Origin of the sequence: Alcanivorax sp., from assembly GCF_017794965.1 — a bacterium.
Taxonomy (GTDB): domain Bacteria; phylum Pseudomonadota; class Gammaproteobacteria; order Pseudomonadales; family Alcanivoracaceae; genus Alcanivorax.
In genome coordinates, this window is the sequence record NZ_CP051240.1 from 1 (window position 1) to 113,262 (window position 113,262).

Annotated in this window: 108 protein-coding genes and 1 riboswitch (1 of these 109 only partly in view); of the genes, 58 read left to right on the forward strand and 50 right to left on the reverse strand. The window is 59.4% G+C overall.

Going from position 1 to position 113,262, the window contains the following annotated elements:
• Positions 1–35: 35 nt before the first annotated feature.
• The gene (gene cobU, locus HF945_RS00005; protein WP_290523812.1) at positions 36–560 is read left to right on the forward strand and encodes a bifunctional adenosylcobinamide kinase/adenosylcobinamide-phosphate guanylyltransferase; all 525 of its coding nucleotides are present in this window, start codon (positions 36–38) and stop codon (positions 558–560) included.
• A 182-nt stretch (positions 561–742) separates the two neighbouring features.
• Here cobU and HF945_RS00010 read toward each other — a convergent pair whose 3' ends face one another.
• Both HF945_RS00010 and cobT read right to left on the reverse strand, forming a co-directional pair.
• Positions 743–1,339, reverse strand: a complete 597-nt coding sequence (locus HF945_RS00010) for a histidine phosphatase family protein (RefSeq protein WP_290523813.1) — start codon at positions 1,337–1,339, stop codon at positions 743–745.
• Between the two features lies 1 nt (position 1,340).
• Positions 1,341–2,399, reverse strand: a complete 1,059-nt coding sequence (gene cobT / locus HF945_RS00015; RefSeq protein ID WP_290523814.1) for a nicotinate-nucleotide--dimethylbenzimidazole phosphoribosyltransferase — start codon at positions 2,397–2,399, stop codon at positions 1,341–1,343.
• Positions 2,400–2,571: 172 nt separating this feature from the next.
• Positions 2,572–2,804: riboswitch (cobalamin riboswitch) on the forward strand.
• Positions 2,805–2,909: 105 nt separating this feature from the next.
• On the opposite strand from cobT, the gene HF945_RS00020 reads away from it, so the two are divergent.
• Genes HF945_RS00020 through HF945_RS00035 form a run of 4 tightly spaced genes read left to right on the forward strand, consistent with a single transcriptional unit; the run spans position 2,910 to position 7,379 of the window.
• A complete protein-coding gene (locus HF945_RS00020) occupies positions 2,910–4,730 on the forward strand; it encodes a TonB-dependent receptor (protein WP_290523815.1) in 1,821 nt (606 codons plus the stop codon).
• Between the two features lie 36 nt (positions 4,731–4,766).
• A complete protein-coding gene (locus HF945_RS00025) occupies positions 4,767–5,648 on the forward strand; it encodes a cobalamin-binding protein (RefSeq protein WP_290523816.1) in 882 nt (293 codons plus the stop codon).
• Positions 5,635–6,615, forward strand: coding sequence for an iron ABC transporter permease (locus tag HF945_RS00030; RefSeq protein WP_290523817.1), 981 nt, complete (start codon positions 5,635–5,637; stop codon positions 6,613–6,615). The genes HF945_RS00025 and HF945_RS00030 overlap by 14 nt, the downstream gene beginning before the upstream one ends.
• Complete coding sequence (locus tag HF945_RS00035; protein WP_290523818.1) at positions 6,615–7,379, forward strand: ABC transporter ATP-binding protein; 765 nt, start codon at positions 6,615–6,617, stop codon at positions 7,377–7,379. The genes HF945_RS00030 and HF945_RS00035 overlap by 1 nt, the downstream gene beginning before the upstream one ends.
• Before the next feature lie 118 nt (positions 7,380–7,497).
• Here HF945_RS00035 and HF945_RS00040 read toward each other — a convergent pair whose 3' ends face one another.
• Positions 7,498–7,986 carry a peptidylprolyl isomerase gene (locus HF945_RS00040; RefSeq protein WP_290523819.1) on the reverse strand — a complete coding sequence of 163 codons (489 nt, stop codon included), beginning with the start codon at positions 7,984–7,986 and terminating at the stop codon, positions 7,498–7,500.
• A 182-nt stretch (positions 7,987–8,168) separates the two neighbouring features.
• Here HF945_RS00040 and moaA point away from each other — a divergent pair, with 182 nt between their 5' ends.
• Together moaA and can are read left to right on the forward strand one after the other, a co-directional pair.
• On the forward strand, positions 8,169–9,182 hold the full coding sequence (gene moaA / locus HF945_RS00045) for a GTP 3',8-cyclase MoaA (RefSeq protein WP_290523820.1): 1,014 nt from the start codon (positions 8,169–8,171) through the stop codon (positions 9,180–9,182).
• Positions 9,183–9,229: 47 nt separating this feature from the next.
• Positions 9,230–9,877, forward strand: a complete 648-nt coding sequence (gene can, locus HF945_RS00050; RefSeq protein ID WP_290523821.1) for a carbonate dehydratase — start codon at positions 9,230–9,232, stop codon at positions 9,875–9,877.
• 448 nt (positions 9,878–10,325) lie between these two features.
• Here the strand turns inward: can and HF945_RS00055 are convergent, their stop codons facing one another.
• The 8 genes from HF945_RS00055 to HF945_RS00090 form a co-directional block, all read right to left on the reverse strand.
• Positions 10,326–11,063, reverse strand: coding sequence for a copper resistance protein B (locus HF945_RS00055; RefSeq protein WP_290523822.1), 738 nt, complete (start codon positions 11,061–11,063; stop codon positions 10,326–10,328).
• Entirely contained in the window at positions 11,063–12,955 is a 1,893-nt protein-coding gene (locus tag HF945_RS00060; protein WP_290523823.1) for a copper resistance system multicopper oxidase, read from the reverse strand. The genes HF945_RS00055 and HF945_RS00060 overlap by 1 nt, the downstream gene beginning before the upstream one ends.
• Before the next feature lie 37 nt (positions 12,956–12,992).
• Positions 12,993–13,370 (reverse strand): hypothetical protein, encoded by a 378-nt coding sequence (locus tag HF945_RS00065; protein WP_290523824.1) that lies wholly within the window; start codon positions 13,368–13,370, stop codon positions 12,993–12,995.
• Positions 13,371–13,392: 22 nt separating this feature from the next.
• Entirely contained in the window at positions 13,393–14,052 is a 660-nt protein-coding gene (locus HF945_RS00070; RefSeq protein ID WP_290523825.1) for a LysE family translocator, read from the reverse strand.
• Between the two features lie 201 nt (positions 14,053–14,253).
• On the reverse strand, positions 14,254–14,748 hold the full coding sequence (locus HF945_RS00075; RefSeq protein ID WP_290523826.1) for a DUF411 domain-containing protein: 495 nt from the start codon (positions 14,746–14,748) through the stop codon (positions 14,254–14,256).
• 68 nt (positions 14,749–14,816) lie between these two features.
• Positions 14,817–15,179, reverse strand: a complete 363-nt coding sequence (locus HF945_RS00080; protein WP_290523827.1) for a cupredoxin domain-containing protein — start codon at positions 15,177–15,179, stop codon at positions 14,817–14,819.
• Positions 15,176–15,826 carry a class I SAM-dependent methyltransferase gene (locus HF945_RS00085; protein WP_290523828.1) on the reverse strand — a complete coding sequence of 217 codons (651 nt, stop codon included), beginning with the start codon at positions 15,824–15,826 and terminating at the stop codon, positions 15,176–15,178. The genes HF945_RS00080 and HF945_RS00085 overlap by 4 nt, the downstream gene beginning before the upstream one ends.
• Complete coding sequence (locus tag HF945_RS00090) at positions 15,823–18,321, reverse strand: heavy metal translocating P-type ATPase (RefSeq protein WP_290523829.1); 2,499 nt, start codon at positions 18,319–18,321, stop codon at positions 15,823–15,825. Before HF945_RS00090 ends, HF945_RS00085 begins: the two co-directional genes overlap by 4 nt.
• A gap of 224 nt (positions 18,322–18,545) precedes the next feature.
• On the opposite strand from HF945_RS00090, the gene HF945_RS00095 reads away from it, so the two are divergent.
• Positions 18,546–19,130 carry a hypothetical protein gene (locus tag HF945_RS00095; RefSeq protein ID WP_290523830.1) on the forward strand — a complete coding sequence of 195 codons (585 nt, stop codon included), beginning with the start codon at positions 18,546–18,548 and terminating at the stop codon, positions 19,128–19,130.
• Positions 19,131–19,528: 398 nt separating this feature from the next.
• Here HF945_RS00095 and HF945_RS00100 read toward each other — a convergent pair whose 3' ends face one another.
• Complete coding sequence (locus tag HF945_RS00100) at positions 19,529–20,470, reverse strand: hypothetical protein (RefSeq protein WP_290523831.1); 942 nt, start codon at positions 20,468–20,470, stop codon at positions 19,529–19,531.
• A complete protein-coding gene (locus tag HF945_RS00105; protein ID WP_290523832.1) occupies positions 20,467–21,120 on the reverse strand; it encodes an HAD family hydrolase in 654 nt (217 codons plus the stop codon). The genes HF945_RS00100 and HF945_RS00105 overlap by 4 nt, the downstream gene beginning before the upstream one ends.
• 281 nt (positions 21,121–21,401) lie before the next feature.
• On the opposite strand from HF945_RS00105, the gene HF945_RS00110 reads away from it, so the two are divergent.
• From HF945_RS00110 to HF945_RS00120, 3 genes are read left to right on the forward strand one after another with little or no spacing between them, the layout of a single operon-like run.
• Positions 21,402–21,947 (forward strand): RNA pyrophosphohydrolase, encoded by a 546-nt coding sequence (locus HF945_RS00110; protein ID WP_290525363.1) that lies wholly within the window; start codon positions 21,402–21,404, stop codon positions 21,945–21,947.
• Positions 21,940–24,219, forward strand: a complete 2,280-nt coding sequence (ptsP, locus tag HF945_RS00115; protein WP_290523833.1) for a phosphoenolpyruvate--protein phosphotransferase — start codon at positions 21,940–21,942, stop codon at positions 24,217–24,219. Before HF945_RS00110 ends, ptsP begins: the two co-directional genes overlap by 8 nt.
• A 2-nt stretch (positions 24,220–24,221) precedes the next feature.
• The gene (locus HF945_RS00120) at positions 24,222–25,667 is read left to right on the forward strand and encodes a M20/M25/M40 family metallo-hydrolase (RefSeq protein ID WP_290523834.1); all 1,446 of its coding nucleotides are present in this window, start codon (positions 24,222–24,224) and stop codon (positions 25,665–25,667) included.
• Positions 25,668–25,671: 4 nt separating this feature from the next.
• Here HF945_RS00120 and HF945_RS00125 read toward each other — a convergent pair whose 3' ends face one another.
• Complete coding sequence (locus tag HF945_RS00125) at positions 25,672–26,424, reverse strand: NRDE family protein (RefSeq protein WP_290523835.1); 753 nt, start codon at positions 26,422–26,424, stop codon at positions 25,672–25,674.
• A 167-nt stretch (positions 26,425–26,591) separates the two neighbouring features.
• Between HF945_RS00125 and HF945_RS00130 the strand changes: the two genes are divergently transcribed.
• From HF945_RS00130 to HF945_RS00145, 4 genes are all read left to right on the forward strand, one after another.
• Entirely contained in the window at positions 26,592–27,395 is an 804-nt protein-coding gene (locus HF945_RS00130; RefSeq protein WP_290523836.1) for a sulfite exporter TauE/SafE family protein, read from the forward strand.
• 6 nt (positions 27,396–27,401) lie between these two features.
• The gene (gene lgt / locus HF945_RS00135; RefSeq protein ID WP_290523837.1) at positions 27,402–28,199 is read left to right on the forward strand and encodes a prolipoprotein diacylglyceryl transferase; all 798 of its coding nucleotides are present in this window, start codon (positions 27,402–27,404) and stop codon (positions 28,197–28,199) included.
• Positions 28,200–28,211: 12 nt separating this feature from the next.
• On the forward strand, positions 28,212–29,045 hold the full coding sequence (locus HF945_RS00140) for a thymidylate synthase (protein WP_290523838.1): 834 nt from the start codon (positions 28,212–28,214) through the stop codon (positions 29,043–29,045).
• 71 nt (positions 29,046–29,116) lie between these two features.
• Positions 29,117–29,626 carry a dihydrofolate reductase gene (locus HF945_RS00145; protein ID WP_290523839.1) on the forward strand — a complete coding sequence of 170 codons (510 nt, stop codon included), beginning with the start codon at positions 29,117–29,119 and terminating at the stop codon, positions 29,624–29,626.
• Positions 29,627–30,035: 409 nt separating this feature from the next.
• Here HF945_RS00145 and HF945_RS00150 read toward each other — a convergent pair whose 3' ends face one another.
• The 3 genes from HF945_RS00150 to HF945_RS00160 all read right to left on the reverse strand — a co-directional run bounded on the left by HF945_RS00150 (position 30,036) and on the right by HF945_RS00160 (position 31,832).
• Positions 30,036–30,458 (reverse strand): OsmC family protein, encoded by a 423-nt coding sequence (locus tag HF945_RS00150; protein ID WP_290523840.1) that lies wholly within the window; start codon positions 30,456–30,458, stop codon positions 30,036–30,038.
• An 86-nt stretch (positions 30,459–30,544) separates the two neighbouring features.
• Positions 30,545–31,240, reverse strand: a complete 696-nt coding sequence (locus tag HF945_RS00155) for a hypothetical protein (RefSeq protein WP_290523841.1) — start codon at positions 31,238–31,240, stop codon at positions 30,545–30,547.
• An 85-nt stretch (positions 31,241–31,325) separates the two neighbouring features.
• Positions 31,326–31,832 (reverse strand): DUF6231 family protein, encoded by a 507-nt coding sequence (locus tag HF945_RS00160; RefSeq protein ID WP_290523842.1) that lies wholly within the window; start codon positions 31,830–31,832, stop codon positions 31,326–31,328.
• 299 nt (positions 31,833–32,131) lie between these two features.
• Here HF945_RS00160 and HF945_RS00165 point away from each other — a divergent pair, with 299 nt between their 5' ends.
• Together HF945_RS00165 and HF945_RS00170 are read left to right on the forward strand one after the other, a co-directional pair.
• Entirely contained in the window at positions 32,132–32,308 is a 177-nt protein-coding gene (locus HF945_RS00165) for a hemin uptake protein HemP (protein ID WP_290523843.1), read from the forward strand.
• Between the two features lie 254 nt (positions 32,309–32,562).
• Positions 32,563–33,525 carry a hypothetical protein gene (locus tag HF945_RS00170; protein WP_290523844.1) on the forward strand — a complete coding sequence of 321 codons (963 nt, stop codon included), beginning with the start codon at positions 32,563–32,565 and terminating at the stop codon, positions 33,523–33,525.
• Between the two features lie 617 nt (positions 33,526–34,142).
• Here the strand turns inward: HF945_RS00170 and HF945_RS00175 are convergent.
• The 7 genes from HF945_RS00175 to HF945_RS00205 form a co-directional block, all read right to left on the reverse strand.
• Positions 34,143–34,457, reverse strand: a complete 315-nt coding sequence (locus HF945_RS00175; RefSeq protein WP_290523845.1) for a YqcC family protein — start codon at positions 34,455–34,457, stop codon at positions 34,143–34,145.
• Between the two features lie 8 nt (positions 34,458–34,465).
• Entirely contained in the window at positions 34,466–35,173 is a 708-nt protein-coding gene (locus tag HF945_RS00180) for an HAD family hydrolase (protein ID WP_290523846.1), read from the reverse strand.
• 93 nt (positions 35,174–35,266) lie between these two features.
• Positions 35,267–36,250 carry an IS110 family transposase gene (locus HF945_RS00185; protein ID WP_290522779.1) on the reverse strand — a complete coding sequence of 328 codons (984 nt, stop codon included), beginning with the start codon at positions 36,248–36,250 and terminating at the stop codon, positions 35,267–35,269.
• 429 nt (positions 36,251–36,679) lie between these two features.
• Positions 36,680–37,390, reverse strand: a complete 711-nt coding sequence (locus HF945_RS00190) for a DUF2894 domain-containing protein (protein ID WP_290523783.1) — start codon at positions 37,388–37,390, stop codon at positions 36,680–36,682.
• Positions 37,383–38,030, reverse strand: a complete 648-nt coding sequence (locus HF945_RS00195; RefSeq protein ID WP_290523784.1) for an OmpA family protein — start codon at positions 38,028–38,030, stop codon at positions 37,383–37,385. The genes HF945_RS00190 and HF945_RS00195 overlap by 8 nt, the downstream gene beginning before the upstream one ends.
• Positions 38,030–40,243 carry a DUF802 domain-containing protein gene (locus HF945_RS00200; RefSeq protein WP_290523785.1) on the reverse strand — a complete coding sequence of 738 codons (2,214 nt, stop codon included), beginning with the start codon at positions 40,241–40,243 and terminating at the stop codon, positions 38,030–38,032. The genes HF945_RS00195 and HF945_RS00200 overlap by 1 nt, the downstream gene beginning before the upstream one ends.
• Positions 40,240–41,025 (reverse strand): DUF3348 family protein, encoded by a 786-nt coding sequence (locus tag HF945_RS00205; RefSeq protein WP_290523786.1) that lies wholly within the window; start codon positions 41,023–41,025, stop codon positions 40,240–40,242. The genes HF945_RS00200 and HF945_RS00205 overlap by 4 nt, the downstream gene beginning before the upstream one ends.
• Before the next feature lie 163 nt (positions 41,026–41,188).
• On the opposite strand from HF945_RS00205, the gene HF945_RS00210 reads away from it, so the two are divergent.
• Positions 41,189–41,416 carry a serine protease gene (locus HF945_RS00210; protein WP_290523787.1) on the forward strand — a complete coding sequence of 76 codons (228 nt, stop codon included), beginning with the start codon at positions 41,189–41,191 and terminating at the stop codon, positions 41,414–41,416.
• A gap of 317 nt (positions 41,417–41,733) precedes the next feature.
• Here the strand turns inward: HF945_RS00210 and HF945_RS00215 are convergent, their stop codons facing one another.
• Positions 41,734–43,311, reverse strand: a complete 1,578-nt coding sequence (locus HF945_RS00215) for a phospholipase D family protein (RefSeq protein WP_290523788.1) — start codon at positions 43,309–43,311, stop codon at positions 41,734–41,736.
• Positions 43,312–43,364: 53 nt separating this feature from the next.
• Between HF945_RS00215 and HF945_RS00220 the strand changes: the two genes are divergently transcribed.
• The gene (locus tag HF945_RS00220; protein ID WP_290523789.1) at positions 43,365–44,552 is read left to right on the forward strand and encodes a BamA/TamA family outer membrane protein; all 1,188 of its coding nucleotides are present in this window, start codon (positions 43,365–43,367) and stop codon (positions 44,550–44,552) included.
• 516 nt (positions 44,553–45,068) lie between these two features.
• Here the strand turns inward: HF945_RS00220 and HF945_RS00225 are convergent.
• Positions 45,069–45,380, reverse strand: a complete 312-nt coding sequence (locus HF945_RS00225) for a hypothetical protein (RefSeq protein WP_290523790.1) — start codon at positions 45,378–45,380, stop codon at positions 45,069–45,071.
• A gap of 215 nt (positions 45,381–45,595) precedes the next feature.
• On the opposite strand from HF945_RS00225, the gene HF945_RS00230 reads away from it, so the two are divergent.
• The gene (locus tag HF945_RS00230; RefSeq protein WP_290523791.1) at positions 45,596–45,883 is read left to right on the forward strand and encodes a hypothetical protein; all 288 of its coding nucleotides are present in this window, start codon (positions 45,596–45,598) and stop codon (positions 45,881–45,883) included.
• A gap of 437 nt (positions 45,884–46,320) precedes the next feature.
• Entirely contained in the window at positions 46,321–46,824 is a 504-nt protein-coding gene (locus HF945_RS00235) for an N-acetyltransferase (RefSeq protein ID WP_290523792.1), read from the forward strand.
• Between the two features lie 140 nt (positions 46,825–46,964).
• On the opposite strand, the gene nhaD is transcribed toward HF945_RS00235, so the two are convergent.
• A complete protein-coding gene (nhaD, locus tag HF945_RS00240; protein WP_290523793.1) occupies positions 46,965–48,194 on the reverse strand; it encodes a sodium:proton antiporter NhaD in 1,230 nt (409 codons plus the stop codon).
• 269 nt (positions 48,195–48,463) lie between these two features.
• Here nhaD and HF945_RS00245 point away from each other — a divergent pair, with 269 nt between their 5' ends.
• From HF945_RS00245 to HF945_RS00260, 4 genes are all read left to right on the forward strand, one after another.
• Positions 48,464–49,744 carry an imelysin family protein gene (locus HF945_RS00245; RefSeq protein WP_290523794.1) on the forward strand — a complete coding sequence of 427 codons (1,281 nt, stop codon included), beginning with the start codon at positions 48,464–48,466 and terminating at the stop codon, positions 49,742–49,744.
• A 115-nt stretch (positions 49,745–49,859) separates the two neighbouring features.
• Positions 49,860–51,260, forward strand: coding sequence for a di-heme oxidoredictase family protein (locus HF945_RS00250; protein WP_290523795.1), 1,401 nt, complete (start codon positions 49,860–49,862; stop codon positions 51,258–51,260).
• Between the two features lie 28 nt (positions 51,261–51,288).
• Entirely contained in the window at positions 51,289–52,311 is a 1,023-nt protein-coding gene (locus tag HF945_RS00255; protein ID WP_290523796.1) for an imelysin family protein, read from the forward strand.
• A 162-nt stretch (positions 52,312–52,473) separates the two neighbouring features.
• Positions 52,474–53,580: a DUF1513 domain-containing protein gene (locus tag HF945_RS00260; protein WP_290523797.1), complete on the forward strand. Its 1,107-nt coding sequence runs from the start codon at positions 52,474–52,476 to the stop codon at positions 53,578–53,580.
• Between the two features lie 281 nt (positions 53,581–53,861).
• On the opposite strand, the gene HF945_RS00265 is transcribed toward HF945_RS00260, so the two are convergent.
• Both HF945_RS00265 and HF945_RS00270 read right to left on the reverse strand, forming a co-directional pair.
• The gene (locus tag HF945_RS00265) at positions 53,862–55,313 is read right to left on the reverse strand and encodes a protein adenylyltransferase SelO (protein ID WP_290523798.1); all 1,452 of its coding nucleotides are present in this window, start codon (positions 55,311–55,313) and stop codon (positions 53,862–53,864) included.
• Between the two features lie 181 nt (positions 55,314–55,494).
• On the reverse strand, positions 55,495–56,505 hold the full coding sequence (locus HF945_RS00270; RefSeq protein WP_161319139.1) for a putative solute-binding protein: 1,011 nt from the start codon (positions 56,503–56,505) through the stop codon (positions 55,495–55,497).
• Positions 56,506–56,768: 263 nt separating this feature from the next.
• Between HF945_RS00270 and HF945_RS00275 the strand changes: the two genes are divergently transcribed.
• The 4 genes from HF945_RS00275 (at position 56,769) to HF945_RS00290 (ending at position 62,416) form a co-directional block, all read left to right on the forward strand.
• Positions 56,769–58,142 carry a cytochrome ubiquinol oxidase subunit I gene (locus HF945_RS00275; RefSeq protein ID WP_290523799.1) on the forward strand — a complete coding sequence of 458 codons (1,374 nt, stop codon included), beginning with the start codon at positions 56,769–56,771 and terminating at the stop codon, positions 58,140–58,142.
• Positions 58,139–59,140 carry a cytochrome d ubiquinol oxidase subunit II gene (locus HF945_RS00280; RefSeq protein WP_290523800.1) on the forward strand — a complete coding sequence of 334 codons (1,002 nt, stop codon included), beginning with the start codon at positions 58,139–58,141 and terminating at the stop codon, positions 59,138–59,140. The genes HF945_RS00275 and HF945_RS00280 overlap by 4 nt, the downstream gene beginning before the upstream one ends.
• Positions 59,141–59,278: 138 nt before the next feature.
• A complete protein-coding gene (locus HF945_RS00285) occupies positions 59,279–60,475 on the forward strand; it encodes a GGDEF domain-containing protein (protein ID WP_290523801.1) in 1,197 nt (398 codons plus the stop codon).
• Positions 60,476–60,610: 135 nt separating this feature from the next.
• Positions 60,611–62,416 carry an N-acyl-D-glutamate amidohydrolase gene (locus HF945_RS00290; protein WP_290523802.1) on the forward strand — a complete coding sequence of 602 codons (1,806 nt, stop codon included), beginning with the start codon at positions 60,611–60,613 and terminating at the stop codon, positions 62,414–62,416.
• A gap of 24 nt (positions 62,417–62,440) precedes the next feature.
• On the opposite strand, the gene HF945_RS00295 is transcribed toward HF945_RS00290, so the two are convergent.
• On the reverse strand, positions 62,441–63,331 hold the full coding sequence (locus HF945_RS00295; RefSeq protein ID WP_290523803.1) for a haloalkane dehalogenase: 891 nt from the start codon (positions 63,329–63,331) through the stop codon (positions 62,441–62,443).
• 190 nt (positions 63,332–63,521) lie between these two features.
• On the opposite strand from HF945_RS00295, the gene HF945_RS00300 reads away from it, so the two are divergent.
• The gene (locus HF945_RS00300; RefSeq protein ID WP_290523804.1) at positions 63,522–64,427 is read left to right on the forward strand and encodes a recombination-associated protein RdgC; all 906 of its coding nucleotides are present in this window, start codon (positions 63,522–63,524) and stop codon (positions 64,425–64,427) included.
• Positions 64,428–64,537: 110 nt separating this feature from the next.
• Here the strand turns inward: HF945_RS00300 and HF945_RS00305 are convergent, their stop codons facing one another.
• The gene (locus HF945_RS00305; RefSeq protein WP_290523805.1) at positions 64,538–65,107 is read right to left on the reverse strand and encodes an ATP-dependent zinc protease; all 570 of its coding nucleotides are present in this window, start codon (positions 65,105–65,107) and stop codon (positions 64,538–64,540) included.
• Between the two features lie 146 nt (positions 65,108–65,253).
• On the opposite strand from HF945_RS00305, the gene HF945_RS00310 reads away from it, so the two are divergent.
• From HF945_RS00310 to HF945_RS00335, 6 genes are all read left to right on the forward strand, one after another.
• Positions 65,254–65,946, forward strand: a complete 693-nt coding sequence (locus HF945_RS00310) for an alpha/beta fold hydrolase (RefSeq protein WP_290523806.1) — start codon at positions 65,254–65,256, stop codon at positions 65,944–65,946.
• Between the two features lies 1 nt (position 65,947).
• A complete protein-coding gene (locus HF945_RS00315) occupies positions 65,948–66,163 on the forward strand; it encodes a DUF1653 domain-containing protein (RefSeq protein ID WP_290523807.1) in 216 nt (71 codons plus the stop codon).
• A gap of 197 nt (positions 66,164–66,360) precedes the next feature.
• Entirely contained in the window at positions 66,361–67,722 is a 1,362-nt protein-coding gene (locus HF945_RS00320; RefSeq protein WP_290523808.1) for a DEAD/DEAH box helicase, read from the forward strand.
• Between the two features lie 289 nt (positions 67,723–68,011).
• Positions 68,012–68,677 (forward strand): paraquat-inducible protein A, encoded by a 666-nt coding sequence (locus tag HF945_RS00325; protein ID WP_290523809.1) that lies wholly within the window; start codon positions 68,012–68,014, stop codon positions 68,675–68,677.
• Positions 68,667–69,170: a paraquat-inducible protein A gene (locus HF945_RS00330; protein ID WP_290523810.1), complete on the forward strand. Its 504-nt coding sequence runs from the start codon at positions 68,667–68,669 to the stop codon at positions 69,168–69,170. Before HF945_RS00325 ends, HF945_RS00330 begins: the two co-directional genes overlap by 11 nt.
• 2 nt (positions 69,171–69,172) lie before the next feature.
• Positions 69,173–70,018, forward strand: a complete 846-nt coding sequence (locus HF945_RS00335) for an MlaD family protein (protein ID WP_290523811.1) — start codon at positions 69,173–69,175, stop codon at positions 70,016–70,018.
• A 171-nt stretch (positions 70,019–70,189) separates the two neighbouring features.
• Here the strand turns inward: HF945_RS00335 and HF945_RS00340 are convergent, their stop codons facing one another.
• The 3 genes from HF945_RS00340 to HF945_RS00350 form a co-directional block, all read right to left on the reverse strand.
• Positions 70,190–70,945: an SDR family oxidoreductase gene (locus HF945_RS00340; RefSeq protein WP_290523847.1), complete on the reverse strand. Its 756-nt coding sequence runs from the start codon at positions 70,943–70,945 to the stop codon at positions 70,190–70,192.
• Positions 70,946–71,146: 201 nt separating this feature from the next.
• Positions 71,147–71,824, reverse strand: a complete 678-nt coding sequence (locus tag HF945_RS00345) for a histidine phosphatase family protein (RefSeq protein ID WP_290523848.1) — start codon at positions 71,822–71,824, stop codon at positions 71,147–71,149.
• On the reverse strand, positions 71,824–72,654 hold the full coding sequence (locus tag HF945_RS00350) for an SDR family oxidoreductase (RefSeq protein ID WP_290523849.1): 831 nt from the start codon (positions 72,652–72,654) through the stop codon (positions 71,824–71,826). The genes HF945_RS00345 and HF945_RS00350 overlap by 1 nt, the downstream gene beginning before the upstream one ends.
• Positions 72,655–72,800: 146 nt before the next feature.
• Here HF945_RS00350 and HF945_RS00355 point away from each other — a divergent pair, with 146 nt between their 5' ends.
• Complete coding sequence (locus HF945_RS00355; RefSeq protein ID WP_290523850.1) at positions 72,801–73,712, forward strand: LysR family transcriptional regulator; 912 nt, start codon at positions 72,801–72,803, stop codon at positions 73,710–73,712.
• Between the two features lie 419 nt (positions 73,713–74,131).
• On the opposite strand, the gene HF945_RS00360 is transcribed toward HF945_RS00355, so the two are convergent.
• A complete protein-coding gene (locus HF945_RS00360) occupies positions 74,132–74,611 on the reverse strand; it encodes a helix-turn-helix domain-containing protein (RefSeq protein ID WP_290523851.1) in 480 nt (159 codons plus the stop codon).
• A 110-nt stretch (positions 74,612–74,721) separates the two neighbouring features.
• Between HF945_RS00360 and HF945_RS00365 the strand changes: the two genes are divergently transcribed.
• Together HF945_RS00365 and HF945_RS00370 are read left to right on the forward strand one after the other, a co-directional pair.
• Complete coding sequence (locus HF945_RS00365) at positions 74,722–75,447, forward strand: SDR family oxidoreductase (protein ID WP_290523852.1); 726 nt, start codon at positions 74,722–74,724, stop codon at positions 75,445–75,447.
• 108 nt (positions 75,448–75,555) lie between these two features.
• Complete coding sequence (locus tag HF945_RS00370) at positions 75,556–76,146, forward strand: 2-hydroxychromene-2-carboxylate isomerase (protein WP_290523853.1); 591 nt, start codon at positions 75,556–75,558, stop codon at positions 76,144–76,146.
• On the opposite strand, the gene HF945_RS00375 is transcribed toward HF945_RS00370, so the two are convergent.
• Positions 76,147–77,292 (reverse strand): lipid A deacylase LpxR family protein, encoded by a 1,146-nt coding sequence (locus HF945_RS00375; protein ID WP_290523854.1) that lies wholly within the window; start codon positions 77,290–77,292, stop codon positions 76,147–76,149. It lies immediately after the preceding gene.
• A 331-nt stretch (positions 77,293–77,623) separates the two neighbouring features.
• On the opposite strand from HF945_RS00375, the gene HF945_RS00380 reads away from it, so the two are divergent.
• Positions 77,624–78,793: an acetyl-CoA C-acetyltransferase gene (locus HF945_RS00380; RefSeq protein WP_290523855.1), complete on the forward strand. Its 1,170-nt coding sequence runs from the start codon at positions 77,624–77,626 to the stop codon at positions 78,791–78,793.
• Between the two features lie 165 nt (positions 78,794–78,958).
• On the opposite strand, the gene HF945_RS00385 is transcribed toward HF945_RS00380, so the two are convergent.
• Genes HF945_RS00385 through HF945_RS00400 form a run of 4 tightly spaced genes read right to left on the reverse strand, consistent with a single transcriptional unit; the run spans position 78,959 to position 83,009 of the window.
• Entirely contained in the window at positions 78,959–80,071 is a 1,113-nt protein-coding gene (locus HF945_RS00385; protein WP_290523856.1) for a HupE/UreJ family protein, read from the reverse strand.
• Positions 80,068–81,195 carry a tetratricopeptide repeat protein gene (locus HF945_RS00390; RefSeq protein ID WP_290523857.1) on the reverse strand — a complete coding sequence of 376 codons (1,128 nt, stop codon included), beginning with the start codon at positions 81,193–81,195 and terminating at the stop codon, positions 80,068–80,070. The genes HF945_RS00385 and HF945_RS00390 overlap by 4 nt, the downstream gene beginning before the upstream one ends.
• A gap of 37 nt (positions 81,196–81,232) precedes the next feature.
• Positions 81,233–81,478 carry a hypothetical protein gene (locus HF945_RS00395; RefSeq protein ID WP_290523858.1) on the reverse strand — a complete coding sequence of 82 codons (246 nt, stop codon included), beginning with the start codon at positions 81,476–81,478 and terminating at the stop codon, positions 81,233–81,235.
• A 10-nt stretch (positions 81,479–81,488) separates the two neighbouring features.
• Positions 81,489–83,009, reverse strand: coding sequence for a DUF4331 domain-containing protein (locus HF945_RS00400; protein ID WP_290523859.1), 1,521 nt, complete (start codon positions 83,007–83,009; stop codon positions 81,489–81,491).
• Positions 83,010–83,174: 165 nt separating this feature from the next.
• Here HF945_RS00400 and HF945_RS00405 point away from each other — a divergent pair, with 165 nt between their 5' ends.
• Together HF945_RS00405 and HF945_RS00410 are read left to right on the forward strand one after the other, a co-directional pair.
• Entirely contained in the window at positions 83,175–83,720 is a 546-nt protein-coding gene (locus tag HF945_RS00405) for a sigma-70 family RNA polymerase sigma factor (RefSeq protein WP_290523860.1), read from the forward strand.
• Complete coding sequence (locus HF945_RS00410) at positions 83,717–84,403, forward strand: anti-sigma factor (RefSeq protein ID WP_290523861.1); 687 nt, start codon at positions 83,717–83,719, stop codon at positions 84,401–84,403. The genes HF945_RS00405 and HF945_RS00410 overlap by 4 nt, the downstream gene beginning before the upstream one ends.
• A gap of 86 nt (positions 84,404–84,489) precedes the next feature.
• On the opposite strand, the gene HF945_RS00415 is transcribed toward HF945_RS00410, so the two are convergent.
• On the reverse strand, positions 84,490–86,403 hold the full coding sequence (locus tag HF945_RS00415; RefSeq protein ID WP_290523862.1) for an ATP-binding cassette domain-containing protein: 1,914 nt from the start codon (positions 86,401–86,403) through the stop codon (positions 84,490–84,492).
• 58 nt (positions 86,404–86,461) lie between these two features.
• Here HF945_RS00415 and HF945_RS00420 point away from each other — a divergent pair, with 58 nt between their 5' ends.
• Both HF945_RS00420 and bioA read left to right on the forward strand, forming a co-directional pair.
• On the forward strand, positions 86,462–86,926 hold the full coding sequence (locus HF945_RS00420; RefSeq protein WP_290523863.1) for a TIGR02444 family protein: 465 nt from the start codon (positions 86,462–86,464) through the stop codon (positions 86,924–86,926).
• Between the two features lie 151 nt (positions 86,927–87,077).
• Positions 87,078–88,352 (forward strand): adenosylmethionine--8-amino-7-oxononanoate transaminase, encoded by a 1,275-nt coding sequence (gene bioA, locus HF945_RS00425; protein ID WP_290523864.1) that lies wholly within the window; start codon positions 87,078–87,080, stop codon positions 88,350–88,352.
• Between the two features lie 283 nt (positions 88,353–88,635).
• Here the strand turns inward: bioA and HF945_RS00430 are convergent, their stop codons facing one another.
• Entirely contained in the window at positions 88,636–89,379 is a 744-nt protein-coding gene (locus HF945_RS00430) for a ParA family protein (protein ID WP_290523865.1), read from the reverse strand.
• Positions 89,380–89,576: 197 nt separating this feature from the next.
• On the opposite strand from HF945_RS00430, the gene HF945_RS00435 reads away from it, so the two are divergent.
• Together HF945_RS00435 and HF945_RS00440 are read left to right on the forward strand one after the other, a co-directional pair.
• Entirely contained in the window at positions 89,577–89,855 is a 279-nt protein-coding gene (locus tag HF945_RS00435) for a DUF4124 domain-containing protein (RefSeq protein ID WP_290523866.1), read from the forward strand.
• 62 nt (positions 89,856–89,917) lie between these two features.
• Positions 89,918–90,655, forward strand: a complete 738-nt coding sequence (locus HF945_RS00440) for an FKBP-type peptidyl-prolyl cis-trans isomerase (protein ID WP_290523867.1) — start codon at positions 89,918–89,920, stop codon at positions 90,653–90,655.
• A gap of 318 nt (positions 90,656–90,973) precedes the next feature.
• Here HF945_RS00440 and HF945_RS00445 read toward each other — a convergent pair whose 3' ends face one another.
• Entirely contained in the window at positions 90,974–91,366 is a 393-nt protein-coding gene (locus HF945_RS00445; RefSeq protein WP_290523868.1) for a hypothetical protein, read from the reverse strand.
• A gap of 105 nt (positions 91,367–91,471) precedes the next feature.
• The gene (locus HF945_RS00450; protein WP_290523869.1) at positions 91,472–92,116 is read right to left on the reverse strand and encodes a TetR/AcrR family transcriptional regulator; all 645 of its coding nucleotides are present in this window, start codon (positions 92,114–92,116) and stop codon (positions 91,472–91,474) included.
• An 89-nt stretch (positions 92,117–92,205) separates the two neighbouring features.
• Between HF945_RS00450 and HF945_RS00455 the strand changes: the two genes are divergently transcribed.
• The 3 genes from HF945_RS00455 (at position 92,206) to HF945_RS00465 (ending at position 97,059) form a co-directional block, all read left to right on the forward strand.
• Positions 92,206–93,372, forward strand: a complete 1,167-nt coding sequence (locus HF945_RS00455) for an efflux RND transporter periplasmic adaptor subunit (RefSeq protein ID WP_290523870.1) — start codon at positions 92,206–92,208, stop codon at positions 93,370–93,372.
• Between the two features lie 12 nt (positions 93,373–93,384).
• Positions 93,385–96,447, forward strand: coding sequence for an efflux RND transporter permease subunit (locus HF945_RS00460; RefSeq protein WP_290523871.1), 3,063 nt, complete (start codon positions 93,385–93,387; stop codon positions 96,445–96,447).
• A gap of 309 nt (positions 96,448–96,756) precedes the next feature.
• Positions 96,757–97,059 carry a hypothetical protein gene (locus HF945_RS00465; RefSeq protein WP_290523872.1) on the forward strand — a complete coding sequence of 101 codons (303 nt, stop codon included), beginning with the start codon at positions 96,757–96,759 and terminating at the stop codon, positions 97,057–97,059.
• Between the two features lie 57 nt (positions 97,060–97,116).
• Here the strand turns inward: HF945_RS00465 and HF945_RS00470 are convergent, their stop codons facing one another.
• Both HF945_RS00470 and HF945_RS00475 read right to left on the reverse strand, forming a co-directional pair.
• A complete protein-coding gene (locus HF945_RS00470; protein ID WP_290523873.1) occupies positions 97,117–98,343 on the reverse strand; it encodes an alkaline phosphatase PhoX in 1,227 nt (408 codons plus the stop codon).
• A 522-nt stretch (positions 98,344–98,865) separates the two neighbouring features.
• Positions 98,866–99,342, reverse strand: coding sequence for a hypothetical protein (locus tag HF945_RS00475; RefSeq protein WP_290523874.1), 477 nt, complete (start codon positions 99,340–99,342; stop codon positions 98,866–98,868).
• Positions 99,343–99,364: 22 nt separating this feature from the next.
• Between HF945_RS00475 and HF945_RS00480 the strand changes: the two genes are divergently transcribed.
• Positions 99,365–100,429 carry a transporter substrate-binding domain-containing protein gene (locus HF945_RS00480; RefSeq protein ID WP_290523875.1) on the forward strand — a complete coding sequence of 355 codons (1,065 nt, stop codon included), beginning with the start codon at positions 99,365–99,367 and terminating at the stop codon, positions 100,427–100,429.
• On the opposite strand, the gene HF945_RS00485 is transcribed toward HF945_RS00480, so the two are convergent.
• From HF945_RS00485 to HF945_RS00500, 4 genes are all read right to left on the reverse strand, one after another.
• Entirely contained in the window at positions 100,398–101,117 is a 720-nt protein-coding gene (locus tag HF945_RS00485) for a hypothetical protein (protein WP_290523876.1), read from the reverse strand. The two genes, HF945_RS00480 and HF945_RS00485, sit on opposite strands and share 32 nt — an antisense overlap.
• Positions 101,107–102,567: an ATP-binding protein gene (locus HF945_RS00490; RefSeq protein WP_290523877.1), complete on the reverse strand. Its 1,461-nt coding sequence runs from the start codon at positions 102,565–102,567 to the stop codon at positions 101,107–101,109. The genes HF945_RS00485 and HF945_RS00490 overlap by 11 nt, the downstream gene beginning before the upstream one ends.
• A gap of 29 nt (positions 102,568–102,596) precedes the next feature.
• On the reverse strand, positions 102,597–103,046 hold the full coding sequence (locus HF945_RS00495; protein ID WP_290523878.1) for a response regulator: 450 nt from the start codon (positions 103,044–103,046) through the stop codon (positions 102,597–102,599).
• A 201-nt stretch (positions 103,047–103,247) separates the two neighbouring features.
• On the reverse strand, positions 103,248–103,670 hold the full coding sequence (locus HF945_RS00500) for a PaaI family thioesterase (RefSeq protein WP_290523879.1): 423 nt from the start codon (positions 103,668–103,670) through the stop codon (positions 103,248–103,250).
• Positions 103,671–103,774: 104 nt separating this feature from the next.
• On the opposite strand from HF945_RS00500, the gene HF945_RS00505 reads away from it, so the two are divergent.
• The 8 genes from HF945_RS00505 to HF945_RS00540 form a co-directional block, all read left to right on the forward strand.
• Positions 103,775–104,125 carry a hypothetical protein gene (locus HF945_RS00505; protein WP_290523880.1) on the forward strand — a complete coding sequence of 117 codons (351 nt, stop codon included), beginning with the start codon at positions 103,775–103,777 and terminating at the stop codon, positions 104,123–104,125.
• A gap of 87 nt (positions 104,126–104,212) precedes the next feature.
• Complete coding sequence (locus HF945_RS00510; protein WP_290523881.1) at positions 104,213–105,463, forward strand: TolC family protein; 1,251 nt, start codon at positions 104,213–104,215, stop codon at positions 105,461–105,463.
• A gap of 118 nt (positions 105,464–105,581) precedes the next feature.
• Complete coding sequence (locus HF945_RS00515) at positions 105,582–106,805, forward strand: efflux RND transporter periplasmic adaptor subunit (RefSeq protein ID WP_290523882.1); 1,224 nt, start codon at positions 105,582–105,584, stop codon at positions 106,803–106,805.
• 12 nt (positions 106,806–106,817) lie between these two features.
• A complete protein-coding gene (locus tag HF945_RS00520) occupies positions 106,818–109,961 on the forward strand; it encodes a CusA/CzcA family heavy metal efflux RND transporter (protein ID WP_290523883.1) in 3,144 nt (1,047 codons plus the stop codon).
• A 148-nt stretch (positions 109,962–110,109) separates the two neighbouring features.
• Positions 110,110–110,559 carry an NYN domain-containing protein gene (locus HF945_RS00525; RefSeq protein WP_290523884.1) on the forward strand — a complete coding sequence of 150 codons (450 nt, stop codon included), beginning with the start codon at positions 110,110–110,112 and terminating at the stop codon, positions 110,557–110,559.
• A 110-nt stretch (positions 110,560–110,669) separates the two neighbouring features.
• Positions 110,670–111,650: a transposase gene (locus tag HF945_RS00530; protein WP_290523885.1), complete on the forward strand. Its 981-nt coding sequence runs from the start codon at positions 110,670–110,672 to the stop codon at positions 111,648–111,650.
• Positions 111,651–111,811: 161 nt separating this feature from the next.
• Positions 111,812–112,102 (forward strand): hypothetical protein, encoded by a 291-nt coding sequence (locus HF945_RS00535; RefSeq protein ID WP_290523886.1) that lies wholly within the window; start codon positions 111,812–111,814, stop codon positions 112,100–112,102.
• Positions 112,103–112,371: 269 nt separating this feature from the next.
• On the forward strand, positions 112,372–113,262 hold the 5' portion of the coding sequence (locus HF945_RS00540; RefSeq protein ID WP_290523887.1) for a zinc-binding dehydrogenase. The gene runs 258 nt beyond the window's last position; 891 of the gene's 1,149 nt are visible here — the first part of the coding sequence; the start codon lies at positions 112,372–112,374; the stop codon falls past the right edge of the window.

Consider the following 113,262-nt stretch of genomic DNA (forward strand, 5'->3'; position numbering starts at 1 on the left):
ATTGTCATCCTGACACAGTATGTGAAGAAAAACGGATGACAAAGTCGCTGGTGCTGGGGGGCGTGCGTTCCGGCAAGAGTGCACTGGCTGAGCAGCTGGTGAGCGAACAGGCCGATCCGGTGGTTTACGTAGCCACAGCCACCATCGGGGATGCAGAAATGCACCAGCGGGTGCGCCGCCACCGCACACGCCGCCCTGCCGAATGGTCTCTGCAGGAAGAACCCTTGCGACTGGGTGAGCTGCTGAACCAGGTGGCGCGAAAAGCCCCTGCGCCTGTTTTGCTGATTGATTGCATGAGTCTTTGGGTGAGTAACCTGCTCCATGCCGACGAGGCTGTCTTCGCCCGGGAACGTGACCACTTCCTGAGTGCACTGGTTGATTATCCCGCCCCGGTGGTTGTCGTCAGTAATGAAGTGGGTTTGGGGATTATCGGCATGGATCCGCTTACCCGTCGTTTTGCCGATGAGCTGGGCTGGTTGAATCAGGCGCTGGCCAAGCGTTGTGACCGGGTGGTGTTGTCAGTGGCCGGGATTGCCCAGACGCTCAAAGGCGAGCCGTAGCGCCTGCTGTAGGAGCGTCGCTGGCGGCGCGATCACGAGCGTCAGCGAGTAACGGGTATCGAGTTTCGAAAGGCAGCCCCCTTGAAAACCTTACGGGCTGGATGTGTTGATTTTCGAAACTTGCTGCTCGAAATTCGAAACGGGTTTGTTCGCGCCTCAAGCGGCGCCTACAAAAAACTTGGCTAGCCGTGTTTTACCAGACAACTCAGCGTGCCGAATTCGGTGTGGTCCAGTCGGACCTGGGAACGGTTGGCAAAGGGGACGTGAAAACCGGCCATGGCGTTGCTTGGCGTTAGTCCGAGTACATGGCCGAGCACCATGCGGATGACTCCGCCATGACAGACCAGCAACACTTTTTTGCCGGCCAACTCCTTGCACCAGTACTGCCAGGCTTCACCGATGCGCCGGTGAAAATCCTGAATGGATTCTGCGTTGGGTGGCGGATGATTTTCCGCATCGCGCCAGAAGTTGGCTTGATGATTGCCATATTCCTGCGCCACCTGTTCGCGCGTTTTTCCTTCCCAGTCGCCAAAACTGATTTCCTTGAAACCCTCTGCGACGGTGACAGGAACATTCAATTGTGCGGAAAGCTCGCTAGCGAACTCGCGACAGCGCAGCAACGGCGAGGTGAGGATGTGATCCCACTGTTCGTCTTTGCCAATGGCATCACGCATTTGTTGCCAGCCCTGTTCGCTGAGCGGATCATCACGGTGCCCCCGGTACTTATGACCCCCTGCCGGTTCGCCGTGACGGATCAGATCGAAATAGGTGGTGGTCATATCAGTCGTTCCCGCTGTTGCTGACGCCGGCATCGGCGAAGGTGGCCATATGATTGTGCAGGGCGCAGGCGCTGCGTATCAGGGGGACGGCCACGGCGGCACCACTGCCTTCACCGAGGCGCATGCCCAGATCCAGTAGCGGTTCGGCGTTCATGGCCTGCAAGACGCGTTGATGCCCGGGTTCTTTGGAGCGGTGGGCGAAGATCAGCCAGCCGGCCAGTTCCGGGCGCAGACGCACGGCGGCCAGTGCGGCAACGGAAACAATAAAACCATCCACCAGTGCCGGGATGCCGCGAACCGCACAGCCAATCATGGCACCGGTCAGCGCGACAATTTCAAAACCGCCCAGTGATGCCAGGCAGGCGAGCGGTTCGTCACTTTCGCCATGACGCGCCAGTGCCAGCTCAATCACCTTGATCTTGTGGCGCAAGCCGCTGGCATCCAGGCCGGTGCCGGGGCCGGCCAGTTCTTGCGGTGCGGCATGTAGTAGAGCGCAGGCCAGGGCGCTGGCACTGGTCGTGTTGCCGATGCCCATTTCCCCGCCGATAAAAAGCTCGCTGCGCCGTTCGGCGGCACGGGCGGCGGCACGATCTCCGGCCGCGAGAGCTTGTTGCAGCTGCTTCTCGCTCATGGCTGCCTGGCGAGCCAGGTTGGCGGTGCCGGCAGCGATGCTTTCATCAATGACCCCCTCGCTGAGGGGCGGGGCGGAGACCGTGCCGAGGTTGACCACTTCCAGGCTGGCACCGAGTTGCTGTGCCATGACGCTGATGGCAGCGCCGCCGGTGACGAAGTTGGCAATCATCTGCCCGGTAACCGCCTGAGGAAACAGGGAGATGTCTTCAGCGCATACGCCATGGTCGGCGACGAACACGGTGATATGAATTCTGTCTGCGCAGGGGGTGTCGGTTGCCTGCAGCCCGGCCAGTTGAACGGCGATCTGCTCCAGTTGTCCCAATGATCCCGCTGGCTTGGTGAGCTGCTGCTGATGCGCCAGCGCCCTCTCATAATGCGATTCGCTGGGGGGCGCAATGGGGTGTTGCCAAGGTGGAAACGGGTCCAAGGCGGGCTCCGGTGTAGATGTGGCGACGACAGGAAAGCGGCAAATGCTCGACTCAGGCAGCGGCGCTGTCAAGGCGAATGGGGTCTTGGTATAAGCATCAAGAATCGCTCAAGTCGCCATGAAAAGCATTCAAGTAGCGGGATTCAGTTTGCTTATTGGTGCCGCCATTGGTAATTTCGCGCCACCTTTCGGTGCCTGCCCCGAACACGGGGGAGGTTAAACGGGAAGTCGGTGATGCCTGGCTGTTATGTCAGCAGGATAAATCCGACGCTGCCCCCGCAACGGTAATTGAGTCAACGACAATCGGGATGCCACTGTACGCAGGTATGGGAAGGCGATTGTCGAAAGGGATGATTTTCCCTTTGCTCATCAGCCCGGAGACCGGCCGACAGGTGAACCAGGCGTTGCGGTGGGCGATGACGGGGTAATGGCGCTCGCCGGTATCCCCTTGTCTGTCTGCTGCGGCTTAATTCATGCCGTGCGGGTGGGCACGGTAGAGGGGATCCTTTCATGTCATTTCGTTTTTTTGCTGCCGTCCCGGCGGCGCTGAGCCTGCTGCCATTGGCAGCGTACCCGGAACAACCCATTCAGGTTGCCATGCTTGACCCCGTTGTGGTCACGCCGACCCTGAGCAGTGTGACGGCAGACGCGTCCCTGTCCTCAGTAACCGTCATTGATGAGAGCACTCTGCGTGGTCAGCAGGTCGTGGAGATGCGTGATGTGTTGCGTGGCCAGCCCGGTATCGATACCTATGGCAACGGTTCCTACGGCAAGATCAGTAATGTGTCCATCCGCGGCACCTCCAGCAATGCATCGCTATTGATGATTGAAGGTGTGCGTCTGCGCTCGGCGACCACCGGTGCGCCGGCATGGGAATATCTGCCGCCGCAGATGTTCGAGCGGGTGGAGATCGTGCGTGGCCCCCGAGGCAGCCTTTACGGTTCCGATGCGGTGGGCGGTGTGATTCAGCTATTCGGTCGAGACAACGGCAGCTGGGCCAATGTGGGCGGTGGCAGTTTCGGTAGCTGGAATGTGGGGGCGGGCGCCTCCCTGAGCGAGAACAATACTTCGGTGATGGTCGGCGCCAATGTGTTTGATACCGAAGGCACCGAGATTCGCGAGCATAGCCATAATCGTGGTTTCCATAACGAGTCTGGCATCTTTCGCCTCAACCACCAGTTCGGAGAACGAGCCAGTGTGGGCCTGTTCAGGTTCAGCAGTGAGGGTGACACGGAATTCGAAGGTTCCACACCGGAGCAAAAGCGGGAGATGGAGTACCTGCTGCAGGTGACGGGGCTGAAGGGCGATGTCTGGGTGAACGACAACTGGCAGCTCAAGGCATTGATCAGTGAGGCGGAGGATGAAAGTGAGGATTTCACCGATGGCCTTACCAGCGGTGATTTCAATACTCGTACCCGCACTGCCAATGTGCAGAGCGTGGCATTGGTCGGCAATCACCAGTTTATCCTGGGGGGCGAATACCTGCGCGATGAGGTGCTCAGCAGCGTGGACTATGACGAGCCCGGTCGCGACAACAAGGCGGTGTTTGGTCAGGCACTGCTGGCATTCGGTGCGCTGGATCTGCAGGGCAGCCTGCGGCATGACGACAACGATGCCTATGGCAGCAAGGTGACCGGTGCGGGCGCGGTTGGCGTAAAGCTGAATCACCAGCATCGGGTACGGGTGAGTTATGGCACCGCATACCGTGCGCCCACGTTCAACGATCTTTACTTCCCGGACTCCCCGCCGTTCTTCTACAGCAACCCGAATCTGGAACCGGAATCCTCGGAAACCGGCGAGCTGGGAGTGCGCGGTCAGTACCGTCACTGGTACTGGGATGCAGCGTTCTATCGCACCAACATCGATGACATGATCGTGTACGATTTTGCACAGTCCACCTCCCTCAATCTGGAGCGGGCCACGGTGGAAGGGGCCGAACTGGCCCTGGGGCTGGACTGGAATCAGTGGCGTACCGGGCTGGCATTCACTGCCCTGAAACCGGAAGATCGGGAAACCGGTAATATCATTGCCTACCGGGCCCAGCGTACCGGTCGGCTGGATCTGGATCGTCGCTTCGGTGATGTGTCCGTGGGGGCCACTGCCAGCTTCCAGGGGCATCGCTACACGGATGCGGCCAACACGGATCGGCTGCCAGGTTTCGGGTTGGTGGATTTGCGAGCCAGTTGGACATTCGCGAAGAACTGGACCGGCCGGGTGGCGGTCGAAAATCTGTTGGACAAGGACTATGTCACGGCACGGAATTTTGCCGGTTGGGATTACCTCAACGCCGGGCGTGCAGTGATGGTGAACATCAGTTACGACACACAATAAGGTGCGGGCTGGGATGCCTGCCGGAACGCAGGAGAGATGATGCTGATTCGCGGGTTGCTTTTGATACTGCTGTCCCTGCTGGCGGTGGTGGGCCGTGCAGAGGTTTGTGTAGAAGATGATGCCAGCCGTAGCCTTTGCCTGGCGCAACCCGCGAAGCGCATCGTCGCCTTGTCCCCCGGGGCGACGGAAATCCTGTTCGCCGCTGGAGCCGGTGCGCACATGGCCGCAGCAGTGAGCTTTAGCGATTACCCGCCAGCGGCAAAGAAACTGCCACGGGTGGGTACTTTCAAACGCCTGGATCTGGAGGCGATTCTGGCGCTGAAACCGGATCTGGTGGTGGCCTGGGGCAGTGGTAACCCGGCTGAGCAGGTGGAGCGGCTGGTTTCGCTGGGGTTGCCTGTCTATGTGAGCGAGCCACGGCGTTTTGAGGACGTGGCCAGCAATCTGGAGCGGTTGGGGCGGCTGGCCGGTACTGATGCGGTGGCGTCGGGAGCCGCCAAGGCTTTCAGGGCCGGCGTTGCGTCCCTGCAGAGCCGGTATGCCAAGGCCTCGCCGGTGACGGTGTTCTATCAGGTCTGGGAAGAACCGCTGATGACCGTCAACAATGCCCATCTGATCAGTGAAGCCATTGGTGTCTGTGGCGGCGTGAATGTGTTCGGAGATTTGCCAGCACTGGCGCCACGCATCAGCCGTGAGGCGGTGCTGGAAAAGAATCCCCAGGTGATCGTGGCCGGTGGCATGGGCGAAGAGGATCCCCAATGGCTTAATCCCTGGAAACGTTTCACCTCTCTGCAGGCTGTAGAGAAGGACAACCTGTTCTTTATCGCCCCCTCTTCCCTGCAACGGCCTACGCCGATGATGCTTACCGGCACACGCACCCTGTGTCGGCACCTGGAAAGTGCCCGTGCCCGACACTAACTTTCGCCACGTCCTGTCCCTGGGCCTGCTGTGTCTGGCCGGCCTGATATCGCTGATCGTCGCGTTGTCCGTGGGCAGTGTGTCGGTGTCACTGACGGAACTGTGGGCGGTTATTAGCGGGCGGGGCGAGGGGTTGCATCAAGCACTGGTGTTTGAGCTCAGGGCGCCCCGGGCGATGGCCGCTTTCGCCACCGGCGGGTTGTTGTCCCTGTCCGGAGCCCTGATGCAGGTGCTTTTGCGTAACCCGCTGGCAGACCCTTATGTGCTGGGGATTTCCGGCGGCGCTGCGGCAGGGGCACTGTTGTCCATGTTGCTGGGGCTGGGCACCGTCATGGTATCCGGTTCCGCGTTCGCCGGGGCGTTGCTTTCCACGCTCATGGTGTTTGGTCTGGCCCGGGGCCGTGGCAGCTGGACACCGACCCGTCTGCTGCTCACCGGGGTCGTGGTCGCGGCTGGCTGGGGCGCCATGATTACCTTCATGCTCACCATGGGTTCCGTAGAGCAATTGCCGGGTATGTTGTACTGGCTCATGGGGGACCTGAGCTACGCCCGCACGCCCTGGCTGGCCTGGCTGGTATTGATCCCGGCGGTGCTGGTCATCTTGCCCCTGGGGCGCAGCCTGAACGTGCTGGCCCGTGGCCCATTGCAAGCTGCGGCACTGGGGGTCGCGGTCAAACCGTTGGCCTGGACAGTGTATGCGTTGGCCAGCCTGCTTGCTGCCGTGGCCGTGACCACCGCTGGCAGTGTGGGATTCGTGGGGTTGATCGTGCCGCATATGTTGCGGCTGGTGCTGGGCAATGACCAGCGTATTGTCCTGCCGGCCAGCGTGCTCGCGGGTGGCGTCCTGCTCACGGTGGCGGACACCCTGGCACGTACCCTCATGGCACCGGAGCAATTGCCGGTGGGGGTAATCACGGCCCTGATTGGCGTTCCCACTTTCCTGTTCCTGTTGTATCGGAGTCGCTGATGGCCGTGCTGGAGACCCAGGAACTGGTGATCGACATTCCTGGCCGGACAGACGGTGCGGCGCTGACCATGACCGTGGCGCCGGGGCAGTGCTGGGGCGTGCTCGGCCCCAACGGTGCGGGCAAGACCACCTTGCTGCATACCCTGGCCGGGCTGCGACCACCCCGTCGGGGCAGGGTACGACTGGACGGGGTGGCGGTGTCAGAGCTGCGCCGTCGGCAACTGGCCCGGCAGCTGGCAGTGGTATTTCAGGAGCGTCAGGACAGTTTCCCGGCTACGGTGTTTGAGTCTGTCTTGATTGGTCGTCACCCGTACCTGTCAGCATGGCAGCGGGAAACGGGTGAGGATGTTCGCATCGCCACCGATGCCTTGGAGGCGCTGGCGCTTTCTCCGCTGACGGATCGATTGGTGAATACCCTGTCCGGCGGCGAACGCCAGCGGGTGTCCATCGCCACGGCGCTATGCCAGCAGCCAGCAGTCTGGCTGGCGGATGAACCCACCAACCATCTGGATCTCCATCACCAGGTGGCCGTCATGACGTTGCTCAGTGAGCAGGCCAGACAGGGGGCGGGGGTGTTCCTGTGCCTCCACGACCTGAACCTGGCCGCACGCTGGTGCGACCATATACTGCTGCTGTTTCCCAATGGTGAACTTTGTCATGGTCCGGCAGAGACCATGCTGGTACCCGATGCACTGGAACGGTTATACGACCAGTCGCTCTTGGTTACCGAGGTGAAGGGGCGGCCATTCTTTATTCCCGAGTAGTGCGGCGCAGCTCCGACAGAAACAGCGTCAGGCATCTGGCGTCCAGCATCTGACACTCTGCGCCATAAAAAAAGGCTCCCAAATGGGAGCCTTTTTTTATGGCGCAGAGTGTCAGGGATCAGTGATCGTGACCTTCCGGACCGTGTACGTGGCCGTGCTCTTTTTCTTCAGCGGAGGCTTCACGCACTTCGGTGATTTCCACGGCGAAGTTCAGGGTTTCACCGGCCAGTGGGTGGTTGCCGTCTACGGTCACTTCATCGCCTTCTACCGCGGTGATGGTGAAGATGCGCGGGCCCGCTTCGGTCTGAGCCTGGAACTGCATGCCCGGCTGCAGGTTGTCTTCGTTGCCTTCGAAGGCGGTCTTCGGCACTTGCTGGATCAGCTGCTCGTGACGCTCGCCGTAACCTTCTTCCGGGGTGACGGTCACATCCAGCTTGTCGCCAGCCTGCTTGCCGACCAGGGCATTTTCCAGACCCGGAATGATGTTGCCGGCGCCGTGCAGGTAGGCCAGGGGTTCACCACGCTCGACAGAAGAGTCGATGGTCTGGCCGGCATTGTTGGTCAGGGTGTAGTGGATGGACACTACGGCGTTTTCAGAAATTTGCATGGAAACCCTTTTGGGGTAGATGAATTTGGAATGCTGCGACCAGAAAAGGGCCGAAACACCCGGAAAGACGCACATTCTAACAATAGCGCGCCCGGCCTGACCAACCGGGTCGGTCAGGAACCGACAAACGCAGTCAGAGCAGGGCTTGGCCTGTCTGGCCCGCAGTTTGCTAAAGTGGGGGCATGAAAAGCACAGATCAAGCCCCTCCTGCGGTATTGCAGGACCGCTTTGGGCGCACCATCGATTATGTCCGGCTGTCGGTTACCGACCGCTGTGATTTCCGCTGTGTGTACTGCATGGCGGAGGACATGACCTTTGTGCCACGGGCCCAGGTGCTGACCCTGGAAGAGATGGGGCGGCTGGCACGAGTGCTGGTGGCGCTGGGGGTGAAGCGGATCCGGCTCACCGGTGGCGAACCTCTGGTGCGCAAGGATGTGGCGCATCTTGTGCGCGATATTGGTGCCATTTCAGGGCTCGATGAACTAAATATGACCACCAATGGCTCGCGGCTGGACCGCTATGCCAACGAGTTGAAGGCCGCTGGCCTGGACCGGGTGAACATCAGCCTGGACTCCCTGAACCCGGATCTGTTTCGCCAGCTGACTCGCACGGGTGATCTCAACCAGGTGCTGGCGGGGATCGAGGCGGCTCGCGAGGCAGGCTTCCGGCGGATCAAGCTGAACAGCGTGATCCTGCGAGGCCGTAATCACGATGAGGTGCCTGCGCTGGTGAATTTCGCCCTGGAGAAGGGGCTGGATATCTCTTTTATCGAGGAGATGCCGCTGGGTCAGATCAGTGAGCACGACCGCGGGCTGGAATTCGTGTCCTCCGCGGAGCTGCGGGAAGACTTGTCTGAACGGCTCAAGCTGGTGCCGCTGGCCGAGAAGACCGGTGGCCCGTCCCGTTACTGGCAGGTGCCCGGCAGTGACAGCCGTATCGGCTTTATTTCCCCGCACTCACAAAACTTTTGCGAGATGTGTAATCGGGTGCGGGTCACTGCGGAGGGGCGTATGCTCCTGTGCCTGGGGCATGAACACAGCGTGGACCTGCGCGCGGTGCTGCGCGCCCACCCGGATGATGATGCCCCCCTGCGCGACGCCATTATCGGTGCCATGGCCATCAAGCCAGAACGCCATGACTTCAGCCTGGACCCGGGTGAGCAACTGGTACGATTCATGAATATGACTGGTGGTTAGCAGGTGCGTTGCCTGCTGCGTGAATGCGTTAACGATAGCGAGAGATCATGAAAACCCTGCCTGAACTGTTTTCCAACAATCAAAAATGGCGTGTCGAGATCGAAAAGCAGCATCCCGGTTTCTTCGAGGCGCTGGGCAAGCAGCAGAGCCCGGAGTTCCTGTGGATTGGCTGTGCGGATTCCCGCGTACCGGCCAATGAAGTGGTAGGCCTGATGCCCGGTGAGCTGTTCGTCCACCGTAATGTGGCCAACCTGGTCAACCACACCGATCTGAATCTGCTTTCCGTGCTGCAATTTGCCGTGGATGTACTCAAGGTGAAGCACATCATGGTGGTGGGGCACTACGGCTGTGGCGGGGTGAAAGCCTCCATGGAAGATGCCCCCCACGGGCTGATTGACAACTGGCTGCGGCAGGTGCGCGAACTGTACCTGCGCAACCGCAAGAATCTGGCCGAGCTGCCAGATGATCAGGCTCGCCTGGACAAGATGTGCGAGCTGAACGTGGCGCGCCAGGTCATCAACGTTGCCAACACAACGGTAGTTCAGGAAGCCTGGCGCCGTGATCAGGAGCTGACGGTGCACGGCTGGATCTATGGTATTGGTGATGGCGTGCTGCAGGATCTGGACATTCAGATTCAAGGCAACAATGAGCTGCGGACGCTGGAAAATAACGAGTACGACAGCTGCTCTGGCTGAGGCCCGTAGGGCGGAAATGCCTCAGGGCATCTCCGCCATTGAGCTACGAGCTACAAGCTACAAGCTACAAGCTACAAGCTACGCTCGATTGGATTAAGAAAGACCGAAAAGTTTCCAACTTTCCGACTTTTCTACGAAGCCGCTGTAGGAGCGAGCCTGCTCGCGATCCGAGCCCAAGCGAGGTAAGGATTCCAGAGACGATTACCGAGTTTCGAAACCCAAAAGACATCAACCAAGCAAGAAGTTTGAGATTTTGCCTTTCGCAACTTGTTACTCGAAACTGATTGCCTTGCTTGGGCTCGGATCGCTTGCAGGCAAGCTCCCACAGAAGTCGTGCATGCGGTTTGACCCTGTCTCACGCGGAAAAATCGCGGTCGCACCCGGAGGGCATAGCAAACGACCGCTCCCACAGTGAGCCTCTTCAAAGCAGGAAGGCGCTAGCGGGTTGTCAGAACCAGAAGCGAATCCCTGCCACCAGCATGCCTTCCTCGGTTTTGCCTCCCGCATTGCGGGTGTGGTCGGCGGTGTCGCCGTACTGCTTCTCCCAGTTAACGCCAATATAGGGGGCAATCTCCCTGCGGATTTCGTAGTGTAAGCGCAGCCCTGCCTCGATATCCGTCAGGCCGTCGCCGATGCCCAGTTCCTTATCCTCCTTGCCATAAAGATTGGCTTCCAGGCTGGGTACCAATACCAGTTTCTGGGTCAGCATCAGCTCGTACTCAAGCTCCACACGGAGGTTGGTGAGGCCGTTTTCGCCCACGAACAGGTTGGCGTCTACCTCGAACCAGTAGGGGGCCACGCCCTGCACACCGATGCTGGCCCAGTCCCGGTTGGGATCATCCGGTTGCCAGTCGCGGCGCGCGCCCAGTTGCCAGTCCCAGTAGGGGGCAAAGGCATGGCTCCAGGCCAGGCGGGTTTCGGCGCCTTCGGTGGCCGGGTCTTCCTCGTCTTTTTCCGGGGCCATCAGCCGCTCGCCTTCCGTGGTGAAGTAGAGCTTGTTGATATCGCCGCCGTACCAGGCACTGGCTTCCCAGCCCAGCACCCGGCCTTCGTCGGTATCGCGGACTTCCAGCTGGTCCACCAGCACACGGCTGAAACGGGCAGGGTCTTCGCCCATGGCCATCAGGTGGGTACTGGCAACGGTAAGGGGCAAGCCCAGGCTGATCACACTGATTAGCTTGTTCATTACGCGCCCTCCCCATGCGGGTGATGATTCATCATCGGAGGGGCTTCGCCCTGGCCCTTGTCGGCTACCACACGCACTTCGCGGAACATGCCGGCGGCCATGTGATAGAGCAGGTGGCAGTGATAGGCCCAGCGGCCCAGGGCGTCGGCACGGACCAGGTAGCTGAGTCTCTCGCCGGGCTTCACGGTGATGGTGTGCTTGCGAAGCAGCTTGCCGTTGCCCAGCTCCAGATCGCTCCAAAGACCATGCAGGTGAATGGGGTGGGTCATCATGGTGTCGTTGACCAGCGTGATGCGCACGCGCTCGTTGTGATATAGCTCCAGGGGTTTGGCATCCGCGAAGGGAATGCCGTTGAAGCTCCACATGTAGCGGCTCATGTTGCCGGTGAGGTGTAGCACGATTTCACGATCCGGCTGCAGGCTGTCCGGTGGCCCGCCGGCGGTTTCCATGTCGGCATAGGTGAGCACCTTCCAGTCCCGTTGGCGCAGGCCAATGCCGGGGTCAGCAAGCATTTCGCCGGGGGCCATGGCGCGCATGTCCACACCGGGGCCGTATTCGCTGTCCAGGTGTTGGGTGGCGCTTTCTCTGGGGGCCAGATCCGGGTTGTCCGGATCCATGGCAAAGGGCACCGTCTTGTCGCCATGCTGCATCTGACCGTGATCCATGCCGTGGCCCATGGCGCTGTGATCCATGCCAGACATGTCATGGTTCATGCCCTCGTGATCCATGCCGTCCCCATCCATGGCGCCATAGTTCATGGTCCCCATGCCCATTTCGGTATGGCCGAGCAGAGGCGGCTCATCCATGGCCGGGACCTCGGCGGTGTAGGCCGGGTCCGGGGTGAGGGTGCCGCGGGCAAAACCGGAGCGGTCGATGCTCTGGGCAAACAGGGTGTAGGCGCGGTCATCTTTGGGTTCCACGATTACATCCAATGTCTCAGCTACGCCCAGGCGTACCTCATGGAAGTCCACCGGCTTCACCGGCTGGCCGTCCATGGCCACCACGGTCATGTCGAGGCCGGGAATGCGGATGTCGAAGAAGGTCATGGCGCTGGCATTGATGAAGCGCAGCTTGATCCGTTCACCGGGGTTGAACTGGCAGGTCCAGTTGCCGTTTGGGCTCTGGCCATTCATCAGGTAGGTATAGGTATACCCGGTCACATCGGCCAGATCGCGGTCGCTCATGCGCATGCTGTTCCACATGTGGCGATCCTTGAGCGTCTGCATGACGCCTTTTTCGCGGATGTCGCGCAGGGTGTCGAACACGGTGCGTTCGTTGAAGTTGTAGTAGTGGCTCAGCTTCTTGAGGGTGGCGTAGATATGATTCGGGTCTGCGTCGCTCCAGTCTGACAGCATCACCACCTGCTCGCGATCGAAGGCGTGAGGATCCGGCGTTTTCGGATCGATAATGATAGAGCCGTAGATGCCGGTCTGCTCCTGAAAGCCGGAATGGCTGTGATACCAGTAGGTGCCGCTCTGCACCACCGGGAACTGGTAGGTGAAGGTCTCGCCGGGTTTGATGCCATCAAAAGAAAGCCCGGGTACGCCGTCCATCTGGTACGGCAGCAGCAGGCCGTGCCAGTGAATGGAGCTGGTTTCCGGCAGCAGGTTGGTGATCTTGAGGGTGACAGTGTCACCTTCGCGCCAGCGCAAGGTTGGGCCGGGAATGCTCCCGTTGATAGTAGTGGCCGGGCGGGGCTTGCCGGTGATGTTCACATCGGCGCCGCCCAGAGTCAGGTGAAAGGCGTCACCGCTGATGACCGGTGCGCCGGTATGCCCCTGAGTCGCGAGCAGCTGGCGCGGGTTGATGGCCATGCCCAGGCCGGCGGCACCCAGTGCCAGGCCCTGCACGAAACGTCGCCGCGGCAGGGAAAACGGATGTGGGGTGTTCATGGTCTGTCTCCTGATTGTTTGAGTGGGTAAGGCGGACTCAAACAGTCAGGGACGGGGGGCGGAACGGTAACCGGTGAATGCCCGGCGACAGATCAATCACCGCATCCGGCAGGTAGTGGCGGGCGGGGCGATCGCTGGTCGGAATAAAGCGGGTGAAGGTAATGGCGCTGGCCTGGCAAAGCGTCACACACTGACAGGCTTCGCCATCGGGACAGTGGTTGCCATCGACCTCAGCGGAGGGCATGTCGGCCATGGTCATGTTGTGGTGATGGCAGTGTTCCATGGCGCTGATGCCAGAGCCTTCGGCGGCCATGGCGCTGCTTTGCATGGCCACGGCGGTGCCGGTCACCAGCATCAGACTGGAGAGCAACAGGGCCAGCAGGGCCGAACGGTATTGGCGCCACGCACGTTTCATAGTGTCATTATCAACCTTGGGGCTACCCCATGGTCAAGGCCGGCAGTGAGGTGTCAGCTGTCAGGGCCTGAACGGCAACGCTGCAGGCGATGACCACCAGCAGCACGGCGGTGCCCCGTTCCACCCAGTGGTGGTGCTCGCGCAGCCAGGGCAGAAAGCGGCTGCGGCCCAGCATCATGGCCACCAGCACATACCAGCCACCATCAATCAGCATGGCGGTCAGTACCATCTGCGTCCGTGCCACGTTGCCCATGTCGGCAGAGAGGAACTGGCTGAACAGGGCCAGGAAGAACAGCGCCACCTTGGGGTTGAGAAACGCCACCATGAAGCCATCCCAGGCGGCGCCATGAAGTTCATTGAACTGACTGTCCGGGTCAGGCGGAGGAAGTGGGTGGCGACCGGCCTGCCAGCTTTTCCAGGCCATCCATAGCAGGAAGACCGCCCCCACCAGCGAGAAGCCGGTTTCCAGCATGGGATAACGGTGAAACAGCACAGCCATGCCGGTGACCGTGGCCGCCGCCCAGATGCCGATACCCAGGGCATGGGTGATGCCGGCCACGGCCCCGGCGCGGTGCCCGCCGTGGAGGGTATGCCGGGTAATCACCGCCAGGCTGATCCCCGGCGTCATGGCCCCCAGGGCGCAGATGCTGGCCAGCAGCAGCCAGTCATGAAGAGGAAGCATTCAGGGTCTCGTTACACGCAAAGGGAATAACTGTAGCGGGTTGCTGTGACAGGTTGAAGAGAAGAGCAGCTGCGAGCTACCAGCCTTGAGCTGCGAGTGAAAACAACAAGATCTAAAAAGCTTCAGGTTCGCGGGCAGGGCCTCGTGATATTTTTAAGCCCTTCCCGCGACTGGTAGCTGGTTGCTCGCAGCTCGCAGCTGTTAGTTGCCCGGGTGGTGGCTGAATACGGCCATGCCGTCTTCGTCAAACAGCAGTACATCATAGGTATCCACCCGGTCGCCCATTTCCATACCGGGGGAGCCCACCGGCATGCCGGGCACGGTAAGCCCCTTGCCTTGCGGACGCTCGGCCAGCAGGCGATCCACATCGCTGGCGGGCACATGGCCTTCAATCACGTAGCCGTCGATAAAGGCGGTGTGGCAGGAGCCGCCACCGGGAAGGATGCCGGCCTTTTCCTTGATGGCTTGCATGTTGTCGGTGTCATGCACTTCCACGGTGTAACCGTTTTCCTTCATATGATCCACCCAGTCACCACAGCAACCGCAGGTGGGGGATTTGTACACCTCCAGTACCTTGTCGGTGCTGGCCACCTGGGCTGCCGGCTTGTCAGCGGTGGTGGTTTCCGGTTGCGCGGGGGCGTCATCGCCGCAGGCGGCAATAAACAGGGCAGATAAAACAACCAGTAGTTTTTTCACGTTAGATCCTCATTCTTTTTTGCGTGTTGCGTGTTGCGTGTTGCGTGTTGCGTGTTTGCGGTTTGGACTCAGTCTACAATCAATCTGCCCTGATACATCTGCATCTGGCAGGTGAAACGGTATTCGCCTTCCGGCAGGTCTTGCAGGGTAACGGTTGTGACCTTACCGTTGTCGAGAAATTCACTCACGTCCAGGCCATGAAAGACCACTTGTTCGGCACAGGGGGACGGATCACGACGGTCGAAATGCAGGGTCAGGGGCTGCCCGGCACGGGCATGGACAAGCGCCGGCGTGTAGACACCATCATCCACAATGATGGTCGTTTCACTGGTGACGCTGGCGGCTTTCCGGCGCCCGGGTTGTGACAACCAGAACCACCAGATAATCAGGCCGATCAGGATGATGCCGGCAAGGTTGATCAGGATACTCATGATGGGCTCTCCGGTTTGTGGCCGGTAATGACCAGGCCGGTCTTGTGCATCATCTGTCCCAAAACGCTGGTGCTGTCTTCCGGATGGCGGGCCATGGCCAGTTGCACAAAGCCCATCGTTGCCAGGGCCTGCATCAGGTCCGGGCCTTCATAGGTCAGGAAGCCATGTTGGAAAACGGGCAAGGTGGACATGCTTTCCCGGTCCCGCAAGCCCAGGCAAAGCTGCCCGCCCGGCGCCAGGTGTCGCCAAAGCGCGTTCAGGGCCGGTGCCAGGGGCTGCCAGAAATACACCACATTGATGGCGACAATGGCCTGGTAATGATTCTCGGGAAGCGGTGCCTGGGTAATATCGCCGTGCACAAAGCGCACTTTGGGCTGCGCTTTATGCAGGCCTTGTGCGGTTTTCACCATATCCGCGGACAGGTCCAGCCCGGTGTAATCCAGTCCATCAGCTCGCGCCAGCAAGGTGGGTAAATGCCCGGCACTGCCTGGACCGATTTCAAGGACCCTGTCGCCATCCTGCAGTGCCAGTGTTCCATAGGTGTTGGCAATAATCGGTTGATTGCTCGCGTTCATGTTTTCCGCCACGCGTGCGCCTGCTTCTCCATGGGGGTGGCGTAACTGGGCAGCAAGTTGTTCGGGCGTCATGTGTTACCTCGATAGGGCTTGAAAAGTCGCAGACGGTTGGCATTGGTGACCACCGTGACCGAGCTCAGTGACATGGCAGCGCCGGCAATCACCGGGCTGAGCAAACTGCCGGTGAACGGGTAGAGCACACCGGCGGCCACCGGCACGCCGAGGCTGTTATAGACGAAGGCGCCAAACAGGTTCTGCTTGATGTTGCGCACCGTAGCGGAAGAGATGGCCATGGCGTCGGCGACGCCATGCAGGGAGCCGCCCATCAACGTGATAGCGGCGGACTCAATCGCCACGTCGGTGCCGGTGCCGATGGCGAAGCCCACATCCGCCTGAGCCAGCGCGGGCGCATCATTAATCCCGTCCCCCACCATGGCCACCACCCGCCCCTCCTGTTGCAGTGCTTTCACCTTCTCGGCCTTGTCTTCGGGCAGTACTTCCGCCATTACCTCATCCACACCCGCCTCTCGGGCGATGGCATTGGCGCTGGCCTGGATGTCGCCGGTGATCATGATCACTTTCAGGCCGGCGTCGCGCAGGCGGGCGATGGCAGCCCTGGAGTCATTCTTGATGCGGTCGGCAACGCCGATGATGCCGAGCAGTGTGTTGTCGCGGGCCAGGAACAGCGGGGTGGCGCCCTTGTCGGTAAGGGGTTTGCTGTCCAGGGTAATGGTCACCCCTTCGCTTTCCAGCCAGCGGCGATTACCCAGACGATAGCGTTGCCCTTCCACCTGGGCTGTTACGCCCTTGCCATTCAGGGCCTCGAACTGGCTGGCGTCGTGGTGCGCAAGCTCACGGCGTTGCGCTTCACGCAGTATGGCCATGGCGAGGGGATGCTCCGAACCGCTCTCCAGACTGGCGGCCACCCTGAGCACGGCGGTGTCTTCCTCTCCATCCGCGCAGAGAATATCGGTGACCGCCGGTTTGCCTTCGGTGATGGTGCCGGTCTTGTCCAGCACAATGGTGTCCAGCTTGCTGCTGGTTTGCAGGGCTTCCCCCTGACGAATCAGGATGCCGTGCTCGGCGGCCTTGCCGACGCCCACCATCACCGACATGGGCGTGGCCAGGCCCAGGGCACAGGGGCAGGCGATGATCAGTACCGTTGTGGCACTGATCAGCATATGAGTCAGGCGTGGATCCGGACCGACGTTATACCAGGCCAGGGCAGACACTACGGCAATGATCATGATGGTGGGCACGAACACTGCGGACACCTGATCTGCAAGCCGGCCAATGGGGGGCTTGCTGCCCTGGGCTTTTTTGACCAGGGCGACAATCTGCGAAAGGGTGGTGTCGCGGCCCACGGCGGTGGCCTGGTAAATCAGGGTGCCGCCTTCGTTAAGGGTGCCGGCACGGACCTTGTCGCCGGGCGTTTTTTCCACTGGCATGGGTTCGCCGGTGAGCATGGATTCGTCGATGCGACTCTCGCCTTCCTGCACCAGGCCATCCACGGCGATTTTCTCGCCGGGACGAACCCGCAGCCGGTCTCCCGTCTGCACCTGCTCCACCGGGATGTCCTGCTCTTCCCTTTGTCGGTTTGGGCCATCACGGATTACCCGTGCGGTTTTGGCGCCAAGATCCAGCAGCCGTTTCACGGCGGCACTGGTCTTGCCACGGGCGCGCACTTCCAGCGCCTGACCCAGATTGATCAGGCCGATGATCATGGCGCTGGCTTCGAAATAGACATGGCGGGCAGCTTCCGGCAACACGCCGGGCACAAGCACCACCACCATGGAATAGAGCCAGGCGGCACCGGTTCCCAACGCAATCAGGGTATCCATGTTGGCATTGTGATGGGTGAACGCTTTCCAGGCGCCGGTGAAGAAATGGCGACCGGCGGTGGCCAGGATGCCCAGGGTGGCCAGGCCAATGCCCAGCCACACCCACTGGCTGGTTTCACCGGGGCGCACCATCATGTCGCCGCCCAGCAGACCCCAGGCCATCAGCGGCACCCCAAGGCCCATCCCCAGCCACATGTGCTTGAGTAGCTGGCGGTAATGGGCCTGCTCACGGGCCTCTTGTTCACTGCCATCGTCTTCCGGGCGAGCTTCACTGGCGCCATAGCCTGCGTCTTCCACGGCCTGGATCAGTGCTTCGGCAGACGCGGAGCCGGTAATCTCTGCCGTGCGATCAGCGAAATTCATTTCCGCCTGCTCCACGCCGGCCGTGTGCCTCAGGGCTTGTTCAATGGTGCGGACGCACGCTGCGCACGTGGCGCCGGTGATGTTCAGGGTGGTGTGCGTTTTCCGGGATGCATTACCGGGGGCTGTGGGCGTGGCGCCTGTTTCAGTACTGCTCTCTTCTTTATTGGGTGCGTAGCCTGCGGTGGCGATCGCCTGGCTCAGCGTTGCTTCCGGGGTATCCGTGTCAGTGGTGATTTGGACCTGTTGCTGATCCAGATCCACGGTGGCCTTACTCACGCCAGGCACGGCGTCCAGGGCAGCGATAATCTTGCGTGCACACCCCTGGCAGGTCGCACCGGCAATCGGCAATGTGTGCAGGACCATTCTGGCCTCCTGTTAACGCAGACAACTCGTGGGATAGCATCACAGATTGTTAAACTTTAGGGTAACCCCAAGGTCAAGCGCGTGGTATAAATCTGCCCGCGCATTGAAAAACTTTAATAAAGATCCGGGTTTTCGAGGCTGTAGCACAGTCAGGTCCACCCTTGAAACAGTATAGTGATGGCGTTTTGACGAGCCGTTTCAATTTTGAAGAGGACGTATTTTTCATGTTCAAGAAAGCATTGCTTGTGTCTGGTATCGCGCTGACCGTTTCTGGTACTGCCATGGCGGAGCAGCGTACTTCTGCTGTTCGTGACAACGGTTTTTCCTACAGCTACGGTCAGCTGGCTTATGACCGCTGGGATGTGGATGGCGACTGGGACGCGGATGCGTTGAGCGCGGAAGGCAGCTTTGGCCTTGATGAGCATCTGTTTGTTCGTGGTGCCCTGCGTTTCTACGATGGTGACTATGATATCGATGGCAAACAGCTGTCCGGTGGTATTGGTTTCCACACCCCGCTGCAGCAGGGTCTGGATTTCGTCACCAGTGCGGACATCATTTACGATGATCGCGATCACCGTTTCGGTGATGACGATGATGTGGGCTTCGAGATCCGTGGTGGTGTCCGTCACGCCACCACTGACAAGATTGAGCTGTCGGGTGGTCTGACCTACCTGGATCTGTATGACGACGATCTGGGGGTTTACGGTGAAGGCCTGTTCAAGGCAACCCCTGCCGTTGATATCGGTGCCCGTGTGGTGGTGGCCGGTGATCGCGACACCATTGGCGTATTTGGTCGTTATAACTTCTAAACGGGTTATCGACGATCGTACAAAAAAGCCCGCAGGGATGACCTGCGGGCTTTTTTTGTGTTGATCGCGGATTTCCGGGAAAGCCCCCCCGCTTTTCCGTAGGGGCTTGTCTGCAGGCAGGTTATTCGCTTCGCTCCCCTTTGGGCCGCACTGCTGCGTGCGTTACTCCGCTGCGCTACGTTCCTGCGGTGGATCACTGAGACCTCTGTGGTAAAACGGGCTTTGCTGATTGTGTGGGAAGTTCAGCTTGCTGAATTTACCCCGGACATCGATCTCACTGGGCGTAGTAAAGCGCAGGAATCGCGCCGCCACCGAGCGCAGCGAAGGAACGCCTGACAAGGCGGCCCCGCAGGGTGGCGGAGCGAATAACCGACGCGCCTACGTAAAGGTGGCAGGGCTTACTCGCCATCGCCACGTAGCTGCCAGGCTTCCAGTGGCCCCCAGCCTTCCTCTGCACTGGCGGCAAGGGTGTCGAGCAAGCCGGGGCGGCTTTCATTCCAGGCACTGGCGGCGCTGTCCGGCAATTGTTCCAGTGATGCCAGCAGCCTGTCGTTGACGGTGCGGCGAACGACATCCGGAATCACCAGTTCATCATCATTCACGGCACTGCTGGCCAGTTTCTGGTGGCGCTGGATAATACGTGACAGGGCGCAATCCAGATTGTCAGCGGACACCGGAAGGGAATTGCTCAGGCTCTGATAATCCGCCACGGCCTGTTCGCCGGCCAGTTTCAGATAGCGCAGCCGTCGCGGCGCGTTATTGTCTTGCCCCTGAAAGTGATCCAGCCCGCGGAGGGCATCACCGCTACCATTGAGCACGACCAGCATGGCTGCAAAGCCGAGACTGGCCTCCGCTGCATCCGTGGCGCCGTGCTGGAGGCGCAAGGTCTTGCGATCCATTTCCAGATACGGATCGCTGATCAAACCGGACTCCGGCCATTGCGGCATGGCGTCGATGTAGCCTGGATAAAGCGGCCAGCTGTCCATGCGTTCCAGCAAGGCCTGCTGATCCAGCTGACAGGCGCGGGCATTGAGCAGCAGGGTTTGTGCGGTGAAAGTCTCATACCAGTCAGCAAGGGCGAGACGCGCCGCGTCCAGGCTGTCCTGGTCCGCTTCCTGATCCATTGTGACCAGTGCCTGCTGCCAGCGGGCAGCGGCGGCTTCGAATTGTTGGCGATGCTGTTGCTGCCAATCGCTGACGCGAATGCTGCTTTGCGCTGGCTCAGGCTGCTCTGCTTGCGGAGCCGGGGCGTCGGGGGCATCGCAGCCGGACAATGCGAGCGCCAGCAGGGCGGCAGCCATAACGGTGATGGATGCTTTCATGGCGGTTACCGGGTTCATCGCAGGCTCATGATTTGCCAGCCGCGCTCTCGGGCTTCGCGCTCCAGGCTGGCGTCCGGGTCCACTGCCACGGGGTGGTCCACCTGCTCCAGCAACGGGATATCGTTGTGGGAGTCGCTGTAGAACCAGCTGCCCTGCAGGGATTCATCGTGCTCCTTGAGCCAGTCATGCAGGCGCGTGACCTTGCCTTCCCGGTAGCTGGGAATGCCGGCCACTTCGCCGGTATAACGTTCCTTCTTGCATTCGGCCACGGTGGCAATCAGATGATCTACGCCCAGGCGATCAGCCAGTGGCGCAGTCACGAAATCATTGGTAGCGGTGATGATCATCAAGGTGTGGCCCTGATCCCGATGTTGCTGGAGCAGGGTCTCCGCCTTGGGCAACCACATCTCGTCCAGCTTTTCCGCCAGGAATTGTTCGCGCCAGAAATGCAGCTGGGCCATGTCGTTGTCGGCGAGCACCTTCAGGGAGAAACGCAGGTAGGCCATGATGTCCAGACGACCATTCTGGTAATCCACATAGAACTGGTCGTTGGTTTCCTTGTAGTGCTCGGCATCCACAATGCCCTTTTCTACCAGCCAGTCGCCCCACAAGTGGTCGGAATCGCAGCCAATCAGGGTGTTGTCCAGGTCAAAAATCGCGAGTGTCATGGCCTCTCCTTTGCTAAGCCGCTCATTCTAGGGGATGGCGGTGACAAGTTATAGCGAGCACTGGGTGCTTTCCGCGAAGGAAAGCCGGCAAAGGGTACAAAAGTTGCAGTGATTCCCGTACTCGGGAATTGATTGCAGGTTGCCGGACAAGGTTTAATGGGGCAACAGCGCCCGAAAGGCACGTAACAGTAACCCTATGAGTCATAGGGGTTTTCGGGCATTGGCTGCCCTCGCCACCTGGCCTGGCACGCAGCCCCGATTCCAGAGAGATCATGACAGGCATTATTGATGAAAAAGGGTTCCGGCTGAATGTCGGAATCATTATTGCCGGCGACGATGGCCGGGTGTTCTGGGGTCGCCGGGTAGGCAATCGTGATGCCTGGCAGTTTCCCCAGGGTGGCATGATGCCCGGAGAAACCCCGGAAGAGACCCTGTTCCGCGAACTGGAAGAGGAGGTTGGTCTGCGTGAAGAGCATGTGGAAATTATTGCCTCTACCGAAGGTTGGCTGACGTATCGGCTGCCGCGTCGTTTTCTGCGCCGGCCACGCAACAAACCCCATTGTATCGGCCAGCGGCAGAAATGGTTCCTGCTGCGACTCACCGCCAGTGAGGAATCCATAGACCTGTTTGCCAGTGAGAGCCCGGAGTTCAAGGCCTGGCGTTGGGTGAACTACTGGTATCCGATCCGCAAGGTGGTGCATTTCAAGCGGGGCGTGTATGCCCGTGCGCTGCGTGAGTTGGCGCCGGCGCTGAAAAAGGAGGTGGGCACGCTTGCTTCCGGGCGGGCCGCTGATCCGGCCCGGACGGGAGGCAGTAACGATGCTTGATACCCTGCGCCGCATTGTTCAGGAGGTGAACAACGCCCCGGATATCCGAGCGGCGCTGGATCTCATGGCCAAGCGTGTGCGGGATGCCATGGGCACCGAAGTGTGCTCCATCTACCTGCGGGACGAAGAAGACCAGCGTTATGTGCTGATGGCCTCAGAGGGCCTCAAGCAGGAAGCGGTGGGAAATGTGAGCCTGGGACTGGCAGAAGGTCTGATTGGTCAGGTGGGGTTGCGCGAGGAACCGGTCAACCTGGAAGACGCGTTCACGCATCCCAAGTTTCATTACCTGGCGGAAACCGGGGAAGACCCTTTCCATGCCTTCCTGGGTGTGCCGGTGATGCACCACGGCAAGGTGCTGGGCGTCATGGTTGTGCAGCAACGGGATGTGCGGCGTTTTGATCAGAGTGAAGAAGCCTTTCTGGTAACCATTTCTGCCCAGTTGTCCGCAGTCATCGCCCATGCACACGCTTCCGGCGTATTGTTCGATCAGCTGGAAGCCGGTGTGGATGGCTCGCTGCCCAGTTTCTATGACGGTTTGCCCGGCTGCCCCGGCGCCGCTATCGGCTACGGTGTGTTGTTGTTCCCGGAAGCGGATCTGGCGTCCGTGCCGGATCGGAACGTGGACGACGTCGGTGATGAAATTGCCCGGCTGGATGATGCGCTGGTACGTACCCGGCAGGAAGTGCGGGACCTGGCCGAGCGGGCCTCCAAGTCCCTGGGGGCTGAAGAGCAAGCATTGTTTGATGTGTATCTGCGCATGCTGGATCGGCATGCCTTGCCGGCGGAGGTCATCGCCCAGATTCGTGAGGGGCAATGGGCCCAGGGGGCCTTGCGTGATGTGGTGGACACGCATGTGCGCAACTTCGAAATGATGGATGATCCCTACCTGCGCGAGCGGGCGGCGGATGTTCGGGATCTTGGCCGGCGAGTGCTGGCCCAGCTGCAGAGTCAGACCCGCCGTCATGTGATCTTTCCGGATGAATGTATCCTGCTTGGTGAAGACATTTCGGCGCCCATGCTCATGGAAGTCCCCCGTGAGCGTATTCGTGGCATCGTCACCACTCGCGGCTCGCGTAATTCCCACATGGCCATTGTGGCGCGGGCCATGGGCATACCTACCGTGGTGGGTGCCCAGAATCTGCCGCTCAAACAGATGGACGACAAGGAAATCATTGTGGATGGTTTCCGCGGCCGGGTGGTGGCCAATGCGTCTGCGGAGCTGAAAGCGCAGTTCGAAGAGATCATCCGTGAAGAAGCTACCCTGCAGGCCGGACTGGAGCGTCTGCGGGATCTGCCTGCGGAAACCGAGGATGGCAACCGGATCCAGCTGCAGGTGAATACCGGGCTGATGACCGATATCAGCCGGTCGCTGGAGCGGGGCGCAGAAGGGGTGGGGCTGTACCGTACCGAAATTCCCTTCATGGTGCGCGACCGCTTTCCCTCCGAGGAGGAGCAGCGGGTGATTTACCGGGAGCAGCTGGCGGCGTTTGCTCCCCACCCGGTGACCATGCGCACCCTGGATGTGGGCGGGGACAAGTCTCTCAGTTATTTTCCCATCGAAGAGGACAACCCCTTCCTGGGCTGGCGGGGGCTGCGAGTCACTCTCGATCACCCGGAAATTTTCATGGTGCAGTTGCGCGCCATGCTCAAGGCCAGCGAGGGGCTCAACAATCTGCGCATCATGCTGCCTATGGTGACCAGCGTGATCGAGGCAGAGGACGCCCAGCACTTTATTCACCGGGCCTGGCTGGAAGTGCGAGAAGAAGGCCTCGACATTCCCATGCCGGAAGTCGGAGTCATGATCGAGGTGCCTGCGTCGGTCTATCAGGCAAGGGCGCTGGCCCAGCGAGTGGATTTCTTCTCCATTGGCACCAATGACCTGACCCAGTATCTGCTGGCGGTGGATCGCAACAACCGCCAGGTGGCCTCACTCTACAATTCCTATCACCCGGCGGTGCTGCACGCGATCCTGCATGTGGTGGAACAGGCCCGGGAAGAGGGAAAGAAAGTCTCGGTGTGTGGCGAGATGGCCGGTGAGCCGGCAGCGGCCCTGCTGCTCATGGCCATGGGGGTGGATGCCCTGTCCATGAATGCGTCCAACCTGCTGAAAGTGAAGGCGGCCATTCGCCAGGTGAAGATGTGCTTTATCCGCAAACTGCTCAGTGAAGTGTTGGCCATGGATAATGGCGAAGTGATTTCGGCCTACGTGGATCTGCAGCTGGACAAGGCGGGTCTCGGTGACCTGCTGCGAAACCGCAAGGCGATCAACTGATCATGTCTGGCCGATTGCTGGCCCGACTCGGTGTCCTGTTCGTGCTGTTGCTGGCGGGACTGCTGGCGGTGATGGTGAGCCGCACCTTATTGCTGGCCCCGCAGGAACGCAAGGCCGTTGCCCTGCCGGCACTGGCTGAATCCAGTGATGAGCCCGCCATGGTGGCTCGACTGTCACGGGCCATTACCTTTCCTACCCTTACCGGCAATGATGCTGCCTTTGATGACTTCCATGCATTCCTGCGTGATGCCTTTCCCCTGGTGCATGCTTCACTGTCATTAAAGATCTTCGGCCATAGCCTGTTGTTTCACTGGGACAGCGGCCAGGGCTGCAAGCCCACTCTTCTGCTGGCCCATCAGGACGTGGTACCGGTCTCATCACCGGAAGACTGGCGCTATCCGCCGTTTTCCGGGGTGAATGAGGAGGGATATATCTGGGGGCGGGGTGCCATGGATGACAAGGTTTCGGTCATGGCTATCCTCGAAGCCGTGGAGGGGATGCTGGCGGCGGACCAGCAACCGCCCTGTGATGTCTGGCTGGCTTTCGGTCACGATGAGGAGACCGGCGGGGTGCATGGCGCTGCCAGAATGGCGGCCTGGTTACTGTCGCAAGGGCTGCAGTTCGAACTGGTGCTGGATGAGGGAGGCATGGTGTTGCCGGGCAGTACCCTGGGTATCAGCGCGCCGGTGGCGCTGATCGGTATCGCCGAGAAAGGCTATCTCAGTGTGGTTCTGAGGGCCCATGGGGAGCCGGGGCATTCATCACGGCCGCCGGCGAAGACCGCAGTGGGCCAAGTAGCCGCTGCCATTCAGACGCTGCAGTCGCATCCTCGCCCGGCGTCCCTGGGGATGCCGGTGCGGCAGATGCTGGAACAGGTGGCGCCCTGGCAACCGTTTGCCAAACGCATGGTCTTTGCCAATCTGTGGCTGTTCGAGCCGCTGGTACTGCAACAGCTTGCCAGCAAGCCGGAGACCAACGCCTTGATCCGAACCACCCAGGCACCCACCATGCTCAACGCCGGGGTGAAGGACAATGTGCTTCCTGCCACGGCGGAGGCGGTGGTGAACTTCCGCCTGTTACCCGGCGAGAGCCGAGACAGCATTCTCGGTTGGCTGGAGGCTATCCTGCCGTCGGACGTGCAGGTCACTGTAAAGGACGGTTTCTTTGCGGAAGCCTCGTCGATCTCGCCGGCCCACTCCGCTGCGTTTGAACGGGTGGCGGGGCTGGCGGCGGCCTTGCCGGACGAACCGGTGCCGGCCCCCTTTCTGATGATTGCCGGCAGTGATGCCCGGCATTATCAGGCCTTGTCGGAAAATGTGCTGCGCTTTCTGCCGGTGTCACTGCAGCAGGAAGACATCGCTCGCTTTCACGGGCCCAATGAGCGGCTGGCCCGTGACCAGTATGCCCTGATGGTCCGCTTTTATGCGGGCGTGCTGCAGAGCAAGTAGGGCTTCAGCGGGAGCCGCTGGCTACAATCGGCCCGGCGGTCTGCCCATCCGGTTGCCAGCCCTGTTCCAGCATCGCCGGGCCGTTGCTCCTGTCCAGAATCACTGCGCTGCTGGCGCGTGTGCCGTAGGTGGGGGACTGGATAAAGACCGGCGCCACCAGTCGCTCCAGGTCCAGCCCGACACCGGTATCAGGCAGTTCGTCATCGGCGGGTTGGTGACGGTCGTTGACCACGTCCAGAAGCTGTTCCAGTGCCCCCCCCTGTGCGATGACCTCCTGCATATGCCGTTTGGCCCGTTGTACCTTGGGCCAGGGATCATCCATGAGCCCGTTGCTCAGGCCATGGATGCCCGGTGTGACTGGCTGCGGCGGGGCGCCGCGGTTGCCCAGGTACCACAGGCTCTCCGGCGTGCCCAGCAACAGGTTAAAGGCGCCATAGTGGTGTTGCTCGCCAGCCAGTTCCCGGGCGAACTGTTCCGGGCTGGCGCTGGATTCCAGGAAGGCGCTGGGTAGCAAGCCGCGGGAGCGCTCCCCGGGCTGGCGGTCGGTGACCGGTTCGCGGTAGTTGGTGACCACCGCAAAACGGCCGTTGCGGTGAATACCGAGCCAGGTGCCGCCGGCGGTCAGATCAATGCCGCAGAAAATATCTCCCCGCCAGCGCGCCGGCTCTGCGGGCCGGGCATGGAACTCATCCCGGTTCGCTGCCACCCGTAACGGGGTGTCAGACTCCGGCTGCCAGTCCAGCAATACTATACACATTGGGTCTTCCTTTTCTTTTTACACGCCTGAAGTCATCAACGTAGCAGGGCTTGTGCTCCAATGCTCAGATGCCCGATGGCTTTTAGCGTCAGGCATCGAGCGTCCGGCGTCAGGCGTCCACCCGTGCTAGCATACCTGCCTTGCGGTGGTCTGTGTCGGGAGTCGGTGTGCTGGAACTGTTTGTCATCTGTCTGGGTGTGGGCGTCGGCGCCGGGTTGCTGGCCGGGGCGCTGGGTCTGGGCGGTGGCGTGGTGATCGTACCCGCATTAATTTTCCTGTTTCATGGACTGGGTTTTGCGCCGGACCTGGTGGCCAAGATGGCGGTGGCCACCTCCTTGAGCACCATCATCATTACCTCCATCAGCGCGGTACGCACCCATCACAAGGCCGGCTATGTACGCTGGCCGGTGGTGTTTCGGCTGGGCGCGGGCATTGTGCTGGGCGCCTTCGCGGGCGCGTTTATTGCCGATGCCATGAACGGTGAACTGCTGACCCGGTTGTTCGGTCTGTTTGCCATGATCATTGCCCTGCAGATGCTGCTGGCGGGACAGAAAGCATCACGGCCCGGCGCAGAGGAGCGTTTGCCCGGGGCTGCGGTGCTGGGGCTGGCCGGGGTGCTGATTGGTACCGGGTCCGCCATTTTTGGCATTGGTGGTGGGTCGCTGACGGTGCCTTTTCTAAGTTGGTGCCGGTTGAAAATGCAGCAGGCCGTGGCGATTTCCTCGGCCTGTGGTCTGCCCATTGCGGTGGCCGGCACGGTGGGGTTTGCGGTGGCTGGCTGGGATGAATCCCGTCTGCCGGATGGGGCGATGGGCTATGTGTTTTTACCGGCTACAGCCGGTATAGTGCTCACCAGTTTTCCGTTTGCCCGCCTTGCGGCCAGCATCAGCCATCGTTTGCCCTCTGTCACTCTCAAGAGGGTTTTTGCCGGGGTGCTGTTCCTGCTTGGGCTGAAGCTGTTTTTTGGATAGAACGTTATGGAATTTCCTGTGATTGATCCGGTGGCCATCGCTATCGGTCCGCTCAAGGTGCACTGGTACGGGCTGATGTACATGATCGGCTTTGCCGGGGCCTGGTGGCTCGGTACCGTGCGGGCAAGCAAGCCGGGCTCCGGTTGGACCCGGGAGCAGGTCAGTGATCTGATCTTCTACGGGGCCATGGGGGTGATCCTCGGTGGCCGTCTGGGCTATGTGTTCTTCTACAACTTCAGCAAGTTTCTCAGTGACCCGGTCTGGCTGTTCCAGGTCTGGGATGGGGGCATGAGTTTCCATGGTGGGGCCATTGGTGTGCTGGTGGCCTTTGCCCTGTTTGCCCGCAAGACCGAGAAGCGTTACTTCACGGTGGCAGATTTCATGGTACCCATGGTGCCCATTGGTCTGGCGACTGGCCGATTCGGTAACTTCATCAATGCCGAGCTGTGGGGGCGCACCAGTGACGTGCCCTGGGCGATGGTTTTTCCCACCGATCCGCAACGCTTGCCGCGTCATCCTTCCCAGCTTTACGAATGCCTGCTGGAAGGGGTGCTGCTCTTCATCGTGTTGTGGGTGTATTCCGCCAAACCACGCCCGGCGGGAGCGGTAACCGGCCTGTTTGGTGTGGGCTATGGTGCCGCGAGAACCTTTGTGGAATTCTTCCGCGAGCCGGATGCCCATATCGGCTATCTGGCCGGTGGCTGGCTGACCATGGGCATGCTGCTGAGTATCCCCATGATCATTCTGGGGACCGCCATGATGGTATGGGCGTATCGCAACGATGAACGCCAGGCAACAGCGTAAAAAGGTGAGGGCATGAAGCAATATCTCGATCTACTTCGTCATGTGCGTGAACACGGCACCTTCAAGGAAGACCGGACGGGCACGGGCACCTATGCGGTATTCGGCTACCAGATGCGCTATGACCTGAGTGAAGGCTTCCCCATGCTCACCACCAAGAAGCTGCATCTGCGTTCTATCATCCACGAGCTGCTGTGGTTCCTGTCCGGCGAGACCAACATCCGTTACCTGAAGGAAAATGGCGTTTCCATCTGGGACGAGTGGGCTACCGAAGACGGTGAGTTGGGCCCGGTGTACGGCGAGCAATGGCGCAGCTGGAAAACCCCCGATGGTCAGGTCATCGACCAGATCACCCAGGTGCTGGACGAGATCAAGCGCAATCCGGATTCCCGCCGTCTGGTGGTGAGTGCCTGGAATCCGGCGGTGCTGCCGGATCCGTCCATTTCGCCGGATGCCAATGCGGCGGCGGGCAAGCAGGCGTTGCCGCCCTGTCACTGCCTGTTCCAGTTTTATGTGGCGGACGGCAAACTGAGCTGCCAGTTGTACCAGCGCAGCGGCGATATCTTCCTCGGCGTGCCGTTCAATATTGCCTCCTATGCGCTGCTGACCCTGATGATGGCGCAGGTGTGCGGTCTTGAACCTGGTGACTTTGTTCACACCCTGGGCGATGCCCACCTGTATTCCAATCATCTGGAGCAGGCGGACACCCAGCTGGCCCGCGAGCCCCGTTCGCTGCCCACCATGACCCTGAATCCGGAGGTGAAGGACCTGTTTGCCTTTACCTTCGATGATTTCACCCTGAGCGATTACGAGCCCCACGCCCACATCAAGGCGCCGGTAGCAATATAGAGACGCAACACGCAACACGCTTCACGCAGCACGCGTGGGGCATGGTGCGTGGTGCGTGATGCGAGGTTTAGATGTCCATTCGACTTTCCATGATGGTGGCCAAGGCCAGTAATAATGTGATCGGCCGGGACAACAAGTTGCCCTGGTATCTCCCCAATGACCTCAAGTATTTCAAGCAGGTCACCTTCGGCAAGCCGGTGATCATGGGACGCAAGACCTGGGAGTCCCTCAAGGGGCCGTTACCGGGCCGTACCAATATTGTGATTACCCGTCAGGCGGATTACGTGGCCGAGGGCGCCAAGGTGGTGACGACCCTGGATGAGGCGGTGGAGATGGCCCAGAACGTGGCGTTCATCGAAGGTCAGGAAGAAACCGTGATCATGGGCGGGGCGGAGATCTATCAACTGGCGCTGCCAAAGGCGGATCGCCTTTACCTCACCGAAGTGCATGCAGAGGTGGATGGCGACACCTTCTTCCCGGATTACGACGCCACCGAGTGGAACGAGATCGGGCGCGAGGACTTCGCCGCCGAAGGCCCAAACCCCTACGATTATTCGTTCGTGGTTTACGAGAGAAAATAGAGAATAGCTACGAGCTACGCTTGATTCGATAGAGGAGCCCTGAAAAGTCCCGAGCTTCTGCATTGCTACGAAGCCGCTGTAGGAACGTAGCGTAGCGGAGTAACGCACGGAGTGCGGCCCCGAAGGGGTGAGCGTAGCGAATAACGAGCCTGCTCGCGATCCGAGCCCAAGCGAGGTAAGGATTCCAGAATCGCTGTTCGATCTGTAGGAGCACCGTTCAGGGTGCGAACCGAGCTCCAGCGAGGCAAGCGGTGCTGCTGGCCGCCCTGATGTCAGGATGGATATTGCCACCGCCGTTCGGCCAACATGTTGGCTCTCCAGCAGCTTAAGCAGGCGCGGGGAAAACGCTGCTCGTTTGGCTACAAGTCAAATTCGCGTTGCTGCTTGTAGCTTGAGGCTTGCAGCTGATTCACCCCCGCGGCTCGATGATCACTTCACTCTTTACGGATTGGGCAATAAAACACTTCTCGTGTGCACGTTGATGAAGCGCCTGGATCTGACCGATGTCGGGCTGCTGGCCGTTGAAGGTCACCAGTGGCTGCAGCTTGATCTGCTTCACGAAGATTCTGGCCTGGTCGTTCTGGCCCAGTACCGCAGAGGGATCATCATCGTAGCTGGCCACGGAAAGTCCTTCCCGGGCGGCTTCGGTCAGGAAAGACAGCAGGTGGCAGCTGGCCAGGGCCGCGATGAAGGCCTCTTCCGGCTCCATGAATTCCTGTTGCCCATGCTGGCCATCCACCACGCGTACTTCGTTGCCATCGGCCAGGTGCCACAGGTAATGATCCTGGTTGCCATGGGCTGTCCAGCTCAGGTGCATGGTATGTTGCGGCACAGCATATCCCCCGGTTTGATTCCGTTGTTGTGGCTTCAGTATGCCATTTATCGGCGCCTTTGCCATTGCAGGATGTAACCGGTTGTTCAGGGCTGGTCCTGGTCCTGGTTCGGGCTCCCGGCCAACTCCCAGAAGCGGAAGATGGCCACGTTGTTAAGGATGGACAGTACGCTGATGGGCAGGGCAATCAGCAGGCTCGCTGCCATGATGTTGGGCACGGCGGTGCTGATGAGACTGGCCAGCATGCTGCTGATCAGGGTGTAGGTCAGGAACACCAGCACAATCACCAGCAGCAGTGGCCACTGTTGCGATTCGGTCATGGTGAAAGACTGGCGGATAGCACGCAGCGGGTTGTGGCGATGCAGCACAACCAGATAGGGCGCGAAGCTGAGCCGGGTATAGACCCAGAGCGCAGGGAAAAAGAACGCCAGCCAGCCGAGAGCAACGCCCATGGCAATGATGGCGTACGTTGCCAGCAGGGCCGGGTACATCAGTAGTGCGGGCGCCATGCAGGCGAGCAGGCCGGCGGGTTTTCCGCCACGGCTTGCAGCCAGCTGGGTGATCACCGTGCCTTCCGCCAGGGGGCGGAGCAGCATGATCAGTATCAGGCTGGTGGTGCTGAAGGTGATGCTGCCGTTCGGGTCGTCGGGCAGGGCGATGGCTGCACCAAAACCCCATTGCAATAACTCGGTGGTCAGGGCAAAGGGGGCGGAAACCAGAAACAGGGGGCCGAGGTAGCGCCACCAGAAGTAGAGGATTTCGCGAAAACGTTGACCGATCATGGCGTTGCCGACAGACAAGAAAGTGACGCAACCTTACGTCAGCACCGCGGGATTTTCCAGCCGGGAAGTGTCCGGCTGAACCGGTTCACCACCAGTACTTGCCCCAGTTTTCCGGATTGGCCCAGAACCGTGAATTATTCCAGCTGCGCTCGAAATTGTAGTTGTCGAGATCGTAGCTGTAGATGTCCAGGCTGCGCCCGTCGTGACTGAAATGCCCTTGCTCCCGGCAGCCCAGGGCCAGAAAACCGTTGCTGGGCCAGCGCAGGGTCTGGGGGGCCAGCTTGGGCTGGTAAACCGCCACAACCGAATCGGTATGCAGGTTGCGCAGCAGCCCCATCAGGGCTTCGCCGTCACGGTGGGTCATGTATTCCAGCTGGTCCGCCACAATCGCCATGTCCACACGCTCAATCTCTTCAAGCGCAGCAAAGGGCGTGGGGGACTGGATTTCGTGGAGTTTGCAGTCGTGGTCCTTGCACCACTGACTGACCACCGGGATGGGATTGAGGCTTACTGCCAGAACGGAACGGGGCTGGTGGCTGTCCAGGATAGCGGCCAGACGTTCCTGGGGGGACTCGGTCATTGGATGTGCCATCGCAGTATTCATGGTTTCAGTCTAACCCCATTACAGGGAACTTTTCGATAGCGGAAAGTAAAAAGCTGTGTGGTTCGGTGAAGGGGAAGATTGAAGCAGGTCCCGGTTCAACGGGAGTGCTAGCGATGTGTTGCTGATGACGGTTTCGATTGCCCGCCTGCTCTTGCGATGGCTTGTGTCTTCGTCAAAGGGGGTTGGCAAAGGTTGAATCGTGATGCTGTTCAGATAATCGCAAAGAGGCGTTGACGAATGTCTAATCAATAATGATAATGATTCTCATTTAAGACATGGAGGCCAGCATGACACAGCTAAAGAAGACCGTTACCTCGTCCCCGCGCCGGGTGTCCATCAATGCGGAGAGCAGTGTGGCAAGTTCCCTGTTGCTGAACCACCAGGGCAAGCTCTGGATTGAGCATGCCGGTGAGCGTTACCTGCTTCGGCGCACGTCCAACAACCGATTGATTTTAACGAAGTGACGCTGCACGCAACACGCTTCACACACCAACGCGAAGCAAGGTTCTCATTCCTGAAGTTCCTGTGCCAAACGCGGTAACGTTTTTATCGCGGCTCAAGACTTTCAAGCACGGATAGCCTTTCCCCGCGTTGTTGCGTGCAGCATGTTGCTTGTTGCGACTCTCTTTCTCCCTGACGTGGATCGCCAGCCGCCGCCAGCTTTCCACACCTAATACTGACGCACCGGGAGGTCTGGTGCGTAAGACCTGGAGGCATTATGTCTGTCATGGCATGGCCCTCGGCACCGGCGGCATCTCCCCTGCTACGGCAATGCGGGGCAGCACTGGGTGACCGGGTCCTGCGACTGCAGGATGAGCCGCTGGCTATTCTCAAAGGGCTCTACCGTCTTGGCTCACTGGTGGTGACCACCTTCTCTTCCGGCTCGAAAGTGTCGCAGAGCATGCGCTACCCGACCCTCAATGATGGGGAATGGAGCCTGGAATCGGTGGGTGAGCGCTGTCGTCTGCGTCAGAATTTGCTGGTGGCGCAATGGCACTCGGTGCTGGCGGTGCTGGAGCCCACCGGGTCGTTGCCGGCACGCAGCCTTCTGTTTCTGGATCGCCATGGTCAGCCTTTGCAGCAAATGGCGGTGGCGCCGGACAGTGGCGGGCTGGCATTTGAGGAGCTGGTCTGTGCCATGTTGCATCCGGACCAGCAGGCACTGGATCTGCCACGTCCGTGCGGGGTCTCGCTCCGGGGTGTTGGCCATTCCCTCAATGAGATGGAAAGGGTGTGGAGCGGCAGTCGCGATGATGACGATTTTGCCAGCCTACTGGCCGGCTACCCCGGCACCCGTTCCAGCTTGTACGCCTCAGTGCGTGACAGCTTTGCCTGCCAGGTACGCCCGGAAACCCTGCCGGTGGTGCTGGCCGAATCTGCCTGTCAGGATGCGGCGACCACCCTGTGTGTCGGCAATCAGGGGGTGCGACTGTGCATGACCGCGCCCTGGTCATCTCCCCGCTGGCAGAACAGCCATTGCCACCTGGCCCACAACGGCGCCCTGGTCTCCCTGGATATGTCGAAGATGCATAGCCTGTGGCGGCTGCGCAAACCCGGAGACGGGCAGGTAGTAACGGCCCTGGAAGCACTGGATGAAAACGGTGATTGGCTTTGGACGCTGTCAGCGGGAGAGGATGAACAACATTGGCGTGATTTATTGAAGGGGGCGGTGATTCGATAGTTGTGAGCTACGAGCTACGAGCTACGAGCTACGAGCTACGAGCTACGAGCTACGAGCTACGAGCTACGAGCTACGAGCTACGAGCTACGAGCTACGAGCTACGAGCTACGAGCTACGAGCTACGAGCTACGAGCTACGAGCTACGAGCTACGCTCGATTGGATAGGGAAACCAGGAAAAGTTCCCGAGCTTCTGCATTTCTACGAAGCCGCTGTAGGAGCGGTCGTTCGACCGCGATCCGAGCCCAAGCGAGGTAAGGATTCCAGAATCGCTGTTCGATATGTAGAAGCACCGTTCAGGGCGAACCGAGCTCCAGCGAGGCAAGCGGTGCTGCTGGCCGCCCTGATGTCAGGATGGATATTGCCACCGCCGTTCGGCCAACATGTTGGCTCTCTTGCAGCTATTAGCAGGCTCCTGACTCGACAGGTCGCTAAGAATAACCTCCCTTCGGTCGCCTCGCTGCGCTCGGTTCGTCCCCTGGAAGGGAACTCCTACAGCGCCGATCTGAGGTCGGGCTGGCAAGTAAGGGCCGAGCGACGATAAGTGATTTTCGAAAGGCAAAACCGGTTTTGATCTTCGAAACTCGCAGATTGCGGCACGTCACTCGCCTCAGCGATTTTAAAAATGCTCGTCGAACGCCTTCAGCAAGCTAATGATTTCCGTCATATCCTGCTCCATTTCTTTCAGTGCCTCTTCTGCCATGGGGGCCACATCGCAGCTGCCGGGCAACGGGGCGCCGGCATCCATCATGGCGCGAAACCGTGCCACGAAAACCCATTGCAGCCACTGGCTGAAGTCCATGGTGTCCGCAAAAAACGGTGTCTGGCTTTCAAAGGCTTTGGGGGCAGGAGGGTGGGTTGCCCAGAGGCCCTGATTTTCCATTTCGGTTTGCAGGTCATCCAGGATGGCAGCGAGGGCGTTATGTTTTGTCATCAGGCCGGTTACTCATCAAACAGGGGTATCAAATCAGGGATTTCCTGAAGGTTATGGATGTGGTGGCGGGGTTTTTCGAGTTCATCCGGCCAGTCCAGATCCACCAGGTTGGCCCATACTGCATGCATGCCATGCTCGCGGGCGGCATGCACGTCTTCCAGCGGATGATCGCCGATATGCACTGCCTGATCGGCGCCGACGCCGGCATCTTTCAGTGCGGCGGCGAACATGTCCGGGGCCGGCTTGCGCTTGCCGATGGTCTCCGCGGAGTGGTGAAAGGCAAACAGGTCATCAATGCCGATCATTTTCAGATCCGCATTGCCATTGGTCAGCGCGCCAAGGGTGTAGCTGTCCGCCAGTTGCTCCAGTACCGTCCGGGCACCGGGAAAAAAACTCACCTGATTGCGGGCGCCATGGAATACCTTGAAGGCATCCAGGGCAATACGGCGGGCTTCGGCTTCGCTGAAACCGTGCTCCATGAAGGCCCGGCTCATGGCGTCCTGGCGCAGGGCGGTGAGATTGTCCAGGTACTGGGGCTTTTCCTTAAGCAGGGCCGTGCGCACCGCCCGTACCCGCTCCGCGCTCAGGGCTGCTGACGCGTCCGGGTGGTTATTCGCAATCCAGTCACTGCAGGTCTTCTCCGCATGACGAATCACTTCGTCCACCGGCCACAGGGTGTTATCGAGATCAAAGGTGATCAGCTTGAGTTTGCTCATGGGGGTAGTGTAGCGCATGCCCAGAATTTAGGCCCGGCTATGGCTACAAAGCCGCTGTAGATACCGTCTCTCTCCATACCCTGCAAGCCGTCTCTATGCGACTTGTGGGGTATATTTCTTTTGGTGCTTGATTACCCCATAGGCGATTTGCACCAGCTTGCGCATTGCTGCCACCACAATCACTTTACCTGTCTTCCCCCTGTCTTCCATGCGCCGTCTCAGTGCCCGGATATCGGGGTTGTGGGTGCATGCTGTGACTGCTGCCATGAACAATTTTCCCCGTACGTTGGCGCGGCCACCTTTGCGGATCTTTGTCGGCTTTCTGGAGTCGCCGGATTCATTGTGCACCGGCGTAATGCCCAGGAAGGCGGCACATTGCTTGGCTGACCGGAAGTCCCGACTGTGTATTAGCGACAGCAGCTCTCGGGACATCACATCGCCTACCGCAGTGATGCTCTCCAGCAGTGAGCGGTCCTGTTTCAGTTCAGGATGGCCATCAATGTGGTCATCGATGTCCTTTTTGAGCTTGCGGATCTCCTCATTCAGTGTCGCGATCATGTCCTGTATAGAGGCAATGACTCGCTCGCTTGACTGGTTGAATTCCGCTTTCTCAAGCCGGTTTTCTTCCCGCTGACGGTCTTTCTCCAAGGCCTCCAGACGAGCACCAAGCGCTCGTAACTGCCTGATCTCTGGCGCTTCCGGCTGCCATTTATGTAGTCGCTCATGCTTCTCTTTCACGTAGAGAGCCAGGCACAGCGAGTCGAGCTTGTCTGTCTTGCTTGAGAACCCTTCACTCTTGGCGAAGTCCCTGGTGCGCGCCGGATTGGCCACATACACCTGCAACCCAGCTTCATGGAGTGCGTAGGTCAGGTTCTCGTGATAAATACAGGTGGCTTCCAGCACCACATGAATCTCGGACGGCTCAGCACCGGTCTGCTTGAGCAGCCACTGCGCAACCTCGTGCTCCTTCCCGCGCCGATTCTGGAAAACCCGTGTTTTTACCTTCCGGGGATTGGCCTGGCGCAGCCAAAGTGTATCGAGGCTCTTTTTGCTGACATCAATTCCAACGAAGTGCATCTCTCGTGTCTTCCCTTGCTTATACGGCTTCATCCCGCGGAGGGGAGAGCCCGGATACCGTTCAGATTTAAGAGAATGGGTCGGAGCCAGGATCTACGTCACAGGGTCTATGCCCTCAGGAGCTTGTCAGGCTTTAACCCGACCCGTGAGTGCTGGTAGCTAATCAGCACTCGTGGAGAGATACAAGGAGCTTGCCTGCAAGCGATCCGAGCCTTGGCGAGGTAAAAAGATTCGAGTTGCGAGTTTCGAAGGGAAGAACCAGAAGCATGGAAAGCGGTTTGGGTTTTGATCTTCGGGATGTGTTTCTGGAATCCTTACCTCGCTTAGGCTCGGATCGCGGTCGAACGACCGCTCCTACGGCAGGTTCTAGCTAGCGTGTGTTGTACCGATGCAAAAAGGCATCAGGCATCAGGCGCCGCCAGGCTTCCATCATCCGCCGCGTTTCTTGCCGGCTTTTTCCAGCACCATGAGGGTGTCTACGTAATTCACGAAGTGATCCAGATAGGCGGGGGAGAGGTCCTTGAGGGCGCTGATGGCGTGGGTGACCAGACGGTGGGAATTGAGCGGGCCGGCATCGGGGGGGGTGTGGGTGAGGGCGTCTTCGATGCGGCGGCGTTTGCGTTGTTGTTGCTGGCCGGCGCGCACCCGGCTCAGGGCTTTCAGTTCTCTTGGTGCATCACTTGCCGGTTGCGGTAGCGCATCTGCTTCAAACAGATCGCCTTCCTGTTCCTGCAGCATGGCACGCAGCGGATCGCGGTTGTCCGGTTTGTGTTCTCCGCTATGACTCTGGCGCAGCTGTGTCAGCACTTCGGCAAGGGGGGAGGGTGACGGATTTGGAGCCAGCTGCCGCAGTAATGCCTTGAAGGCGTGTTGTTCGTAGAGCGGGGTAAGTTCCGGTTGTTGCTCCGGGTTCCAGTGTTGCTCGGCCTGCTGTTGTGCCGTTGCCAGTTGCTGTTCCAGCCTGTGCACTGCCTCGGCTAGACGGTTCAGGGGGCGTGGGCTGGTGTGGCGCAGCTGCGCCAGCCGTTCCTGTTGGCGTTGCAGGAAACAGAAGCCCGCAGGATCAAAGCGGTCCGCCCCCTGGGCTTGCAGGGTGTCGATGCGGTTTGCCAGATCACTGAGAGAGACTGCGTCAGTCATCGCTACCCTCTGCAGCGGCGTCGGTGTTACGACGCGGCACGGTGGTCAGCTCCACCCGGCGGTTTTGTGCCCGGGCGGCGTTGTCCTCATTGGGGACCACTGGCTGGTGAGGGCCAAATGCGGCAGCGAACACCTGGTCGGCGGGCATGCCTTGATCGATCAGACTGCGGGTAACGGTGAGGGCGCGCTGGGCGGACAGTCCCCAGTTATCTGAAAAGCGGCTGTTGCCTCGCTGGATCGGCAGGTCATCGGTGAAGCCGCTGACCATGAGCATTTCGTCATGCTGGTCCAGATACAGCTGCAGCGGCTTGACCAGATCCTTGAGCAGCACTTCGCCTTCGTCCTGCAGCTGGTCGGAGTTGATCTGGAACAGCACGCTGCCGCTGATGCCGATGCGGCCATCGCGAAAAGTAACGCGACCACTGGCCAGTGGATCGGCGAGGGCCTTTTCCAGTGCCATGCGGCGCTGTTCTTCGGCGAGGCGTTTTTCCTTTTCCTGTTGCAGCGACTCACTGAGTTCCAGCTGGATACCGATGACCCACACCAGCACCAGTACCAGGATGCCCACCAGCGCGGCCATCAGGTCGGAAAAGATGGCCCAGACCGGTGAGGCCTGGGCGTCGTCGTGAAGCTCTTCCATCAGCTGGCCTCGGCCGCAGACAGGTTACCCAGGGCGTCGATCACGTCTTTCTGGGAGGTCATGCTCAGCTCGATCACTTCGCGAGCCTGTTCCACGTAGTAGGCCAGCTGTTCATCGGCGCGGATGGCGGACTTGTCGAGGGCGCTTTCCACTTTTTGCAGGTTGTCCAGCAGCTTGTCGTTGCTGTCGCTGAACAGCTGCACGGCGGTGGTGAAGGAATCACTGAGGCTGGCCACTTCGGCAGCGCTGCCGGTCACATCGCCGGCCACTTCATTGAGGCGTTCGCTCTGCTCGCTGACCTGCTGGGTGAAGGTGTCGCCCACCTGGCTGAGGGTCTCGCTGGCGCGGGTGATCAGGGTCTCGATGGCCTCGCGCTGGGCGGTGGCCGCGTCGCGCTGGTTGCTGAGCAACTGATCCAGCTCTTCGGTAATGCGCTGACGTTCTTCCAGCAGTTCGTTGTCGCGCTCGCTGCTGCGGGTCATTTCCTCGCGCAGGCGGGTGATCACTTCCGCCGCCGCTTTCGGGGTTTCCGAGGCGGTTTCGATCAGGCGGGTCATGGGTTCTTCCAGGGCGGAGCCCAGGCGAGTCAGGTGCTCGCTGACGGTGCCCTCAAGAGCGGCCAGTCGATCGCTGGCGGCGCTGGCGCGTTCGGCTTCGGCGTCACGCAGGGCGGCCAGTTCACCACGGATACCCGCTACCAGTTGATCCAGACCTTCGCGCTGGCCGTCCAGCAGGTTGGCGGTGCTGGCTTCGAATTGCTGGTTGTTGCTGCTGAAGGTGTCGCGCAGGGCCTGCAGCAGTTGCTCATTGCTCTGCTGTTGCTGGCTGCTGTGCTGCTGCCATTGTTCGCCGGCCTGTTGAATGGCCTGGCTGAATTCGCCGGTGGCGGCATTCAGGCGGATTTGCTGCTGTTCGGCAAGGGCGGCCTGGGCATCACGGGCTTCCTGCAGCTGACGGACGTGCTGGGCCTGTTGTTCGGCCAGTTGCTCCTGCCAGTGTTGCTGGCCGTTGCGGCTGGCTTGCGCGAACTGCTCGGCCACCGTTTGTAGTTGCTCGCGGCTTTGTTCTGCCAGCCCCTGTTGGCTGTCACGCAGTTGCTCCACCAGGCTGTCACTGTTGGTCTTGAAGCGATCGTGGTGCTCCGCCAGGGACGTGCTGATATCGCTGACCAGCCGGGCGCTGGTTTGCTGATGGGTGTCGAGCCCTTGCTGCCAGTGGTTGGCGGCGGCTTCGGTGGTAGCGCGGAATTCCCGGGTCAGGTCGCTGAGCTGCTTCTCGGTGAGCTCGGCCAGACGGGCATGGGTACCTTCCACCTGTTGGTTGAGGGTGGCCAGGGAGGTTTCCATCAGCGGCTGGATGTTCTCTACGGCTAGACGGCTGCTGTCGGCCAGGGTGTCCTTGAGGGACTGGCTGACGTCGCTGGCCAGCTGGCGGTACTGGCTGTTCACCGCTTCATGGAACTGCTGCTGGTTGCCGGTGAGGCTGTCGCGCAGTTCAGAACCCAGGCCTTCCATGCGGGTCGCCAGCGCCTGCAGGGCGTCCACCAGGGCCGGGAAGGTTTCACTCTGTTGATGCAGGGCCTGATAGGCCGCTTCACGCTGATGATCCAGAGAGAAGGCATGCAGGGTGGTGTCGCTGAGGGTGTCCAGCTTGCGCGAGATCAGCATGCGGTCGCGGCGGCACAGGGTGGCGGTGAGGCCGAGCATGGCGGAGGCAGCTACCCCGGCGATAGAGGTGCCGAAGGCCAGGCTCAGGCCGGCGATGGGGGCGGACAGGGCGCTGCGGATGGCGGTGAGCTCGCTGCTGCCGTCCAGGGCGGTGGCGGCGCCCTGCAGGGTCACGATCATGCCCACAAAGGTCCCCAGCAGGCCGAGCATCACCAGCAGGCCGGTGAGGTAGGGGGTCAGTACCGGGCCGGGCAGGGCGGCGGGGTGGCCATCAATGCGGCGCTGGACGCTGTGACGCAGCGGCACCGGCAGGCTCTGCAGCCAGTGGCGCAGACTTTCGCGGCTGTCCGGCAGGTCGTCCAGGCGTTTGTCCAGCGCGGCGGTATTGCGCCGGAAGCGCAGCAGTTCAGCGAAGCCCAGGGCATAGACCGCGGCAATGATGGCGGTCACGGTAAAGGCCACGGGCTGGCTGACGAAGGTGATGGCGATCCTCAGGACTGCGATGGCGCCGATCACAAAGGGCGCAGCAAATAGATAGCGTTTCATGGAGTGGGGCTTACCTCATTGGTGTCATGCGCGTCGGCGGGGGCCGCATCGGTTGCTTCCCGGGCCGCCGCGAGCAGGCCAAGAACCGGTTCCTGTCGGGCATCCAGTTCGGCCAGTAACAGCATTTTCAGTTCCCGTCGAAACTGGGTGAGCCAGCCCTGTGGGCGGAGCCAGTCGGCGGGGGTATGGAAAGGGTCGCGCTGCTGCCAGAGCAGGCGGTAGCGTTGTTCAAGTACGCCGGTCAGGGCGGCAAAGCCCTGGCGGGCGTAGCTGGCCAGGCCGCATTCAAATACGGCGTCCAGTTCGGCCAGGTGCGCCAGCGAGGCGCTGTGACCGGCCAGCAGGCGACGGCAGCGCAGTCGCAGGTTGCTCAGGCCGGCGATCATCTGTCGCTGGTGGGCCTGATAGAAGCGCTCGTAGGCGCCGAAGCTGGGGCGCTTTTCGGGGTCGGCGTCGTCACGCAGGGGCGGCAGGGCAATTACCGAGGCGGCTTTTTCGCCGCTGAAGCTTCGGCCCAGGTGGTCGAGCAGGGCACGGCGGGTCTTCAGCAGGTGCTCCTGCAGCTGTGCGGTCAGATCGTCGCCGGGGCTGAAGGGCCCTTTGGGCGCAACCCGCGTGGCACCGTCCAGGGCAATGGCATCGGACAGGTCAAACAGGCGCCCGAGACGCTCGGCAAAGTCGCCGTGGCTGGCCTGGGCGGCCTTGCTGTCCAGGCTGCTCAGCAGCTGCACCAGGCGGCTGCCGGAAAGGGCGGATTGTGTGCGCGGTTGCGTCCTGTGCATGATGACGGCGGTGGTCCATTGGTGTTCACGGTGCCGGGCGGGTGGTTCCGCCGGGCGAGCCGGACATTCTAATCGGGAAAGGGGTGGGATGATAATGCGTCTGTCGGTTGGGGGATATGGGGCGGATTTCTGTAATACTGGGCAATATGTCAGCAGGAGATGGATGATGAAGGCGGTCGTGATGGTTGCAATGCTGTTGTTGGCGGGCTGTGGGCCGAAACCGGTGGGCGCAGACCGGGATCGTCACGGGTGCCTCGGCTCAGCAGGTTACCAATGGTGCCCGACTATCCAGGAATGTGTGCGTAGCTGGGAGCTGGCTGAGGACCGGGGCCTGGCGAATACTCCCGAGGCGGTAGAAGCCTTTTGTGCCGGGGAGGAGGGGGGAGCGTAGGGAATAACGGCCGTTCGACCGCGATCCGAGCCTCAGCGAGGTAATCAAGTTACGAATTACCAGAAGCGAGTTTCGAAAGGCAAAACCCCAGATCGTGTGCCTGGCACGGTTTTTTATCTTGGACAGGCGTATCTGGAATCCTTGCCTCGCTTAGGCTCGGATCGCGGTCGAACGACCGCTCCTACAGCAGGTTCTAGCGAGTGCTTTCGACGCAAAAAGGCCCGCCCGGTTTACCGGGCGGGCCTTTTTGCGTCAGGCGTCAGGCGTCAGGCGTCAGGCGTCAGGCGTCAGGCGTCAGGCGTCAGGCGTCAGGCGTGCTATATCTGGCTGTCGATGGGCAGCCAGGACAGCAGCCATATCTTGAAGCGGGACCAGGCGGAGGTTTCCGGGTCATGGTCTTCTTCCAGCCGGCCCTGCGCGGTGTCGGCAGTCCAGCGCAGATCTCCTTGATCATCAAATCGCACTGACCAGGCAGAATCCCCGGCGACCCAGCGATCGAAAATGTCACTGAGTTCCTGGTTGATGGCCGGGCTGTCGATCAGCAGGGCGATCTCGGTGTTCTGCAGGATCGAGCGGGCATCCAGGTTCACCGAACCGACCACGGAAAGCCGGTCATCAATGACCATGGTCTTGGCGTGCAGGCTGGCGCGAGAGCGGCCTTTGAACCAGTGCATGCGCTTGTGTTGACCCGCGGTGGAGCGCAGTTCCCAGAGCTCTACCCCGCCTTTCAGCAAAGGCTTGCGATAATCCATGTAGCCGCTGTGGACAATGGCCACATCCGTGGTGCTGAGGGAGTTGGTGAGAATCTGCACGGAAACGTCACGTTCTTCCAGGCTGTTGAACAGCGCCACGCCCTTGTCTCCGGGGACAAAGTAGGCGGTGCTGATCTTCACCCGGTCACGGCTGGATTCCAGAATGGTTTTCAGATCCGCGCCGAGATAGAAGGACGCATGCAGGTCGGCGTGTTCCAGGACTTTCTTGGGAGTGTCCACCAACAGTGATGCGTTCCCCCAGTGGAAGGGCACGTTACCGTCCTTCATTGCCTCACTCAGAGTGCTGGTCCGTAATGCGTTGATAAACTCCGAGTTTTTCTGCTCTTCGAGAAAATCGCTCAGGTTTTGCCGCAGGGTGGCCAGATCCGTGTCGCTGTCCTCCGCGTTGAGCAACAGGTGCACGGGTACGCTGGCGGGGTAGGCCCAGTACTCGTCAAAGCTGCCGCTGGCCGGCGGTACGATGGGGCCGACGGCAAGGATATCGATGTCCTGGAAATCGATATTGGTGCTGGAAAAATACAGGTCCCCCAGATTACGTCCGCCGGTGATGATGGCCACCCCATCTGCCACCATCAGCTTGTTATGCATGCGGTGATTGGTGCGGCTGAACTCCTTGAGAATTTCCCAGTTTCTTGCCGCACCATTGCGTGACGCGACAGGATTGAAGACGCGAATTTCGATGTTGGGGTGTTGATCCAGCCGGGCCACCAACGGGTTGTGAAGTTGTGTGCCCATGTCATCCACCAGCACCCTTACCCGCACGCCACGGTCTGCGGCACTCAGCAGGCGGCTGATGATGATGCGCCCGGTCACATCGTGGGTGAAGATGTAGTACTGCAAGTCCAGGCTGGTTTGGGCGTTTTCGATCAGGGCAATACGGGCCAGAAATGCGGACAGGCCATCGTGCAGAAGGTAGAAGCCGGACTGCCCTTCATGCGCAGCCTCACGGGATCGCAGCCCTGTCACCAGTGGTGAGTCGGTATTCACCAGGGTGGTGCTTTCCGGGCGCTGTTGCGGATCGTAAGGCGGGGCGCTCTGGCAGCCTGAGGCAAAGAGGGTGGATAGAACCAGAATGGCGACAAGTTTTGGCAGTGCGGTCATGGCGCTTGTAGGATAAGTCATCGATGGGGTAATCAAACCTCAGCATGGGCAGGATTACAAACCCGGGAGAGGGTATGGAAAGGAAGCGAATCGGGGCTGCAGTATTGGTCTGTGGGCTGTGGGGGGCGGCGCAGGCGGGCTTCATGGAAGAATACATGACCGACCCGGAAGACGGCATGCCGGATGCCAGCCGTTTTCTGTCAGAGCTTCCCTTTAGCTTCATGCCAGTCCCCGTGGTGATCACCGAGCCCGCCGTGGGCAATGGGCTGGGTGTGGTAGGCGTGTTCTTTCATGAAAGTGAGGAGCAGAAGCAGCAGCGGGTGGAAGGCAATGCGCCGGCTATCCTCCCCAACAACATCAGCATGCTGGGCCTGGCGGCCACCGAGAACGGTACCCGGGCGGCGGCAGCGGGGCATATGGGGTTCTGGCGCAATGACACCATTCGCTACCGGGGCTTTGCGCTGGTGCCAGACCTGAATCTGGATTTCTATAATTTCGGTGGCCGTAATATCGACCAGCCGATTGAATTGAACCTCAAGGGACCGGCCGTCATTCAGGAATTGAAATTCCGGCTGGGAAGCAGTCGCTTGATGGTGGGGATGAGACAAACCTATCGTCAGGTCGAACTGGATCTGGCAGAAGATATCCAGTTGCCCAATCCTCGCCTCGAAGCGGCGGTGAATCGTTTCCTGGATAATCAACTGGGGGAAACCATCCGCACGTCCGGGTTGGGGGTGTTGGCGGAATACGACTCCCGGGACAATCCCATGGCGCCGCTGAACGGACTGTATTACACCGCTAACTATGTCTGGTACGGCGACAGCATTGGCAGTGATGTGAACTATGGCAGCTATACCCTGGAAGGGCTGAATTACTGGAACGTGAACGAGCACTTCAATTTTGCCCTGCGCATGCAGTACGACGGCATTGATGCCGGCGACAGTGCCCGTTTGCCTCCCTATGTGTCCCCTTATGTGGACTTGCGCGGGATTCCGGCGGTGCGCTACCAGGGCAAGTCGGTGGCCCTGGCGGAGGTAGAAGCCACCTGGAAAGCCTCACTGCGTTGGCGTTTCAATTTCTTTGCCGGTGGCGGGCGTGCTGCTGAAAGTGTCAGTGAGCTGTCGGATGCCGAGGTGGCCAATAGTTACGGGGCCGGTTTTCGTTACCTGATGGCACGCCGTTATGGCATGACTATGGGGATCGATGTGGCCCGTGGTCCGGAAGACACCGCCTGGTATATTCAGGCAGGCTCAAGCTGGTAGCTACAAGCTACAAGCTACAAGCTACAAGCTACAAGCTACAAGCTACAAGCTACGCTTGGTCGGATAGAGAAACCCGGAAAAGTTCCCGAGTTTCTGCAATTCTACGAAGCCGCTGTAGGAGTTCCCTTCCAGGGGACGAACCGAGCGACAGCGAGGAACTGAGATGCAGTTGGCGCCTGTCGTCGTTAGAGTCCGTAGGAACGTAGCGTAGCGAAGTAACGCACCGAGTGCGGGGCAGCGAAGCGAATAACCTGCTTGCAGGCGATCCGAGCCAGGGCGAGGTGAAAAGCGTCGAGTTGCGAGTAACGAGTTTCGATAGGCGAAACCAGCAGCATGGAACCTGGAAAGCGGTTTGGATTTTGAGGTTCGATACGCGTTTCTGGAATCCTTGCCTCGCTGTCGCTCGGATCGCCCAGGCAAGCTGGGCTCCTACAGGGGGGAATAGCGAGTGTTTTACCGACGCAAAAGACCCGCCGGGTTACCGGGCGGGCCTTTTACGTCAGGCGTCAGGCCGTCCTATTCTTCGCTGCCTTTGTCCATGTTCTTGCTGGCTTCTTCGGCATCTTCCAATGCCGCGAACTGTTCGGATATCAGGCTGCCGATATCGTTGTTGATGCGGCGAATGGTGTCGTAGACCATGCCAATGGTCTTGCGCTGTTTGTCTTTCAGGGAAGCGGCCTGCTCTTCAAACAGCCCCAGTTTTTCCAGGGCGTCAAATGGCAAGCTGGCGATGTGCTGGTGCACGTCTTCCACGGTGGTGGCGCCATCATCGACGGCCTCCTGAATCATGTCTTTGAGCAATTCTGCCCGCTGTACGGCTTTTTTCATGGTTGTCCTGCTGTTGTGCGTATTCTGGTGGCTAACTGCGAATGTAGCGGAAAGTGGATGGATCAACCATACGTGGAATTGTGAGAAAAATTGTTGATCCATGACCGATTGTCAGACGGAGGCCGCCATTACTGGTGCCAGAGTTGACCTCGGTAAACAAATCGCGGCAACCTGAGCCTGGCAGCCTCTGAATCCTGATCGGAACCTGGAGTGCGATGATGGAAGACGTTAAGACAATGATCACCGACATCAAGAGCAAACTTGATGAACTGGAAAACGAACTGCTGCAACTGGAGCAAAAATCGCTGGGTGACAGCGGTGATGTGAACACCGAAGCGGAGCGCCATCGCCTGGCCCTGCAGGAAGTCCTCACCGACATGCAGCAGCGCATTGATGAATACCATGAACTGGCGGACCTGGACGGCACCCATGCCGGCGACAGCTGGAAGCAGATGGATCAGGATCTAAAGGATCTGGACAGCGACCTGTACGGCGCGAACTAGCTACAAGCTACAAGCTACAAGCTACAAGCTACAAGCTACAAGCTACAAGCTACAAGCTACAAGCTACAAGCTACAAGCTACAAGCTACAAGCTACGCTTGATTCGATAGGGAAAGCCGGGAAAGTTCCCGGGGTTTTGAGACAAACGGAAAAGACTTTCAGATCGTTGAGTTCGGCGGTTTGGGAACCTGATCAGCCGCTGTAGGAACGTAGCGAAGCGGAGTAACGCACGCAGTGCGGCCCGAAGGGTGAGCGTAGCGAATAACGGTCGTTCGACCGCGATCCGAGCCTCAGCGAGGTAAGGATTCCAGAAACGCTTTTTCGGCGGCGCCCCGGGCCCTCGCTTCACTTGTAACCTTCGGCGATGGCGCTTCGCTTGAAGCCCCCGTGCTTTTCCGCAAGCCCCCTGGGCACTGGCCTGACGCAAAGGAGTGCTCCATGCCATCCTTCCATCTTCGCACTGAGCAGCCCGGCGATATCCCGGCCATTCACGCCCTCACCGCAGAGGCGTTTGCCAACGTTTCCCACAGCGATCAACGGGAACCCTTTATCGTGGATGCTCTCCGAAACGAGGGAGCTCTCTCCCTTTCGCTGGTGGCGGAACTGGAGGCTGAGCTGGTGGGGCACATCGCCTTCTCCCCGGTGACACTTTCCTGCGGTGCCAGCCACTGGTACGGCCTGGGGCCGGTATCGGTGCTACCGGAATGGCAGGGGAAGGGCGTTGGCAGCCAGCTGGTGCTGGCGGGGCTGGATGCGCTGAAGAAACAGGGTGCCCACGGCTGCGTGCTACTGGGGGATCCGACCTGGTATGAACGCTTCGGCTTTGTCGCCACACCGCTGTTGCGTCTTGCAGGCGTACCGGCTGAATATTTTCAGGCGTTACTGCTCAACGGCACCTGGCCGGATGCGGAAGTTCACTATCACCCGGCGTTTCAGGTTTAAGAGGCAAGCTTCAAGCTACAACGCGAGAAAGTCTTATGTATCATCTATGCCTTTGCCCGCGCCAAAGCATTTGTCCGCGGCACGTTATTTCAACATCTACTGTCTGGGCTCGCGTTGCAGCTTGTAGCTTGTAGCTTTTATTACAGCAACGTCCCCAGGCCCAATACCGCCACAAAGCCCACACTGTACGCCGCCAGCAGATAGCCGAAGTAGCGCAGGTAGGAGCCAAATGTGAGGGCTTCCACCTTGCTCATGGCGATCACGCCGGCGGCGGAACCAATCACCAGCAAGGCACCGCCAACCCCCACCGAATAGGTCAGTGACAGCCATTCTGGCAGGGTCATCTCAATACCGGAATTGAGCAGGGCGGCGGTCAGTGGCACGTTGTCGAACAGGGCCGAGGCCATGCCCACGACGAAGTTGGCGGCTACCGGGGGCATCACTTCGTAGAGTGCCGGGAAGTAGGCCAGCATGCCCAGTTCCTTGAGCATGCCCACCAGTAACAATACGCCAAGGAAAAACAGCAGGGTGTCGAATTCGATCTTGCGGATGTATTCCAGAACCGGTTCATCCTTGTTCATGAATTGTACCACCATGAACATCAGTGACAGACCGAACAGAAAGCTCAGCACCGGCGGGATGCCAAACGCCACATTGGCGGCAATGGTGCCGAGGATGGTGGCAAAAAACAGCAGGGCGATGACCTTGTCACCCCGGTCGATGACCCGGGCCTGTTTCTTGATGTGCAGTTCGCCATCGAGTCCCAGCGACAGCAGGCCCGCCAGTACGGCCACCGCAGCGCCCGCGGGAAGGCTGAGTAGCAGCAGATCCGGAATGGCCACCTTGCCAGCCAGGAAAATCATCAGGGTGGTGACATCACCGGTAATCAACGCGGTTCCCCCGGCATTCACCGAGAACACCACCAGCACCAGATAACGCATCATTTTCCGGGCCGGCAGGTCCAGGTTCATCAATACGGCAATACACACCAAGGTGGCGGTAATGTTGTCCGCCATGGAGGAGAACAGAAAGGCGAACAGCCCGGTGAGCAGCATCAGTTTGCGTTCACTGATCCGCGCTGGCAGCAGCCGGTTGACCATGTTGTCGATGATGCCCTTGCCGGACAGGTACGCCACGAAGGTCATGGCGGCCATCAGGAACAGCCACAGGGTGGCGATGTCCAGCAGGTTTTCATTCAGGCTGTCCATCAGCTCGGCATGGCTGAGGTGTGAGGGTGGAGCAATGAAGAACAACAGCCAGGCAAAGGATCCGAAAAACAAGGTGGTCTTGGCTTTGTCGATATGCACGATGTCTTCAATGACGATGGACACAAAGCCCAGAGATACCAGAATGAGGAGCACAGTAGTCATAAGGTTGTCTCGCAGAGTGAGGGCGGACAGGACCGCGACAGCGTTTGCTGCGAGCTGCATTCTAGGCCTGATATGAACTGCGTTCACCATGGAAACCTGATGTATCCCCCTTTTTACCCCCGGAATTGCCGGACAACAGCCCCGAATCGGTGTTTTTTTGCCGTTATCCCTTTAAAATAATGAGAATAATTCGCATTATTGTGTTTTTGGGTAGTCCGGTTGTCCGGGAAGCCCTGCTTTGCTGTCGAGTATCAAATTGAGGAAACCCTATGTTGACCCGTGTTGCTGCCGGAGGGCTGCTGCTGTCCTCCCTGTGGATTGCCGGTTGTAGTGATGAGCCCCCCGCCGCCCCTGCTGCCCCCTATGACGAAGCGCAGGCCCGGCAGGTGGTCAGCCATTACGGCGAGTTGGCCCTGGCGGTGTACAGCGATGCGTTGGCCCAGGCGAAGTCGCTGCAGTCGGCCATTGATGCCTTGCTGGCAGATCCCTCTGCCGAGACCCTGGCTGCCGCCCGTGAAGCCTGGAAGGTCGCACGGGTTCCCTACATGCAGACCGAAGTGTTCCGGTTTGGCAACCGGGTGGTGGACGAATGGGAAGGGCAGGTGAATGCCTGGCCTCTGGATGAAGGGCTGATCGATTATGTGGATGACAGCTATCAGGCGGTGATGGGCAACCCGGGCGCCCGTGCCAACATCATTGCCAGCGAGTCGCTGACGATCGGTGAGCAGACCCTGGACCTGAGCAATCTGAACGGCGAGTTGCTGGCCAGCCTCAATGAACTGGGCGGTTCGGAGGTCAACGTGGCCACCGGTTACCACGCCATCGAATTTCTCCTCTGGGGGCAGGATCTCAACGGCACCGATGCGGGTGCCGGGCAGCGCCCTGCGACGGATTTCGCCACCGACGGCACTGCCACTGGCGGCCATAACGAGCGTCGCCGGGCTTACCTCAAGGCGGTGACCGAGTTGTTGATCGAGGATCTGGAGTTCATGGTGGCCCAGTGGCAACCGGGGGCAGACAACTACCGCGCCGAACTGGAAGCGGATGATCCCAGGAACGGGTTGCGCAAGATGCTGTTCGGCATGGGCAGCCTGTCCCTGGGCGAGCTGGCCGGTGAACGGATGAAGGTGGCCCTGGCGGCGCACTCGCCGGAAGATGAGCATGATTGCTTCAGTGACAACACGCACTTCTCCCACTTTTACAACGGCAAGGGCATTCGCAATATCTATCTGGGCGAATACCAGCGGGTGAATGGTGAGACGCTGAATGGCCCGTCGTTGAGTGATCTGGTGATGGCCAATGACCCGGAGGCGGACCAGGCGCTCAAGCAGGAGCTGCAGGCATCGGAAGCTGCCCTGCAGGTGCTGGTGGACAATGCGGCCAATGGTACACACTTTGATCAGCTGATCGCCCCGGGCAATGCCGAGGGCGCGGCTGTAATCAACGGTGCCATCAATGCCCTGGTGGAGCAGACCGGGGGTATCGAAAAGGCCGCCCTGGTTCTGGATATCAAGGCGCTCAATCCTGACACGGCTGATCACCAGTTCTGAAATTGATTCTGGTTAACTGGTAAGATGACGCCGCCCATCCAGGCGGCGTTTTACTTGCCGCCGGGAAATGGTGCCGCCGTCACGTGGCTTTTGTCATTCTGGAAGGATACTTGCCTTGCGTTATACCTTGTTGTCTCTCTCCCTTGCCGGCTTGCTGGTCGGTTGTGATACCGGCCCGACCTTTACCCAGGCGGAACCCGGAGAGCACCTGTCCGCGGGTGAGGGTACCGTGACCAAAACGGACCAGAATGCCTTTTCGCTGCCGCTGGCCAATCTTTCTCCCACCCGGCGTCTGGATTTCAGTGTCGGCAACAGCTTCTTCCGCAACCCCTGGGTGATTGCCCCGGCGTCCACCGATGCCCGCGATGGGTTGGGACCGTTGTTCAACACCAACGCCTGTCAGAACTGTCATATCAAGGATGGCCGCGGTCATCCGCCGGGCCCGGAGGCCAAGCAGGCAGTGTCCATGCTGGTACGCCTGTCGGTGCCTGCCGGCGAGGGCGATGATCTGACCCGCAGCGGTCTGGTGGCCGAGCCCAACTACGGTGGCCAGTTCCAGGATGCGGCCATTCCCGGGATCGTCCCGGAAGGGCGGGTGCGGGTGGAGTATTCCCCGCTGGTGATGACCTTTGCCGATGGCCACGAGGTGGAATTGCGCAAGCCGCGGCTGACGTTCAGTAATCTGGCCTATGGCGAGATGCACCCGGCCACGCTGTTCTCGGCGCGTATCGCACCGCCGGTGATCGGGCTGGGTTTTCTTGAGGCGATCAGTGACGAGGATCTGCTGGCCAACGAAGACCCGGATGATGCAGACGGTGACGGTATCAGTGGCCGTGCCAACCGGGTGTGGGATCGAGCCAGCGGTACGGTGCAGGTAGGGCGCTTTGGCTGGAAGGCCGGTCAACCCAGCCTGCGTCAGCAGAATGCGGAAGCCTTCGCCAACGACATGGGGCTGACCAGCCATCTGGTGCCCACGGATTCCTGCGCGCCCAGCCAGGAAGATTGCCTTGCCCTGCCGGACGGGGGAACCCCGGAGGTGAGCGACGAGATTCTCGACAACGTGACTTTCTACACCCGCAATCTGGCGGTGCCGGCGCGAAGGAATGTGGATGATCCCCAGGTACTGAAGGGCAAGAGCCTGTTCCATGAAGCCAACTGTCAGGGCTGCCATGTGCCTTCTTTCACCACCTCCGCCGACGCCCCGGAACCGGAGCTGGCCAACCAGACCATTCGCCCCTACACCGATCTGCTGCTGCATGATGTGGGCCCGGGACTGGCGGATGGCCGTCCGGAGTTTCTTGCCAACGGGCAGGAGTGGCGAACCCCGCCGCTGTGGGGAATTGGTCTCACTGAAGCGGTGAACGGCCATACCCAGTTTCTCCACGATGGCCGGGCGCGCAATCTGATGGAAGCCATTCTCTGGCACGGTGGCGAAGCGGCGGCTTCCCGTGACAAGGTTTTGACCTTCGATGCCGAACAGCGTGCTGCGCTGTTGGCGTTCCTTAATTCACTCTGATCTGGCGATCGGCAGAGGAGAAAAGCGAATGCGTGCAGTCTATCTGGTCCTGCTGGCGGTGCTGGTATCCGCGTGCAGTAACCCGCGCGAGGAAGTCACCGTGCAGCTGGCCAATCAGGTACTGTTGCCGGCCCATGAACAGTGGCACGGCAGCAACGGTGCCTTGCGGGTGGCCGCTGAAGGGTTCTGTGCCGGCGAGCTGGACCGACCGGCGCTGGAGCAGTCTTTCTATCGTGCCTTGCAGAGTTGGTCCTACCTGCAGCCGCTAATGGTTGGCCCCATGGCAGAAGGCAACCGTAGCTGGCAGGTCCAGTTCTGGCCGGACAAGCGCAACCTGGTGGCCCGACAGGTGGAAGCGCTGCTGGATGCCTCCAACCCCCTGACCCCGGATGCGCTGGAAAGCGCAAGTGTGGTGGTGCAGGGGCTGACTGCTTTCGAGTACGTGCTGTTTGACGAAACCGTGGCGCTGGCGGACAGCATGGCCCGTTACTGCCCGCTGCTGACCGGTATCGCCCGTCATCAGCAGGCGCTTTCCGGCTCTGTACTGGCCATGTGGGAAGGCCCGGAGGGCATGCTCAAGGCGCTGACCCAGTTCCCCAATGATCGCTATGCCAGTGCCGATGAAGCGTTGGCCAGTATGCTGCGTACCCAAATCACCGCGGTGGATGTGCTCAAGAAGAAACTGGGCGTGCCCATGGGCCGGCTGAACAACGGAGTGCCGCAGCCCTGGCAGGCGGAAGCCTGGCGTAGCCAGCACTCCATCGGCAACCTGCAGGAATCCCTGGCCGGCGCGCGGGCGTTGTGGGAGCGGGTACGGCCGCTGGTGGGCGATGCCGAGCTGGTGACCCGCATTGATGCGGCCTACGAAAACACCGCGCAGAAACTGGCCGGTCTGCCGGACCCGCTGGTGGAGATGGTGCAGGACAAGGCCAGTCTGCCGCGGCTGAAGGTGTTGTACGAATCCATCGATCATCTGGAAAACCTGCAGCAGACCGAGCTGGCCCGGGATCTGGGTATTCAGATTGGTTTCAATGCCAATGATGGGGATTAAGAGCAGTTGCGAGTGACGAGTTTCGAGTTGCGAAAATCCAAGGCGCAAACCTTTCGCCTTCAGCCGTCCCGGGCTTTGCTCTTCGAAACTCGAAACGCGTTATTCGCCCAGGCAAGCTGGGCTCCTACAGGTTTTGGCCGGTTGTCGGCTGGTGGGTAGATCATGACACTGACACGACGACATCTTCTGGGTATGGGCGCGGCATTGGGCGGGGTGGCTGCGCTGGGGGGCTGGTCGCTCTGGCAGGGGCGCGGTCAGTCGCCGTTGTTGCTGTCAGCCCGCAATGATGATGCCGGCCGGCATTACTGTGCCGGCTACTTCCTGGATGGTTCCCGCGCTTTCGCCACCCCGGTGGCGGAGCGCTGCCATGATGTGGCTCGCCACCCGTTTCTTCCCCTGGCGCTGTTTGTGGGCCGACGTCCGTCCCGGGAAAGTTATCTTGTGGATCTGCGTGATGGTCGCCTGTTACAGACCGTGCACAGCCAGCCGCAACGGCATTTTTATGGTCATGCGGTCTTTCACGGTAGCGGCGACTGGCTGTATGCCACTGAAAATGATTTGAGCGAGCCGGGTCGTGGCGTGCTGGGACGTTATCGGCTGGACCGGCAGTCCCTGCAGTTGATTCATGAAGGCGAAGTGCCTACCCATGGGGTGGGGCCGCACCAGCTGGCCTGGATGCCGGACGGCGAATCCCTGGTGGTGGCCAACGGTGGCATTCGCACCGAAGGCAGCCGCGAAAAAACCAATCTGGACAGCATGGCACCCAGCCTGGTGATCATGGATCGGCAGGGTGAGCTTCTCAGCAAGGAAACCCTGCAGCATCAGCAGAGCAGTATTCGGCATCTGGCGGTGGCGGACGATGGCACGGTGGTCACTGGCCAGCAATATCAGGGCGAGGCCTGGGAATCGGTGCCGTTGCTGGCGGTGAAGCGTCCCGGTCAGCCCTATCAACCCTTTCCGGTGGCGGCGTCCCAGTTGGCCATGATGGACCAGTATACCGCCAGTATTGCCATCCACAGCCGCCGTCGGCAGGTGGCCATGACGGCGCCGAGGGGCAACCGCTTCTTCGTCTGGGATCTGGATACTGCCGCTACCCTGATAGAGGTGCCCATGGCCGATTGCGCGGGTGTGGGGGTGGTGGATGACGGCTTTGCCGTCACCTCCGGGCAGGGACGTTGCCGTTACTTCGGTTACCGGGATGGCCAGCAAGCCAGCCACTGGCTGGACCTGCCCGGTGGCTGGTGGGATAACCACCTGCGGCTGGGCTGAGAGCTACAAGCTACGAGCTACGAGCTACGAGCTACGAGCTACGAGCTACGAGCTACGAGCTTGATTGGATAGGCAAACCCGAAATAGTTCCCGGGATTCCTGCATTTCTACGAAGCCGCTGTAGGAGCACCACTTGAGGTGCGAACCGAGCGACAGCGAGGAACTGAGACGCAGCTGGCACAGGTCTTTGTTAGAACCTGTAGGAGCGAGCCTGCAAGCGATCCGAGCCCAGGCGAGGCAAGGATTCCAGAAACGCATTTCAACTCCTCTCTGCGGAATCGTCACGTCCCACAAAACGTGGCGCACACCACCTCATCCTCTTTCGGCGGTTGCACATAAGGGTCCTCTGCATCGCGATCCGCGTAAGGATCGCTCAGTGCGGCCAGCAGACGGTTAACCACACTGAGGTCGCCGTCTTCTTCTGCGGCCTGTAACGCCTTTTCCACCTGATGGTTGCGGGGAATGATAGCCGGGTTGTTCTGTCGCATCCGTGCCCAGCTGTCATCAACGTTGCCTTCGTGTTCCAGGCGCGCCAGCCAGCGTGCATGCCAGCTGGCAAAGGCATCATTGTTGTAAGCCTGGCCCTGCGGTTGTTGCCCGCCAATCAGCAGGCGAAAAGTATTGGTGTAATCCGCCTTGTGTAACTGCATCAGGGAGAGCAGATCCGTGATCAGGCTTTCATCTTCTGCCTGCTTGCCTGTCAGCCCCAGCTTGTTTCGCATCATGGCCAGCCAGCTCGCATCATAGGTGCTGCTCCAGCCCTTGAGTCGCTCGGTGGCCATCTCGATGGCGCGGTCTACATCGTCATCCATGCGGCTGAGCAGGGTTTCTGCAAAGCGGGTCAGGTTCCACTGGGTGATTGCCGGCTGGTTGCCAAACGCATAGCGGCTCTGGCGATCAATGGAGCTGAATACGGTGTCCTGGTCGTAACGATCCATGAAGGCACAGGGGCCATAGTCGATGGTTTCACCGCTGAGGGTTACGTTGTCTGTATTGAGAACACCATGGATGAAACCCACCCGCATCCAGTGGGTTACCAGGGCGATCTGCTCAGCTATTACTGCGTTCAGCAGCGCCAGCGCCGGGTTGTCGCTGCCCTGCTGGTCCGGGTAGTGGCGGTGCAGGGTGTAGTCTATCAGGGTGTCCATCAGGGCAGGGTCTTGCTGGGCGGCGGCGTACTGGAAGGTGCCCACGCGCAGGTGTGAGGCGGCCACACGGGTAAGGATGGCGCCGGGCAGCGGTTGGTCCCGGTAGACCGGCTCCCCGTTTGCCACCACTGCCAGGCTCCGTGAAGTGGGTATACCCAGGCCATGCATGGCTTCGCTGATGACATATTCCCGGAGCATGGGCCCCAGGGCCGCACGGCCATCGCCGCCGCGGGAAAACGGGGTGCGGCCGCCTCCTTTCAGCTGGATGTCCCGCCGGCGGCCATCCTCTGTGAGGTGCTCACCCAGCAGGATGGCGCGTCCATCCCCGAGCATGGTCAGGTTACCGAACTGGTGGCCGGCATAAGCCTGGGCCAGGGGGGTGCTGCCGGGAATCTCCGTGTTGCCGCTGAACCAGTCTGGCTGTTGGGCCAGGGCATCTGCGTCCAACCCCAATTCATCGGCCAGGGCGTGGTTGAACAGCACCATGTCCGGCTTGGCCACAGGCTGGGGGGCACTGAGGGAAAACAGGGCCTCGGGCAGCCGGGCGTAGCTGTTATCAAACTGGAAGCCGTAGGTCGGGCTCATGGTGACTCCATCACGTGACTGGGTGCATCAGCGTAACAGAGGGCGGGTGAGCCCCGCAGTGATTTACCGGCGACAATATTTGCCGTTGGCTCGGTGAACAGTGCGGAAAGGGGATTGGTGTGGGGAAAGGGGCAGGGAGGCCCCGGCCACCGGGGAGTGCCGGTGGCCGGAGCGGGTGGGGTTATTCCACCGGGTTGACGCATTCGGCGCGGGACGGTTCCTGCTTGCAGCGTACCTTGCGCAGCAGGCTCATCATGTCCTTGTTGTAAACGCCATCTTTGGTGAGGGCAATGCGGGCCTCGCGCATCATCTGGTCGTAACGCAGCTTGTCGGCCTCGGGGATGCGGATCCACCATTTGTCATCGATTTCGCTGCTGGCGTTGTCGATCAGCTTCATGGCGCGGTCAAACTGGCCAGACATGAATTTGCGGGATTGCTGACCGAAGCCGTCCGGGAAGCGGTCCTTGCGAATGATTACCTGGGCGCTCAGCTGACCGAGGACGTAATCCAGGATGCCGCCGCTGGGGGCCATGCCCTTGTAGAGTTCCAGAGCGGAATAACCCATTACCGGGGCAAAGCAGATATCCACGGAGCCATTGTTGAAGCGGGTAGAGAAGTTGGTGATATCTGACATGACCGGAGACATGCCCACCCGGGAGGCCATGTTGGCCTGGGCGCTATCGTACTCCAGAACGGCGATGGATTTACCGGCCAGCTCTTCCACGGTGTCAATTTCCTTGTCCTTGAGGAACAGGAAGGCCGCGCCGAGGGGGAACACGCCACCCACTTCATAGGGGCCAGACACCAGATGCTGGTCCACTTTGCCACTGGCCAGTACCGCGATCACGGTTTGCATGGCGTCGTAGCTGGGAATGGCGCCGATGGAATCCATGCTGCCGGTGTAGCTGTTGAACTGGCGACCGCGGATGCCGGTGAGAACAGCGGCATCACACTGGTTGGCCTTGAGATCTTCAGAGGCGATCTTTTCGTCAGTGTAGGGCTTGAGTTCCACATCCACCCCCCAGGCCAGGGCGGCGGTCTTGTAGTCTTTCATCATGTTGTAGGTGTCGCCACTGGCGCCGATGATGTCGAATACGCAGAAGGTACGCTCCACCGCCGCGAAAGCGGTACTGCTGAGCGTCAGCGCAGCGGCGGCACTCAATGCCTGAAACACTTTTTTTGTTTTGCTCATGGGACTCTCCCGTTAATTCCGGTACAGATATCGAAGTCGCAGCCAGCGCTGCAAAAAATGATGAAATGCATTTTGTTGGGTGCACAGAAAGGGCGCTGTAGTGTCCTTGTTGTGCGCTATCTAACGAATTGTGTCCTTTGTAGAGGTAGTGTTATTACTGACGCGTTGTTCACGTCTGGCAGAGGGATGGACAATTTGTCATCTGGGCAGCCCGGAAGAGCCTGATAGTATGGTTATATGGATATTCCTTCAGGAGATATGGAATGGAATTTGACCCCTTCCTGCTGGCGCGCTTGCAGTTTGCCGCCAACATCAGTTTTCACATTCTGTTTCCCACCATCACCATTGGTCTGTGCTGGGTGCTGTTCTACTTCCGCCTGCGTTATACCCTGTCCGGCGACAAGGCCTGGGAATACGCCTATTTCTTCTGGGTAAAGATTTTTGCGCTGAGCTTTGCGCTGGGGGTGGTCTCGGGCATCACCATGAGCTTCCAGTTCGGTACCAACTGGCCTGGCTTCATGGAAAGGGCTGGCAACATAGCGGGCCCACTGCTGGGCTATGAGGTGCTCACGGCCTTTTTCCTGGAGGCCTCCTTCCTGGGCATCATGCTGTTCGGCAAGGACAGGGTGTCCAACCGCACGCACTTGATTGCCACGGCGCTGGTGGCGGTGGGCACCTCATTCTCCGCGTTCTGGATCCTGAGCCTGAACTCCTGGATGCAGACGCCCAGCGGTTACCGTATCGAGGACGGGGTGTTCTTTGTGGAGAGCTGGTGGGAAGTGATCTTCAATCCTTCCTTCCCCTATCGCTTTGCGCACATGTTCAATGCCTCCCTGCTCACCGCAGCATTCCTGATCATGGGCGTCAGCGCCTGGCGGGCGCTGAGGCAGGTAGATGGTCCGGCTACCTGGAAGGTCATGCGCACCGGGGCGCTGATGGCTGCTGTGCTGGCGCCGCTGCAGGTGTGGATCGGCGATATGCACGGGTTGAACACACTTGAGCATCAGCCGGCCAAGATCGCCGCCATGGAAGGGGTCTGGGAAACCGAAAGGAATGCCCCCCTGACCCTGTTCGGTTTCCCGGATGAAGACGCTCGCACCACGCACATGGCCATCAAGGTGCCGGGCCTTGCCAGCCTGATTCTGACCCATGAATGGGATGGCGAGCTGAAGGGGTTGAATGAGTTCGAAGGTGATCACCCGCCGGTGGCGCCGGTGTTTTGGTCATTCCGCGTCATGGTCGGGGTGGGCACCTTGATGGTGCTGGTGGGGTGGTGGGCCGTGTGGCGACTGTTCCGTACCCGGGACGAAAGCAGCGCGGCGCACCCGTGGTTATTACGGGCCCTGTCGGTGATGACCTTTTCCGGCTGGGTGGCGGTGCTGGCGGGCTGGTATGTGACCGAGATCGGCCGTCAGCCATGGATCGTGGATGGCTTGCTGCGCACCTCCGAGGTGGTGGCTGATCACAGCAGTGCCACCGTGGCCGGGACCCTGTTTGGCTATGTGCTGCTGTACGCGTTCCTGCTGGTGGCCTATATCGCCGCATTGCGTTATCTGGCCACCAAGCCGGCCCGGTCCCTGTCGTTGTCACCGCAGCAACAGGCCATGGCAGCAGAACGCAGCGAAGGAGACGCATGATGGATCTTGGATACTGGTTGCCGTTGTTTTTTGCCGGGGCCATGGGCCTGGCGCTGTTGATCTACGTAGTGTTGGATGGCTACGACCTGGGCATCGGCATGCTGCTGCCCTTTGCTTCTGATCAGGAAAAGGATGTGATGGTGGCGGCCATCGGGCCGTTCTGGGATGCCAATGAAACCTGGATCGTACTCGGCGTGGGTATCCTGCTGATCGCCTTTCCCCAGGCTCACGGTATCGTGCTGACCTCGCTGTATCTGCCGGTGACCATCATGCTGATGGGGCTGATCTTGCGTGGGGTCTCTTTCGATTTTCGGGTCAAGGCGGGTGATCAACACAAGGCCATGTGGAACCGGCTGTTTGCCATCGGTTCACTGGTGGCCTCGGTGTGCCAGGGCTGGATGCTGGGAGCCTATGTCACCGGCCTCACCGGGGATACCACCAGCACCCTGTTTGCGGTGTTGATTGGCCTGGCATTGCCGGCGTTGTACATCATGCTGGGGGCTGCCTGGCTGTTGATCAAAACCGAAGGCGAGCTGTTCCAGAAGGCGGCTCGCTGGGGGCGGTTGGCAGTCTTGCCCATGGGGGCCTTCCTGCTACTGGTGTCTATCGCTACGCCGCTGGTGAGCGAGACCATTGCCGCCAAGTGGTTCACCCTGCCCAACGCCATTGGCCTGATGCCAATTCCCATTGCCACCGGTCTGGCGTATGCCGGGTTGATCTGGATCTTCAACAGCCGACAAATTCTCGATAATGGCTACGGCTGGCTGGCCTTTCTGTCGCTGATCGTGATCTGTGTGCTGGCCAGCATCGGCCTGGCCTACAGCCTGTTCCCGGACGTCGTGCTGGGCCAGTTGTCCATCTGGGAGGCCGCGTCGGCCACAGAGTCCCTGCTCTTTACCTTCTGGGGCGCGGTGATCGCGTTGCCAATGATCCTTGGCTATACCGTCTTCATCTACCGGGTGTTCCGCGGCAAGGCGACCCATCTCAGTTACGAGTGAGGTGGGTCGTCAGGATTCGGCCACGGCATTATCCGACCACTGGTCGCCTGCCAGGTATGGACGTTGTGTGAAGGAGCTTTGCACCGAGTCGAAAGTGTCATAATGATATTATCCGTGTGAACCAGGTCACGAAGAATAATGAAAAAGACACCTGCACGGCTGTTGACGCTATATCGATTGCTGGACTGGAGCGACAGGGACAAATGTTTGCTGTTGTCCGTATTGCTCTGGGGCTATATGGGCCTTGTCTACCTCTGGCACCTGTTTACCGTTCATTTCACCGACTTTGCCCGGCAGTTTGTCTCTGCTGAAGGCGCAGAGGTAATGAATCAGGTGATGATCCTGAATCAGGTTGGTTGGCTGGGGCTGATTGCCTGGGGCAGCCTGTTGCGTCGCCGTGAGCGTCATTCGCGGTACTATCCTGTCGCCTTCATGTCCTTCTTCAGTATCGGGTTTCTCCTGTTGGCCTGGACGGTGGGCTTCTACAGCCCCATGACCGGTATGGTGTTGATGGGTTCCCCCCTGGTGGGATTCATCCTGTTCGGGTTCCCGCAGGTGGCATGGAACTTTGCCTTTTCCGTTCTGGTGGTATTGCTGCTGGCCTGGTTGTCAGTGCTGGAGTACAGCGCCCACGCCATTTATTTTATTACCTACCCCATTACCCGGGAAGTGGTGTCCTATTATTGGGTGGCCAGCACGGTAGCCTTCATGGTGCCCTTCATTGCCACAGTGATCACCCTGATATCCCTGTTGCTGCGGCGCTGGATTTACCGTGAAGCCCAGATTCGTGACCAGGCGGTGCATGACCCCCTGACCGGGTTGGCCAACCGTCGCGAATTGTTCAGGTTGCTGGCGCATGAGTTGGCGCGCGGGCGTCGTAGCGGCTTGCCCATGGCGATCTGCATCATGGACCTTGATCACTTCAAGCGGATCAACGATCAGTATGGTCACGGTGCGGGAGACCGGGTGCTGGTCAAGATGGCAGAGACTCTCAATGCCTGTTTGCGGGAGAGTGATCTGGTGGGGCGAATCGGCGGTGAAGAATTTGTGCTGGTCATGCCGGAGACGGATGCTGACGGTGCGGCCAATGTGCTGGAGCGGTGCCGGGATGCCATTGCATCGACAAAGGTGATACTGGATGACGGCGGTATCCTCCATGTCACTGCCAGTTTTGGTGCCATCATATGGCTGGCGGATGCGGCCGGGCAGACACCACGGTCCGAGGCCCAGTTGCTTTCCCTGGCTGACCAGGCGCTTTATCAGGCCAAGGAGCAGGGGCGCAACCGGGTCCTGTTCTGGCAAGACGCATATCAAACAACAAGCAGTGCTGTCTGATGTCCCGTTTCTGCGGGATGTTGTCTCCAATTGTCCGGGCTTTTCTATCTTCCTTTCTCTTACATTGTTTTCCCTGACACCGATAACAATAACGACCATGCGGGCATCACGGCAGGTCGACCAAAGGGAAAGCACATGCAGCACGTCTACGATATCGTGATCAATCACGGTGAGGTTTTCGATGGGTCCGGCGAGAGCCAGGGGATCAAGCATCTGGGTATCCGCGACGGCCGGGTCGCCCTCATCAGTGAGCAGCCCTTGCCTGCTGATTCCGCCGCACGTTATTACGACGCTACCGGCCAGTGGGTAACGCCCGGATTTATCGAAACGCACAGTCACTACGATGCCGAAGTGATTGCAGCCCCCGCCCTGAAGGAATCGGTTCGCCATGGCGTGACCACGGTAATGATTGGTTCCTGCTCCATCAGCATGGTCAATGCGGCGCCAGAGGATTGCTCTGATCTTTTCACCCGGGTAGAAGCGGTGCCACGGGAACTGGTGTTGCCAGTACTGGAGAAGCGCAAGTACTGGAACGATGCCGCTGGCTATCGCCGGTTCTACGAGCACCATCCGCTGGGCCCCAATGTGGGGTCGTTTATCGGTCATTCAGACCTGCGTGTGGCGGTGATGGGGCTGGAACGCGCCACGTCCGACGTGAAGCCCTCAGAACAGGAATTGCAACGCATGGAGCAGTTGCTGGAAGAGGCCCTGGATGCCGGTTGCGTTGGGTTGTCGCTGATGACCACGCGGCTGGACAAGGTGGACGGGGATCGCGCCTGGTCTCGACCGTTGCCGTCAACGTATGCCCGCTGGAATGAATTCAAGCGTTTGTTCAGGGTGCTGCGGCGACGCAACGGGGTTATGCAGGGCGCTCCCGATGCGGTCAAGAAAGTGAATGTGGTGCGTTTTCTGTGGCAGGCCCACGGCCTGTTTCGTCGCCCGATGAAGTGTTCCATGCTTACGGCCCTGGACCTCAAGTCCAATCCCTGGCTGAACGTGGTCACTCGCCTCAGCGGCTTTCTGGCCAACCGTGTCCTGCGGGGTAATTTTCGCTGGCAGACCCTGCCCGCGCCGTTCACCGTTTATCTCAGTGGCCTCAACGTGAATGCCTTCGAAGAGTTTGCCTCCGGTGAACTGCTGCGCGACTTCAAGGATGAGGATGCCATGTATGCAAAGGTGGATGATCCTGCCTTTCGCAAATTGTTCAAGAAGCATGTGAATGCTCTCTTTACCAAAGGCCTTTGGCATCGGGATTTCAGTGATTGCTGGGTGGTGGACTGTCCGGATGTCGGCTTGATCGGCAAGAACTTTGAGGAAATCGGCAGGACCGAAGGCAAGGATGCGGTGGATGCCTACTTCGATCTGGCAGTGAAGTATCGCAATGCTCTGCGCTGGAAGACCAACTATGGTAATCACCGCCCGGCAGTGGTGCGCAAGCTGCTGGCCAGTCCCCACACCCATGTTGGCTTTGCCGATTCCGGGGCGCATCTGGAATCCATCGCCCAGTACAACTTTCCATTACGCCTGCTGAAATATGTTCGCGATGCGCAGCGCGAGGGTGTGCCTTTCATCAGTGTGGCAGAAGGAGTGCAACAGGTTACCTCCGACCTGGCGGACTGGTTCGGGCTGTCGGCAGGGCGCATCAGCCAGGGGGTGCGGGCCGATGTGGTGATCGTGAATCCACAGGGGCTGGGGGATGAACTGGATGAGGTGCAGTGGGCGCCCATGCCAATCGAAGATGTTGAAATCCAACGGATCGTGAAACGTAATGACGATGCTGTCAGCGCCACCATTATCAACGGACGGGTGGCCTGGGACAGGGAGGGCGGCTTTGATCCGCAACTCGGTGAGACGCAGGTGTTTGGTCGCTACCTGAGCGGAACACATCTGCTGCCGCGGCTCTCCCCGGGCGTGGCCGCCGCCCAGGGTGAACTGTCATAGCCTGCTGGGCATCGGCGGAGCGGACTACGCCAGAGCGGCCAGTAGATCATTGATGGCGCGGGCGAATGCCACCGGGGAATCTTCCTGAAGGAAATGGCCACCCACCAGCGTCTGGTGGGGCTGTCCCTTGGCCCCGGGGATGCGTTCCTGCATGAATGTGTCTCCCCCGCGGGTGATAGGGTCGCCGTTGCTGAAAGTGGTGAGAAAGGGCTTGTCCCATTGCTCAAGGACTTTCCAGGCGGCGCGGTTGGCGTCGCTGGCCGGGTCCTCCGGGGTCACCGGTACCAGCTTGGGGAACGCCCGTGCCCCGGCCTTGTACTTGCGGTTGGGAAAGGGTGCATCGTAAGCGCGCCGTTCATCCGGACCCAGCTTGCGAAAGGTGCCACTGTCGATGATCCGGGCAATGGGGAAGAGCGGGCTGTAGATGGCGAAATTCTTCCACAACTGAAAGGCCGCCGGCACTTTCTGGTCACCGGTGGGCAGCATGCCGTTGCCCACGACGATGGCGCGGAACCGTTCCGGGTTCTCGGCAGCCAGACGCAGTCCAAGCAGGGAACCCCAGTCCTGACACACCAGCGTGATGTTCTCCAGCTCAAGCTGGTCCAGCAGCGATAACAACCAGTCCATGTGGGTCTGGTAGCTGTAGGCTGCCATGTCGGTGGGTTTGTCGGATTTGCCGAAACCAATCAGGTCAGGGGCAATTACCCGGTGCCCGGCGGCTGCACAGATGGGAATCATGTGCCGGTACAGGTAAGACCAGGAGGGTTCGCCATGGAGCATGAGGATGGGGTGGGCGTCGCGGGGGCCTTCGTCCACATAATGCATGCGCAGGCCGTCCACGTCGGCATAGTGGGGATCGAAGGGGTAATCCAGTAAACGCTCAAACCGGGAATCCGGGGTACGCAAAAAATCCATGGGGCCTCCTGATGCTGATGAGTGTCTATTGATGCCACAGATAGGGATGTCATGACAGGCCAAATGGGCGGCGATTTGCTGAGCAGTTGACGGCGTGGTGCTTGAGGCAGGCTGGGCATTTCGCTACTGTGGCCAGCCCTCCCGTTTTCCGGCAGCGCTGTTTTCCGCTCCGGCTTTTGGATACGAGACTATGTGGATCAAGAACCTGATTGTGTATCTGGGCGATGAGCCCTTTTCCTTTTCCGTGGCCGAGCTGGATGAGATCCTGGCCAGCAATCGCTGTCAGCCCTGCGGCAGCCAGACCCTGCGCACCGAAGGGTTTGTGCCGCCCCTGAAGGGACAGGATCCCATGGCCTATGCAGTGGACGGTTTCATCTACTGTACCTATCAGGAAACCACTCGCCTGTTGCCGGGGCCGGTGATCAAGGAAATGCTCGACGAGAAGGTGGAAGCCATTCAGGACGAGGAAGGTCGCAAGGTGGGCCGCAAGGAAAAGGCCGAGTTGAAGGAGCAGATCACCTTCGAACTGATGCCCCGTGCTTTTACCCGTTCCCGCCGGACCAACCTGCTGATCGATATCGAGTGCAAGCGGGTGCTGGTGGATGCGTCTTCCGCTACCCGTGCTGAAGAAGTGGTGGCGTGCCTGCGCAAGGCCATCGGCACCCTGCCGGTGGCGTATCCGGCTCCCAACTCGGCCCCTTACACCAGCTTCAGTAACTGGCTGCGTGACACCAAGCTATTGCCGGAAGGCTTTACCCTGGGGGATCGCTGTGAGCTGAAAGGCACCAAGGACGAAGGCGCGGCAGTGAAATTCACCGCCGTGGATCTGGGCCAGGAAGAAATTCTCGCCCACCTGGAAACCGGCATGGTGGTGACCCGTATCAACCTGGCCTGGCAGGACAATCTGGAGCTGGATGTGAATGACAAGCTGGAGATCAAGCGCATCAAGGCGCTGGATCTGCTACAGGAAAATATCGACAGCCTGGATGCGGAGGACGCCGTGGCTGAACTGGAAGCACGCATCAGTCTGCAGGGTAATGTACTGCGTGAGGCGCTGGACGGGATGTTGGGGTACTTCGAGGTGAATCCGGCGTAACGGCAGGTACAAGCTTCAAGCTGCAACGCGGCATCGAGGTTTGATTGGGCTGCATTGACGAGGCCGCGTCCGGAATCCGGGCGCGGCCTCGGTCGTTATTCAGAGGCTTCCTAGTCGTGGATGTCCTCGTCGTCGTCCTCTTCCTTGTGCTGCTTCACCGTTGATTCTTCGGTGCACGTGGGGTTGTGGAGGAAGGTTTCGGTCACATCCAGATACCCCAGATGAGACAGGGTGCGGCGGCCCAGCAATACCGGATAGTTCATGTCGGAGCGGTCGTTGAGGGTGAACTGCTCTTCATAGAGGGTGTCGCCCATGCATAGCTGCATCAGCACCACCGGGCGTCGCTCCTCGCCACCGGCACCACGAATCAGTACCCGACGGAAGCGGGGTTTTTCGAAGGTCTTCGCGACCATTTTACCGCTGTCCAGGTCTTTCACGTTCACGGTGAAGCGCACCCACTTCTCACCGTCGCGCTCAAAGGTTTGCACATCGATGGCGTGTAGTGAGGAGGTCAGGGCCCCGCTATCCAGCTTGGCTTTGAGCTTTACGCCCCAGGGCAGCAGTGTGGTGTGTTCCACCCAGCCGTAAACATTCTTGGGCTCCACGGCCTTGCGCGCCATGGCCTGGCTGGTGCCGCACAGCAGGAGCAGGGAAGTCAGGGCAATCAGGGTTTTCTGCATGAGGTCCTCTTTACTGGCTTGTTGCTGGTGTCTGTGACCGCGCTCAGGCCGGTGTGTTCGGTTGGGCCAATCGTCAATCGTGGTATTTAACGGTTTTTTGCACAGGGTACCATTCCTGCTGATCTGGACGAACGTGGAGCAGCACCATGACCGAAAAACTGTCGCCACCGGCCTTGCGCCTGTTGCTGGGCGAAAGCCGCGCCCTGCTGGCCTATGGCCGTTATCTGGTGAAGGGGCTGGAGCACCGCCAGCTGCCTGCCGGTAATGGCGAGCCCGTGCTGGTGCTGCCTGGCTTTGGCGCCAGTGATGTGAGTACCCGCCCCCTGCGTCGTAGCCTTAGCCGCCTGGGTTACAGCAGTTATGGCTGGGCCCAGGGCACCAATACCGGCATGAATAACAAGCGACGCGGGTTGCTGGCGTCTCAGCTGCAGGCGATTCAGGCCCGCCATGGCCAGCCGGTGGCGTTGGTGGGGTGGAGTCTGGGTGGGGTGTTTGCCCGGGAGTTGGCGCGGGCCTTTCCCGAACATGTGAGCCGGGTGTTTACCCTGGGCAGCCCGATCAATCATGATCCGGATGCCAACAATGTGAGTGCCCTGTTCCGGTGGCTCAATCCGCAGCACAACCCGGACCTGGATGCTTTCCGTGAGCGCATCGCGGCGCCCCCGGTGCCCTGTACCGCCATTTATACCCGTGACGATGGCATTGTGAGTTGGCAGTGCTGTCTGGAAAATGAAGGGCCGCTAACCGATAACGTGGAAGTGGCGGGCACCCATGTGGGGCTGCCCTGGAACCCCCAGGTGCTGGCGGCCATCGCCGAGCGTCTGGCAAGAGGAGCATGAAGTGAGCGAGATCAAACCCGGCCGTTACCGTCATTACAAGGGGAACGATTATCAGGTGATTGGCACTGCCACTCATTCGGAAACCGAAGAAACCCTGGTGGTCTATTTCCCGCTCTACGGCGATCGGGCGCTGTGGGTCAGGCCGCTGAGCATGTTCATCGAGACGGTGGAGAAGGAGGGGGAAGTCATTCCGCGGTTTGCGTGGGTGGGGGAGTGAGTTCAAAGTTGAAAGTTCAAAGTTAAAAAGGCGCGAGACGGGTTTTGCCGTTCTGGACCTCTGTGCCCGCGCCATTACCGGAGATCGCGGGCACGGTATGGCAAAACCTGCTGCCCCGAACCGCGTTTCAACTTTAAACTTTGAACTTTCAACTCCGGCAGCTGCTACAATGCCCCCTCAACACCGGAGCCGAACCCATGTCCACCTTTGCCGAACTCAATCTCCACGAGCGCCTGGTGCGCGCCCTGTCCGAAATGGACATCACCGAGCCCACACCGGTGCAGGCGTCGGCCATTCCCGAGGCACTGGCGGGGCATGACCTGCGGGTAATTGCCCGCACCGGTAGCGGCAAGACAGCGGCCTTCCTGCTGCCCTTGCTGAATGGCCTGTTGCAGCACTCGCGCCCTCGCACCGACACCCGTGCCCTGATATTGCTGCCCACCCGCGAGCTGGCCCAGCAGACACTCAAGCAGGTTGAGGCCCTGGCCCGCTATACGTTCGTGAAAGCGGAGCTGGTCACCGGCGGTGAGGACTTCAAGGTGCAGGCGGCGAAGATGCGTAAGAATCCGGAGATCCTGATTGGCACGCCGGGGCGGCTTATCGAGCACCTGGAAGCGGGCAACCTGCTGCTGGGCGATCTGGAAGTGCTGGTGCTGGATGAATCCGACCGCATGCTGGATATGGGTTTCAGTGATGATGTGTTGCGGCTGGCGGCAGAGTGCCGCACCGAACGACAGACCCTGCTGTTCTCTGCCACCCGCGGCGGCAACGCCATGGATCGCGTGGTCGAAAATGTATTGCGTGAACCGAAGTTCCTGTTGCTGGACACGGTGCGCGATCTGAATGAATCGATCCTGCAACAGGTGATCACCGCCGACGATGTGGCCCACAAGGAACGTCTGGTGCAGTGGCTGCTGGCCCACGAAACTTATGACAAGGCGGTGATCTTTACCAATACCCGGGAACAGGCGGATCGCCTGGGCGGCGTACTGCGAGCCACCAGCCACAAGGTCTTTGTGCTGCACGGGGAGAAAGACCAGAAAGACCGCAAGCTGGCCATGGACCGGCTCAAGGATGGCGGTGTGCGGGTGCTGGTGGCCACCGATGTGGCGGCCCGTGGCATTCATGTGGAAGGGCTGGACCTGGTGATCAACTTCGACATGCCTCGCAGCGGTGATGAATATGTGCATCGTATTGGCCGCACCGGCCGGGTGGGCGGTGAAGGCACTGCGATCTCCCTGATTGCGGCCCACGAATGGAACCTGATGGCGAGCATTCAGCGCTACCTGCGTCAGCAATTCGATTTCCGCGTCATCGAGCCCTTGAAAGGCAAGTTTCTGGGGCCAAAGAAGCTCAAGTCCAATGGCAAGGCTGCGGGCAGCAAGAAGAAAAAGCTGAAGAAAAAGACGGATGCCAAGAAAGGTGGCAAGAAGCCGTTGAAGAAAAAGGCCCCCGCCAAAAAGCCCGCTGCTCGACGTAGTCAAAAGCCTGCGGCTCCGGATACCCAGGGCGGTTTCGCCACCGTAAAAAAACGCAAGAACCCTGGTCCGATTGATTAAAGCTGTTAACAGTGAATAGTGAACAGCGGCACGACAGGGCGCTGTTGTTTAAAGGCATCAGGCCACGTCCAGAATTGAGTCGAAGCCTGATGTGTTTACGGCTGCAGAACAGGGGGCGTGTTTCATCCAGTGCCATCGCTGATTCCGGCCTCCTTCAGCCAACATGTTGGCGCTCCTGCAAAGTCATCCTTTCCCCATTTATAAAACTCCGTAAAACCCCTGCTGGTTTTCACAGACGTGCAAATCAGGCAATGTCATCCTTGATATCTGTTCAATACAGGAGCTGCCTTTGCCATCGGACAGGGAGGTTTCCCTCAGCCGGCGCCCCTTGCGCCAGCCGGACGTGCTGCACTGTCCGGATTGCCATACCCGTCTGGCCCTGCCTTCAGGCAAGGGGCGAGGCAGCTGGCGTTGTCCCCGCTGTGATTGTCAGCTCAGTGGCGCCTGGCGTCTGAAACCGGATTCCCTGCTGGCCCTGTCGTTGGCAACCGCCTTTCTGTGGGTGCCCGCCCTTACCCTGCCGTTGTTACGCCTGGAGAACCTGGGGCTGGATAACAGCGCCAGCCTGCTGGACTGTATTGTGGCCCTCATGCATGGCGTCTATCTGCCCGCAGGCTTGCTGCTGTTGTTTACCCTGTTGATCATGCCGCTGGCGAATCTGGTAGCAGTGACCCGCCTGTTATGGGCGGCTCGACAACAACAGCCAGTGGCATCGCCACGCTGGATGCAGATCTACCGGCAGAGCCGGGAATGGGCCATGACCGATATTTTTCTGCTTGGCATCCTGATTTCCATGACCAAGCTTGGCGATCTGGCCTCGATCACGCCGGGTGCCGGTATCGTTTGTCTGGGCATGGCGGTGGTGTTGCGCCTGATTGTGGAAACCCTGGCCCAGCCGGATCAGCTACAACGGCAGATAGCCCTGCACAATGACGAGGGTGCCCATGGTGAATGAATCCCGCACTCTCTGCTGGGCGCTGCTGATCGCCGCGCTGGTCTGGCTGGTACCTGCCAACCTGTTGCCGATCATGACGGTGACCCAGGGCGGGCGCAGCAAGACCAGCACCATTGCCGATGGCATCTGGCAGTTGTTCGAAGCAGGGATGCCCGGCATCGCCATCATTGTCATGGTGGCCAGTTTGCTGGTGCCCTTGTTCAAGGTGTTGGTGCTGGCGGTTGTCTACTGGCGGGCACCGCATGAAACCGACCCGTTGCTGAGCACGCGGGCCTACCGGCTGGTGTACTGGATTGGTCGCTGGTCCATGCTCGATGTGTTTGTTGTGGCGCTGCTGGCAGCGCTGGTGGAATTTGGCAATCTGGCCAGTGTGAAGCCTGAGCCCGGTATTCTGGCGTTTGCTCTGGCGGTGGTGTTGACCATGTTGTCTGCCCACGCGTTCTCGCCTGGGCAGCTCTGGATGAAGACCATCCCCGATCAACGTGGAGTCTGAGAATGGAAACACCTGAAGTGAAAAAATCACACTGGCCCTCGCCGATCTGGCTGGTGCCGCTACTCAGTCTGATCGTGGCGAGCTGGTTGCTCTACGATCAGTTGCTGCAACGGGATGTGCAGATCGAGATCAGCTTTCAGAGCGGGGCAGGCATCAAGCCAGGTGTGGAGCTGCGTTACCGTGGTGTCCCGGTGGGCAGTGTTGACGATATTGTGCTCAGCGAAGATCTGAAGACCGTGAATGTGCATGCCAGCCTGAATCGGGATGCTGAAAAGCTGGCCAGTGAAAACAGCAAATTCTGGATTGTGGAGCCGGAGCTTGGCATTGCCGGTGCCCGCAATCTGGATACCCTGGTGTCGGGAAAATATATTGCCGTGGAACCCGGTGACGGTGAACAGAAAAAGGAATTTGTCGGTCTGGAAACGCCGCCGGATCAACAACCGGATCTGGGGTTGAAGATCACCCTGGTGGCGAACCAATTGGGCTCCCTGAAAAAAGGCCGGCATATTTATTATCGGGATATGGAAGTGGGCACCATTGGTGACAGCAGGCTCAGTGAGGGCAGTCGCTATGTGGAGATTCAGGCCATTATCAAACCCGAGTACAGCAAGCTGGTACGTACCAATAGCGTGTTCTGGAACAGTTCCGGTTTGACTGTGGATGTGGGGCTGTTCAAGGGGGCAGAGGTTCAGTCCAGTTCCCTGGAGAATCTCCTGCGCGGCGGTATCAGCTTCGCTACCCCACCCGAACCCGGCCCGCTGGCAGAAGAAGGGCGTCGCTTCCCGCTGAACCGTCAGGCGGAAGATGAATGGCGAGAGTGGTCGCCGATCATGAAATGGAAAGATTGAAAGGCAGTTAACAGTGAACAGTGAATAGTGAACATTTCGCGAGCAATGCCCTTCTGTGTTTAATGCAAGAGGCCGCGCCCAAAGCTTGGGCGCGGCCTCTTGCATTGAAATTACAACAGCGCCCTGTCGCGCCGCTGTTCACTATTCACTGTTCACTGTTAACTGCTTCTTTCACCCCATAAGTTTGTCCACAATCTTCAGCGGGAAGTTGCGCATGGCGAAGCCCATGGGGCGCCAGGGCCAGGCGGGCACGGCGGCGTGCATCACTTCTTTCTCGATGTTTTTCACCAGCTCCTTGCAGCCGGTTTCGGTATCCACGATAAAAGGCGTGTTCTTCAGCTTTTCGTTGATCTCGGAGCGGATAAAGCCCGGGAACAGGGTGGTGACCTTGATAGGTGTGTTTGCCAGTTCCATCTGCAAGCCCTCAGCCAACATGGCAATGCCCGCCTTGGTGGCTGCGTAGGTGGTGAGGTTACGCTTCATGCCGCGCATGGCACTCATGGATGAAATGACCACAAGATGCCCCTCATTCTGGGCGCGGAAAATTTCCATGGCCGCTTCCATCTGCGCCAGCGCCGCCACGAAATTCACTTCGGCAGTCTGCCGGTTGGCATAGAAGTAGCCGGTGCCGATGGGCTGACCCTTGCCCATGCCCGCGTTCACCAGTACCCGGTCAATGCTGCCCAGTTCCGTGCGGAAGGCATCGAAGACCGCAAACACCTGATCGTAATCCGCCACATCCAGCGGTTTGATCAGCACGCGGATGTCCGGGTGCTTTTCTTCCAGTTCGGCTTTGAGCGCTTCCAGCCGATCCATACGCCGCGCGCACAACGCCAGGTTACGCCCCTTGGCCGCAAAGATGCGCGCCATGCCTTCGCCAAGGCCGGAGCTGGCGCCAGTAATCAGGATATTCTTGCGGACGGGCATGGTTATTTCTCCAAAGGTTTTTCGTGAGCACGGGGCGGAACTGATGAGTTGAAAGTTTAAAGTTAAAACGCGGATCAGGTCCGTTGGTTTTGTGAGGCCATGCCCGCGTCCTCTGGTAACGGCGCGGGCACTGAGTCCCAAAACATGAACCGCTTGGCGCGCGCCTTTTCAACTTTGAACTTTAAACTTTCAACTCGCCTTTTATCTATACGTCACCTGCTCCGTTGGCAGATGCAGATGTTCGTTGACTGACACTAACCGTAATGTCCCGGCATTCACAACCAGCCGTGTCACGCTGGCGTTGATCAGGGTGCGGTTCCAGGTGAGCAGGGCGTCGTCGTTCAGTCCCATGAGATGCTGAATGATCACGCTGATGGCGCCGCCGGAGGTAAAGACCAGGGCGCTGTCGCCCTTGTTAAGGCTGTTGCCCAGGCTGTAGACGCTGGCCAGTACCCGTTCGCGGAATTGTGACCAGCTTTCACTGTAGCGATCCTCTCCCCGTTGCCAGCGCCGTACGGCCTGTTCGAATCGGCTCTGAAAGACCTTGCGGGGGTGCTCCTGCTGCATCAGCCACTCGGTCACCGCGGCATGATCTTCTGCCAGCGGCCAGTCCAGCGCCAGAATCTCTTTGTGATTGTATTCGTTGAAGCCGGTATCGGTGCGCCACTGGGCAGGCAGGCCCAGTTCAGTGAGGGTGGCTTCGGCGGTTTCCGTATGGCGTCGCATGGTGCCGCACACGGCTACCGGTACGCCCAGATCCTGGTTCTGCATGGCGCGGCCGAGCAGGCGACCTTGCTCCCAGCCATGGTCGGATAACTTGTCATAATCCGGTTTGCCGAAGCTGGCCTGGCCATGACGTATCAGGTAGATCACCGGCATCAGCTGGATTCCGCCTTCTTCAGCTGTCGCTCCATACGGCTGGCGCTGTCACGCATCACCCGTCGGAACAGGGCAGGCACAAAACGTTTGATAAACCAGGCGCGGCGGGCGCTCTTGTGGGGGATCAGCAGGAATTGCTGGCGGGCGACAGCCTGTTTGACCATGCCGGCAATCTGTTCAGCGGTCAGTTCATCGCTGGATAACAGCTTGTCCACCATCTCTACCATGCCGGGCTCGGGGGAGCGCACGGATTCGTGCAGATTGGTGCGGAAAAAGCCGGGGCACACCACGGTGCAGTGGATGTTGTGGATTGATAATTCGTTGCGCAGGGTTTCCGACAGGGAGATCACCCCGGACTTGGTCACGTTGTAGCTGGCCATCGCTGGCGCATTGACCAGCCCGGCCAAAGAGGCAACGTTGACGATATGACCATGACCCTGGCGTTTCATCATCGGCACGAATACCTTGCAGCCGCGCACCGGGCCTTTCACGTTGATATCGAAAATCCAGTCCCAGTCCGCCATGTCGCCCCGGTCGATGCGGGCGGCGGCGGCCACGCCGGCATTGTTGACCAGCACATCCAGCCCGCCCCAGTGTTGCTCCAGCCATTCCCGGGCCTGGTTGAAACTGGCGGGATCGCGCACATCCAGATACTGAAATTCCACCGTGCCGGGCAGGGCAGACAGCGCCTGCTCTGTCTCCCGGCCGCGCTCTTCGTTCACGTCGCCGATCAGCACCCGGGCGCCGTCTCTGGCCCAGGCCTCCGCCATGGCGCGCCCCAGCCCGGAGGCACCCCCGGTAATCAAGATACGTTGCGAACTCTGGCTCATGGTTTGTCCTGTGTTTATAGGGTTTCGGCCGCAGGCCGGGCGTCCAGCGTCAGGCATCCGGCGTCTTGCAGCTATCCATTGACCGATGCTAGTAAGCGGGTTTCAATAAATCCAATGAATTAACGACATGGAAATTGATAAATTTCATGCATGTTTCGCGCTTCGACCTGAATCTCTTCGTGGTGTTTGATGCCATCTACACCGAAGGATCCCTCACCCGTGCTGCCAAGGTACTGAACCTGACGCAGCCTGCCGTCAGTCATGCATTGGGGCGGCTTCGCGACCGGCTGGAGGACCCGCTGTTTGTCCGCCAGGGCAGCCGCATGGTCCCCACGGCCCGGGCCCGGGCCATGATCAGCCCGGTGCGGCACTCCCTGGGGGGCTTTCAGCGTTGCCTCACTGATGAGGGCGGCTTTGATGCCTCGGAAGCGGAGCGCACTTTTGTGCTGGGGCTGCGCGACGGTCTGGAGGGATGTCTGCTGCCCCCGCTGATGACGCAGCTGATGGAGGAGGCGCCGGGTATTCGTCTGCAATCGTTGACCATTCGCCGCCGGCAGATGGCCACGGAGCTGGCCAGCGGGCGTCTGGATCTGGCTTGCGATGTGATGCTGGCCATGCCGGAGACCATTGAGCATGTGCCGGTGCTGTCCGGGCCAATGGTGGTGATGATGCGCGAGGGGCATCCGCTGGCGGAGGGCATGGACCTGCCAGCCTACCTTGCTGCACAGCATGTGCTGGTGTCTTCCCGCCGTGAGGGGCCGGGCCTGGAAGATTTCGGCCTGGCGCGGCTGGGTTACCGGCGCCATATCCGCATGCGTTGCCAGCATTATCAGGCGGCCATCAGTACCGTCCAGCAAACCGATCTGCTGTTGTCCCTGCCGGCCACGCTGGCGGGACGTTTGTCCCGTGAAGGCATGACAGTCCGTCCGTTGCCTGCTGAACTCAGTGATCTGGAAATGCACCTGTACTGGCATCGAGACCAGAGCGGCGACCCGGCCCATGGCTGGTTGCGTGAGAAGGTGTTGGGGTTGCTGAAAGAACAGCAAGAAAGCAGTTAATAGTTAACAGTGAATAGTTAACAGCTAAACCCAAGAATCGTTCTGACGAAGCCGCTGTAGGAACGTAGCGTAGCGGAGTAACGCACGGAGTGCGGCCCGAAGGGTGAGCGAAGCGAATAACTTGCCTGCAAGCGATCCGAACATAAGCGAGGGAAAAGTCGTTTTGAATTACGAGAAACGAGTTTCGAAAGCGCGTCATCTTCGCTGAAATCAAAAGGTCACGCCAGAGAGTGACTGGGACTCGTGCCGTTAAAAACAAAGAAAAAATCGGATAAAAACTTGACAGGGTATGCCGGCCGGGCAGCCTTCACTGTTCACTGTTCACTGTTCACTGTTCACTGTTCACTGTTCACTGTTCACTGTTCACTGTTCACTGTTCACTGTTCACTGTTCACTGTTCACTGTTCACTGTTCACTGTTCACTGTTCACTGTTCACTAAAACCTTTCCTTCAAACCCCGGGTTTTCTTTCACCTGTACCTCGTTGGCGTTTACGGTATTGCCGCACTCGCCGCATTGCAGCTGGGCATCCAGGGTGTGCCCGCAGCGGGAGTGAATGCGATAGAGCGGGGCACCGTGCTCGCCGGCCAGGTATTTGTCTCCCCACTGGGCAAGGTGGACGATCACCGGGTACAGGTCTTTCCCTTTCTCTGTCAGGCGATATTCATGGCGCAGGGGGCGTTGCTGGTAGGCGACTTTCTCGACAATGCCGCCCTCTGTGAGCTTGCGCAGGCGGTCGCTCAGCACGTGGCGGGTGACTCCCAGGCGTTGCTGGAAATCATCGAATCGTCGAACACCAAGGAAACAGTCCCGCAAGACCAGCAATGTCCAGTTATCACCAATGATGGCCAGCGTGCGGGCCAGTGAGCAGGGCTGTTGGTCGATATCTTGCCAGCGCATGGGGGCTCCGAAATGTCTTGGTGTGATCATACCTGCTTGACGGGTTCCAAAAAAGAACCCACCATTGGTTCCGAATTGGAACTAACTGGACCAGTGAGGGAGACGCTGTCATGCAGCAGGCGGCAGTTCTGGTGGTAGGGGCCGGTGATGCCACCGGTGGCGCTGTGGCCCGGCGGTTTGCCCGGGAAGGCTACCGCGTGTGTGTGACACGGCGAACCGAAGACGCTCTGGCGCCACTGGTTAGCAGTATCGAGCAGGATGGTGGCTGGGCCAGGGCGTTTGGTTGTGATGCCCGCGATGAGGACGCCACGGCCGCCCTGTTCGAGACCATCGAGAAAGAGGTAGGTCCGCTGGAGGTGGTGATCTTCAATATCGGGGCCAATGTGATGTTTCCGATACGGGATACGTCTGCACGGGTCTATCGCAAGGTCTGGGAAATGGCGGCCTTTGCCGGTTTTCTCACTGGCCGTGAAGCGGCTCGGGTCATGGTGCCGCGCCAGAAAGGGACGATCATCTTCACCGGCGCGAGCGCATCCCTGCGGGGCAGCAGCGGCTTTTCGGCCTTTGCCAGCGCCAAGTTTGCCTTGCGGGCATTGGCGCAGAGTATGGCCCGGGAGTTGGGGCCGCAGGGAATCCATGTGGTTCACCCGATCATTGATGGGGCCATCGATACCGCGTTCATCCGCGATAATTTCCCCGCCATGTATGCGAAAAAAGAGCAGGATGGCATCCTGAACCCGAAACACATTGCGGATGCCTACTGGATGCTCCATCAGCAACCCCGGGATGCGTGGACCCACGAACTGGATCTGCGACCGTGGATGGAGACGTTCTGACGCTACGCCAAAACCTGGCTAGAGGAGCGTCAATGGTGACGCAATAACGCAATGTCTGGCATCGCGCCGTCAGCGCTGCTGCCGGGGAATGCCTGAAAGGAAAAAATCATGACGAAAAAAATGGAATTTCTGTTCGACGTGGGCAGTCCGACTGCTTACCTGGCCTGGACTCAGCTGCCGGCGATTGCCGAGCGAACCGGGGCCCAACTGGAACTCAAGCCTATCTTGCTGGGGGGCGTGTTCAAAGCCACCGGTAATGCGCCTCCTGGTGCGGTGCCCGCCAAGGGGATGTACATGATGCGTGATCTGGCCCGCTACGCTGCGCGCTATCAGGTGCCGCTGACCATGAATCCGCACTTTCCGGTGAATACCATTACCCCTATGCGCGTCATTACCGCGGCTCTGGGTACTGATCAGGCGGTGCCCGTAGTGGACGCCCTGTTCGACGCCATGTGGAAGACCCCGTGCAAATTGTCGGAAACCGGCGAGGTGGTCCGGGTACTCAGCGAAGCGGGCCTGGATGCCCAGGCCTGGCTGGAGAAGGCCGCCAGCGAAGCCGTGAAAGAACAACTCAAGGCCAACACGGAAGCGGCGGTGAAACGCGGCGTATTCGGTGCGCCGACCCTGTTCGTGGGCAATGAGATGTTCTTCGGGCAGGATCGTCTGGATTTTGTGGAAGCCGCCCTGAACGACGCTTGATCAGAAGCTGCGGGAAAACACCAAGCCGCCCCACAGCACGTTTCGGTCGCCTTCGCCCTCGCGCAGTTCCGAGGTGTGGCCGCGCAGCACATAACTCAGCCGGTAGCCATCCGCGAACGCCCAGGTATACCCCAGCCAGGCTTCGGCCAGGGCGTGGTTGACTTCGTCGCTGTCGTAGCTCACTTCGCTGTCGCGAAACTGGCCCTGCAGAAAGGCGTTGTAGCCTCGCCCGACCAGGGCGATGCCACCCCAGACATAATGCTCGCGAATGTGTTCGCGGGTAGTGGGGTTGTTGCGCTCACCATAGCGCACCAGCTCCGGATTGCTCTGCCACCAGGGGGTGCGCAGCTTGCCCGCCCGAAAACTCAGGCTCCAGCGTGCTTCCGTAATGTACCCCAGGGAGCCTTCCACGGTGCTTTTCACTTCCAGATTGTCCGAGGAAACGGGCAGGGTTTTCTGACGCGCCAGTGAGTAGCGGGCCGTGGGTTCGCCTCCGTCACTGATCTGGTTATCCCAGCCTTCAGCATGCTGACTGCCAATCACCTTGTGCACACCGTTCTGAACGTTACCGGCCAGATCCAGCCCCAGTGCGCCCAGCGTCAAAGTGCTGTGCCAGGCGACCTGTTGCTGTGGATTCACCTGAATGCGGCTGCTGGAGACATACAGCATGCTGGCATAGGGGCGGTCATCGTAGAGAGGTGCGGCGCTGGTCTTGTCCTCCGGGGTAAAGCCGAACAGTCCGGCTTCAAAACTGTGGCCACGCACACTGCTCTCGCCAATGCCATCAAATCCCAGGGTGCGGTCGATCCAGCCCAGAGGCGCATCCAGTGAAAGAATGAAATCCAGGGCCTTGGTGCCCGTGGCGGCGGCACTGATGCCGTAGGTGTAATCCTGGTCGCGGGTGCCGGGCACCAATGCATCATTATCAAGAGTGAAGGACCAGCTGCCGGTATCGTCATTGTCTGGCTGAATCCGTGGCTGGGGCGGCTGGCCTGCATCAAATGCGGGTTCCCCCGCCCTGGCCAGCTGCAGTGAGCTGCTGTGCCCGGAGAGTGCATCGGCGGATACCGTAGACGCCATCACCAGTAAAGGGATCACCAGTGCCGTGGCCAGTGGCGGGGTTGCCGTGTGTTGTTCAATCCTCATGGTTTGTCTTCACCCTGTGGCTGCTTTGTCGGCATGGGCCGAAACCTGGGTGCTGGACGGGTTTTGAATGCTGCGGTTTGTTGTTCTGCCAGCGGTGCGCATCACGCGCACTGTCTTGCTGACAATGATCATTGCAGCCCTTTCGATGAAAAAGAGGGTTAAGTGTTGGGATTTAATCGATTTTTTCGAACTTTATGTTTTTTTACGTAGTGCAGGCTGACCGGATTCACAGAGCAGAAAAAAAAGGCGTCATTGAGCGTGGCCCGGGTGCGTCGTAGCCTTCCCTGCATATTTCCCGTGGTAATCAGTCAGAAAGATTGAGGAGGCCCAGGTGGCACAAGCATATATCGTATCAGCGGTACGTACCGCAGGCGGCAAGAAGAATGGTCGTTTGAGCAAGACTCACCCGGCAGACATGGGCGGCAAGGTCATCGACGCCCTGATCGAGCGCACCGGTGTGCCCGCCGAGAAAGTGGACGACGTGATCTATGGCTGTGTGAGCCAGATCGGTCCGCAGACCTTCAATGTGGCCCGTACCTCCATCCTTAGCTCCTGCTTGCCGGAATCCGTGCCGGGCGTGACCATTGACCGTCAGTGTGGCTCCTCCCAGCAGGCCATTCACTTTGCCGCCCAGGCGGTCATGAGTGGCACCCAGGACGTGATCATTGCCGGTGGTGTGGAATCCATGAGCCAGGTGCCGATCGGTTCTCCGGCGGTTGCCGTGAAGGAAATGGGCACCCCGTTCGATGGTCAGGTGATCAGCGAGCGTTACCCGGGCGAGAACTTCAGCCAGTTCAACGGTGCCGAACGCATGTGCGAGAAGTACGGCGTCACCAAGCCCGAGCTGGATCAGTTCGCTTACGATTCTCACAAGCGTGGTATGGCTGCCACGGAAGCCGGTCGCTTCAAGGAAGAAATCGTGCCGATTACCGTGACCCTGGAAGACGGTTCCAAGGAAGAGCACGTGGTGGACGAAGGTATCCGTTGGGAAGCGGATCTGGACGCCATCAAGGCCCTGAATCCCCTGGTCGAAGGCGGTTACATCAGCGCGGCCAACGCCAGCCAGATCACCGACGGCGCTTCCGCCCTGATGATCGTGAGCGAGAAGGCCCTGAAAGAATACGACCTGACCCCGCTGGCTCGTATCCACGCCATGGCCGTGGTTGGTTCCGATCCCACCATGGTGCTGGAAGGCCCGATCCCGGCCACCGAAAAAGTGCTGGCGCAGGCCGGCATGACCATTGGCGACATCGACCTGTACGAAGTGAACGAAGCGTTTGGTTCCGTACCGCTGGCGTGGATGAAGGCCATCGGTGCCGACTACGAGAAGCTGAACGTGAACGGTGGCGCCCAGGCGCTGGGTCACCCGCTGGGTGGCACCGGTACCAAGCTGATGGGTACCCTGATCTACGAACTGAAGCGTCGTGGTGGCAAGTACGGTCTGCTGGCGATCTGTGAAGGTCTCGGCACCGCCAACGCTACCATCGTGGAAGTGTTGTAAGTTTAAATCGAAACAACGCGTTCGTTTTGGAAAAGCCGCCTCGGGAAACCGGGGCGGCTTTTTGTTTTCTCAGGGGCGAGTAACGAATTTCGAGTTGCGAAAGTCAAAGCGTAAAAGAAAAATCTTTTGCTTTCGGTTCGCGTGGGTTTTGCTCTTCGAAACTCGTTACCCCAGTCGTTCCACCAGCCACACCCCGGCCAGCAGCATAATGGACAGCGAACCCACTGGAACAAACACACGCTGATAGAAATGGGTTTGTCGCAATAGGTAAGCCACCGGGACAAAGACCAGCACGATGGCCACCTGACCCAGTTCCACGCCCAGATTGAAGCCCAGCAGCGGCAGGAAAACGCCACTATCGGTGAGTCCCAGGTCTGCCAGTACCGAGGCAAATCCCATGCCATGAATCAGGCCGAAGACAAACGCCATCACCCAACGTTTGGGGAAAAGCCGTGGCAACAGATTAGCCACCGCGCCCAGTGCCACAGTCGCGGCAATGGCTGATTCCACCAGCCAGGAAGGCAGCGATATGATACCCAGGGTGGCCAGCGCCAGGGTCAGGGAGTGGGTGAGCGTAAAGGCCGTGACAATAGACAGTGTCTGCCACAGGGCGGTGGTCATGCTGGGAGCCGGTTGCCAGCCACCAGTCCGCCACACCAGCACGGCCGGGAACAGCAGGGTGAGCAGAAAGAGAATATGGTCGTAGCCGATCAGGATGTGGTGAATACCCTGGACAATAAAACCCTGGAAGGCTTGCCAACGGGAATCACGACTCAGTTGCTGGCGACGCTCTGCATTGCTGAACGTGGCGGTTAGCACGGTGTCATCCTGATCCAGGCGCAACAGTCCATGGTGGTCCGGATCCCGGTGAAAGAGAAACTGGTAATCTATCTCCAGGCTCTCCGCATTAATGCTGCAGTTGCCCTGTAAATGCAGCGCTGCATAACTCCCATCCACATGTTCATTAACCTGAAGGCCGGTTAGCATCATGGGACAGACAGAAGCTTGCCCATCTGCCATGGCATGGACAGTGAGTGTGGAAAGTACCTGGGTGACCAGCGCCGGTTGTTGACGCTGCAATTCCCCCCAGGTGATCTGTCCGTCCCGGTTGGCATCCACAGGCAGCACCAGATTCAGGTCTCGCAATGCGATATCCCATCGGCCGGTAATGGCGGTGCTGTCAGAACGGGTTTGTAGTTGCAGGTAGCTGTCACTGGGTTTGTGGGCCTCCGCGAGTCCGGTCGTTAGCAGCAGCAGGGCGCAAAGCAATCGTTTCATGGAGTGTCATCCTGCAGCTGTTGTGATGGGGCATCACTGATGCCATGACGAACAATGAAGTCCCTTGCCAACTGATAGTTCCTTTCATCATCGCCGGCGGCGGCACTGGCTAGAAGCAGGCGCAGGTCGCTCAACTCACGCTGCGTTTCCCAGTTAGCCCTTGCCGTTTGCAGTGCGGCGTCAGTCTCGCCGGTGACCTGTAACTGGAAACGGGCCTGTTCGCGCAGATGAATATTTCTCCCGGACTGTCGGGCTGCGTCCAGGCGGGCCTGATAGGCCTTCTGCCATCGATCAGCATTGGGGTGCTGAAGCTGTTGACCGGCAATGGACAAACGCAGCAGGGCATTTTCCCTGTCCTGCCAGGGAGTCAATGCCTTGATGACCTTGTCGTGCTTGCCTTGCATCAGCCACAGATCACTTTGCAGATAAACCAGATAGGGATCCCCGTGGGCGAGCTGCAAGGCCGTACGCAGATGCTGGTGCGCCTTGTCCGGGTGTCCCTGCTGAATCGCCAATTCGGCTAGCAAGGTGTGCAGCCAGCGTTGTTCCTGGCCGGGTGCAGCAAGTCCGCTGTTGGCCAGGCGCTGGAGGGTTTGTGCGGCTTTTTCCTGCTGTCCGGTCATGGCCTGAATGCTGCTTTGGCAAATCACCACCGTGGTGGGAGGCAGGGTCGTGGCGGCTTGGCGGCATGCATTTCGGGCCTCTTCAAAGCGACCCTGAACGCGCTCCAGGTTGGCCAGCATCAGCCAGGCCTGCCCCTGCTCAGGGCGTTGCTCAAGCAATAGATGTAGTCGCTCCCTGGCACTGGAAAAGTGATGCTGGCGTTGTTCAACCTCTGCCAGCATCAGCGCGATGGCGGGTGATGAAGGCGAAACAGACCAGGACGTCAGGGTAGCTCGTGCATAGCCGAGGAAGCGGGAGTCCTCCCGGTGTCGGGCATAGTCGATATATTCGCGGGCCTGACGGATGGCCACAGCTTCGCTCTCAGGTGAAACCGGCTGTCCCATTGCCTGTTCGGCAGGGGACAACCGGACAAGAATCTGATCGTCGGAGGCGGGGGTGTAAGGCGCCGCACTGGCCAGCCCGGCAAGCAGGCTGAGCAGTGGGACAAAAAAACGTGCCACCACCGTGGTGTGATGGCACGTCCCCCGATCCGCAAGTTTACTGGGGGGTGTTGAGGACACTGTCATAGGCCTCTGGGTCGTTGCGGTCATAATCAATCAATCGGAGATTGTTGATCTGGACTGGGTCGCGGTCGTCCCTGGTGTTGGCCAGCTGGACTTTGACAAAGGCGGTGTAGTTGATGGCCGGCTGTACCTGTACCGGGCGGCGGTCATTGTCGTCTCCGCCGCACGCGGACAGTGCCAGTGCGGAACTCAGTACCATTAACGGTGTGAAGAATCGCATGTGGCCCTCCTTACATTGGCATGGCGGCAACATTGTTGGCGCCAGGCAGTGGAGTGTTCAGATAAGGGAATGTGGTGAGATAGGCAGCCGGGTCCGGCAGTGCGCCATCATTCACAATGGCTCCACCATTCACCTGGCTATCCTGGGTACCACAGTTGCCAATTTCCCCGCCGGGGGCACTGCCGTTCACATCGCCACCGCAGAGGAAACCTTCAGCTGCTGTCAGGGCAATATCCACCACATCATCAACGGGGCGACGGCCATTGGGGAAGCCGGCAAAGTCGCCACCGGCTACGCCCAGATCCACTTGTGAACCTGCGGCAGTGGCAGGGATACCGGTATTCAGGCGCAGCATTTCACTGGGCGTGACTGAAGGCAGTTGTGTCACACCGGGTACGCCGGTGAGGAAAACAGTGACCAGATCGTTACGTGGGGTTTCCGGTGCAGTCACCCCGAACAGGATTTCCACCAGTGCCGGCAGTGTCGGGTTGGTCACATAGGTGGCAAACTGGCCGTCGTCTTTGGGCTCGCTGGCATTGAAGCGGTCCTTGTCCTGAAGGCCAATCACGACCTCGTTCACCAACGGACTGCCGAGGCGGGATACCTGGGTATAAGCCCCTCCCTTCACGGCAGGGCCTTTGGCGTTGGCGCTGGCAGTAGTCTCCGTACCTTTTGGCGCAGGGTTAAAAACCGTGGCCTGACGAACGCTGGCGGTGGTCCAGCCACCGATAACGGTGTTCTCACCGGTCAGGCAGGAAGCCGGAACTTCCAGGGCCAGGCTGGTAACGTTCTTGTCACCAATGGTATTGCTGCGTGAATCACGATCTCCAAGCGGATTCAGGGCGACCAGATCAAAAACCTCACCCAGATTCACCACGAACCCTTCCTGGCGCTGACCAACGAATACCTTGCCAGGCATGGGGCAATCGGGAATGGTCACGTCATGGATAAAGCTGTTGGCATAGGTCGCATAGTTGTTAATGGACTTGGTGCCGATGTTATCCAGTGGCTTGTCGAAGGTGTCGCTACCGCTGCCCGCATCGGTGAGGGGCTGTACGTTACCGGTGCGGCGGTCGCCAGTGATCATTTTCACCGTGTAGGTTTCAAGTACGTTCTGTGCACTGTTGTCACCCGCAGTGATGGCGCCAATGTTGATCAGTGGAACAGGAACACTGGTGCCATCCACGTCGACGGCCAGATTCTTGCGTTCGGTATTGAACTGGAACTGGAAGGTGATGTCTTCCTGGGCGTTCCCGGTGTTGTCAATGTGAATCTCGTAGATGGCATCGTCATCCAGCGAGAAATAATTCGGGCCGCCGTAGGCATCCTGTAGTGGCAGGTAGTTGGCAATCAGTGTCACGTAGCCGTCACGGCCGGATTCGTAGCTGTTGAACATGTAGAAGTCGGTTCCATCCACTTTGGGCATGCCAGTAATGAACGGGGCTTCACGGTGGCTTGACGCCAGGGTGCCAGTGCTTGCCAGCAGGGCCGCCATGCAGGTGACTGGCAGGATTAATGAACGGCGTTGCATGAGGAATCTCCCTTCTTTGTTTTTTCGTGAAGAGAGTTACGTGTGGGTTTGCGAAACGGATGCAGATTTATTTTGTTTTTTTATGCATCCGTCGCCGTGTCTTTCACGTACTACTAACATGGCCAATGTCATGACTGGGCCCCTGTATCTACTCAGGTCTCAGTTATGGATTGCGATAACGAACGGCTGGTAACGTTGCTGGCGAAATCCGCACAAGGTGATCGGCAGTCGTTTGCTTGCCTGTATCAGCAAACCCGTGCAGCAGTGTTCGGAATGTGTGTGCACCTGCTGCGCAACAACGAAGAGGCTCAGGACGTGCTGCAGGAAACCTATATTCAGGTCTGGCACCACGCCGGTGAATACCACGCGGACCGGGGCACTCCAATGACCTGGATGATGTCCATTGGCCGCTATCGTTGCCTGGATGCATTGCGCCGTCGCCGCCATCATGTCGATTTTGACAAGGTCAAGGAAAGTCAGTTGGTGGACGAATCAGGTCCCATGGAAGCCGCCGATGCCCAACTGGACCGGCAGCGGCTCAGTGATTGCCTTAAAGACCTGGATGAGCGTTATCGGTCCACCATCGAGATGGCCTATTTTCGCGGCTTTACCCATCAGGAACTGGCGGTAGCCATGGGGCAGCCTCTGGGTACCACCAAGAGTCTGGTGCGCCGTGGGCTGTCGGTACTCAGGCGGTGTCTGGGACCATGAAGCCGGAACACTTTGAACGCAATCAGGCGCTGGCGTCGGAATATGTGGTGGGGACACTGCAGGGGGGTGCGCGCAAGCGTTTTGAGCGCTGGATGATGGAGTCACCGCGGTTGCGTCGCCAGGTATGGTACTGGGAGCGTCGCCTTGAACCTTTCAATAACAGTCTGCCCAAAATCGAGCCTCCTGCGCAGTTGTGGGACCAGATAGAGCAGCGCCTGTTCGCTGAATCTGTGCCGGTTGCCGACAAGCGTGGAGCGAGATTCTGGCGCTGGAGTGCGTTACTGGCCATGGCCAGCTTGTTGATCATGCTGGTGTGGACGCCGCTCCCCGAGCAGAGCCGACAGGGGTTGGTTGCGGTAGTCCAGTCCGAGCAGGCTCAGCCGTTGTGGGTAATGAACACTTCAGCCACAACCCACAGCCTGACGCTCAGGGCTTTGCCGCCGGTGGCGGTGAATGCTGAGCAGGATTACGAATTGTGGCTGCTGTCTGACAAGGGTGTGCCCATTTCCCTGACGGTGTTGCCCACCGAGGGGGCGGAGTTGCGCATTACCTTGAGTGAGGATCAGGTGCGAGAGTTGCTGAAGAGTCGTTCGTTGGCCATCAGCCTTGAGCCGAAGGGCGGGTCGCCCACCGGGCAGCCCACTGGTCCGGTGGTCTATCAGTCTCAGTTGGTAGAAATGTGATTTTTATGCCTGATGCCTGACGCAGGATGCTCGACGAAGCGATTTGTCTGGTGACATCATGCGTCCAGCATCATGCATCAGGCGTTTTATTCCATTTCCGCTTCTGCGTCTTCCAATGCCTCCATGGCTTCCAGTAAATCGCCTTCCAGCTCGTCGTGTTGTTTCTTGAGGCGGGCCTGGTCGCCGAGCAATCCATTCATTTCGTTCTTGCGACTGTCATCCGTATAGAGGGATTCGTCGCCCAGTGCGGCTTCTGTTTCCTCCAGCTGGCGTTCACAGTCGGCTAACTGTTTTTCCAGTTTTTCCACCTGTTTTTTTAGCGGCCGCAGTTGTTCACGTTTCTGTGCCGCCTGCTGCCGGCGGGCTTTGGCGTCCAGCCCGTCGTCGACCTTTTCCTCGCGCACGGGTTTGCCGTCCTTGCGGTTCTGTTGCAGCCAGCGGGCGTAGTCATCCAGGTCCCCGTCAAAACGGGAGACAGTACCGTTGGCCACCAGCCAGAATTCATCCACGGTGGTTTCCAGCAGGTGGCGGTCATGGGAAACCATAACCACGGCGCCTTCAAAGGCCTGGAGCGCCAGGGTCAGGGCTTCGCGCATGTCCAGATCCAGGTGGTTGGCCGGTTCATCCAGTACCAGCAGGGCGGGCTTTTCCTGCACGATCATGGCCAGTGCCAGGCGGGATTTTTCGCCACCGGAGAAACGACCAACGGGCGCAAACACATCATCGCCATGAAAGCCGAACCGGCCCAGCTCACTGCGAAGCTGCGATTCGCTCCACTTGGGGTAGAAGCGGGACAACATCTGATAGGGCGTATCGTTGTGGTCCAGCCGGTCCACCTGTTGCTGGTGGAAGTAGCCCACGGCCAGATCGTTGTCTTTTTCGAAGCGGCCGGCCAGCGGGGGCAGCTCGCCTACCAGAGTGCGCACCAGTGTGGATTTGCCGGCGCCGTTGGGGCCCAGCAGGCCCAGCCGGGATTCCGGTCGCAGGCTCAGGCTCACGTCATGGAGAATGGCCACATCCCCTTCCGCGTTCTGATAACCACAGCGCACCTTGTCCAGGTTTTCCATGGGGTTGGGTAGCTTCTCCGGCGTGTGGAAGTCAAAACTGAAACCGGAGTCCACGTGGGCGGGGGCAATCAGCTCCAGTTTTTCCAGCGCCTTGACCCGGCTCTGGGCCTGTTTGGCTTTGCTGGCCTTGGCTTTGAAGCGGGCAATGAATTTTTGCAGGTGCGCCACCTGGGCCTGTTGCTTGTCGTGCATTTTCTGTTGCAGGGCCAGCTGCTCAGCCCGTTGGCGTTCGAAATCGGAATAGCCGCCACTGTAGTGATTCAGCTTTTGCCGTTCGATGTGCAGGATCTGGTTTACGGTGGCATCCAGAAATGCCCGGTCGTGGGAAATTACCAGCAGGGCGCCGGGTTGTTGCACCAGATAGCTCTGCAGCCAGAGGATGGCGTCCAGGTCCAGATGGTTGGTGGGCTCATCGAGCAGCAACAGGTCTGCGTCAGTCATCAATACCTGGGCCAGGTTAAGGCGCATGCGCCAGCCCCCGGAAAAGCTGGAAACGGGCTGCTGCTGTTGCGCTTCGCTGAACCCCAGGCCGGCCAGTAACGTGGCGGCACGGGCAGGCTGCTGCCAGGCATGCAGGGCTTCCAGCTCCCCATGGGCCACGGCAATGGCATGATTGTCTCCCCGGCTTTCGGCATCAGCGAGTTTCCGTTCGGCTGTGCGCAATGCCTTGTGGCCGTCAAGCACATAGTCCACCGCGGGCTGTTCCAGGGCAGGGACTTCCTGCGCCATCATGGCCAGACGCCAGTCGGCGGGGCAGTTCAGATGACCGCCGTCGCTCTCCAGGTCACCCATGATAAGCTTGAACAGTGAGCTCTTGCCGGTGCCATTGCGACCCACCAGGCCCACCCGCCAGCCTTTGTGCAGGACAAAGCTGGTATCTTCCAGAAGCAGGTCGGGGCCGCGGCGCAGATTGATATGTTCCAAAGAGAGCATGATAGGGAGCCAGTTGGAGTCGCAGGAAACCGGCGCAGTGTAACGTATTGGGGGAACCGTGGACGATACCGTGAAACAGGATCTGTGGCGTTATGCGCTACTACGCTGGCAGGACCGGGCCTTCGAGCAGGCTTGCCTGCGCCTGCAGGATGACTACCAGGTGCCGGTGTCCCTGTTGTTGTGCGGTCTTTGGCTCGCCGAGGCGGGCAAGCAGCCGGATGCCATTATCGGCCGGCGCATGGCCGAGGTGGCGCAACAATTCGAAACCGACTATCTGCGCCCCCTGCGTAGCGTGCGTCGCAAGGCCGCAGATGACGCCCGTCTTCCCGAGTTCAAACGCCAGATCCAGCAGGTGGAGCTGGAGGGCGAGCGCTGGTTGCTCACCACGTTGCCTGGCATGTGTGACAACCTGCTGCCGGCAGGCCGGCCGGTGGATGCCATGGGGTGGTTGCTGGTGCTGGTGCCGGAGGTGGCGCAATGTGAAGGGCTGCAGAAAACCCTTGGCGAGCTAGTGGCACTGTAGGAGTACCTCTTGAGGTGCGAACAAATCCGTTACTCGTTAGCACCCGGTTCGCACCTCAAGAGGTACTCCTACAGTATCTGCCTCATGCCGCTTTTGAATTTTCAACGTCCCCCTGCCATCCTTCGCTTCCACGTTTCGCCCGGATAGCCCCATGACCACCGATCTTGATTTCGACCGTGACCATCTCTGGCACCCCTATACCTCCACGTCAAAGCCGTTGCCTACCTACCCGGTGGCCAGCGCCAGCGGGGTGCGGCTGACCCTGGAGGATGGGCGTGAGCTGGTGGACGGCATGTCGTCCTGGTGGGCGGCGGTACATGGCTATAATCACCCGGTGCTGAACCAGGCCGCAAAGGACCAGATCGATCGTATGGCCCATGTGATGTTCGGCGGCCTTACCCATGAACCGGCGGTGGAGCTGGGTAAAAAGTTGGTGGCACTGACGCCGCAACCGCTACAAAAAGTGTTTCTGGCAGACAGTGGCTCGGTGTCCGTGGAAGTGGCGATCAAGATGGCTCTGCAGTTCTGGCTCAGCCAGGGCTATCAGGGCAAGGACAAGCTGTTGGCCCTGCGCAACGGCTATCACGGTGACACCTTCGGTGCCATGGCAGCCTGTGATCCGGTCAATGGCATGCATTCCCTGTTCAGTGGCGTGCTGGCGCAGCATCACTTTGCCCCGGCACCGCGGAGCCCGTTCCAGGGACCGCTGGACCCGGCGGATGTGGCGGCCTTGCGTGAGCAGCTGGAGCAGCACGGTGACGAGATTGCGGCGGTGATTCTGGAACCCGTGGTACAGGGCGCCGGTGGTATGCGCATCTATAGCCCGGAGTACCTCAAGGCGGTACGCGATCTGTGTGATGAATTCAGTGTGCTGTTGATCTTCGACGAGATCGCCACCGGCTTCGGCCGCACCGGCAAGCTGTTTGCCCTGGAGCATGCTGATGTCTGTCCCGACATTCTCTGTCTTGGCAAGGCCATTACGGGGGGCTACATGACCCTGGCGGCGGCGTTGTGTACCGACAGGGTGGCTGCGGGTATCTGTGACGGTGAGGCCGGGGTACTGATGCATGGTCCCACTTTCATGGGCAATCCACTGGCCTGCGCGGTGGCCAACGCCAGTATCCAGTTGTTGCTCGACTCGGACTGGCAAGGACGTGTCGCCGCCATCGAGAAACAGCTGAGCGAGCAACTGTTGCCGTTGAAATCGCTGGATAGCGTGGAAGACACCCGGGTGCTGGGCGCTATTGGTGTGATGGAAATGAAAACGCCGGTAGCCATGGAGGAGGTCCAGAAAACCTTCGTGGAGCAGGGGGTGTGGATTCGCCCATTCGGGAAGCTGGTCTACATCATGCCGCCGTTCGTGATCGAGCCCGAAGACCTGAGCAAACTCATCGCCGCCATGAGAGATCTGGCAGAGCGGAGCTGACAGCTACAAGCTACGCTTGATTGAAAAGGCGAACCCCAAATAGTTCCCGGGTTTTCAGGCTTTCTACGAAGCCGCTGTAGGAGCGAGCCTGCTCGCGATCCGAGCCCAAGCGAGGTAAGGATTCCAGAAACGTTTTTGCCTTTCGACACTCGCTACTCGAACCTCGACACTCATCCCTTGCCAAGTCTTGTATCGCTTGCAGGCAAGCGCCCACAAAAGGCCGCAACGCGGCCTTCGCGTGTTGCCTGTTGCGTGAAGCGTGCGGCGTCACCTGTTGCGTCTCTTATCGAAACCCCGGCATGGCCTGAATCAGGTGCCGCTGCACTTCCAGCCATTCTCCGATCAGGCGCCAGTGCTGCTTGTCATCCAGATGGCGTGAAACGGAAGCATCCATGATGCCTTCGCCGTGGGTCATGGCTTGCACGTACTGTTGTGTATCGCGCAGGGTTACCAGATAGGGAATCTTCAGGCTGGCCAGAAACTGGCGCAGGGATTCATACATGCGGGTGCGGGTACGCACCCGGTTGGCGATCACCGCCAGTCGCCGAGGCCGGCGTCGATAACTGGGGGTGAGCATCACGTTCTGCAGGAAACGGGTGGTGGCCCGAATATCGATGGGGCTGGGGAGTACCGGAACCAGTACGATCTGCGACAGGCGCATCAGATGATCCAGCTGGTGAGCATCCAGCCCGGCCGGGGAATCGATGATGACGACCTCGCCGGCCTGGTCCAGTCGCTGTTGCAGGCGTCCCAGGGACAAAGGTTCTCCCGCCGGCCAACCGAGGCCATGGATGTAGTCGGTCAGGCGAAGCTTCAGCCATTGCAGGGCGGATTGCTGGGGATCCAGATCCATCAGGGTGACATGCCGGCCAAGCGCTTCGTAATAGCAGGCCAGGTTGGTGGAAATGGTGGTCTTGCCGCATCCCCCCTTGCTGTTGGCAACCAGAATAACAGTGCGCTTGGCCCCAGAAGAGGCTTGGGGAAAGCGTGTTGCGCGATTTGTCGTTCCGTTCTGTGCGCTATTCATGCCGTGGGTTGCCAAATATTTCGTATGATTCTACCCCTCGTGCCAGGGGATGCACATGCAGTGATAGAAAGAGTGACCCCGCTCACAAACCACCACAGTACCCCATTTGTTATGAAAGTGGTGTAAATTGTGAGGCGATTTGCCATCACCGGGGAACCTTCAGTGGTTTTCCTGTCTTAACTGGGGATGAAAGCGTCATGCGTTATTTCCTGATTCTGCTGGTGTTGATTGCCGCTGTTGTAGCTGCGCTGTTCTTCGTGCCATTGGAGAACGGCAAGCCTCTGCTCAATTGGCAACAGGTTGAAGACAACTGGCAGGACCCAGACCAGTTGCTGGACGGTGGAGTGGAAAGTTTGGTCAATAAATCGGAACAAACCACACTCTTCCGCTGGCGTGACCCGCAGGGAAACTGGCAGTATGGCCAGATTCCGCCCCCGGGGGTAGACGCAGAAGAGATGACAATCCAGGCCCGATGATCGTTTTTCAGTCCGGCCTGGGGGAATGAATACACAATAAGATGAGTCCATTTGGAGGCAGAATGAAGAAGTTGGGAATCGTGCTGGCAGGTACCGTACTGCTGGCGGCCTGTGGCCAGGAAAAAGCCGAGCTGGACACTGACAACCAGAAAGGCTCCTACGCGCTGGGCTTTGTGAGTGCAGAGCAGATGCAGCAGCTGGGTGTGCTGGACAAGGAGGCTTTCATTGCCGGTCTCAAGGATGGCCTGCAGGAAAATCCGCAAGGCGAGCTGACCGACGAAGAAATGCAGGCTGCCCTGCAGGCATTCCAGCAGCGCGTAATGGAAGCGCAGCAGGAAAAAATGAAGGAAGCCATGGAGCAGCAGCAGAAAGACATGGAAGAAGCGGGCGCCAAGAACAAGGAAGAGGGCGCGGCTTTTCTGGAAGAGAACGCCCAGCGTGACGGTGTGACCGTGACCGAAAGTGGTCTCCAGTATGAAGTGCTGACTGCCGGTGAAGAGGGTGCCCGGTCTCCGACCCTGGAAGACACCGTGGAAGTGCACTACCACGGCACCCTGCCCGATGGCACCGTATTCGACAGCTCCGTAGAGCGTGGCCAGCCGGCCTCCTTCGGTCTCAAGCAGATCGTCAAGGGTTGGCAGGAAGCTCTGCCCATGATGAAGGAAGGTGACAAGTGGAAGATCGTGCTGCCGCCGGAACTGGGTTACGGCGAGCAGGGCGCAGGCCCGGGCAGCGACATCGGCCCGAACCAGGTGCTGATTTTTGAAATCGAGCTGCTGGACGTGAAAGGCGACGAGTAATCTCGCCGTTTCACCCATAAAAAAAGGGCGCCTTGAAAGGCGCCCTTTTTTTATGGGTGAAAACGGCCGCCAGACGCTGGATGCCAGACGCCTGACGCTAAAAGCCGAAACCAAAACCGGGAGAGCTGGGTTGTGGGAGCGTGCCTGCACGCGAATCCTGTTGGTGACGTCAAGCCCTTCGCGTGCAAGCACGCTTGTATGGTTTCCCGGCGCGGGTGTGGCCTTTGCGTGATGCGTGTTGCAGCCGCAGAGCGGCCTTCAAGCGGCAAAAAAAACCGGCCAGAAGGCCGGTTCAAACGAGGAAATTCAGTTCCGTATTCAGTCGTGCCAGCCACTCACCTTGCCGGAGCAGACCCAGTCCTTGGAGGCTTTGGTGACACCAACCCAGTTATAGCTGTATCGGCCATTGGCCTTGTAGGTGCTCCATGACTTGGTGCTGCCGGCTGAAATGCCGGAAGCGCCACAATCCTCAGAACCGGAATTGCGCTCGTTGCAGAACCGCGCGTAGATGCGGTGACTGCAGACATTGCGGTAGGTGACGATGAACTTGCCATCGGTGTAAGTGCTCCATTTGGCGTCTGCCACCACCATGCAGGGCCCGCCGGTAGAGGTAAGGCCGTCCCAGCAGGTATCGCTGTCCACCGAAGAAGAGTAATCCGCCACTGCCAGCTGTGAAGACAGCAGGATGGCCATTCCCAGTACCTTTTTCATAGTTTGCTCCCGTTGCGTTTCATTCCCTGCCAGACAGGTTAGCGAAGCCGCGGGGCGAGCGCGTCACCCAAATGAGGTATGTGATGCAATGGTGAGTGCTGTTGGTCAGTCCTGGCGTTCAGGGCCATTGGCGCGCAGGAACATGTCCACGGCGCGCTCTACATGGGGCTGGGCTTCAATGGCGGTCATGGGCTCACGGATGCCGATCAGGGTACGCATATGCTCGCAGCCCTGGAGCAGGGAAAAGAAACTCTCCGCAGCGTGCTTCGGGTCCGGGGTGGCCAGCAGGCCGGCCTCGTTGGCCCGGTTGATCAGGTTTTCCATGGCGTTGAGCGTGCGTTGCGGGCCCGCTTCGAAGAACAGGCGCGACATCTGAGGATCCTGGGTCGCCATGGCGCACATCAGCCGCTCCAGAGCCACCACTTCCTTGCTGTGGATCAGCTCCACAAAGGCCAGGCCAATGCGGGTCAGGCTGGCGCGGATGGGAATGGACACGTCCAGATCGAACAGCGGTTCCGGTAGGGTGTTGTGACATTTCGCCTCTACCGCGGCAGAAAATAACGTTTCCTTGTCGCTGAAGTGGCTATAAACCGTAAGTTTGGAGACGCCAGCCTCCTTTGCCACCGCATCCATACTGGTGCCGCTGAAGCCGCCACTGAGGAACAGGCGCTTGGCCGCGTCCAGAATGGCTGTGCGTTTGGCGGGGTCCTTGGGGCGGCCGCGGTTGGCCGCGGCGACAGAAGTGCTCATAATTTCAATACTGGACGGTTCAGTTTAGTAAATTTACTATACCGGTCAGTATAGCATACCGGCAATAGCCGGTGACTGAGGGTGCTCACATGTTGCGTAACACCGTTTTCCCTGGCCTGCTGGCCGGTTTGTTGGCTTTACAGGGCTGTTCCGATGGGGACGCCAACCACAACGAGATTCCACGTCCGGCGCTGGTGACCCAGCCGTTATCGGCCAATGTGGGGCAGGATGTGTTCCCGGGCGAAATCCGGGCACGTTATGAGCCCCAGTTGGGCTTCCGCATTGGTGGCAAGATCAGCCAGCGGCAGGTGGATGTGGGTGACAGGGTCAGTAAGGGCACCAGTCTGGCCAAGCTGGATACCGACGATGTGCGCTTGCAGCTGGATGCGGCCCGGGCCCAGTTTGCCTCTGCCCAGGCGGATCACAAGTTAGCCAAAAGCGAGCTGGAGCGCTATCGCGAATTGTTGGAGCGCAAAGTGATCAGCCGGTCCCAGTTTGATTCTTTCGAAAGCCGCTTTGATGCCAGTACCGCCCAGCTGCGTCAGGCTCGTGCCAATCTGAATGTGGCTCGCAATCAGGCGGACTACGCCTCTCTCAAGGCCCCTCGTGACGGTGTGATTGCCCAGCGCCTGGCGGAAGCCGGGCAGGTAGTGGCTGCCGGGCAGACGGTCTTTGTGCTGGCTGCCGATGGTGACCGTGAAGTGCGCATTGATCTGCCGGAGCAGGACGTGGGCCGGTTTACCATTGGCATGGCGGTGGCCATCGAGCTGTGGTCCCGTCCGGGGCAGGTCTTCCCCGGCCACCTGCGGGAGCTGTCGCCTGCGGCGGACCCCCGTTCGCGAACTTATGAAGCGCGGGTCGCGTTCGACAACGACCAGGTCGGTGCGGAGCTTGGTCAGTCTGCCCGGGTGTTTGTCAGCGGGGCAGAGAATGACGTGCTCAGCATTCCTCTCTCCGCCCTGACCGCGGAAGAAGACGCCACCTATGTGTGGGTGGTGAATCCGGACAACAGCACCCTGGTAAAAACCCCGGTGGAAGTGGGCCCTTACCAGGAGCAGGTGGTGCCGGTGGTGTCCGGCTTGCAGGCCGATGACTGGATTGTGGCCGCTGGCACTCATCTGGTGCGCAATGGCCAGATGGTGATTCCCGTAGATCGCCAGAACCGTCAGGTGGAACTCACCGCGACCGCAGAGGCGCCGCGGCAGGAACAAGCCCCGGCCGAGCCGGCGGATGACGCTGTCGACCAGGGCGAATAAGGGGAACTCACCATGTCGTTCAACCTGTCGGAATGGGCACTGAAAAACCGCGCGCTGGTGCTCTATGCCATGCTGTTGCTCGGTGCCATCGGGGCGATTTCCTACGCCAATCTTGGCCAGAGTGAAGATCCGCCGTTCACCTTCAAGGTGATGACCATCAATACCCTGTGGCCCGGTGCCAGTGCCGAGGAAGTCTCCCGGCAAATCACCGAGCGTATTGAAAAGAAATTGATGGAGACCGGTGACTTCGAACGCATCCAGTCTTACTCACGGCCGGGCCAGTCGCTGGTCATGTTCATGGCCCGGGACGAAATGCGCTCAACCGATATCGATGATCTCTGGTACCAGGTGCGCAAGAAAGTGGGCGATATCCGCCACACCCTGCCACAGGATGTGCGTGGTCCATTTTTCAATGACGAGTTCGGTACCACCTTCGGCAATATCTATGCGCTCACCGGCAAGGGCTTCGATTACGCCATCATGAAAGACTACGCCGACCGTTTGCAGCTAACGCTGCAACGGGTTGACGATGTGGGCAAGGTGGAACTGATTGGCCTGCAGGATGAAAAGGTCTGGGTAGAAATATCCAACACCAAACTGGCCTCGTTGGGGATTCCCCTGGTAACGGTGCAGCAGGCACTACAGTCGCAGAATACGGTTGCCGATGCCGGTTTTTTTGAAACCCCCACCGACCGTGTACGTCTGCGCGTATCCGGCGAATTCACCAGCGTTGATGACATTCGCAATTTCCCGATTCAGGTTGACAATCGCACCCTGCGTCTGGACGACATCGCCAATGTGTACCGTGGCTTCAGTGACCCGTTCCAGCCTCGCATGCGTTTCATGGGAGAAGATGCCATTGGCATTGCGGTTTCCATGAAAGAAGGCGGGGACATTCTCCAGCTGGGTGAAAACCTGGACAAGGCGTTTTCCGAACTTCAGAAAAGCCTTCCCATTGGCATGGAGCTGCGCAAGGTCTCCGATCAGCCGGCGGCGGTGGAAGCCGGTGTGGGCGAATTCGTTCAGGTGCTGATGGAAGCGTTGGTCATCGTGCTGCTGGTGAGCTTCTTCTCGTTGGGTTGGCGCACCGGCATGGTGGTGGCGCTGTCCATTCCGCTGGTGCTGGCGATCACCTTTGCGTCCATGAAGTATTTCGATATCGGCCTGCACAAGATTTCTCTGGGGGCACTGGTGTTGGCCCTGGGGCTGATGGTAGACGATGCCATCATTGCGGTGGAGATGATGGCCATCAAAATGGAACAGGGCTTCAGTCGCCTCAAGGCTGCGGGGTTTGCCTGGACCAGCACCGCGTTCCCCATGCTCACCGGTACCCTGATCACCGCGGCCGGTTTCCTGCCCATTGCCACGGCAGAATCCAGCACCGGGGAATACACCCGCTCCATCTTCCAGGTGGTGACGATTTCGTTGTTGGCATCCTGGGTGGCAGCGGTGGTTTTTGTGCCGTACCTGGGGGACAAGTTGCTGCCGAGCCTGGTGCGTCATAATCGTGATGGCGAAGTACATGACCCTTACCAGAAACCGTTTTACCGCAAGTTCCGCCAATGGGTGGAGTGGTGTGTGCGTTACCGCAAAACGGTAATCGCCATTACGGTCGGCATCTTCTTTTTCTCGCTCTTCCTGTTCCGTTTTGTGCCGCAGCAATTCTTCCCGGCTTCAGGACGTCTGGAGCTGATGGTGGACCTGAAACTGGAAGAAGGGGCCTCGCTCAATGCCACCCAGGAATTGGCGTTGCGTCTGGAAAGCCAGCTTGGCGAAAACCCGCTGATTGAAAATTACGTGGGCTACATGGGAAGCGGGTCGCCCCGTTTCTATCTGTCGCTGGATCAGAAGTTGCCGGCCGCATCACAGGCACAGTTTGTGATCCTGACTCGCAATGTGGAAGAGCGGGAAGAAGTGCGCAGCTGGCTGATTCAGTTGCTCAACGATCAGTTCCCGACAGTACGTAGTCGCGTATCGCGTCTGGAGAACGGGCCGCCGGTAGGTTACCCGCTGCAATTCCGTGTTTCCGGTGAACACATTCCGCAGGTGCGCGAGTTGGCTCGCCGGGTAGCGGAAAAAGTGCGTGCCAATCCGCATACCATCAACGCGCATCTGGACTGGGAAGAGCCCAGCAAGGTGGTGCGCCTGAACGTGGACCAGGACCGAGCCCGGACCCTGGGGATCAGCACCCAGGATTTGTCGGTGGCGCTGCAGGCGTCCCTGTCCGGGGTGGTGGTGAGCCAGTTCAGGGAAGATAACGAGCTGATTAATGTGGAAGTGCGCGGCGACAGCCGTGAGCGACATGCCCTTGGGCTGCTTGGCAACCTGGCCGTACAAACGGAAAACGGGCGGGTGCCGTTGAACCAGATCGCGACACTGGAATATGGCTTTGAGGAGGGCATCATTTGGCACCGGGACCGGTTACCCACGGTGACCATCCGTGCGGACATTGGCGACGATGCGCTGCCGGCCACGCTGGTGAACGAAATCATGCCGACCCTTGCCGCGGTGCAGGCAGACCTGCCGCCGGGTTACCTGCTGGAAGTGGGCGGCACGGTGGAAGAGTCGGCCCGTGGCCAGCAATCCGTGAATGCAGGCATGCCCCTGTTTGTACTGGTGGTGATTACCTTGTTGATGTTGCAGCTACGGAGCATGCCGTTGTCACTGATGGTCTTTGTGACTGCGCCGCTGGGGTTGATCGGCGTTACCCTTTTCCTGTTGTTGTTCCAGAAGCCGTTTGGTTTTGTGGCCATGCTTGGCACCATCGCTTTGGCGGGAATGATCATGCGTAATGCGGTGATTCTGGTGGACCAGATTGGTCAGGATATGGCGCAGGGGCTGACCGCTTGGGATGCGATCATTGAATCCACGGTGCGCCGTTTCCGTCCCATCGTGTTGACTTCATTGACCGCTGTGCTGGCGATGATTCCGTTGTCACGGAGCGTATTCTTCGGCCCCATGGCGGTGGCCATCATGGGTGGTCTGATCGTTGCCACCGGTCTCACCTTGTTGTTCCTGCCCGCCCTGTACGCGGCCTGGTTCAGGGTCAAGGAAGAACACGCCGAACCCCGTTAACGAACGCTGAGTCTGCCGGTACCTACCGGCTTTCCCCTTGCCCCGGCCTTTTGCCGGGGCTTTTTTTTGGCTCTTCGCGGATTTGAGGGAAAGTTAAGCGGCCTGGTCGAAGGTCGGACGTCAGAAGTCTGACGCCCAAATCAAACCCCGGGTTTGCAGTCATGCTGTTCATTCAGGTCGTGATTTTGGTTTTTTGTGGGAGCGTGCTCGCACGCGAAGCCTTAATTTCAGAGCGCGCCATTCGCGTGCAAGCACGCTCCCACAGAGACCTTGAGCTTAAGTGAACAGCATTGCGGGTTTGCAGTGCTTGTGAGCGTAGTGGCAGGTGCATTGCGCAAGAGCTTGAGGGCTGCCGGTTTTCTGTCTTTTGCGTCAGACGTCCGACTTCAGACGTCTGACCAATCTGCTTTCCCGCTAATCCGCGATGAACCTTTTTTTTATGCCGCCCTGCGGCTGCATCACGTTTCACGCAGCATGCAACACGTGAAAGCGCAGCGCCTTCCGGACTATGTTCCGCTTTTGCAGGAGCCCAGCTTGCCTGGGCGAATGAATATCAGAAACGAGTTACGTTTTACGAAAAGCGAAAAGAACATTCAGGTTCAGATGTTCTGATTTTCGCAACGCGTCGATTCGCCCAGGCAAGCTGGGCTCCTACAGGGTTTCTGCACGCTACAGCGTGACGAAATTTTCGAACGGACCGGTGATTTCGTAGGTGATGCCGAAACCGTTCCCGCCCCCAAACAGATTGCTGCCACGCTGTGAACTGAAATACAGGCGCGTGCCATCCGGGCTGAAGGCTGGTCCGGTGATTTCCGAATCATCCTGGCCGGTGACCTGAATCAGCGGTGCTACCTCACCCTGACTGTCGATAACCACGATCTGCATGTCGCCACCGTCTTCGGCCACCAACACATCCCCGCCGCTGGAGACAGTCAGGTTATCCACGCCGGTCAGAATCGGATTGGCCGAGGTGGCGGCGTCATAAATCACCTCAAGACGGTTCAGGTTGGTATCCAGCCGCCATACCTTGTTGTCCCCCTTGGTGGTGAAATACACATGGCCGTGGCTGTACCAGCAACCTTCGCCGCCATCAAAGGCGGTGCTGTCCGCCAGCTGTTCCCGGGTAGGCGTTTCCAGCAGATTGGGGGTCGGGTTGGGCACGTCCAGCCAGCTTACATACCCCTGTTCATCCACGGCGGCGGCCTGTAGCAGGCCGTCGTCCAGATTCAGTGAGCCATCACTGTTTCTGCCAGCAGGCGTAAACCGGTAGAACCGGCCATCGCTTTCATCTTCCGTGAGATAGACCCTGTCGAATACCGGATCCACGGCGGCGGCTTCATGCTTGAAATACCCCAGACCGCGGCGCAACTGGGCCGGGTGTTCCCCGAATGGGTCGCATTCGAATACCCGGCCACATTGTGTTTCTTCGCAGGACAGCCAGGTCTGCCAGGGAGTGGGACCGCCGGCGCAATTAATGTTGGTGCCGCCCAGAATGCGATAGGCATTATTCACCGAGCCGTCGGCATGGAAGCGGATCGCCCCGGCGCCACCGCCAAGCAGGCTGATGGTTTCGCTGTTGGACACATATACCCAGCCGCCATCCGGGGCGGAAAAAGTGGCGCCGCCATCCGGATAGCTGTGCCAGCGATAACCGGTTCGGTTCCAGAAGCTGCGTCGTACACGCTGTCCTGCCGCCGCCACAATGCGAGAGGAAAATCCTTCAGGAAGACGAATGCCGTTGGCGTCAGGAGCCCTCAAGGGGCCAACGTCAGACAGGGTGCGAGCGGACAGAGGTTGGCTGATGGCAAGAAGGCTGGGGCCCACAGCCAGGGCGGCCAGGCCGGTGGACCCTTTCTTCAAGAGATCGCGGCGCGAGAGTGATGTCTTGGTGTTCATTTCCCTTCTCCCTGAAAGTAATGTGTGCAGGCCGGCAGGGTAACGATGAAATGCGACAAAAAGGGTGATGCGATTCAGGGCATGAGGTCGTCTTGCATGAAACGGGTCACGTTTCGAGAGAATGTCATCAAAAATTCATCCCTGGATACGCTGTTTGTATCAGGGAAGAAAAGCTACAAGCTACGCCTGGATTAGAAAAACCCAAAAAGTCTCCGGGCTTCCACATTGCTACGAAGCTGCTGTAGGAGCGAGCCTGCTCGCGATCCGAGCCCGAGCGAGGTAAGGATTTCAGAGCCCCGAACAGAATCTTGGCCTTCATGGTGATCCGATCCCATGCGAGGCCAAAGCACAGAGGCCCCCAAGTTCCGAGTGTCGAGTTGAGAAACCCCAACATTCCGGGCGTCCAGGTTTTGATCTTCGAAACTCGCGTTTCGTCACTCGAGACTTATTGACTCGCTTGGGCTCGAATCGCTTGCAGGCAAGCTCCCACAGGGGGGATGCCAGCTACCCGCGCCAGCAAAGTCACCGCGCTGGCGAGTCCACCAAAATCACCAATGGCGCTTCCTGATCCTGGTGGTCTGCGCGCACGCAGCGTAGTTCAAACATGCCGGACACATCAAAGCGCCAGGGTAGAACCACGGAGCTTCCGGGTTCGCTGAGGCGGGTGTTGGGGTAATCCTTGCGTAAGTCCGGCATGAGTCGGTGGATCAGGTTCTGGTCACGCAGGGCGGTGTTGTCGCCAAGGGCAAACAAGTGCCAGTCATCGCTGGTGTTCCTGATGGTCAGATTGAGGGAGTGATTCAGCGCAACAGCCAATGATGATGGCTGCCACTGTCCGGAGAATGCCACAGCCCTCACGGGGAGTTGCCCGGGTGTTCGCAGTGCTGTGCCTGCCGCCATGGGGATCTCGTCTGGCAGAATGCCATGCCCCCGGCTACCCTGTGACGCAAACAGGGCTGTAGCCAGTGTGATGAAAGCCAGTCTCCGCAAAACAGCCATCCATAATTACCCGGGAGGGATAATGTCGCTCAGATTGCATGTTTTGGCCACCGGCCTGTTGTTGGCCATGGCGGCCCTGGCCCAGGCCGCGCCCCTGACCGTGGGGGTGAAGTCCTCGCCGCCCTTCAGTTTCCAGAGCGGTGACCGCTGGGACGGACTCAGTGTGGAATTGTGGGAGAACGTGGCCGAGCAGGCGGAGATGGACTATCGCTACCGGGTCTACCCCTCCGTGAACGACATGCTGGTTGCGGTGGAACAGGGGCAGATCGATCTGGCGCTGGGTGCCATCAGTGTCACCGCCGACCGGGAGCGGCGGCTAGACTTCTCGCAACCCATGTATCGGGGCGGTCTCGGGATCATGACTCGCAGCGAGCCGGGTGGCTGGCTGATGACCTTGCAGAGTCTGTTCAGCTGGAAGTTCTTCTCTGCGGTTCTGGCGCTGGTGCTGGTGTTGTTGATCGTCGGTGTGCTGATCTGGCTGTTTGAGCGCAAGCGAAATCCGGAGCAATTTGGCGGTTCCATGGGAGAAGGCATTGGCAGTGGTTTCTGGTGGTCCGCCGTGACCATGACCACGGTGGGATATGGCGACAAGGCACCGGTAAGCCGTGCAGGGCGTTTACTGGGGCTGGTATGGATGTTTGTCAGCATCATCACCATTTCCGGTTTTACGGCGGCCATCGCCTCCAGTGTTACCGTTAACCAGCTGCAGACCAGTATCAAGGGGGCCGCAGATTTGCCAAGAGTGAATGTGGCCAGTGTGGAGAACACCAGTGGTGCGCAGTGGTTGGCCGCCCGCGGGATCCAATTCACCGCGTACCCCAACCTGCAACAGGCCATGCGTGCGGTAGCCCTGGGGGAACAGGACGCGTTGGTGGCGGATGCCCCGGTCATGCGTCACCTGATTCGTGACCGCGGCGACAAGGGCCTGCTGGTGTTGCCGAATCTGGTGCGTGAAGAAAGTTATGCTTTCGCCATGGCTAACGGCAGTCCCCTGCAAGAGCCGGTCAATCTGGCCATGCTGTCCATTCTGCCCACGGAAGAGTGGCGCATGGTGCTTAATCGTTACCTGGGGAAAAACGATTTGTAGTCTCTTCCGGCGCCGCTGTACCGAACAGCGGCGCCAGTTCCGCCAGGTCATCCTCCAGATTCCAGTTGAGATGCTGGGCAATGGTCTTCAGCAAGACCATGGCATTCACCGGCGCATCCGAAAGATTACGGTCCTGGAAGCGCTTGACGAAGCAGCGATTGAGTTCGTTCAGCGTCTGGTAGCGTTCGTTCAATCCCGCCAGTGAGGCCTGATCTTCCTGCCTGTTTTGCACAATCTGCTGAAGCAGATAGAGACTGGTGCTGCGCACCAGCGTTTCCGTATGGGAACTGAGGGGAAGATGGAAGCGTGCCATGGGCCGCAAAAAGCGGGTATGGGGGCAGTCACTGCTGGCGCAAATCAACCCGAACAGGGAACCCAGCGCCCGTTGCAGTGTGGTGTCCTGCTGGTAATTGCGCAGCTCGGTTCTCACTTCCAGGGAGATAGGTTGGTAGGATTCTCCTGGCGGCAGTTGCGGCAGCAGATAGGCCAGGTTGCGGGCAATCGGGCAATAGCTATGGGTGTCGGTACTTAACGGGCAATGGCTGCATTGGTGGTAGTCCAGCCTGGCCCAGTCCGGAGGGGAAAAGTCATCCGGCACCGCAATGGAGTGATCGTCCTGCAAGTGAAACGGGATGCGGGCTTCGGCGCCGTCCGCATCCCGTATCTGATAGAGGATATCAGGCTGCATGAGCCTCACCGCGCTGGCGGCGTGGTAGCTGGATAGTGAACGTGGTGCCTTCTCCCAGGTGGCTGCTTACCGACATGCTGCCTCCATGCTGCTGGATGATGTCATGGGAAATGGACAGCCCCAATCCTGTGCCTTGTCCAATAGGTTTGGTGGTAAAGAAGGGCTCGAAGATCTGGTCAATCTTGTCACCGGGAATGCCCGGACCGTCATCCGTGATGGACAGCGTGAACCAGTTGTCATCGCAGGTCACATCAATGTGGATTTCCCCCTTGCCCTGTATCGCCTGTGCTGTGTTGACGAACAGGTTCATAAAAACCTGGGAAAGCTGGCTTTCCGATCCCTGCAATGGCGGTAAATTTTCAGGAATATCCCGCTTTACCGTAATCCGGTTTTTCAACTCGTGATGGGCCAGGTTCAGCGATGCATCAATGCACTCCACCAGATCAATGGAAGAAAACTTGTCCGGCTGGTTGTGAGAGAAATGCTTGAGATCGCGGATGATCTTCTTGATCCGGTCAATGCCCTCCATGGTTTCATTTACCAGGCTTTCCTGATCTTCCAGAATGAAATCCAGTTTTTTTCTTTCCGGTACATTGCCTCCCTCAATAGCCAGAAAGCGGTCAAATTTCTCCGGTGTAATCCGCTTTTCCAGCCCGCGGATAACCCCGCTCAGGGCGCCCAGATATTCCTTGCAGCGATTGATATTGGAGGATAGGAACGCGATGGGGTTGTTGATCTCATGAGCAATGCCCGCCGAGATCGTGCCCAGTGAGGCCATTTTCTCGGAATGCAGCAACAGGGACTCCACTTCGTTGAGCTTCTGATCCTTGTCCATCACCGCCTGCTGCAGTTCTGAATTCTCCGCCTTGATATCGGTAATATCCGTGCCGAAATAAATATAGCCGTCATCCTCATCGGAGATATAGGAAAGCGGAAACAGGAACATGTTCATCCAGTACACCGAGCCGTCCGCCCGGCGGTTGCAGACTTCGCCATTCCATACACCGGAAAGCGCCCGCGAGCACTGCATGACGCCTGCACCGGACGGTAGCCTGTCTGCTGCCGGATGATTCACGGTTTCCGGCTTGCCGATAAGTTGTTGAAAGGAAAACCCGCTCAGTGAAAGGAACTTGCCGTTGGCGAACGTGATCACGCCATCGCGGTTGGTGGTGAGCACGCAGTACTCATCAATAATCCGGCCCAGGGGGCCTAGCGCCTGTTTGTTGAGCTTGTGTTCATCGGCATTCACTTCAATCAGCCGTAACCGACGTCCAAAGGTGTCATGGGTCAGCGAGGAAAACTCACTCAGCCGGGCCTCAACATTCATGGAGGTCCGGTAGGTTTTATAGAGGAAGAAAATAATGATCAGCAGGATCACAGTAGAGGCGATGAGGAACAGTCCCTGTGCCTCGATGCCCATGATGTCTGACGATGCCCAGATAGTGTCCATGGCCTGTTACCGCATATCCTGGAGTGAGTTCAGTCGCCAAGCCCCAAACTCTGCAAGGCTTTTTCCTGTTCGCGGACCTTCTGCGCCAGGATGCGGTTCTCCAATAAGATGTCATGGAACTTCATGCCTTCGCGAAGTGCATCCAGAAGCTGGTCGTCTTCCCAGGGCTTGGGAATAAAGCGGAAAGCGCCAGCCTTATTGATGGCGGACATGACGGTCTCGATATCAATCACCCCGGTGAGCAGAATGCGGATGGCATCCGGCTGCAGGTCGCGAATTTCCTGCAACAAATCCACCCCGTTCATCTCCGGCATCATGAAGTCTGTTACAACGGCATCGAAAACCGTGGTGCGGGCACGGCGCAGGGCCTCGTGGGGGTCTTGATAGGTCTCCACCTGCCAGTCGGTATTCATTGACAGGGTGCGGTGCAGAGCTTTGAGGATGTAGTCCTCATCGTCGACGAGCATGATCTGATACATGATAACTCCCTTGCTGCCAGGCTGTGCTGGCATCCTGCCGGCACAGTGAATAAACGACCGATCAAATCGCCGGCCTTACTTGAACGATACGCCTGGAGAAGGGGAGAGACAATTCACGGCCCGGGCAGGACAGGGCCAGTCATGCAGCCCCGCTAACCGCCGGTCGGCAGCACTGCAAAAACACGGATAAACGCAGGGATATCAGGCGGATTTGATAATGGACTTGGTCACCGACCCGGTGGCAATCAGGCGCTCTTCGCCGGCGTCATTCACGGCATAGGCTTCGGCCCGCATGGCAGCCAGGGTGCGGCCGATCCGGTCAGCCTTGCCTCGCAGTATCACCGTCTCACCCTTGAATGCTGCCCGAAGTACGCTGCTGTGGGTTTCAATAGTGACCGGTGCCTGGTCATCCTCCAGCAGTGGTACCGCCGCAAAGAAGCAGGCCACGTCCATGAGTGCATAGGTAATCCCGCCGTGCAGGGCACCCAGGGGGTTGGTGGTGAAGTCATTCACCTGAAAGCGTAGTTCGCTGGTACCTTCGCCGGCCTGTATTAATTCCAGCTCGCAGGCACGGTGCAGCGGGTGGGCAAGAACTTCATCGCGGGCAACATCAAGGCGGCTCATGGTGGTTTGTCCCTGTCTGGTTGAAAACGGGCGCTACTTTGCCGGCATCGCTCCGGATTGTGAATGACCGTAGGGAACGCATCGGCTTGACTGTGGTCCCATACATGGCGACGATACGCATTCCCAACCCGCTGGCGGCTTTCATGAAAGTACTGGTCTGGACATTGCTGCTGATCATCTGCACCCATGTGCTGGTGCTCGATGCCGTGCATCATGAACATGATGCCGGAGCTGGCTATGCCCAGTCCCTGAGTGATGACAGTCACCAGCAGGACCGTGCCCCGCTGGATGTGCTCGACCAGGGTGCCGAGCACTGCTGCCAGTGCCATGGCTTCATGGCCGGCGTTGATTGCCCGCCGGCGCAGCAGCCAGCGCCAGTCACCGCGCTGCTCGGCTGGCGCCCGGATCTTCCCGAAGCCCCCCCGGAATCCCCGTTCCGCCCTCCTATCGCCTGATCGTTCTGACGTTTCGTTTGCAGTGATGCGCCCCGTATCGGGCCGTTCACTGTGATTCATCGTGTCTGAATTATCAGGAGACTTCCCATGGGAAGCCGTTACCTCGTGCGTGTCAGTGTCATGCTGGCCGTACTGTGTGGCGCGCCATTGGCCGCCAGCGCGACTGTCGATCAGCATTCGGCAGCGCAATCGCAATGGGCGCAATGGGTGCGCCAGCAAGTCCAGCAGTTGCCCGCCAGCCGTGCTATCCAGGCACGGCAGGAGCAGTGGCTGGCAGAAAGCCGTGGGGCAGAGCAACCGCTCTATAACCCCAATCTCAATATCAACTATGAAGACAGTGCCGAGGTTACCCAGACCGTGGGCCTCAGCCAGACTCTGGACTGGTCTGGCAAGGCGCGGGCCAGTCGCGATGTCAGTGCAGTGCGACAGACGCTGGCGGACCTGCGTGCGCAAAAGGCGCGGGCCGATCTGTTGGCGCAATCGCTTCAGGCATTGGTCGCCTGGGATGCCGCCCAGGCACGACTGCAGGCCGCCCGCCAGCAGGAGCAGCAGCTCACCGAACTCACAGGGCTGATTCGCCGTCGCCAGCAGGCCGGTGATGTGGGGCAGGTGGATGCCAGCCTCACCCTGCTATCGGTGGGGCAGGCCCAGCAATCGCTGGCCGAAGCGGAAGCCAGCGCCACCCGGGCACAAACCCGGTTGCGCGAAGTGATGGCGTTGTCCGTTCCCGCCTATGGGTTGCCACAGGACGGCTTCACTTCAGCGGGTGCCCTCACGGGCTCGCCCGATGCGCGCCTGCCAGCCAACTACGATCTGCAGCTGGCGGAACAGCAACTGGCGTTGGCCGAGCAGGGCGTCACCATCGCCAACAAGCAGCGCAATGCGGACCCCTCCCTGGGGGTGTACGTGGGCAAGGAGGGTGACGACAACCTGTGGGGCGTGGACCTCAGCTTGCCGCTGAAATTCTTCAACACCGACAAACCTGCCTACCAAAAGGCACTGGCCGACAGCGATGCCCGCCGTGCCCTGCTGGAGAAAACCCGCAACGAAATCCGTGCCCGCCTGCAAGGCGCGCTCGACAACGCGCAGCAACAACAGCAGCGCTGGGACAACTGGCAGCAACTGGCGCAACCCTCGTTGAGCGATAACGACGCCCTGCTCAAACGTGTCTGGCAACAGGGCGAGCTCACCACCCAGAACTACCTGCTGGCCCTCAATCAGAGCCTCGACACCCGCCTGTCCGGCATCGCCCTGCGCGAAGCCATGCAGCAAGCCTGGATCCACTGGCTCCAGCAAAGCGCTCAGCTGGATGAGTGGTTAGCCGCACTGGCGGATTAATTGTTTTGTAGGAGCGGCGCTTGAGCCGCGAAGAAATTGGCACTGCATGCCGTGTAACGCTTCGCGGCTCAAGCGCCGCTCCTACATAAAAAATTGGAAATTCTTTATGAAAACCAAAATGACTTTCAAAAAAACGCCGCTGGCGATCGCCCTGCTGGCAACCCTGTCCTTCCCCGCATGGGGCGAAGACGATCACGGCCATGACCATGATGCTGCGCCGACGAACAGTGAATCTCACGCGCAGGAAAACCATGATGATCACGACGCCCACGATAATCATGACGGCAACGCACCCACGCACGATCATCAGGACGAACACGGCGAGCAAGAGGAATCCGGTGTAACCCTTACGCCCGAACAACAAGCCATGCTCAACCTGCAAGTCATCACCCTGCAGCCGAAACCGAACGCCACCCAAACTCTCACCGTCCCGGCGGAAATCACCAGCAACCAGTACCGCACCTGGGTAGTACCGGTACGCATCGATTCCCAGGTGCAATCGCGCAGCGCTTCTCTGGGTCAGCACATGAAAAAAGGCGAGCCCATTGCCACCCTGTTCAGCCCGGCCATGGCGGAACTGCAAAGTGAACTGCAGGTGGCCGCCGATGCCTGGCGGCGGGTGAATAACCTGGGCCGTCGCACCGTGGGCAACCAGCGTTATCTGGATGCGCAAAGCCAGTACCAGTCCTTGCGTGCCCGCGCCAAAGGCTATGGGCTGGATGACGCCGCCATCCGCGCCATCGAAAGTGGCAAAAGCGAAAAGGGCATCTACACCCTCACCGCCCCGGATGAAGGGCTGGTGCTGGAAGATGCCTTCCAGCAAGGGCAGTGGCTCACCGCCGGTAGCGAACTGGTCACCCTGGTGGATGAATCCGAACTGTGGGCAGAAGCGGCGCTGCCGCCCAGCCCCGGCCTGAACATTCCCACCGGCACTTCTGCGCGGCTGCTCATCGGTGATGCGACTGTAGAAGGCGAAGTGATCCAGTCCGGCCACCGCCTTAACCCGGTAACGCGAACCTTGTCGGTACGTGTGGCGGTGCCCAACGCCGGGCACCTGTTGCACCCCGGCATGTTTGCCGATGTGGCGTTGTCACTGTCGGCACCGGAGAACGCGCTCACCGTACCGGAAGAGGCTCTCACCCGTGGCCCGGATGGGGATTGGCAATTGTTTGTGGAAGAGGAGCCGGGTCATTACCAGCCGGTGGAAATCGAACTCACCGGCCAGCTGGGTGAGCAACGCATCGTCACCGGCATTGAGCCTGGTAAACGTGTCGTCACGCGCGGCGCGTTCTTCCTCGCCAGCGAAATGGCCAAGTCCGGTTTTGATATCCACAATCATTAAGGGATCACCGTTATGTTTAATCGTATTGTCGATTGGGCGGTGACCAACCGTCTGATTGTATTGTTGCTGCTGGTGATCACCGTGGGAGTGATCGGCTGGCAATTGCCCAACTTGAAACTGGATGCCTTCCCGGACGTGACCAACGTCCAGGTGCAAGTGAATACCGAAGCGGAAGGCCTGGCCGCCGAAGAAGTGGAGCAGTTGATTACCTATCCCGTCGAGGCGGTGATGTACGCGCTGCCCCAGGTGGCCGAGGTGCGTTCCATTTCCAAGACCGGCCTGTCCATCGTCACCGTGGTGTTCGAAGAGGGCACCGATATCTACTTTGCCCGCCAGCTGGTGTTCGAACGTTTGCAGGCGGCGCGGGAAGATATTCCCCAAGGCGTCGGCACCCCGGAGATGGGGCCGAACACCTCCGGGCTCGGACAGGTCTATCAATACCTGCTCACCGCCAAACCGGGAGCCAACATCGATGCCATGCAACTGCGCAGCCTCAACGACTGGGTGGTAAAGCTGTTGCTCATGCCCGTGGGCGGCGTCACCGATGTGCTCAGTTACGGCGGGGAAGTGCGCCAGTATCAGGTCAACGTGAACCCCACCCGGTTGCTGGCCTACGACCTGACCCTGCAACAGGTCATGGAGGCCATCGCCGCCAACAACCGCAACGCCGGTGGCTGGTATCTGGATCGCGGTGCCGAGCAACTGGTGATTCGCGGCATGGGCTGGGTAGGCAGCGGCGAGCAGGGCCTGCAAGACATCGCCGCCATTCCCCTGCGCGAAGTGGATGGCACCCAGGTACGCGTCAGTGATGTGGCCAAGGTGGAATTCGGCGGCGAGATTCGGCAGGGCGCGCTCACCATGACCCGTCGCGATGCCAATGGCGAACCGGAAGCGTTGGGCGAAGTGGTGGCGGGCATCGTGCTCAAGCGCATGGGCGCCAACACCAAGGCCACCATCGATGGCATCAAGGCACGGGAAGCGCGCATCCAGCAGGCCCTGCCCGAGGGCGTGGAATTCCAGGTGTTCTACGATCAGGCAGATCTGGTGGAAAAAGCCGTCAGCACCGTGGTTACCGCCTTGCTGCTGGCGTTTGTGTTTATCGTCATCGTGCTGGCCCTGTTCCTGATGAACCTGCGCGCCACCGCCCTGGTGCTGCTGTCCATTCCTCTGTCCATTGGCCTCGCCCTGCTGGCCATGGCCAGCTTCGATATGTCCGCCAATCTTATGTCCCTGGGCGGCCTGGCCGTGGCCATCGGCATGCTGGTGGATGGTTCGGTGGTGATGGTGGAAAACATCTTCAAGCACCTGAGCCGGGTGGAAGGCAGTCGCGATGCACAAGGCGGTATCGCCCTGCGGGTGAAAGACGCCGGTCAGGAAGTGGCACGCCCGGTGTTCTTCGCCGCCAGCATAATTTTGGTGGTGTTTCTGCCCCTGTTTGCCTTCGAAGGGGTAGAGGCCAAGATGTTCGTGCCCATGGCCATCAGCATCATGCTCGCCATGGCCGCCGCCGTGCTGGTGGCGCTGATCGTGGTGCCCGCCCTGGCCGGTTTTCTGTTCCGTCACGGCGTGGAAGAAAAGCCCAACAAACTCATGCAGTGGCTTGAGGCCCGTTATCGGAAGCTGTTGGCCAAAGCCATGCAGGCCCGCAAGGCCGTCATCGGCGGCGCGGTAGGTCTGTTCGCTTTGGCGTTGGCCACCACTCCCTTCATCGGCACCGAATTCGTGCCGGTACTGGAAGAGGGCACGCTGGCCCTGCGCGTGACCCTGGCGCCGTCTTCCAGTCTCGATACCGCACTGGAAGTGGGTGAAAAACTGGAGAAGGAGATCATGACCTTCCCGGAAGTTACCTACGCGCTCAGCCGGGTAGGGCGCGCGGAAATCGGTGGCGACCCGGAGCCGGTGAGCAACGTGGAAATCTATATCGGCCTCAAGCCGGTCGATGAATGGGAAAGCGCCAGCACACGTCTGGAGCTGCAGGAAAAAATCCAGCAAAAACTGGCGGTCCATCCCGGCCTGCTGCTCAACTTTTCCCAGCCCATCGCCATGCGCGTGGACGAACTGCTTTCCGGCGTGAAAGCGCAACTGGCCATCAAGCTGTTCGGCCCGGATCTCACTGTGTTGCAGGAAAAAGGCGAAGCCATCACCCAGACGGTGAAGGAAGTCGACGGCGCCACTGACGTGCAACTGGAACAGATCGCCGGGGAAGCCCAGCTGGTGGTCACCCCGGACCGAAACGCGCTCAGCCGTTACGGCCTCAGCGTCAATCAGGTCATGGATCTGGTCAGCAACGGCCTGGGCGGCGGCAGTGCCGGGCAGGTGATCAACGGCAACGAACGTTACGACATCTATGTGCGCCTTGAGCAGAGTGCCCGCAACAATGCGGAAGCCATTCGCAACCTGCGATTGAAAGCCGCAGACGGTGCCTGGGTACGGCTCATGGATGTGGCAGACGTGGACCTGGTGTCCGGCCCTCCGCAGATCAGCCGCGACGACGTGCAGCGCCGCGTGGTCATCCAGGCCAACGTGGCGGGCCGCGACATGGGTTCCGTCGTGGCCGATATTCAAAACGCCATCGACACCGAAGTAGATCTGCCCGCTGGCTACAGCGTGGACATCGGCGGCCAATACGAAAACCAGCAGCGCGCCCAGCAACGCCTGACCATGGTGGTGCCCGTGGCTGTGGGGCTGATCGCCCTGTTGCTCTACTTCGCCTTCGGCTCCGTGGCCCAGGCCGCCCTGATCCTGGTCAACGTGCCCCTGGCCCTTATCGGCGGCATTCTTGCCCTGGCAATTAGCGGTCAGTACCTGTCCGTGCCCAGCTCCGTGGGCTTTATTACTCTGTTCGGGGTGGCGGTGCTGAATGGGGTGGTGATGGTGGAGGCCATTAATCATCGCCTGCGCGATGGCGAAGCGCTGGACGTCGCCATCTTCGAAGGGGCAGTGTCGCGGCTGCGCCCGGTACTGATGACCGCGCTCACCTCCATGCTGGGGTTGATTCCCATGTTGTTGGCGACGGGTGTGGGCAGTGAAGTGCAGCGGCCATTGGCGGTGGTGATTGTGGGTGGGTTGGTGTCGGCTACGGCGTTGACGTTGTTGGTGTTGCCGAGTCTTTATGGGGTGTTTTCGAAGGAGAGGACGGCGGAATTGCAGCGATAGCGTCCAGGCACGGGCTTGACGGTCCGGGGAATGGGCTCGATAATGAAACCACAACTCACCCCTCGCAGGCATCATTCAGTTGGTGTTTGCCTGGGGCGGAAAAACCGCCTTCTTGGCGGTTTTTTCATTTATGGCATAAGGATATGCTTTGAAAACAATAATCTACGTGGACGGGTATAACCTGTTCTATGGCTGTCTTAAACATTCAGGGGATAAATGGCTGGATCTGAAAGTGCTGCTGGCAGACCAGATTCTCCATGCCCAGAACCCTCACGCTGAACTGGTGAAAATCAAGTTCTTCACTGCCGATATCAAATCCAGAGTCGCATCTAACGGCGCTGCTGCCCAACACGCGCAGCAGGCTTATCATCGGGCTCTCTCTGTCCGTTATCCCGACGAAATCGACATTATCAAAGGCTATTACAGTCTTGAAAAGGCGCGGTTGCTGAAATTCAAGCAGCCGCCAGATAAAACAGAACGTGTCGATGTGTGGAGGCTGGAAGAAAAGCAGACTGATGTGAATATCGCTCTGGAAGCATATCGAGATGCGTCCAAAGGTCTGGCTAAACAGTTGGTCTTTGTGTCGCGACGGATATAAGGGACACCCATGAATTGGCGGATCTCCTACGCCAAGAATGATTGATCTCTGATGTTGAGCTGATTGTTTGGTCAGTATTGTTGAGTCATGGATAAGTAAGGAGGCGTTCCATGACTCGTGCTCGCTATACCCAGGTTTCTCTGGACTCCACTCCCTACTATCACTGCATCTGTCGCTGTGTGCGGCGGGCGTTTCTGTGTGGTCGGGATCACTATTCCGGCCAGGATTATGAGCATCGCCGCCAGTGGGTGGTGGATCGCCTTGCGGTGTTGGGTGAGGTGTTCGCCATCGATCTCTGTGCCTATGCAGTGATGTCCAACCACTATCATGTTGTTGTCCGTATCAATGAGAAAAAGGCATCAGGCTGGAGCGACACTGAGGTCGCTGAGCGATGGATGCAGTTGTTTCGTGGCCCGGAGGTGGTCAAGCGCTGGTTGTCCGGGCAGGCAGAAGGGGGTGAAACACTTAAAGCGCTTGAGATTATCGGGCTGTGGCGGGAGCGGCTTTATGATCTTGGGTGGTTTATGAAGTGCCTGAATGAGTACCTTGCGCGTCGTGCCAATGAGGAAGACTGCTGTAAGGGGCGCTTCTGGGAAGGGCGTTACAAGTGCCAGGCGCTGCTGGATGAAAAGGCGGTGCTGCAGTGCATGGCGTATGTGGATCTGAACCCTGTCAGGGCAGCGATGGCGGCGACGCCGGAGGAATCTGACTATACCTCCATTCAGCAGCGGACAAGCGCGATCAACAGCACAGGCAAGCAGAACCAGACACCACGGTTATTGCCGCTGGTGGATGATGCGCATGTTGAGGCGGATGATGATGAAACGGTTTGTCGGTTCCGATTGATGGACTACCTGGTGATTGTGGACAGTACAGGTCGGGCGATCCGCCATGACAAGCGAGGTGCTGTCTCTCTTGAGGTGGCAGGGATTTTGGGGCGGCTTGGCATTGAGGAGTCGACCTGGATGCGGCATATGAGACCCAGGAAGAAAAGGTTGCCAGTGGCAGTAGGAGGCGTGACGAGGCTGAAAGAGTATGCGGCACGGACGGGGCGGCGCTGGGTTGTGGGTCAGAGGGAAATGATTTGCTGAGTATGTATGCTCTTCTTGAAAGTGATGCTGCCCCCGGAATGCAATGCATGTTTTGCCGTTGGTGAGTCTGAGCGCCCCGTTCCTCGTTGCTGGCGGGTGTTCGTTTTCCGCTGGACCGACCAGGTACTTTTTCACTGGGCGTAGAAGGGGGAGGGGTGTGGTTGGGACGTTTTGGTAAGGACAGTGAGGCTGAGCTTTACGGTATTGAAGCCGCGGCGATTGGCAGGGCCCATGTGGCCAACGGTACGGATGTTTTCTTGCGAGCTGGCGTCTTGGGCTGGGACGTAGATTTTGATCACGGTAATGATGATGAAGGCACTGACGGTTTCTGGGGGCTAGGTTTCACCTACGGGCTGGATAAGCTGAAGTTTCGCGATAGCGTGAACCGCTATTCGCTGGATGACGTGGATGTGGAAACCTACACATTGGGCTTGGAGTACCCCTTTAACTGAGTGCGATAAAGAGGAATAAACGAGGAATAAAGGACACCCATGAATTGCTCAAAGTGATGCGTGTCACGGATTAAGGCAGGATTAAGGCTTCCGGAGCGGCCGGCGTGGCAGAGGAATGTGCCGGCTATGCTTTTTGAGCCAATGATGCTCGCGGCGGCTGGGGTCACAGTATTCCAAGGCCTGACAATTGGCTCCTCTCGACCTGTTTTCGCAGGTGTAGATAGCGAGACTTGGTGTCCAACCCCCAGCGTATTTCCTGAGGAAAGAACATGAAAGCAGTGGTATGTCATCACGGTGAGTTTGAGGTTCAGGATGTGGCCGAGCCGCAACCGGAAAAAGGGCAGATCCTGCTGAACGTATTGCGATGCGGGATTTGTGGATCGGATTTGCATGCCCGGCATCATGCGGACGAACTGGCCGAAGCCACGGAGCGTGTTGGTTATCCGCATATCATGCGCAGTCACGAGCATGTGGTGCTGGGCCATGAGTTTGTGGGTGAGATTGCGGATTACGGGCCCAGGACACATCGTCGCTGGAAGCCGGGCAAGCGTGTGGTTGCCATGCCCATGCGCCGGACCAACGGGGTGGCCCATCTGACGGGGCTGTCCACTGCGGCTCCCGGTGCCTATGCCGAGCGGGTGCTGGTGGAAGAGTCGTTGGCGTTCCCGGTGACTAACGGGATATCCGATGATCATGCGGCGCTCACTGAGCCCATGGCGGTGTCTCTGCACGCAGTGAATCGTTCCGGAGTCAGCCGTCGTGACACCGCCATCGTGATCGGTTGCGGCCCCATTGGGCTGGGCGTGATTGCCATGCTCAAGGCCAAGGGCGTGAAGCATATCGTCGCCAGTGACTTTTCACCCACCCGGCGCAAGCTGGCCAAGGCTATGGGGGCGCATGTGGTGGTGGATCCGACCCAGGGCAGCCCCTATGACGGCCTGGAAAAGCGTGGCTTTGTGGTGAACGCCCCGCAGCTGTTCGAGATGGCGCTGGACGGCATGGCCATGCTACGCATGACACCGCTGCCCTGGGAGCCGTTATGGCGGGCGGCAGAAGTGGCCGGCGTCACCAACCCAAAGCGGCCGGTGATTTTTGAGTGTGTGGGTGTCCCCGGTATGATCGACAGCATTATTGCCGAGGCGCCATTGCGTTCCTGCATT

Coding starts and splice junctions, on each gene's coding strand:
- cobU (WP_290523812.1), top strand. CDS start 36: ATGACAAAGTCGCTGGTGCTGGGGGGCGTGCGTTCCGGCAAGAGTGCA.
- HF945_RS00010 (WP_290523813.1), bottom strand. CDS start 1,339: ATGACCACCACCTATTTCGATCTGATCCGTCACGGCGAACCGGCAGGG.
- HF945_RS00020 (WP_290523815.1), top strand. CDS start 2,910: ATGTCATTTCGTTTTTTTGCTGCCGTCCCGGCGGCGCTGAGCCTGCTG.
- HF945_RS00025 (WP_290523816.1), top strand. CDS start 4,767: ATGATGCTGATTCGCGGGTTGCTTTTGATACTGCTGTCCCTGCTGGCG.
- HF945_RS00035 (WP_290523818.1), top strand. CDS start 6,615: ATGGCCGTGCTGGAGACCCAGGAACTGGTGATCGACATTCCTGGCCGG.
- HF945_RS00040 (WP_290523819.1), bottom strand. CDS start 7,986: ATGCAAATTTCTGAAAACGCCGTAGTGTCCATCCACTACACCCTGACC.
- moaA (WP_290523820.1), top strand. CDS start 8,169: ATGAAAAGCACAGATCAAGCCCCTCCTGCGGTATTGCAGGACCGCTTT.
- can (WP_290523821.1), top strand. CDS start 9,230: ATGAAAACCCTGCCTGAACTGTTTTCCAACAATCAAAAATGGCGTGTC.
- HF945_RS00055 (WP_290523822.1), bottom strand. CDS start 11,063: ATGAACAAGCTAATCAGTGTGATCAGCCTGGGCTTGCCCCTTACCGTT.
- HF945_RS00060 (WP_290523823.1), bottom strand. CDS start 12,955: ATGAACACCCCACATCCGTTTTCCCTGCCGCGGCGACGTTTCGTGCAG.
- HF945_RS00065 (WP_290523824.1), bottom strand. CDS start 13,370: ATGAAACGTGCGTGGCGCCAATACCGTTCGGCCCTGCTGGCCCTGTTG.
- HF945_RS00070 (WP_290523825.1), bottom strand. CDS start 14,052: ATGCTTCCTCTTCATGACTGGCTGCTGCTGGCCAGCATCTGCGCCCTG.
- HF945_RS00080 (WP_290523827.1), bottom strand. CDS start 15,179: ATGAGTATCCTGATCAACCTTGCCGGCATCATCCTGATCGGCCTGATT.
- HF945_RS00085 (WP_290523828.1), bottom strand. CDS start 15,826: ATGACGCCCGAACAACTTGCTGCCCAGTTACGCCACCCCCATGGAGAA.
- HF945_RS00090 (WP_290523829.1), bottom strand. CDS start 18,321: ATGGTCCTGCACACATTGCCGATTGCCGGTGCGACCTGCCAGGGGTGT.
- HF945_RS00095 (WP_290523830.1), top strand. CDS start 18,546: ATGTTCAAGAAAGCATTGCTTGTGTCTGGTATCGCGCTGACCGTTTCT.
- HF945_RS00100 (WP_290523831.1), bottom strand. CDS start 20,470: ATGAACCCGGTAACCGCCATGAAAGCATCCATCACCGTTATGGCTGCC.
- HF945_RS00105 (WP_290523832.1), bottom strand. CDS start 21,120: ATGACACTCGCGATTTTTGACCTGGACAACACCCTGATTGGCTGCGAT.
- ptsP (WP_290523833.1), top strand. CDS start 21,940: ATGCTTGATACCCTGCGCCGCATTGTTCAGGAGGTGAACAACGCCCCG.
- HF945_RS00120 (WP_290523834.1), top strand. CDS start 24,222: ATGTCTGGCCGATTGCTGGCCCGACTCGGTGTCCTGTTCGTGCTGTTG.
- HF945_RS00125 (WP_290523835.1), bottom strand. CDS start 26,424: ATGTGTATAGTATTGCTGGACTGGCAGCCGGAGTCTGACACCCCGTTA.
- lgt (WP_290523837.1), top strand. CDS start 27,402: ATGGAATTTCCTGTGATTGATCCGGTGGCCATCGCTATCGGTCCGCTC.
- HF945_RS00140 (WP_290523838.1), top strand. CDS start 28,212: ATGAAGCAATATCTCGATCTACTTCGTCATGTGCGTGAACACGGCACC.
- HF945_RS00145 (WP_290523839.1), top strand. CDS start 29,117: ATGTCCATTCGACTTTCCATGATGGTGGCCAAGGCCAGTAATAATGTG.
- HF945_RS00155 (WP_290523841.1), bottom strand. CDS start 31,240: ATGATCGGTCAACGTTTTCGCGAAATCCTCTACTTCTGGTGGCGCTAC.
- HF945_RS00160 (WP_290523842.1), bottom strand. CDS start 31,832: ATGGCACATCCAATGACCGAGTCCCCCCAGGAACGTCTGGCCGCTATC.
- HF945_RS00165 (WP_290523843.1), top strand. CDS start 32,132: ATGACACAGCTAAAGAAGACCGTTACCTCGTCCCCGCGCCGGGTGTCC.
- HF945_RS00170 (WP_290523844.1), top strand. CDS start 32,563: ATGTCTGTCATGGCATGGCCCTCGGCACCGGCGGCATCTCCCCTGCTA.
- HF945_RS00175 (WP_290523845.1), bottom strand. CDS start 34,457: ATGACAAAACATAACGCCCTCGCTGCCATCCTGGATGACCTGCAAACC.
- HF945_RS00180 (WP_290523846.1), bottom strand. CDS start 35,173: ATGAGCAAACTCAAGCTGATCACCTTTGATCTCGATAACACCCTGTGG.
- HF945_RS00185 (WP_290522779.1), bottom strand. CDS start 36,250: ATGCACTTCGTTGGAATTGATGTCAGCAAAAAGAGCCTCGATACACTT.
- HF945_RS00190 (WP_290523783.1), bottom strand. CDS start 37,390: ATGACTGACGCAGTCTCTCTCAGTGATCTGGCAAACCGCATCGACACC.
- HF945_RS00195 (WP_290523784.1), bottom strand. CDS start 38,030: ATGGAAGAGCTTCACGACGACGCCCAGGCCTCACCGGTCTGGGCCATC.
- HF945_RS00200 (WP_290523785.1), bottom strand. CDS start 40,243: ATGAAACGCTATCTATTTGCTGCGCCCTTTGTGATCGGCGCCATCGCA.
- HF945_RS00205 (WP_290523786.1), bottom strand. CDS start 41,025: ATGCACAGGACGCAACCGCGCACACAATCCGCCCTTTCCGGCAGCCGC.
- HF945_RS00210 (WP_290523787.1), top strand. CDS start 41,189: ATGATGAAGGCGGTCGTGATGGTTGCAATGCTGTTGTTGGCGGGCTGT.
- HF945_RS00215 (WP_290523788.1), bottom strand. CDS start 43,311: ATGACTTATCCTACAAGCGCCATGACCGCACTGCCAAAACTTGTCGCC.
- HF945_RS00220 (WP_290523789.1), top strand. CDS start 43,365: ATGGAAAGGAAGCGAATCGGGGCTGCAGTATTGGTCTGTGGGCTGTGG.
- HF945_RS00225 (WP_290523790.1), bottom strand. CDS start 45,380: ATGAAAAAAGCCGTACAGCGGGCAGAATTGCTCAAAGACATGATTCAG.
- HF945_RS00230 (WP_290523791.1), top strand. CDS start 45,596: ATGATGGAAGACGTTAAGACAATGATCACCGACATCAAGAGCAAACTT.
- HF945_RS00235 (WP_290523792.1), top strand. CDS start 46,321: ATGCCATCCTTCCATCTTCGCACTGAGCAGCCCGGCGATATCCCGGCC.
- nhaD (WP_290523793.1), bottom strand. CDS start 48,194: ATGACTACTGTGCTCCTCATTCTGGTATCTCTGGGCTTTGTGTCCATC.
- HF945_RS00245 (WP_290523794.1), top strand. CDS start 48,464: ATGTTGACCCGTGTTGCTGCCGGAGGGCTGCTGCTGTCCTCCCTGTGG.
- HF945_RS00255 (WP_290523796.1), top strand. CDS start 51,289: ATGCGTGCAGTCTATCTGGTCCTGCTGGCGGTGCTGGTATCCGCGTGC.
- HF945_RS00260 (WP_290523797.1), top strand. CDS start 52,474: ATGACACTGACACGACGACATCTTCTGGGTATGGGCGCGGCATTGGGC.
- HF945_RS00265 (WP_290523798.1), bottom strand. CDS start 55,313: ATGAGCCCGACCTACGGCTTCCAGTTTGATAACAGCTACGCCCGGCTG.
- HF945_RS00270 (WP_161319139.1), bottom strand. CDS start 56,505: ATGAGCAAAACAAAAAAAGTGTTTCAGGCATTGAGTGCCGCCGCTGCG.
- HF945_RS00275 (WP_290523799.1), top strand. CDS start 56,769: ATGGAATTTGACCCCTTCCTGCTGGCGCGCTTGCAGTTTGCCGCCAAC.
- HF945_RS00280 (WP_290523800.1), top strand. CDS start 58,139: ATGATGGATCTTGGATACTGGTTGCCGTTGTTTTTTGCCGGGGCCATG.
- HF945_RS00285 (WP_290523801.1), top strand. CDS start 59,279: ATGAAAAAGACACCTGCACGGCTGTTGACGCTATATCGATTGCTGGAC.
- HF945_RS00290 (WP_290523802.1), top strand. CDS start 60,611: ATGCAGCACGTCTACGATATCGTGATCAATCACGGTGAGGTTTTCGAT.
- HF945_RS00295 (WP_290523803.1), bottom strand. CDS start 63,331: ATGGATTTTTTGCGTACCCCGGATTCCCGGTTTGAGCGTTTACTGGAT.
- HF945_RS00300 (WP_290523804.1), top strand. CDS start 63,522: ATGTGGATCAAGAACCTGATTGTGTATCTGGGCGATGAGCCCTTTTCC.
- HF945_RS00305 (WP_290523805.1), bottom strand. CDS start 65,107: ATGCAGAAAACCCTGATTGCCCTGACTTCCCTGCTCCTGCTGTGCGGC.
- HF945_RS00310 (WP_290523806.1), top strand. CDS start 65,254: ATGACCGAAAAACTGTCGCCACCGGCCTTGCGCCTGTTGCTGGGCGAA.
- HF945_RS00320 (WP_290523808.1), top strand. CDS start 66,361: ATGTCCACCTTTGCCGAACTCAATCTCCACGAGCGCCTGGTGCGCGCC.
- HF945_RS00330 (WP_290523810.1), top strand. CDS start 68,667: ATGGTGAATGAATCCCGCACTCTCTGCTGGGCGCTGCTGATCGCCGCG.
- HF945_RS00335 (WP_290523811.1), top strand. CDS start 69,173: ATGGAAACACCTGAAGTGAAAAAATCACACTGGCCCTCGCCGATCTGG.
- HF945_RS00340 (WP_290523847.1), bottom strand. CDS start 70,945: ATGCCCGTCCGCAAGAATATCCTGATTACTGGCGCCAGCTCCGGCCTT.
- HF945_RS00345 (WP_290523848.1), bottom strand. CDS start 71,824: ATGCCGGTGATCTACCTGATACGTCATGGCCAGGCCAGCTTCGGCAAA.
- HF945_RS00350 (WP_290523849.1), bottom strand. CDS start 72,654: ATGAGCCAGAGTTCGCAACGTATCTTGATTACCGGGGGTGCCTCCGGG.
- HF945_RS00355 (WP_290523850.1), top strand. CDS start 72,801: ATGCATGTTTCGCGCTTCGACCTGAATCTCTTCGTGGTGTTTGATGCC.
- HF945_RS00360 (WP_290523851.1), bottom strand. CDS start 74,611: ATGCGCTGGCAAGATATCGACCAACAGCCCTGCTCACTGGCCCGCACG.
- HF945_RS00365 (WP_290523852.1), top strand. CDS start 74,722: ATGCAGCAGGCGGCAGTTCTGGTGGTAGGGGCCGGTGATGCCACCGGT.
- HF945_RS00370 (WP_290523853.1), top strand. CDS start 75,556: ATGACGAAAAAAATGGAATTTCTGTTCGACGTGGGCAGTCCGACTGCT.
- HF945_RS00375 (WP_290523854.1), bottom strand. CDS start 77,292: ATGAGGATTGAACAACACACGGCAACCCCGCCACTGGCCACGGCACTG.
- HF945_RS00385 (WP_290523856.1), bottom strand. CDS start 80,071: ATGAAACGATTGCTTTGCGCCCTGCTGCTGCTAACGACCGGACTCGCG.
- HF945_RS00395 (WP_290523858.1), bottom strand. CDS start 81,478: ATGCGATTCTTCACACCGTTAATGGTACTGAGTTCCGCACTGGCACTG.
- HF945_RS00400 (WP_290523859.1), bottom strand. CDS start 83,009: ATGCAACGCCGTTCATTAATCCTGCCAGTCACCTGCATGGCGGCCCTG.
- HF945_RS00405 (WP_290523860.1), top strand. CDS start 83,175: ATGGATTGCGATAACGAACGGCTGGTAACGTTGCTGGCGAAATCCGCA.
- HF945_RS00410 (WP_290523861.1), top strand. CDS start 83,717: ATGAAGCCGGAACACTTTGAACGCAATCAGGCGCTGGCGTCGGAATAT.
- HF945_RS00415 (WP_290523862.1), bottom strand. CDS start 86,403: ATGCTCTCTTTGGAACATATCAATCTGCGCCGCGGCCCCGACCTGCTT.
- bioA (WP_290523864.1), top strand. CDS start 87,078: ATGACCACCGATCTTGATTTCGACCGTGACCATCTCTGGCACCCCTAT.
- HF945_RS00430 (WP_290523865.1), bottom strand. CDS start 89,379: ATGAATAGCGCACAGAACGGAACGACAAATCGCGCAACACGCTTTCCC.
- HF945_RS00435 (WP_290523866.1), top strand. CDS start 89,577: ATGCGTTATTTCCTGATTCTGCTGGTGTTGATTGCCGCTGTTGTAGCT.
- HF945_RS00440 (WP_290523867.1), top strand. CDS start 89,918: ATGAAGAAGTTGGGAATCGTGCTGGCAGGTACCGTACTGCTGGCGGCC.
- HF945_RS00445 (WP_290523868.1), bottom strand. CDS start 91,366: ATGAAAAAGGTACTGGGAATGGCCATCCTGCTGTCTTCACAGCTGGCA.
- HF945_RS00450 (WP_290523869.1), bottom strand. CDS start 92,116: ATGAGCACTTCTGTCGCCGCGGCCAACCGCGGCCGCCCCAAGGACCCC.
- HF945_RS00455 (WP_290523870.1), top strand. CDS start 92,206: ATGTTGCGTAACACCGTTTTCCCTGGCCTGCTGGCCGGTTTGTTGGCT.
- HF945_RS00460 (WP_290523871.1), top strand. CDS start 93,385: ATGTCGTTCAACCTGTCGGAATGGGCACTGAAAAACCGCGCGCTGGTG.
- HF945_RS00470 (WP_290523873.1), bottom strand. CDS start 98,343: ATGAACACCAAGACATCACTCTCGCGCCGCGATCTCTTGAAGAAAGGG.
- HF945_RS00475 (WP_290523874.1), bottom strand. CDS start 99,342: ATGGCTGTTTTGCGGAGACTGGCTTTCATCACACTGGCTACAGCCCTG.
- HF945_RS00480 (WP_290523875.1), top strand. CDS start 99,365: ATGTCGCTCAGATTGCATGTTTTGGCCACCGGCCTGTTGTTGGCCATG.
- HF945_RS00485 (WP_290523876.1), bottom strand. CDS start 101,117: ATGCAGCCTGATATCCTCTATCAGATACGGGATGCGGACGGCGCCGAA.
- HF945_RS00490 (WP_290523877.1), bottom strand. CDS start 102,567: ATGGACACTATCTGGGCATCGTCAGACATCATGGGCATCGAGGCACAG.
- HF945_RS00495 (WP_290523878.1), bottom strand. CDS start 103,046: ATGTATCAGATCATGCTCGTCGACGATGAGGACTACATCCTCAAAGCT.
- HF945_RS00500 (WP_290523879.1), bottom strand. CDS start 103,670: ATGAGCCGCCTTGATGTTGCCCGCGATGAAGTTCTTGCCCACCCGCTG.
- HF945_RS00505 (WP_290523880.1), top strand. CDS start 103,775: ATGGCGACGATACGCATTCCCAACCCGCTGGCGGCTTTCATGAAAGTA.
- HF945_RS00510 (WP_290523881.1), top strand. CDS start 104,213: ATGGGAAGCCGTTACCTCGTGCGTGTCAGTGTCATGCTGGCCGTACTG.
- HF945_RS00515 (WP_290523882.1), top strand. CDS start 105,582: ATGACTTTCAAAAAAACGCCGCTGGCGATCGCCCTGCTGGCAACCCTG.
- HF945_RS00520 (WP_290523883.1), top strand. CDS start 106,818: ATGTTTAATCGTATTGTCGATTGGGCGGTGACCAACCGTCTGATTGTA.
- HF945_RS00530 (WP_290523885.1), top strand. CDS start 110,670: ATGACTCGTGCTCGCTATACCCAGGTTTCTCTGGACTCCACTCCCTAC.